This window comes from Cupriavidus pampae, from assembly GCF_914271485.1.
Lineage (GTDB): Bacteria > Pseudomonadota > Gammaproteobacteria > Burkholderiales > Burkholderiaceae > Cupriavidus > Cupriavidus pampae.
Window position 1 is genome coordinate 1 of sequence record NZ_CAJZAG010000013.1, and the last position, 115343, is coordinate 115343.

The window sequence follows — 115343 nt, forward strand, 5'->3', positions numbered from 1 at the left end:
GCTGACCGTTGTCGAGTTTGACGGTCGTCACGTTGGCGAGGCGTTCGGTGCGCGTGTTGCGCGCCTGATCGCCGGCCAGCGCGCTGGCGGAGGCCATGCGCGGGTTGTGCAGCGCCTGATCGAGTGTGAGCGAACCCGGCAGCAACTGATCGACGATATATGCGCCGAAGTAGAAGCGCGTCTCCACGGCCGGGCTGAAGCGATAGCCGAAGTTTGCGTTGAGTTGCTCGTACTGGCCGCGCTCGTGGTTGCGATAGCCTTCCGAGTGATTGACCGTGAGATTGGCGAGGAAGTCGAACGCGCCAATCTGCCGTGACACCTGTGCGCTGGCGCGCGCGGTGCCGAAGCTGCCGCCGTCCACGCGCACCATGTTGGGCGTATCGGCCGTGAACGCGGTGGGCGTGGTGAAGTTGATCGCGCCGCCGAGCGTGGTGCTGCCGTACGCGAGTCCGTTGCCGCCCTTGTAGATCTCCGCGGCGGCCAGGCCGAGCGGATCGATCTGGTAGTAGTCGCCGCTGCCATCGGCAAAGTTGGTCGGCACGCCATCCTGCAGCAGGTCCAGGCCACGCGCGTGGAAGCCGCGCGCAATGCCGGAGCCGCGGATCGACAGTCGCAGCTCCTGACCGTAGCGTTCCTGCACGTACACGCCGGGCGCGTCCTTGAGCACGTCGCGCAGGTTGCTGGCGTAGGTGTCGCTATACGACGCCGCGTCGACAAAGCCGACCGATCCCGCCGACTGGAACAGCGATTCACGCTGCTCCTCGACTCCCGGCGTGGTCAGCGATCCCTGCCGTGCGTCCGCGGTCGCCGTTACCGTCGCGGTCGGCAGCGTGATGACAGGACCTTCGGCGCGCGCTGCGCCATGCGTGAACAGACCCAAGACCACCGTGCCAATCAAATGGCGACGATAGATGAAAGCCACCCTCTTCTTCTCTCTCTGATTCATGTTGTTCGATGCGTTTGTTTGCTTCATGTGTGGATGCCAGTCGACCCGCGGAAGTTTGCCGAAGCACCCTCTTCGCGCGCCATGTGGCAAAGCGGCGCACGGCACGCGCAAGGTCATGGATCGGTATGGGCGATCTCGGCGATCGAAATGCCATCGAGCACCGCCAGGTATGCGGCCAGCGCCCGCGCGATGGCGTCTTTGCAGTCCGCGCCTGCCGCGCATCGCCCGTCTTCGCGCATGCAATCGACAACGGCGAATGGTCGTTCCAGTGCGCGCACCACTTCACCGACCGAGATCTCCTGCGCTGGCCGCGCCAACCACGTGCCGCCGATGCGGCCACGCGCGGTACTGAGGTACCCCGCCTGCCGCAACCGCTGCAGGATTTTCACGGTGTGATTGCACGGAAGTCCGATGCCTGCCGCCACCTCGCGCGCGGTCAGCAATACGCCCTTCCTTCGCGCGAGATAGACCAGCGCGTGTATGCCGAACTCCGTCTGTATGGTCAGTCGCATAGGCGTTGCGGCACCCTCGTATCAGCAATATTCGCGTCATAAACGGTAGCCATTTTTTTCCTCCCTGTTATGCGACCGAGTCTATTTAAGATGCATGTTCCATACAAGATTTGCGGGTTTCTACGCTGTGTGGCTTCGATTTCTGTCTCGTTTACGCCCACATAGCCCTCACTTCATGTGTGCCTACTCCTGGGGCGAATCGTTAACATGTATAGTGCATGCATCTTTAAACGCAACGCCACAGGGGCACACGTTGAAATCCTTCCTTGCCACCATCACCGCGACGCTCGCGGCGACGACCGCGCTGATGACCGGCGCGCCGTCCGCGCTGGCCGCGACCCGCAACTTCGAGATGAACATCGAGGACACGCGCATCACGCTCGTGGACAAGCAGCAGTTCCACACCTTCGCGTTTGGCGGTCAGGTGCCGGGTCCGCTGTACTACGTCGATGAGGGCGACGAGGTCAACGTGACGGTCAACAACATGACCGCGTTGCCCCATACCGTGCATTGGCACGGCATGTATCAGAAAGACACGTGGAAGAACGACGGCGTGCCCGGCGTCACGCAGGAAGCCATCAAGCCTGGCGACTCCTACCACTACCGTTTTATCGCCGCGCCGTCCGGCACGATGTGGTACCACTGCCACGTCAACGTGAACGAACACGTGGCACTGCGTGGCATGTGGGGTCCGCTGATCGTGCGTCCAAAGACCCCGACTGCGCTCGAGAAGAAGGTCACGAAGGACTTCATCCTGATGTTTTCCGAGTGGGACTCCAAGTGGGCCGACAAGCCCGGCTTCGGCGGCCTGCCTTCGGACAAGCCCGACTACTTCACCATCAATGGCAAGGCTTATCCCGACACGCAACCCATTCGCATAGACAAGGGTGACGTCGTGCGCTTGCGGCTGATCGGCGCGGGCGACAGCATGCACAGCTTCCACTTGCACGGCCACAGCTTCAAGATCGCCTTCAAGGACGGCTTTCCGCTGCCCACACCAATCATGGCGGACACCATCATGTTCGGTCCGGGCGAGCGCTACGACATCATCTTCGAGGCCAACAACCCCGGCCGCTGGATGATCCACGACCACGTGGATTCGCACACCGTCAACGGTGACCGTCCGATGGGCGGAATCATGAGCGTGGTCGAGTACTCGGGCATCCCTTCCGACCCCTGGTACGACTGGGCCGGCAAGAAGTACCAGCCGAACTTCTATTACGAAGAGTCGCTCAGGAAGGGCCCGGGTCAGTACACCAACGACAACCTCAAGGGTCAGGCGGTGCAGTGACCGCCCACAGGAGTCTTTCATGAAACGCCCCATGTTCCCGCGGCTGCTGCCGTCTGTGCTGATACCAGCCGCCTTCGCCACGCTTGCCATGTCATCCGGGCACGTGCAGGCGCGTACGGGTCAGGAGGTCCTGCAGCAGCAGTGCGTGGCGTGCCACGCCGTAAGCAAACCGCAGTCGCTCGACCTCGAACGCTTGTGGCAGCGCAAGGGACCGGACCTGTATTACGCCGGCATCAAGTTCAACCAGCCGTGGCTTGAAAAGTGGTTGCAGAACCCGACCACGATCCGCCCGGCCGGCGTCATGCCCGCGCGCTCCGTGCGCGCCGCCGCCGACAAGACACCGGACACGGTCGATCCGGGCGCGCTTACGCCGCACCTTGCGCTCAGCAAGGACGAGGCGGCCGCCGTCGCGGCCGAGTTGATGAAGCTCGGCCCCGACCTCGGCCTTGTCGAGAAAGGCGCGTTCCGCAATGACCCGCCCAACGTCTCGATGGCCGGCATGCTGTTCTCGAAGCTGCGCGGCTGCGCGTCGTGCCATTCGGCCAAGCCCGGCAACGGTGGCAGTTCGGGGCCGGAGATGTACGACGGTGGCGCGCGCTTGCAGCCCGACTATATCGTTGCATACCTCCGCGATCCGCAGAAGTTCGACCCCCACGTGTGGATGCCGCGTCTGGACCTGAATGACGCCGACGTGCAGAAGCTCGCGGGATACATCACCACGCTCAAGGGAGAAGCCAAATGACGCGCTCGCTCTACTTGCTGCTCACCGCGGGACTGGCGCTGGGCGCGCTGCCGCAGGCCCGTGCCGACGACCAGTTCGCGCAGGCAACGCGGCTCTACAACACCTACTGCGTGCAATGCCACGGCGTGAACCGCGATGGCAATGGCGTGAACAGCCGCGACATGCCCGTCAAGCCGCGCGATCACACCGACACCAAGGCCATGGGGGATACACCGGACGAGACGCTGCTCAAGGCGATCAAGGGCGGTGGTCTGGCCGTGGGGAAATCCATTCTGATGCCGAAATGGGAGGGCGTTCTCACCGACGATGAAATGAAGGACATGGTTGGCTATCTGCGCTTCGTCAGCAAGACCTCGAAGTGAATGTGGCGGCCAGCTTCAATCCACCTCGATCAACCAAAACCAACAACAAACAAACCGGAAACTAGCAGGCAATGAAAGCACTCCGCACCATCCCTACGCTTCTGTTCGCAGCCGCCGCGCTGCTGGCGGGCGCGCAGGCCTACGCCAAGACTGTCAAGGTCACGCTGACAGCGAAGGAAGTAGACCTGCCCATCGACAACAAGGGCACGATGTACCGGACCTGGACCTTCGATGGTCAGGTACCCGGCACCGTCGTGCGTGTCACGGAAGGCGACACCGTCGAGTTCACGCTGATCAATGACAAGGCGAACAAGAACTCGCACTCGGTGGACTTCCACGCGGCCCGCGCCGACGTCGTCAAGGACTTCGAGTCGGTCAAGCCCGGCGAACAAGGCAGCTACACGTTCACGGCCGACTATCCGGGCGTGTTCTTCTATCACTGCGGCGCGGATCCGATGATCCAGCACATCGCACGCGGCATGTATGGCGCAATCATCGTCGACCCCAAGGATGCGAAGGCGATGCCGAAGGCCGACCGCGAGTATGTGCTGATCCAGTCGGAGCTCTATCCGAACCCGGACAGCCAGGCCGACATGATGGCCAACAAGTGGTCCAACGTGATGTTCAACGGCAGCATCTTCAAGTACGACCCGGTGCACGATCCAAACGCGAGCCGCATGCTGCAGGCCAAGCCCGGCGAACGCGTGCGCATCTATTTCGTCAACGCCGGTGTCAACGAGTTCTCGTCGTTCCATCCGATCGCGGGAATCTGGGATCGCGTCTACAGCAGCGGCAACCCGAAGAACGTGCAGGTTGGCCTGCAGAGCTTCGTGGTGGGACCGGGCGATGCCGCCACCTTCGATCTGATCTCGCCGAAGGAAGGCGCCAACGCGATCGTCACGCACTCGCTGCGCGGCGCCCTTTCCGGCGCGATCGCGATCATGCAGTTCTCCAACGATGCCGACCCGAAGGCCGGCAAGGGCGACAACATCCTCGTGAGGTAACGAGGGCGTAGCGCCGCAACCAGGGTAGTACCGGGGCTGGCCGACCTTCTGACAGGGGTCTGCGGCCGGCCCCTCCACTCAGTCCTTAGCGACAAGATGAACATGAAAGACCGTGCGATGTTGGGAACCGGGGCGGCCGCGGTGCTGCTGCTGTCCGGCGTGATAGGCGTGCTGGCGATGCAGGATGCCGCCAGCGATCCGTTTATCGGCCATGCGTTGGCCTCGAGCGCGGACGCGGTTGCCCACGCGGCGCGCCACCAGCACGCGCACGGCAAGTCCGCCGCTTCCGAGGCCATGCCCAACGTCGCGCTGCGCGGCACGGCATCCGCCCCCGGCGGCACGGTCTATACCTGCCCGATGCATCCGAACATCGTCACCGCGCAGCCGGGCAGTTGCCCGATCTGCGGCATGCACCTGGTCAAAGGCAATGTCAGCCAGCCCAGGCACGAGGCGGCATCACACGTCACGATCGAGGTTGCCGAGGCCGCGTACCGTCAACTCGGCGTGACCGTCGAGGTGCTGGACCGCCACGACGTCAAGCCGGTGACGCGTACCTACGCGGTGCTCGAATCCGATCAGGGCCGCTCCACCTCGGCCACACCGAAATTCGAAGGCTGGGTCAAGCGACTGGGGGTGTCGGCCGTGGGCGAACGCGTGCATCGTGGTCAGGTGCTGTACGACCTCTACTCCGCCGACGCGCAGCAGCGGCAGCGTGACTACATCGATCTGCTCACGCGGCGCGACAGCCTGGCCGGCGGCGGCATGGCCGGGGTCACCCAGAACAACGCGATGCTGGCGAGTGTCGCGCGCGAGATCGTGCGCATGCGCGACCGCCTGCGCGAGGCCGATATTCCGCCGGCAGTCATCGCCAGGCTGGAAACCGAACGCCGTGTCACCGACGTGATCTCCGTGCTCGCGCAGGCCGACGGGGTGGTCACCGCGATCAACGTCAAGCCCGGCGGCTTTGCCGGCCCCAACGAAGCGGTGCTCGCCTATGGCGATCCGCGCGGCACCAGTGCATCGGTCGTGCTTTACCCCGACCAGTTGGCGCAGCTGAACGACGGTGCGCAGCTCACGCTCACCACGGAGGCCGTGCCCGGTTGGCGCGCCCGTGTACCGTTACGCATCACCGCTGCCGAAGTCGATGCCGCCACGCGCAAGGCACGTGTGCGCGTGGCACTGCCAACAGCGCCCGCCGCGCTGGTCGCCGGCGCGATCCTCAACGCCGAGATCGAAATGCGCGGCGCGACCACGCTGACCGCGCCGCGCGATGCGGTGCTGCGCACCGGCCACGGCAGCTTCGTGATGGTCGCGCTGGGCGAGGGCCGCTTCCAGCCGGCCGAGGTCACGCTCGGCAAGGAGGACGCCGAGCGCGTGGAGATCGCGAGCGGCGTCGCGCCGGGCACCGCGATTGCCGTCAATGGCCAGTTTCTGCTGGGCGCGGAGGCCTCGCTCGCGGCCACGCGGCAGCGCCTGAGCGGTGGTGCGCCCGCCGCCGACGTAATGTAGGCCCACCCTCGTAGCCCCACCCTGGTAGCCCTACCCTGCCGCCGCCGCGCCGGGTAGCGGCAGCCAACCTTCCCATCCAAGCTTTCTGTCTTCGGAGACATGCTGTGATTGCGCGCATCATCGACTGGTCCATCCGCCATCGCGCGCTTGTACTGCTGGCGGCTGCCCTGTTGTGCGGCGCCGCGCTGCTTTCGCTGCGCACGCTGCCGCTCGATGCGCTGCCGGATCTGTCTGACACCCAGGTCATCGTCAAGACCGACTACCCGGGCCAGCCACCGCAACTGGTGGAAGACCAGGTCACCTATCCGCTCGCCAGTGCCCTGCTGTCGATTCCCGATGCCGAAGCGGTGCGTGGCTTCTCGATGTACGGGCAGTCCTACGTCTATATCGTGTTCCGCGACGGCGTGGCCCCGGCTGTGGCCCGCGCGCGGGTTACCGAACAACTGAATCAGGCGCGCGACCGCATGCCGGCCGGGATCACGCCGGCACTGGGCCCCGATGCCTCCGGGGTCGGCTGGATCCTTGCCTATTCCCTCGAAGATTCGACCGGGCAGGTGCCGCTCGACCGGCTCAAGGCGCTGCAGGACTACTATCTGGCGCCCGAGCTGCGTGCGATTCCCGGCGTGGCCGAGATTGCCAGCCTCGGTGGCAAGAGCCGCCAGTACGAGATCCAGCCCGATCCGCAAAAACTGGCGGCGCTCGGCCTGACCGTCGCGGAGATCGCCGCGGCGGTACGTGACAGCAATCAGGCCATCGAAGGCGGTGCCTTTGAACTCGCGCGGTCGCGGCTGGTGGTACGCGCGGGCGGGTTGCTCCGTACCCCCGAAGACCTGCTTGACGTGCCATTGCCGGTGAACACCGACGGTGGCACCGTACGTCTGCGCGACGTCGCGCGCGTGGCCACCGTGCCGCGCCCGAGCGAAGGTGCCGTCGATATCGACGGTCACGGTGATGCCGCCAGCGCGATCGTTGTCATGCGTCAGGGACAGAACACGCTTGCCACCATCGAGCGCGTCAAGGCGCGCCTGACACAGTTGCAAGGTGGCCTGCCGGCGGGCGTGCGGGTATCGCTCGAATACGATCGCTCGGGGCTGATCCTGCGCGCGATCGACACGCTGCGCGGCAAGCTGCTGGAGGAATCGCTCGCGGTAGCGCTGGTCTGCATCGTGTTCCTGTTGCATCTGCGCTCGTCGCTGACCGCCATTGTCACGCTGCCGGTTGGCATCCTCGGCGCGCTGCTGGTGCTGCGGTGGCAGGGCAGCACGGCCAATATCATGTCGCTCGGTGGCATCGCCATTGCCGTCGGCGCGATGGTGGATGCCGCGATCGTGATGGTGGAGGCGATGCACCGCCGGCTGGAGAAGGAGCCCGATCCCCCGGCCGCCCGCCGCTGGGTCATCGTGCGCGAGAGCGCGATCGAGGTGGGCCCGTCGCTGTTCTTCTCGCTGCTGATCATCGCCGTCTCGTTCCTCCCGATCTTCGCGTTGCAGGGCCAGGAAGCGCGGCTGTTCTTCCCGCTTGCGTTCACCAAGACCTACGCGATGGCCTTTGCCGCGGTACTCGCCATCACCCTGACCCCGGTGCTGATGGGCTATGCGGTGCGCGGCAAGATTCGCCCGGAAGCGCGCAATCCGGTCAGCCGCGCGCTGCGCGCCGTGTATGCGCCGATGTTATTTGGCACGCTGCGGCACGCGCGCATCGCGCTTGGCGCGGGGCTGGTGCTGGTGCTCGGCGCGGCGTGGCCGCTCGCGCAGGTCGGGAGCGAGTTTATGCCGCCGCTCGACGAAGGCGATCTGCTCTATATGCCCACAACGCTGCCGTCGGTTTCGGCGGCGGAGGCGCAGCATATCCTGCAATTGACCAATCGCATGATGCTGCAGGTGCCCGAGGTGGAGCACGTGTTTGGCAAGGTTGGCCGCTCCGATTCGGCGACGGATCCCGCGCCGCTGTCGATGATCGAAACCACGATCCGGCTCAAGCCGCGCGCGCAGTGGCCGGCCGGCACCACGGTGACCGATGTGATCGCCAAACTCGATGCCGCGGTGCAGGTGCCCGGCCTCACCAACTCCTGGGGCTATCCGATCCGCACGCGCATCGATATGGTCTCCACGGGCATTCGCAGCCAGTTCGCGCTCAAGATCAGCGGCCCCACGCTGGCAGGCATCGACGCGATGGCCGCCGACGTGCAGGCGGTCCTGCACGGTGTGCCGGGCACGCGTTCCGTGTTTGCCGAACGCGCGGGCAGTGGGCGCTATGTCGATATCGACTTCGACCGCGGCGCGCTGGGTCGGTTGGGTATTGGCATGGCGGATGTCCAGGCGGCCATCGAAGGCATGCTCGGCGGCCAGCAACTGACCATGCTCGTGGATGGACGCGAGCGCGTGCCGGTGACGATGCGCCTGCCGGCGTGGCTTCGGGAAACGCCGGAGGCCATCGGCGCCCTGCCACTGCGTACGCCCACCGGCGCGCGCGTGCCGCTGCGCGAGGTGGCGCGCGTACGCATCGCCGATGGTCCCACCGAGGTCAAGAGCGAGAACGCGAAGCTCGTGGGCTATGTGTTCGTCGACGTCGCCGATGCCGATATCGGCGGCTACTATCGGCGCGCGCGCGCCGCGCTCGACGCGGCCAATCTGCGACACCCGGGCCATGCCGCGACCTGGACCGGACAGTATCTGCAGTTCGAGCATGCGGCCGCCAATCTCGCCGCGATCGGGGCTGCTACCGCGGCACTCGTGCTCGCGCTGTTGTATATCCACTTTCGCAGCGCACGCCGGGTGTTGCTGGTCACGCTGTGCCTGCCCGCGGCGGTAGCGGGCGGACTGTGGCTGGTGTGGCTGCTCGGTTTCCAGATGTCGGTCGCGGTGGTCATCGGCTTTATCGCGCTCGCGGGCGTGGCCACAGAGTTTGGCGTGGTGATGGTCCTCTATCTGGATCAGGCCGTGCAGCGATGGGTGTTGCAAGGCCGCCCGCTGGGCCGCACAGGCTTCTACCGCGCGCTGGTCGGCGGCGCGTTGCTGCGGCTGCGACCCAAGGCGATGACGGTCTCCGTGATCCTGGCTGGGTTGCTGCCGGTGATGTTGTCCGATGCCACGGGTACCGATGTGATGCAGCGCATTGCAGCACCGCTGATCGGCGGCATGCTGTCGGCGCCGCTGTTCTCGCTGCTGCTGATGCCGGCGCTGTATGCGTGGTTGTTCGACCCAAGCAGGGCAGCCAACAAGGTGGCGGTATGAAAAACTACCTGCGCGCCTTGTGGAGACTGCTGGGATCGATGCGGTTCGCCGTCACGATCCTGATGGTCGTGGCAATCGCCGCGAGCATTGGCAGCATCGTGCCGCAGAACGCGGGCATGGCGGACTACGTCTCGCGCTATGGCACCGCTGGCGCCGAAGCGCTGCTCTGGCTTGGGCTTACCGACGTTTATCACACGCCGTGGTTCGCCACGCTGCTGATCGTGATGGCCACCTCCACCGGCATCTGCGTCGCCCGCAATCTGTTGCCGATGCTGCGGCAGATCCGGGATCCGCTCGATCACGTGAATCGGCGCTTCGTCGAGGGCTTGCCCGCGCGGTTCGTGTTGCCCGGCCAGCATCACGTCAACTGGCAGTTGGAACGGCTGATGCCGCGTCTGCGCCGGGCGCGCTACCGCACGGTGGTGCGCCGCAGTCCCGATGGCTCGCTACTGGTGGCGGCACGACGCGGCGGTGCGCGGCGCATCGGCTATCTGCTGACGCACATGGCCATCGTGCTGATTACCGTGGCAGCGTTTCTGAACAGCGACATCGCGGTGCGCGCGCGGCTGGCACTGGGATGGCAGCGCATCGAGACACGTGCGCTTGCGGTGGATGACGTGCCTCCCGCCAGTGTGCTGCCCACGGATACATGGAGCTTCCGCGGGCAGGTGACCCTTGCCGAGGGCGATGCGGGCAATCACGCGATCGTGGCGATGGCCGATGGCTACCTCGTGCAGCCGCTGCCGTTCGTGCTGAGGCTGTTGCGCTTCCGCGTCGAGCGTTATCCCAACGGGCAGCCACGCGACTTTGTCAGCCAGGTGGAAGTCGTGCGTGCGGGCCAGGCTGCCACCCGGCACGTACTGCGCGTCAATCATCCGCTTACGATCGACGGCGTCACGCTGTATCAATCTGGTTTCGCCGACGGTGGCAGTGCGCTGACGCTCACGGCACTCGCGCGTAACGGCACGGCCACGCCGCTGCGCGCCACGGTCGGCGGCAGCGAGGCGATCCTTCTCGGCGATGCGCCATGGACGTTCGAGGCGACGGATCTTCGTACCGAGAATATCCAAGGCAGCGACGCGCCGGCGACGAGCGCGCTTGCGCGTTTTTTGCGCGGTCATGCCGTGGAGAGCACCGATCTCGGCCCGAGCATCGCCTACCGGTTGCGCGATCCCGCCGGGCAAGCGCGCGACATGATGACGTATCTGCGACCAATGACATTCGATGGCGTACGCTATCGGGTCGGCGGCGTTCGCCGCGAGCGTGACGACGAACGGGGCAATGAAGCGAGTTTCGACTACGTCCGGATCCCACTCGACCCCGACGACACGGCGACCACGTTTACGCGCTTCGAAGACCTGTTGCACCGTGAGGATGCACGGGTCGAGGCCGCACGTGCCACCTTCACCGATCGCGCTACGGCGGCACTGGCCGCGCGGGCGCTGGCCACGTTCGCGGAGGATGGCATGCGTGGTGTGTCGACACTGGTCGCGGAAACCGTGCCCGAACCTGGTCGCGAGGATGCCACCGCGCTACTGCTTGCATTGATCGCGCGCACCACGCCCGCGCTCGCCCGCATGGGCGCGGACGCCGATCCCGCCCGCATCGGCCGCTTGCTGACCGCGCACGATGATGTGATGACCGCCGGCACGCCTCTGTGGATCGTCGATGGCACGTTCACGCAGCGTCAGGCTTCCGGATTACAGGTCGCCCGCCAGGGCGGCAATGCGCTGCTCGTCTTGTCCATGCTGATGCTGGCGGTTGGCGTCTGCCTGCAATACCTCGTGCGTGAGCGCCGCGTCTGGCTGCATTGGCCCGCCGATCGCGGCGACGGTGCTGGCGCGGCTGTGGCCGGCATGCGCGCGCAGCGGCGTTCGCCCGCGCTCGATGCCATGCTTGCGGACGAACTGCGGACGCTGCTCGGCCCACTTCTCAGCCCAATTGTCGATGCCAGCCCCGCTTCAGCACCTCACGCTCCGCCCCACCCGGCCGTCAACACTCGGGAGTGACCATGTACCCAGCCTCGCTTTCCTCTCATACCGCCCTGCCACAACGGCTGCCTACCACCGCTACGCGCTTCTGGCGTCCGCTCGCAGTTTTCGTCCCCGCCGTGGCATTGCTTGCGCTGCTGTCGATCTGGCAACTCGCGCGCGATCTCGGCCGCACGCTGACGCCGGCCGACATGGCCTCCGGTCCGGTCAGCCAGCCGCTGCTGCTGGCATCGGGCGCACTGACCGCCATCGCAGCGGCGCTCTACCTTGCGGGTTGGCTGCGCCACGGTCCGCGCACGCTCACGGCTGGCCGCGTCGCGATCTGGGTTGCGCTTGGCCTGGCCGCCTCGGCATTCGCGGTGCGCTGGTACGAGTCCTCGCAGATCGGACCCGGCATGGGGCATATTCCGGTGAGCAATCTGTACGAAGTTTTCGTGGTGTTTATCGTCCTGACCGGATTGATGATGCTGTACGTCGAGCGGCGCTGCAATTCGGCCGGCACCACGGTATTCGTGCTGCCGGTGTTATGCGCGGCGCATGCCTTTCTGTTCTGGTACGGCGCCACGCGCGGCGCCGGTGCGATTACGCCGTTGATTCCGGCGTTGCAGTCGTACTGGATGAAACTTCACGTGCCCGCGAACTTCCTCGCTTATGGCGCCTTCTCGATCGCCGCGATGCTCGCGGCGGCGCGTCTGGTGGCGGGCCATCGATTCCTGCTTACGCGCCTGCCGGCCGACGCGTGGCTCGACGAAGCGATCTACCGTGCCATCGCGGTCGGCTTCGCGTGCTTCACGGTGGCGACGATTCTCGGCGCCCTGTGGGCGGCGGAAGCCTGGGGCGGCTACTGGTCGTGGGATCCCAAGGAGACGTGGGCGCTCGTGGTCTGGCTCAACTACGCCGCATGGTTGCACTTCCGCATGCTCGGCAAGGCGTCCTCGATCACCCTGGCGTGGTGGGCGCTGGTCGGGCTGTTTGTGACGCTCTTCGCGTTCCTCGGGGTGAACATGTATCTGGCCGGGCTGCATTCCTACGGTGCGCTGTAGCCCGACCCCATCGCCTCAAGTCAACGCAATGCCGCCGTCCACGCGCAGATTGACGCCGGTGATAAAGCTGCCGGCATCGCTGGCCAGCAGCAGCGCCGCGTTGGCGAGCTCCTCGGGACGGCCCAGGCGGCCCAGCGGAATCGCGTTCGACATCATGTCTTCAAACGCCGGCCGCGCTTCCGGTGCCACACCGAGCTTGGCGAGGATCGGCGTATCGACCGGCCCCGGGCTCAGCACGTTCACACGAATCGCGCGCGTCTTCAATTCCAGTGCCCAGCTGCGCGCGAAGGCTTCCAGTGCGGCCTTGGTGCCCGCGTAGACCGCATGCCCTTCGAGCACCTTCTGGCTCGCGATCGAGCTGACCAGCACGATCGCACCGCCGCCGCGCATGACCGGCACGATCTTCTGCACTCCGAAGAACACGCCGCGCGCGTTGGTGGCGAACTGCACGTCGTACTCCTCCACGCCGACCCGATCCGACGGCGTGATCGTGTTCATGCCGGCGTTTGCGACGTAGATATCGATCTGGCCGAAGCGCTCGGCCGCATAGGCGGCGACACGGTCGTGCGTGGCAAGGTCGGCGATGTCGCCCGTCAGGCCGGTCGCGCGCGGGCCCAGCGCTACGACGGCCGAGTCAACGGCGTCCTGACGACGGCCAACGATGACGACATTGGCGCCTTCGTCGATAAAGCGGCTGGCGATTGCGTATCCGATGCCACTGTTGCCGCCGGTGACGACGGCGGTTTTTCCTGCGAGCGCTAGCATGATGAAGGTTCCTTCATTGATGGAATGGCAGCCATCATGCGTGCGCATCGCTGCGTGGACTAGCCTACAATCGGCCCATCACTTGTGCCAATCTGTCATCAATGTCGATCGAACGCCTGCACGGACTTTCCGCCTTTGTGCGCGCCGTGGAAGCGGCGTCTTTTACCGCCGCCGCACGCACGCTTGGCACCACGCCATCGGCGGTCTCGAAAAGCGTGGCGCGGCTGGAGGCACGGCTAGGCGTCAAGCTATTCCAGCGCTCGACGCGCGCGGTGGTGCTGACGGTCGAAGGGCGTGCGTATTACGAGCGCGTCGCGTCGCTGGTGCGCGGACTCGAAGAAGCGGCCGATGCGGTGGCGCCAGCCGCCACAGCGGCAGGCCGGCTGCGTGTGAGTATGCCCAGCGACCTTGCGCGCTCGCTGCTGGGACCGATCACGGCGGTGCTGATGCCGAAACATCCGCGGCTGACACTCGACGTCAGCGTGAGCGACCAGCACGTCGATCTGCTCCGGCAAGGCTTTGACCTTGCGTTGCGGGCCGGGCATGCGGCGGACAGCGGCCTGCATACGCGCCATATCGCGGATCTGCCGCTGGTGCTGGTGGCCGCGCCCGACTACCTCGCGCGCCACGGTGTGCCGCACACGGTCGCCGAGCTCGCGGCACATCGTCATGTGCGCTACCGGCTGGCTGGGCAGGTGGTGCCCATCGCGTTCGCCACCGACACCTGCCCGCCGCTCGAGGGCGTGTTCGACACCGACAGCGGCGAGGCCATGCGCACGGCGGCGCTGAACGGGCTTGGCATCGCGCAACTGCTGCGCACGACGGTGCAGCGCGATCTCGATGCCGGCACGCTACGCACGGTGCTGCCAGACGTGGCGCTGCGGCCGGTGCCGCTACAGATGCTGCACGGCTTCGGCCGGCGGCTGCCGGCGCGGGCAAAGGTGTTCATTGACTTTGTGGTGGGAGAGATCGCTTAAGCCAGTGCCCCTGCGAAAGAATTTTCGGTTTGACTGTAACGATTTGGGTCCGAGGCGCGACTCCTAAGGGAGATGCCCCTTTATGGAAGCCAAATCATGTCCACCCCACAGCTCAACTGGAAAACCTTAATCATGGCCGCTACGCTTGCCTCCTCTGCCGTCCACGCCACCCCACCCTCGCCTGCCGAGCAGGTGGATGCACTCAACGGTGTCTTCGGCAAACACGCTGGTGCGCGTGCCAGTCATGCCAAGGGCTTCTGTGCCAGCGCGCAGTTTGTGCCGTCAAAGCAGGCCGCTTCGTTCGTACGTGCGCCGTTGTTTGTCGAGCCTTCGGTGCCGGCCATCGTGCGCTGGTCGATCGGTGGCGGCAATCCGGGGATTTCGGACAAGAGCCGCAGTGTGCGCGGCCTGGCCGTGCGCCTGCAGGGCAAGTCCGATACCTACGATCTGGTGATGATCTCCGAGCCGGTATTCTTTGCCGCGACGCCGGAGTCCTTCGTCAGTTTCCTTCAGGCCAGAGTGCCCGATCCCGCGACCAGGAAGCCCGATGCGGACAAGATCAAGGCGCACAATGAGCGCTTCCCGGATGGCACACGCCAGCCCGCATTGCTGGCCTCGCACGCGGCCCCACAATCCTATGCAACCACGCCCTATCATGCCAACCATGCGTTCCGCTTTACCGGGAAGTCGGGCCAGAGCACCTGGGCGCGGGTCGTCATGGAGCCCGTGGCGGGAACGCACTACCTGACGGCGGAACAGGAGGCGTCGATGCCAGACAATTTCCTTCACGCCGAGCTGAACGAACGACTGAACAAAGGTCCGGTGGAGTTCATCCTCTTTGCCCAGCCCGCCGGGCCCAATGACACGCTGACCGATTCGTCGCAGCAGTGGGCGCCGAATGGCCCCGCGCGCGTCGAACTGGGTCGCCTGAAGGTGACCGCCCTCGCCGATCCCGCTACCTGTACGCCGACGATGTTCGTGCCGACGGTGCTCCCCGCCGGCGTCGAACCGTCGGCGGATCCGATCCTGCAAGCGCGCGCGGCGGCCTATGCGGTCTCCCTGCAGCGCCGTCTGCAGCAGTGATCATGCGTGCAGCCGCGGAGCGAGACGTGCAGTGGCCACCCGAACTGGCGGCTCATCGAGATTTCCTGCGCCGGCTTGCGCTGATGCAGATGGGCAGTCCGTTCGAAGCCGACGACGTCGTACAGGAAACCTTGATTGCCGCCGCAACGGGGCTGCATGGCTTTACTGGCAACGTGCCGATGCGGGCCTGGCTGGTCGGCATCCTTCGCCACAAGATCGTTGATGTCATGCGACGCTGGCAGCGGATCGTCCCGCTCGACCTGAGCGACGACGCGATGGCGGACGGCCATGTCATGGAGGAGATGTTCACCGCCGACGGTACGTGGCTACCCGAGGCACTGGGAAATGTCGATGGTCCAGGGGACCGCCTGGATCGTCAGCAACTTCTGGAGTTGGTGGAGCTTTGCATGCAGGCACTCCCGCCCGCGTCGGCGCGGGTGTTTCTGCTGCGCGAGTACCTGGGTATGGAAATCAGCGAAATCGCCACGCAAACCGCGCTTTCTACGGGAAATCTGCGCGTAATCATGCATCGCACTCGCCTGCGTCTACGCGCATGCGTGGTCCGAGGCTGGGGAGAAGAAAGATGACTCAATTACCCGATTCGCATCAGGACGCTGGTGGCATTCGTTGTCGTGACGCCGCTGGCCTGGTCTGCGAAGCCCGTGACCGCGAACTCGTGCCAGACGAGCGCGCCGCGCTCGACGCGCACCTCGCTGTGTGTCCATATTGCAAAGTGGCCAGCCGTCAGTTCGCGGCCCTGTTCGAGCAACTCGATGAGCTTCTCGGCAAGACGCAATCGCGACCCGAATAGTCGAGCCGAGCGAGGATGACGCCGCGATGCACGTCAACTCGGAAAATGTGTCCCAATCGACACAATGCAATATGCGGTCCTTTCGGTTATTGCGATTTCGTTTGTTTCGATTTACCATGCGTCACCACGCACAGTATGTATCGGAGCCCCCATGCCACACACCATCGCCAACACACTGCTGCCATCGGCAGCTGAGAGCGCCATCGCGCGCGAGTCGTCGCGCAGCTTGGCAGTCGTTCTGGACTGCAAGGCCGAGACGCAGCAATTCGACTTCAGAAACGCCCGGGGCGAGGTGCAGCAAGTCACGCTGCCCACCACGGCGTTAAAGCTTCTAGTCGATTTGCTCTCTGAAATCGGGAATGGCAACGCTGTTTCGATCATCCCTATTCACGCTGAGTTGACCACTCAGGAGGCCGCGGACCTCCTGAACGTGTCGCGCCCATACCTTGTGCAATTGCTCGAGAAGAACGAGATCCCGTTTCGCAAAGTCAATACGCATCGACGCGTTCTCTATAAAGACGTCGTGGCATACAAGGAACGTATCGACACCGAGCGACGGAAGGCTCTCGACGAACTCGCGGCTCAGGCGCAAGAGCTCGACATGGGATATTAAGGATGGCGTCGAACTTTGCCGTGGTCTACGACGCTTGCGTTCTGTTCCCTGCTCCACTTCGTGATCTGCTCATGCGGCTCGCTCTGACGGACCTGTATCGCGCCAAGTGGACCGATCAGATTCATGATGAGTGGACACGTAATCTGATCGCGAGGCGCCCAGACCTCGACGCTGGCAGATTGCAGCGCACGCGCAGCTTGATGAACGACAAGGTTCGGGATTCGCTCGTCGTGGGCTACGAGCACTACATTGAAACCATCGAATTGCCTGATCTAGACGATCGGCACGTGGTCGCAGCGGCTATCCATGCAGGGGCCGAAGCGATTGTCACATTCAATCTGAAGGACTTCCCGAAAGCGGCGCTCTCAAAGTTCAATATGGAAGCGCTGCATCCGGACGACTTCATCATGGATCTGTGGGACCTGCACAAGGGGAAGGTGCTGGCAGCGGTAGCCGAACACCGCGCATCGCTCAAGAACCCGCCTATGAGTCAAGACAACTACCTTGCCACGCTACTCAAGCAAGGTCTGACGAACACCGTAGCGACGCTATCTGAATTCAAGATGGCTCTTTGATCAGATTGATCTCGCGGTACGAGAGCGCTCTGCACGCGGTTCGCGATCAATACATCCCTGCCTGATCCAGCTCACGCGCGCGCCGGGCATCCTCGGCATGGACGTAGACCGAGGTCGTCGCCAGCGATGCATGGCCGAGCTGGTGTTGGACCACGTCGAGGGCCACGCCGCGTGCGATGGCGTGGGAGCCGAAGGTGTGTCGCAGCCAATGGGCGCTGGCCTGTGCGAGGCGCGCAGCGGCGGCTGGGTCCTCCGTGGCCAGCACCTCGGCCGCTTGAGCGAAGAAACCCTTCCGGATTGCATCGAGCTGCGCGACGGAGAGTCGGCCGGTGGCACCATCGTTCTTTACGCGACCGATCAGAGGCGTTGCCGGGTGCAGGCGCTCGAACTCCCGGCGCAGGCCGCGCGCGGCCAGGTAATCGCGCAGGACCTCGATGACCGGCGCGGGCACGTGCACCTCGCGGGCGCGCGTGCCCTTCCCCACGAACGACAATGTCCACACACCGCGCTGATCGGCGGAGAGATCCTGCTGCCGCAGATCGCCGACGGTAACCCGAGCCTGTTCGGAGATCCGCAGGCCGGTGGCATAGGCGAAGCGCAACAGAAACTGCATGCGCGCGGTGCGGGCGTCGTCGGGAGGCAGACCCGCGGCGAAACTGCGCAGGAACTGCCATTGCGCGTCGGTAAAGCTGCGCGCCACCTTGATGCGGCCCTGCCCCGAGGCTTTGGGTTTAGGTAGCAGCGCGAACGGGTTGTAGCGCAGGTACTGAGCGCTGACCAGCCATGTACACAGGCTCTTCACGATGGTGAACGCCTGCCGCACGCTGCCGGGAGACAGCGGCCCTTCAAACGGACGCCAGTCGAAACGATAGCGCGGCGTGCCGCGCGCACCGACCCATTGCGCTGCGGGTTGCGGATCGGCAATGAAAGTCAGATACGCGCTGCAATCTTCAACCGTCAGATCGGACAAGGCCTTGCCACGGGCGAACACCGCCCACAGCAGGAAACGCTCTGCCTGCGTACGGTAGGCGCGCCATGTATGACCGCCGATGGGCATATGCACACCGAGCCAGGCGTGAATGGCCATCAGGTCGTTCTGCGCGGCGATACGCTGCTCGCTGCCGGCGGCCGCGCGGTTGTGGCCGTGCCGGCCATCGAGGGCCGGCGGTAGCAGCAGCGATTCCAGCGGAGCGACCATTGCGGCGGGCGGACGCAGGCTCGACAGCTCCGCAGTGGTCGCTTTGCGTCGCGGTACCAGCGCAGCGGGAGGGATGGCGCCGAGCTCGGTCGCGAACTCGGCCAGCCATGCCTCGATGCGTCGGGCCGTGTGGGCACCGATACGGTCTACACGCTGATACCAACGCGCGCCGCCCTGCGCGATGCCAGCCTGCAACGCAGCAAGCGTGGTCCAGTCGACGGCGATCAAGCGATGCGCAATCGCTGGCGTGAACCAGCCGCTGACGGCATCGTCAGCCGATGGGCGTGCCGCGAGCAGCGGTTGCAGTTCATCGAGCGCGCGTTGCTGACGCTTGCGACGAGCCTGCCGGGCGGAAGCGGTCTCGCCGGCGGGCGGGTGAAACAACGCGTGCCAGGCGGACTCGCTCCAACGGCGCGGCGATGTCGAACCTGCTGTCGCAGCCTTCCCGTCTTTGCTCACGGGCCGCGTCGCCAGACGCTGAACACCGCGGGCAAGCTCCTCGGCAATCCAGTCAGCCGTCGCGCGCGCCAGGCGCAGATCGAGTCCCGTATCCAGATAACGATCGGCCAATCGAGCGAGGTCAACACCTTCGAGCACGCCACGATAAAACGCGAAATGATGCGGCCCCAGCAGCCGCGCAGGTGCGACCGCAGCGCGCTGGCGTCGGCGTGCTGGCGAGAGGGTCGTGGCGGGTTCGGAGGTTCGAGGCAAGGCAAATCGAGGGAATTTGGACGGCTCCAATAGTACCGCAGCGACCGGAGTTAGATGCTTAAAGTTGCTATCGAGATAATGATAGTTATCAAGATATGTGATTTCTGTTTGGACGGATCCACGCCAAACATCACCGCCCCTTGTTTGGCGCAATCTTCCCCAGCCCAAGCTTCTCCATCGACTCGTGCGCATCCAGCACCATCATGGCGACTTCGGCGACCGTCACGCGTAGCTTGGTCGCGCGTTCGCGCATGTATTCATAAGCCTGAGTCTCCGACATCTGCTGATGGTCGCCCAGGATGCGAATGGCTTTTTCGACTTGCCGGCGTGACCGCATGGTCGATTCAAGCTTGTCGATCTTGCCCTGCAGGCGTTGGTGGAAACCTTGTGACGAGCGTGCCAGCACCAGGGTGCTCAAAATCCCGGCGGATCGGAATGGCTTGGTGATGACGCCATGGGCCCGGGTGTCGAGCAGCAGTTTCAGCGTTGTCGGGCTTTCATAGTCCGATAGCGCGACCATTGCGGCATCCACCGCGCCGGCGGTCCATTCCGGGTTGCCCTCCAGATCCTGCGACACCTGGAAGAAGATCACGTCGGAGCCGGTCGGCGGATCCGCTGGATGCGGCCAGACGATCCGTAGCCGACAGCCAATTCGCTGTATTTGCTGGACGATGATGTCCCGATCCTCTCCCGGCGGATACACGATCGTCACGCATATGCTGCGCAGGTCCTCATAGAGTCGTCGAAGGCTGGCACTCATGGGTTCACCTCAACCAGAATTCGGAGAACCCGAAAGTAGACAGATAAGGGTCCGGCCGGATCGGTTCCTTCGCCTCCCAGACAATGTCGAACTGACCGTCACTGCGACAGACGCCGATGCGCGGCGTCAGGCAGCAATGATTGTTGTCGGCATCGAGCACGACGCGCCCTTCCGGCGAATCGAACTCGACCGCGTGCGCCGCTTCCACGAGCTTGCGACGATCCATGCTTCCGCAGCGCTGAAGCGCACGCGCAAACAGGTGGACCTGCGTATAAGCCATCTCGGACCACGTGCTGGTCGGCCGATCGCCGAACCGCTGGCGCCATAGATCGATAAAGCGCCGGTTGCTTTCGTTCTGCAGCGACCCGAAATACGTGGCGGACGTGATATGTCCCTCGCACAGTTCAGGCCCGATCAGGCGAATCTCCTCTTCGGTCATGGAGAGGCTGGCAATCGGAATTCGCTTCGGATCGAGCCCGAAGTCACGATAACGCTGATAGAACTGCCGTGCGGACTGACCCACGAGCGTGGAGAAGACGACGTCGGGCTGACACAAACGGATATCCTCCAGGACTTCGTCGAGCTCACCCTGTTCCGCCTCGAGGGGAAGGTAGACCTCGTCCAGCACTTCCCCGCCCTGCTGCTCCACCATATCCCGCATGATCCGATTGGATTCGCGCGGATAAATGTAGTCGGCCCCCACAAGGAAGAACCGCGTCCCCTTGTTCTGCATCAGATAGGCCGCGAGTTGCACGCTGTTCTGGTTGGGCACAGCGCCGGTGTAGATGACGTTCGGCGAGTACTCGAAGCCCTCGTAGAACGAGCAATACCAGAGCAACGCATTGCTACGCTCCACCACGGGTAGGACGGCCTTGCGGCTCGACGAGCGCGAGCAGCCGAAGATAACGGTGACCTCGTCCTCGACGAGCAGACGCGTGGCGAGCTTGCGGTACTCGGTGGCATCGCCCTTTGGATCATAGGCCACTGGGATGAGCGGGCGATCCAGCACGCCGCCAATCCGATTGATCTCCTCGATCGCCAGTGCGGTGCCGAAAAAATGCTCGGACTCCGTCACGCTCGTCGCGCCAGAGCGCGAGAACAACACGCCAACGCGCCAGCCATCGTCCTGTGAGTTGTCATCCGCCATGATGCGCCTCTATCGGTCAAAGATATCTTGGAGCATCTGCCCGTCGCGCGTCTCCTGCAAAGCGAGCATCAGCAGAATCCGCGCCTTCTGCGGACTGAGGTTGTCGGCAAAAACGGCGCCGATCGCCTTCAGCGTTTGCCCTCCGCCCACGAATCCATAGGAAGGCTGCACGCGACCATTGGGAACGCGCGTAGAGATCGCCACCGGCACGCCGCCGGCGATGGCCTCGCGAATGGCTTCGTACATGGCCTCGTTCACATTGCCGAAGCCTAATGCCTGCACGACGATCCCTTCCGCGCCCAGACCGACGGCCGCCCGGATCAGGTCGCCGCTGGCACCACCAAACATGGGAACGATCTCGACGCGCGGAAGTACTGAACGCCCGATCTCCATATACTGCCTGCGCGCGGTAGTGCGCGAGATCACGATCCGGTCTTCGTCGATCACGCCCAGCAAGCCAAAGTCGCCGGACTTGAACGTCTCCACATCCGCCGTATGGGTCTTGCTGACTTCCCGTGCGGCATTGATCTGGTTATTCATGGCGATCACCGCACCCATGCCCCGCGTGTTCGATGCCGCGCAGATCCGTGCGGCATTGAGCAGATTGCGTGGTCCGTCGAAATCCGGCGACGAGGCATTGCGCTGGGCCCCGATCAGCACCAACGGTTTGTCGCTGCGAACCGTGAGATCGAGGAACCAGGCGGTCTCCTCGAGCGTATCGGTGCCGTGCGACACGATCACGCCGGATATGTCGGGCCGCGCGATCGCCTGCTCGACGGCGCGCTGCAGCGCCACCCAACGCTCCGGGTCCATATAGTCCGACGGCACGTTGGAGAGGTTATTGACCTCGAGCCGCGCGATGCGGGAGATGCCCGGCACGATGGCGACCAGATCATCCCCCGATAACGCGGGCACCGGCGCATTCCTCACGGGATCGATCTTCATGGCGATCGTGCCACCGGTCGAGATCAATTGGCAAAGCGGCAGGCTTGGAGAGGCTGATGTCATGGCTGGAGCGATAAAGGCAATGCGTACTCGATAGATAGCCCGCGTATTCTGGCAGTCAGACGCGCAAATGTGCAAACACGGAATCGACGGCACCGTCCGCCCTGGCCTCGCCCTGATCGACCACCTCTCCCTGCTTGAGAATCAGGTACCGATCCGCCACCTTGAGCGCGAAGGGAACATTCTGCTCGACGATGAGCATGGTGGTGCCATGCTGCTCGCGCTCCCGCAGCAGGGCATTGGCAAGCCGCTCGATCACCGAGGGCTGCAATCCCTCCGTGATTTCGTCGAGGACGATGACCGAAGGCCGCATCATCAGCGCCCTGGCCAGCAACAGCATCTTCTGCTCGCCCCCGGAAAGCGTGCCCGCGGGTTGCGGCAACCGGCTCTTGAACACGGGGAACAGCGGCTCGATGGCGTCGAACCGCTCCTGGAACAGCGACTCCCCCGCCAGACCCAGCCTGAGGTTATCGCGGATGCTCAGATCGGCGAATAACGCATGCTCCTGCGCGGCATAGGCGATGCCCTGCCGCGCGATCCGGTGCGGTGGCATGCGCGTAATGTCCTCTCCATGCAGGTAAACCGTGCCCGCCTTCTTTGGCAGAAAGCCCATGATCGACTTGAGCAGCGTGCTCTTGCCCATACCGTTCTTGCCCAGCAAGGCGACCGCTTCCCCCTTGTTCACCTGCAGGGAGAGATCCATGAGCACGATCGCGCTGCGATACCCGCTGGTGACGCCGTCCAGCTTGAGTGCGACGGAATTCATGACGCCTCCTTTTGCACATGCGAGCTGCCGGAGTAAATGGTCTTGACCAGCTGTGAGTTCACCACCTCCTGGAAGCTACCCTGCATGGCGATGGTGCCCTGATGCAGCACCACGATACGCGTGGCGATCTGTTCCACGAAATCCAGGTCGTGCTCCACGAGCAGGCAGCACAGCCCGTAGCGATGCGCCAGCGATGACAGCACCTCACCGATCTGCGTGCGTTCGGTCTTCGTCAGGCCGGCTGTCGGCTCGTCCAGCAGCACGACGCGTGGCTCCAATGCCAGCACCATCGCCAGTTCGAGCGCCTGCTGCTCGCCATGCGACAGGTCGCGCGCGACGCAGTGCAGCTTCTGATCGAGCGCGGTCACGCGGATGACATGCAACGCATAGGCGGGTAGGCGGAGCCAACGATCCTGCCCGGTCAGCGACGGCCGTTCCAGGCGCGTACCCGCAATGCGCAGGCATTCCGCCACGGTGAGCGATTCGAAGATATTGGCGTTCTGAAACTTGCGACCCAACCCGAAATGCACGCAAGTCTCGGGCGGCGACTGCAGGATGTCGTGCCCGCAAAGCTCCACCGTGCCACCGCTGCGCGCGGCGCCATCGCTCATGCAACGCATCAGGGTCGTCTTGCCAGCACCGTTAGGACCGATCAACCCGACCAGTTCACCCGGCCTGGCCTCGAAATCGATACCCTGCAATACCTTCAGCGCACCAAAGTTCTTCTCTACGCCCTTCATCCGGATGGCAAGCCCGGAAGGCGGATTCGAAGCCGCCCCGGATTCGCGCTCCTGAAGCTGCGGGACGTGGACCGATGACCTGCCGAAGCCGAGCGGTCTCAGCAACAGCGGCATCAACCCCTGCGGCAGCAACACGATGACCACGACGAATGCGCCACCGAGGATAAGCTGCCACGCGAACGGCATGCTGCCGCTGAGGTAGGCGGTGGCGACATTGATGAGCACCGCGCCTGTCAATGGGCCCCAGAGCGTGCCGCGTCCGCCAAGTGCCGCCCAGATGATGAACTCCGTACCGAGCGCGAAGCCCGCGAGTTCGGGCGCCACGACGCCGCTGAACGATCCGTAGCCGAATCCGGCGATGCCGGCGACGGCCCCCATGGCGACCAGCAGAACGATCTTGACCAGCGATGTGTTGATGCCCAGGTAGGTGCAGCGAGACTCGTTGTCGCGAATGGCGGCGAGAATCCGGCCCGCATCGCTGCGCACCAGCATCCAGGCCAGCAGGCCAGCCAGCACGAGCGCCCCGCCCGCAATCCAGTACCAGGCTTCGATCGAAAAATCGAATGTTTCATAGCCCGTCAGCCCGGAGCTCGAGCCGGTCCAGTCGCCGCCGGACAGTAACAGTTGAGTCAGGACGATCGGCAGCACCAGCGAGATCACCGTGGCAAAGAATGGCGATGCGCCACGGTAGAACGAGAGCCACCCCACCAGTGCCGCCACGGCGGCACTGGTGGCAATGGTCAGGACCACCCCAAGTATGGCGGTGGCAATGCTGAACCCACTGTGCGTGAACACCAGGCCTGCGACATAGGCACCAATGCCGAAGAACGCGGACTGCCCGAAGGTCAGGTATCCCGTGTAGCCCCAGAGGATATCTACCGTAATGACCACGATCGCAAAGAAGAACGCCTTGATCAGGATGTTCTGCAGGTACGTGTCGAATAACCATGGCCCAGCCGCAATAACGATCAGGGCTACGGCCGCAACGGCGACCAGCCGAGAGGCCGATGGCCGTTGCCGCGCCTGACCGGATGCGGGCAAAGCGATGTGACTGTCAGCCATGAGAAAACCCCTTCGGACGAATCCGCAGCGTGACCGCGGCCAGCACGGCGATAGTCAGGCCGCCAAGCACCGGATTGGCATAGGTACTGACCAGAACCTGTGCGGAACCAAACACCACACACGTCACCAGCAGGCTTGCCATCGAGTGCCCCGACACCATGACGAGCATAAAGGCGCTGATCAGCCATGGCAGACCCATGTTCGGATCGACGCTCGAGAGCGGTGTGATCATGGCCCCGGCCAGCGTGCCCAGTCCCGCGCCGAGGCAGAACGTGATGAAACGCACCCGGCCCGAATGGATGCCGAGGCTGCTGGCCAGATCCTCGTTCATGATCACCGCACGCGTGTTGACGCCAAAGCGGGTGCCCGTCAGTAGTGCCGTCAGCAACAGGCACAGCAGCAAGGCGACGGGCACCAGCACGAGGCGATACGCCGAGTACTCCACGCCCAGAACCGACCATGTGCCCGCGAGTGGCGCGTCCGCGAACTGGACTTCGCGGCCGAACGCCATCACGATCAATTGCCCGATGACGATGCTGAGCCCCCACGTCGCGAGGATGGCGTCGAGCGGACGCTTGTACAACGGCCGCACGATCAGACGCTCGACCAGCATGCCCACCGCGACACCCACGATCATGGCGAGCGGCCAGCCAAGCCACGGATCGACATGCAGGCGCGTCACCACGTAGCTGGCATATCCACCCAGCGTCAGCAACGCGCCATGCGCGAAGTTCACGATCTTCATGACCCCGAAGATCATCATGAGCCCCGCCGTCACGATGAACAGCATGCTCGCCGTGGTCAGCAGATCCAGCAATAGCGCCATGGTGTCCCCTTACTTGATATTTGGGCACTGTGCACCCGGATCGACGTTGGCAAAGGTCTCGAGGATCTTGATCGACCCGTTAGCCTGCACCTGGCCCAGGCGCATGGAGAGCGGCGTGTGCCGGCTCTTGTTCATCTGTACCGTGCCACGAGGACCCGAGAACGACACCTCACCGAGAGCCTTCGTCACCTTGGCCGCATCGATCGATCCCGCTTTCTCGGCCGCGGCTTTGAACAGGTAGAACGCTTCATACTGCGGCTCGGACAACTCGTTCGGCGTTTTCAGGTCGGCACCGAATTTTTTCTGCATCGCCGCCATGAACTTCTTGTTCTCTGCCGATTCGATGCTGGTCAGGTAGGACGCCGACATGTACAGGCCCTCGGCAACGTCGCCCATGGTCTTCGCGGTCCCTTCGTCGATGGCAAGGTTGCCGTACGGCAGTGTCAGGCCGGCGCCCTTGATCTGTTTGGCAAGCGAGACATTGGGGGCGCCGCCCGCGGTTGCACTGATCAACGCATCGGGCTTGGCCGCGCGGATTTTCGAGACCACCGTGGTCCAGTCACTGCCGTCGATCGGGAGGTATTCCTCGCCTACCACCTTGCCACCCTGGCGTTCGATGTATTTCTTCGTGAAGTCCAGCATGCCACGCCCGAACGCGTAGTCATTGCCGACCAGGAAGAAGGTCTTGGCGTTTTTGGCCTTGACGAAGTAGTCAACGACGGGGGCCACCTGCTGCTCTGGCACCCATCCATTGACGTACATCCAGTTGTTGCACGAGCGGCCCTCGTAGAACGAGGTGTAGATATAGGGCACCTTGCCCTTGTTGATGACCGGAAGCGCGGCGTTACGCGCGGCGCTGGTCTCCATGGCGATCACCGCGCTGACCTTCTTCTGGAATACCAGAGTATCGAAAGCCTTCTGCGCGCCGACGGCACCCGAGGCATCGTCCACGATCTCCAGTTCGACCTTGCGGCCGAGAATACCGCCCGCTGCGTTGATTTCCTCGACTGCCAGTTGCGAAGACTGGACCACCGCGGGCGCTACCACGCTGTTGGCGCCCGACAGGCCAACCGCGACACCGATGCGAATGGGGTCGGCGGCATAAGCTTGCGAGGTCAGCAGCACGGCGGCGATGGCGCCGGCACGAAGGATGAGCGGAAATGCTTTCATGGTGAGCTCCTGTGTCAAAGGGGGGAACAAGAATGCGGCGCCATTATTGGCGGGGCGTCGATGTCGGCATGCCGAGCATCGCGTCGTAGAGGTCCTCGCGCCGATCGCGCAGAACGTGATTGAAGTCGTTCAACTGCCGGCCGCGCCGTGCGACGCTCAGGTCGATGCGCGCATAGAGAATCTCTTCGCTATCGAGGGACGCCGGGCCCGCCATCGGCCAGCCATCCGCTCCCACGATCAGGCTCTGGCCAATAAATGGTTGCCCGCGTTCGGTGCCGACACGATTGGCGCAGACGATGGTCAGGCCGTTGCTGTGCGCACCTGCCATGGCGAGCGTATTGGCCATGGCGGGACGGTCGGCGGGCTGGTTGGGCATGGGCACCCAGTTGGTCGGCATGGCCACGATGTCCGCACCTTGCATCGCAAGCAGACGGAATGTCTCGGGGAACCACCCGTCGTAACAGACGACGATGCCCAGGCGACCCATTTCGGTATGGAAGACCGGCAGACCCTTGTCGCCGGGCTCGAAGAACAGGTTCTCGTCGCCCCACAGGTGAAGCTTGCGATAGGTGCCGAGATGCCCCTTGGCGCTGACAAGCACTGCTGAGTTGTAGAGCCGCTCGCCATCGCGCTCGGCGATGCCGGAGACGATGTGGATGTCGTGGCGACGCGCCGCTTCGATCCAGGCCTGCGTGGACGGGCCATCCGGTACTGGCTCGGCCAGCGCAAATGCCTCGGCGCGGCTGGCAAACACGTAGCCCGAGTTGGCCAGCTCAGGCAACACCACGAGCCTGGCGCCGCGCGCGGCCGCCTGCTCGATCATTGCGAGTGACCGGGCCAGGTTCTCGTCTTTGCATCCCACGCGCGGCGCCATCTGAATGCTGGCGACGGTGGTTGGCGGAAATGGCGAAGGTTCGTTGTGATTGCCCAAGAGGGACATGCGAGCTCCAAAAAGCAAAAAGCCCCTGACTGCGCACGCGCGCATGTCAGGGGCTTTCATAGCCGGTATGTGGTCAGCAATGTTGCTGAGGTGCTGACTGAGACTTCGCTCAATCAACCGTTGCATTCTCGTCGCGGAAGAAAATAGGTGTCAACTAGGTAGATACCCGAGTCGTATCGATAAGCAGACTTCTGGTGGCAGCAAGGAAACCGCCAATACAACACGCTGGCAGATCGCTGTACGCTGCGGAGGCAGCACGCAAAACCGAGTTCAAGAAAAACGCAAACAGATCCATCTCAGGAGGAGCCTCTCGTTATGCAGTACCGCAATTCCATCCTTGCCGGCGCAGTCGTAGCCGCCGCTGGCCTGGCACTCAGCGCCCCACTGGCCAACGCGCAATCCACCCCTTACCCCTCCAAGCCGATCAGCATCGTCGTGCCGAATCCTCCCGGCGGCGTTGTCGATACGTCCGCGCGGCTGATCGCTGATACGATGGCCAAGCAGCTCGGGCAGGCGGTCGTCATCGACAACCGCGCTGGCGGCAGCGGCAATATTGCTTATCAGATGGTGGCGCGGGCGCCGAAGGATGGGTACACGCTGCTGGCTTCGTATTCGGCGTACCACGTCGGCAACCCGTCGATGTTCGCGAAGCTGCCGTGGAGCCAGAAGGATCTGGTTCCCGTGGCGTTGATCACGGTCGCGACCAATGTCATTACGGTCAATCCGGCCGTGCCAGCGAACAACCTGAAGGAGTTCATCGCTTATCTGAAGCAGAACCCCGGCAAGGTCAACTACGCGTCGCAGGGTAATGGCTCGCTGTCCCATGTCGGGACGGAACTGTTCACGCAGGTCACCGACACCAAGATGGTGCACGTACCGTACAAGGGCTCGGGTCCGGCGATTCAGGACGTGCTGGCCGGACAGGTGCAGGTGTTCATCACCACCCCGCCCTCGGTGATCGGACATATTCAAACCGGCAAGCTCAAGCCGCTGGCCGTGACCAGCAAGGCACGGCATCCGATGCTGCCCAATGTGCCGACCACTGCGGAGGCTGGGTTGCCCGGTTTCGAGCTGGAAGCCTGGGTGGCGCTGTTCGCGCCGGCCGGTACCCCGCCCGACGTCGTCGCCAAGCTCACCACGAATGTGAAGCAGGTGCTTGAGCAAGCGGAAACGAAGAAGCGCGCCGAAGCCGTTGGTATCGAAGCGCGCTATCTGGACCCGGCGGGCCTCGGCGATCTGGTGGCCAAGGACTCCGAGTACTGGGGCAAGATTATCAAGGCAAAGAACATCACGGCGGATTGATTGCCGTAGATGTCTCCGGGGCGGCCCAGCGTGTGCCGCCCCGCTAGTCTGGCTAGATCAATTCGCGATACAGCACCGACAACGCGGCACTACCGGAAGTGCCATCGCGCCACATGCGCGCGGCAAACGCGTCCTCGAATTCTTCGCTGCCCTCCTCGAACAACTCGTACACCGCGTCATGGGACAGCCGTCCCTCCAACACCTTCAGCGCAGCATCGATCGCGTGTTGAGCGCGTTGCGGAAGCTGCGGTTGCAATGCTTTCAGGGCGGTAATCTCCGCCTGCACCTGCTCATCTGTCTTGATCGTCATGTCGTATTTCCTGTCTTGGCGCCGTCCGAGAGCAGTGAGAGGATACGCGGGTCGCGCGTCCGCAGTCAAAGCTCGATCTGAATTTTGCTCTCCGGTGTGGCGCAGCAAAGCAGAACCGATCCTGATGGCGGTGCCGACAGAGGCTCTGGTGAATAGCGCACTGTTCCATCGAGCAACGATGCCCGGCAGCTATGACAGACGCCTGTTCGGCATGACCAATGCACTGGTACATCGCAGGCTTCGGCGAGTTCCAGCAGGCTTTTGTAGCGGGTGCTCCAGTTGACGGTGACGCCGCTGCGGACGAAGCCCACTGCGGGTCCGTCGCCGGCGGGGCCTTCTGGCAGGTGGGGTTTGGTGCCGGGCACGCCGGACGATGTGCCGATTTCCGCGCCGAAGACCTCCTCGTAAATCTGCCCATTAGCCACGCCCCACTCGCTCAGTTGCTTTCGCATGGCTTGCAGGAACGGTTGGGGGCCGCACAGGTAGAAATCGGCTTCCTTTGGCACGCCCGACGCTTGTATCTGGGCTACCGTGAGGTGTCCTTCGATGTTGAACCGTCCGTCGGTTCGGTCTTCCGCGTCGGGGCGGCTGTAGAACACGCTGACCCTGGTGCTGGGCCGTTGACTGACCAGCGCCTGCACCTCTTGCCGGAACGCATGGTGCCGGCCATCGCGCGCGCCGTGAAACCACCACACGTCGCGTTTGGTGGCCTTGTCTTCGGTCAGCGCGTACAGCATCGCCAGCATCGGGGTGACGCCGATCCCCGCGCTGAGCAACACCACCGGCGTCTGACCCGGTTTCAGCAGAAAATCTCCGCGCGGCGCGCTCGCTTCCAGCGTCATGCCCGCTGCCGCGTTGGCGTGGAGGTAGCGGCTGACCAGCCCATGGTCCTCGCGTTTGACACTGATCCGATAGGTACTCAGTGCAGGGTCGCCCGATAGCGAATACATGCGCATCTCGGTCGCCCCGTTCTCTCCCGCGGTCGCCTTGATCGCAAGATGCTGCCCGGGCAAGGGAGGCGGCAACGCTGCGCCGTCGATCGCTTCCAGCCAGATCGACTTCACGTCGTCCGATTCCATCGCGGTCCGCGCGACACGGAACTCGCGGAAGCCTGGCCATGCGAGAGCGGGTTCGCTCGGGTCGAGGCCGGCATTGCCCGAGCCGCTGCCCTGGGCCGCCAGCATCGATTCGAAGGAATGCCGCCATCCGATACTGAGCGCGGGCTCGCGCAATATTTTGCATAGCGCGTCTTCGGGGTGATCTTCGGTATAGAGCAAGCGATCGACGGCCGTCACCGACATCTGTTCGGCGCCAGTGGAGAGCAGCTCGATATCGTCGCCGGCCGCGATATGGCCCTCCCTGAGCACGCGCATATAGAAACCGGGACGACCGTGCGTCACCACGAGTGCCGGAAACTCCGGAACCGCCATGCGGATGCCGAGCCGGTAGCAGGTCACCCGAGGTTGCGAGACCTCGAACTCCGCCGTGCCGATGCGGTAGCGATTACCGATGCAGACCTCGGCGTCCTCGAGCCCCTCCACCGTCAGGTTCTCGCCGAACTGGCCGTACTCGTAGCCTTCGCGTCCGAGGAATTCGTTCCAGTATCGATAGGAAGACATCTGGTACACGAACACGGCGCGTTGTTCGCCACCGTGGCCCTGCAAGTCTGTCTGCGCATCGCCGTCGATATTGAGCCGGCCGACGAAGACGCGGCCCTCGACTGGAGATTTCCAGATCGAGGAACGGACGATCCGCCCCTGCCAGGCGACCTCGCTGGTCTTGCCAACATTGACGGATAGCAGCTTGCTCATGGCGTCCTCCGATCGTCGGGCCGCGCGTCGGGGAATTGGGGGATTTCAACCCTTCGGACGCAGCGGCGGTATCGACGGTACCACGGGCATTTTTGCTATGTCTTCTGGGTGCAACCTGAAGACGTTGGGATAGCACGTACGATCGGTGTTTTCCTTTGGTTCCGTCGAGCGCCAGGTGTAGAGGCAGGTGTCGCAACCGAACACGGTCCATACGTTGGCTACGGCGGATTTTGCGCGGATCTGGGTGGTGGTCGCGCCGCAGCGCGGGCAGACCCATGGGGTGTCTTCTGCGTCCATCTTCAACCTCCGATGCTAAAACTCGCTGGCCTTACTTCCTGAGCGCGTGGATCAGGGGCAACAGCTTGTCGCGCCATGCGTCGGTGCCTTCGGGCGTATCGAGGACCTCACCATAGTCGCCGCGGCGGTCGGGGGCCTTGGGCGTAGTGGCGTCGATGATCATCTTGTGCGCCATGCCGTTGGGCTCGCCGGCGGGGTCAAGCAGGTTCTCGGCAAGGTTTGGAATGATCACGATATCGCCGGCCGGATTGGTGCGCACGGACATCGCCCACATCACCTGATTGAGATTGAACGGGTCGATATCCTCATCGACCACGATCACGATCTTGGCGTAGCCAAGCCCATGCGGGGTCGTGAGCACGCCCATGCCCACCGATTTGGCAAAGCCGCCATAACGCACGCGCGTGGAAACGATGACGATCAGGCCATGCGTGTATAGCGCATTGACCGCTACCACCTCTGGGAACATCCGATTCAGCTGAATAAAGATCGGCGCGCTGGTGGTCATCGCCTGCAGGAAGTCGATCTCGGTCCATGGGCGGCCTACATAGACCGACTCGAAGATCGGGTTTGTGCGGTGCGAGACGCGGTCGATCTCGATGACGGGATACAGGTGGCCGCCCGAGTAATAGCCGGGGAATTCGCCGAATGGTCCTTCGATCTCGCGCTGCCTCGCCAGAATCCGGCCTTCGAGCACGTATTCGGAGCCCCACGGCACGTCGAGGCCCTTTTCCGTGCGTACCACCTTGTAGGGCTCGCCCTGCATCACGGCCGCCATCTTGTATTCGAGCTGGTTGTAGAGCAGCGGCGTGGCGCCCATCAGCAGGATAACGGGCTCGTTGCCAATGCAGATGGCGATGGGCAGGTCTTCGCCGCGCGCCTCCGCATGGGACAGATGGATCGCGATATCGTGCTGAGGCACCGGCTGGATGCCGATGCGATTCTTTCCCTTGACCATCAACCGGTAGACGCCGACGTTCTCCACATCATCGTTGTCCCAGTCATCGGGATCGCGGGACACGATGCAGGCCTTGTCGATATAGAAACCGCCGTCGCCTCGATTGAGGCGGAACAGCGGCAGCAGCTCGAACAGGTTGATGTCCTTGTCCACGCGCACTTCCTGCCACGGCGCGCTATCGACGCGTTGCAGCTCGCCCGGAAACAACTGGAAGCGCCGTACGAACTCGAAGAAATGTTCCTTCAGCGGCGCGTCCTTGTTCATGCCCAGCGCCAGCGCGTGGTTCGGCCAGGAGCCATGCGTGTTCAGCACGACCTGCGCGCCGGGGCTGCCGGCGATCTTGTCGAAGAAAATGGCCGGTACCTGATCGCCGATCTGCGCGAGCGCGCAGGCCGCCGCGGCGAGATCGGGCTCGAATTGCACTTCGTCGGTGATGCGCAGCATCTGCCCTTCCTGCTCGAGCACGCTGAGGAAGGCACGGAAGTCTGGATAGGCTGTCATGGCGGGCCCCTGTCGTGACGGACGGTTGCGACGCTGCCGAGGCGGTTCAGGTTGCCGCGCGCAGGGCCTCGATCTGGCGCTGCCAGCGCGCCAGCGCCGGTGCTTCCTCGTGCAACTGGAAGGTGATGCCGCTGCGCACGGTGGCATACGGCGCAAGGTGAAAGCGTGCCGACAGCGGCTCCGCCTCGAACAACGCGATCGTGGGAAATGCCGCCGCATCGGTCAGACGGCGGCACGTCAGACGCACTTCGCCCATGCCGCCATCGTGCGCGAAGGTCACGGTCACGCGGTGATCGCGCTGGATATTGGCGGCGGTGGTGGACTCGGCGAAGACGGCGAAGCGCAGCGATCCCGATGGCATGGCAACCATGTCACCCGCGCTAAGCAGTGAGGCATGCGGCCACCCTTCGCCATCGACCGTGGAGATCCGCAGGGCTTGCATCTTGGCGAGCAAGTCGGTGCCGTCAAGGTAGGCGACAAGCTCCGCGGGCAGCGTACTCGACGCCTTTGCCTGCGGCGGGACGTAGGTGTGGTCTGCGGGGTTCACGACGCCTCCGATCAGCTATGGCGTCAATCAGTATGTTTTGCGGAGGTGGTTTGCGAAAGGCATCTTCCGTGTGCGGAAGGTGCGCTACCGCACGGTTGAAATATTCAACCCATGCTAGGCCGCGGACCGGTTTTTACGAAAGTTTGATGCCGGCTGGCGGGCTCTTGACGAAGCTTCTATCGGCGCTTGCGTAAGCTCGAAACACCCCACTTTCGAGATCGTCATGGGCACTACTTACCTCGAATATCGACTCCTGCTGGCCGGCATCGCGGTGCTTTGGCTAGTCCTGCTGTTTCTCTTTCAATTCCGGCTGGTGGACAACCTCGGACAAAGAGAGGCCGAGGCCGCCCATCACGCTGACGGCCAATAAATCATGCCTCTGCATATTCAGGTAACGCCGTACAAGGGCGGCTGGGACGTCATCCACGAAGGCGCCCGCTACGCGGACTCCCACCACCCAACCCGCGAAGCCGCCGTGCTGGCGGGCGCGACCCTCGCCCGCCAGGAGAAAACGACTCTGGTGACTTACGACATCACCGGCGAAGAATGCACGCGTCTTGACTACACGACCGTCGCCGCGGGCGCCGTGGTCTGATGTAGCTCAGCCGCGTGCTGGTTCGAAGTTGTGCTGCCTGACGCGCCGCAGATCCTGTCGCAGCAAATCCAACAACATGGCTTCGGCCCGCGCGGCTGCGCGCGCCTGAGCCTCCAGGGACAGCTTTTCAGGTAGCGATGCGAACTTTGTGACGGCGATTATTCGCGAGCATTTTCGGCGTAGGCTTCATGGCTAGTGTTGCCGTGGCGTAACATTGAGCGGAACCACGTACCGAGGGCACAGCATGGAACCACCAGCAGTGAAAGAGTCCACGCATCGGCGACTCGTCGCGGCTTGCCTGACGCTATGGGTCTTCTCGATGGTGCTGGTCGCGACGTTTCTGTTCGATACGTGGCCGCATGACTGGCTGGACGACGATCAGCGGCAACCGTGGTTCCATGCGCTGGTGGTCGTCGTGCTGACATTGCTGGCGTTCTTCAGCAGCAATCTGCACCACCACATCATCCACGAGCGCGAGCGCAAGGAGAAAGCCGCCGCGGACGGCAAGGCAGTCACGGATGAGAAAGACGGGTGGAAGCACGATGATGATGCCGACGAAGGCATCGTGTTCCGCATCTTCGGCTCGTGGTGGGGCATCATCCTCGTGTTCATCATCCCCACCGCGGCCTATTTCGGCGCGCATACGCTGCACCACCCGCTGCCGGAACCCGCGATCTTCGTGATGGCGGTGGTGGCGATCTTCGTGGCAGCGGAGCACTACGCCTCGCTGGACAAGCAGCGTCAGGACCTGCGCTGGGTCACGGATGAGCTCGGCAAGCAAGTCACGAGCATGCAGAACACGCTCGGGACCCGAGACGGGCGCACACGCATTTACGGCGAATATGCCCAGCGTGCCCCGGACGAACCCATCCACGCGATCTACCGCTCGTTCGATATCGATGACGACTGGTTGAAGACCGGGGACTGGGGTCACTACATGGCCTCGACGCAGACCACGTCGCTGGTGGGCGCGCTGCGCAGCGGTGACCGCCATCGGGTGCGGATTGTCTCGCCAGTCCGCCCGCCGGCGGCGTCAACAGACGGTGACCAGATCGAAGCCGCCGACCGGTTTCACAACCTCATCGGGTTGATCTGGCACTGGCTGGTGCTCAACCGGTTCAGGGCAGAAAACGCTGGATTCGACTTTCAGATCGCCATCGCCGAAACCCCACATTGGGTGCACGTCGTCAACGACAAGGTCTTCCAGATCGTCGGCGAGTATCCGCACGAACTGCGGGTCAAGGATCTGACGCTGAATATGGGCGACCTCGCGCCACGGCTGGTGACGTGGATCCGCGACGACATCGGTATGCTGTGCGAGAAAGGACAGCCCGCCGAGACGTTTATCGGCGCGGTCCTGCAACCTGCGCAACAAGCTGCGCAACAACCAGCGCCGACGATGGAGCAACTCGGCTGGCAGGCATGGGCGATGCACGCCGCCACACGCTACGGCATCGACCAGCCGCCCCCGGAACTCCATCGCAGGTTCGAGGCGCTTATCCACGAGTTTCAAAGCGCCACGACCATACTGCGAGCCTAGCGCTGCAACGCCGCCAGCGCTTCCCGCGTGTTATCGGGAATCGGTACCGGTCGACCGGATTCACGGTCGACATACACATGCACGAAATGCCCCGCCGCGCAGATCGCTTCGTCTTCCTCGCGGAAGACCGCGACTTCGTAGCGCACACTCGAATTACCGAGCTTGGCCACGCGCACGCCGATCTGCAGGCGGTCCGGAAACGCGATCGAGCGGAAATACGAACAGCCGGTGTCCACCACCAGACCCACGACGTCGCCGTTGTGGATATCGAGCACGCCGCGCTCGATCAGATACTGATTTACCGCGGTGTCGAAGTAGCTGTAGTAGGTCACGTTGTTCACGTGCCCGTACACGTCATTGTCCATCCACCGCGTCTGTACGCTCGCCAGATGGCGATAATCGGCGCGCGTTGCGTCACGCATACTGGGCGCCCCCCGCGGCATCGACCACCACACCACTCAGATACGACGCCCGTGCCGATGCGAGGTACACCACGAGGTCCGCCATCTCGGACGCCTGGGCCGCCCGGCCAAAGGGCAGGTGCTCGAGCATTTCCTGCCAGCGCGATTCATCACCATACTTCTCCTGCGCACGGCTCTTGTACAGCTTCAGAAGCCGGTCGGTTTCGGTCGGCCCGGGATGCACCCCGACCACCCGCACGCCGCGCGTGGTGGAACGCGCGCCGACCGCACGCGTGAACGTTGACAACGCCGCGTTGCCGGTGGCACCGCACAGATAGTCGTAGCGCGGCATCTCGGCCGCAATGCCGATGACATTGACGATCACGCCCGAGCCACGCTCCATCATCCTGGGCAGCGCCATCCGGGTCGTCTCGATATAGCCAAAGACCTTTAACTCCCACGCCTCGCGCCACTGCGCATCGCTCATGGCGGTCAGCCCGCCGCCGGGAATCGCGCCGGCGTTGTTGACCAGCACGTCGACGGCGCCAAGCTGAGCGTCCAGCGATTGCCGCACCTCGGGCGCCGACAGATCGCCGACGAAGGTGTCGACCTTCGCCCCATGCTGGTCCGCGAGTTCGCGCTGGGCTCGCGCGGTCGACTCGGCAGAGGTGCCGGCGATCGTGACATTGGCCCCTTCCGCGGCAAACGTCACCGCGCAGGCAAAACCGATGCCGCGGCTTCCGCCGGTGATCAGGACCGACTTTCCTTGCAGTTGCAAATCCATCGTTATTACTCCTGGCGCTGTTGGTCAGCCGACAGTATGAAGTCAAACACGACGCGGTTGAATGCCTCCGGTTCTTCGAGGTTTACCGCATGCGTCGTGCGCGGAACGATCCAGAGCCGGGCATCGGGAATCGTGCGTTTCATGAACAAGGCCGGTTCGATGCAGGGCTCGTCATCGTCGCCGGTGACGATCAGCGTGGGCACGCGCAACTCGCGCAGCTTCGCTTCGAGCTCATAGATGGTCTGCCGCCGCATCTGATAGCCGCGCGTCGTGAGCGACGAACCCAGCGCCGAGTGTTCGGCGAACTGGCGATTGAACTGCTCGAAGCCGCGCGGATTCTTCTCCTTGAAGCGCCGACGGATCGTGCTGTTGGCGTAATGCTCGATGCCCTGCTCCATGCCCATGGTCACCAGCCGCTCGGCCAGTTCCGCGCTATCGCGCAGAAACTGCTCGCGGCGCGCCGGGTCCGAGCCATGCCCGGCGCCGACCAGCGTGAGCGAGCGGGCGCGCTCGGGGTAGGTCAGCCCGAAGTTCAGCGTCGCATAGCCGCCCATCGAGACCCCGACGATATGCGCGTTCTCCACGCCGGCCCAGCGCATCACGCTTGCGATGTCCTCGACCGCAAAAGCCTGACCATACTGCTCGACGTCGGTCGGCACCTCGGATGGCGGATAACCGCGCGCATTGAAGGTGATACAACGAAAATTCGGGCCGAAGAAACGTACCTGATCGTCGTAGTTGCGGTAGTCGCCCGCAAACTCGTGAACGAACACGATCGGGATGCCCGCACCGGTGGATTGGACGAATAGCTTCACGCCGTGGGAGTCCGCAAACTGCATGATGGTGTCTCTTGATCGTTGTAGTGGGAGTCAGAGCGGCTGGCTCGAGGCGTAGATATTAATCCCCTTGCTCTCCCGGACAAAGAACAGGCAGATGACAAAGCAGGCCGCGGCCAGCCCCACCGGGTACCAGAGCCCGGCATAGATATCGCCGACCGCCGCCGAGATCGCGAACGTGGTGGCCGGCAGAAAGCCGCCAAACCAGCCGATGCCGATGTGGTACGGCAATGACATCGCCGTGTAGCGGATGCGCGATGGGAACAGCTCGACCAGCATCGCCGCGATCGGGCCGTAAGTCATGGTGCCGAACAGCATCAGCGTGATCAGCACGAGGATGGTCATCGGCTTGTTGATCTGGTTCGGATCGGCGGGCCCGACGTGATAGCCGCTATCGGTCAGCGCCTTGCCCAGCGCGGCGTTCAGCGCCTTGGTGCGCGCACCGTCTTCGGCCGTACCGCCCTCGAAGCTATCGATCACGATCTTGCCGACCTCGATGCGGGCCGGCTGGCCGGGCTGCGACGGCACCGAGGTGTAGTTCAGGCCAGCCTTGGCGATGGCAGCGCGCGCGATATCGCAGGAACTCTTGAACTCGGCCGTGCCCACCGGATTGAACTGGAAGCTGCAGGTTGCGGGGTCCGCGCGCACGGCGATCGGCGCCGACTGCTGCGAGCGTTCAAGCGCGGGATTGGCGTAATGCGTGAGCGCCTTGAACAATGGGAAGAAGAACAATGCGGCCAGCAGACAGCCGGACAGGAACACCGGCTTGCGGCCGATGCGATCCGACAGCTTGCCGAAGACGACGTAGAACGGTGTCGTAACAATGGTCGCCGCGATAATCAGCAGATTGGCCGTGCCACCATCGACCTTGAGCGTCTGCGTGAGGAAAAACATCGTGTAGAACTGCCCGGCATACCAGACCACCGCCTGCCCCATGACGATGCCGAACAACGCCAGCAGCACCACGCGCAGATGCTTCCATTGCCCAAAGGCTTCCGAGATCGGGGCCTTCGAGGTGGTGCCCTCGCGCTTCATGCGCTCGAACTCGGGCGACTCGTGCAGCGTCAGGCGAATGCGCAGCGAGATCAGCAACAACAGCAGCGACACCAGAAACGGAATGCGCCATCCCCATGCGGTAAAGGCTTCTTCGCCGAGCAGGTAACGCGTAGGCAGAATCACGGCCAGCGACAGCAGCAGCCCCAGCGCCGCGGTGGCCTGGATCCACGCGGTGCGCGCGCCACGCTCGTGGTTGCCCGCGTGCTCGGCTACATACACAACCGCGCCGCCGTATTCCCCGCCGAGCGCCAGCCCCTGCAGCATGCGCATGGCGACAAACAGGATCGGCGCCGCGATGCCGATCGTCGCGTAACCGGGCAACAGGCCGATGGCAAACGTCGCCGCACCCATCAGCGCGATGGTCACCATAAACGTGTACTTACGCCCGACGATATCGCCAATGCGACCGAAGACCAGCGCGCCGAACGGCCGCACGGCGAAGCCCGCGGCAAAGCTCAGCAGCGTAAAGATGAATGCGGCAGTCGGATTGACGCCAGAGAAGATATTGGCCGAGATCTGCGCGGCCAGCGAGCCCGCGAGGAAAAAGTCGTACCACTCGAACATCGTCCCGAGCGAGGACGCCAGCACCACCCGGCGCTGCGACTGTTCGTGCGCGCCGGTAGGCGCACTGGCGATGGCGCCATCGATGCTGGCCGTCATGAGGTGTCTCCTGTCTTGTTTTATAAGGCGGAGTATAGAAACCGCATCGATCAAGGAAAAATATTGAATAACGATGGTTCCATCGCGTAATCTTATCGATCGGCGTACCCTGCGCGCCGTCGTCAGAGGCCAGTCAGCCATGGAATTCAAGCAACTCAAGTACTTCGTCAAGATCGCCGAACTGGGCAATATGACGCGCGCCTCCGAGGCGCTGCGCATTGCCCAGCCCGCGCTCAGCCAGCAGATCATGAATCTGGAGACCGAGCTCGGCGCGCGCCTGCTGGACCGCGGCGTGTACGGCGCACGGCTCACCAGTTCGGGCGAGGTGCTGTACGGCTACGCCAAGTCGCTGTTGCGGCAACACGAAGATGTGCGGCAGGCGGTGTCCGAAGAGGTTACCCACCCGACGGGACGCGCCGCCATCGGCATTCCGGGCAGCACCGGCAAGATGCTGGCGGAACCGCTGGTGCGCCAGTTGCTGTCGAGCGGCGGCATCCTGATCGAGATCGTCGAGCGCCCCAGCGCGGAACTCGTGGATCTGGTGGCGGCGGGCAAGCTCGATATCGCCATCACGGTCGATGCGCAGCCGCGCCGCGGGGCGCGGATCACGCCACTGTTTCTGGAGGCGCTGTACGCGGTCCTGCCGCAGAGCGGCGTGCACGGGCGCCAGACCCTGAAGCTGAAGGAACTGGCCGATAGCCCGCTGATTCTGCCCAGCGCACCCAGCACGATCCGGCATCGCGTGGAGGCGGCATTGCTCGACAAGCGGCTGAAGTTTCGATTGGTCAGCGAGGTCAGCGCCACCGACATGCTGATCCGCCTGGTCGCCGCGAACCTTGGCTGGACCGTATTGCCGTGGTCCGCGATCTCTGACGATATGCAGCGCAAGACCGGCATCGCCGCGCTGCCCATCGCCGGGCATCGGCTCGATCGGGAGATCTCGTTGTGCGTCTCCGATGTCCTGCCGCTGAGCCGCGCGGCGGAAGTCGTGGTGGCGACGACGCTGGCCATCCTCAAAACGCTGCTGGCCGACGGACACTGGATGGGCGCCCGCGTGCTGGCGGACGGACCACTCGCCAATCCATCGTAATTTCCTATCGAGCCATCCTAATTCCATATTTTTTTTCGTTTGACGACGTTCTTATACTGAGCGCAGCAAAACGAAAAGAAGGACTGGAGATGAGCGCAGGAGACGAAGCTTTCGAGCGGCCGCTGCAGGGTGTGAAGGTGCTGGAGCTGTCGCAGATCATGGCGGGACCGACGTGCGGGCTGATGCTCGCCGATATGGGTGCCGAAGTCTTCAAGGTCGAGAAATTCCCGGCTGGCGACGATTCCCGCAACTATCGTCGCGAAGGCGATTCCGGCCTGCCGCCCTCCTTCATGATGCTCAATCGCGGTAAACGATCGATCGGCATCAACTTCAAGTCGCCCGAAGGCAAACGCGCGCTGCTGCGCATGGTCGCGCAGGCTGATGTGCTGACGGAGAACTTCCGCCTCGGCGTGATGGAACGTCTGGGTCTCGGCTACGACGTGCTCAAGGAGATCAACCCGGCCCTGATCTATTGCTCGGTGACCGGTTACGGCCGCGAAGGTCCGCTGGCCAGCAAAGGCGGCTTCGATCTGATCCTGCAAGCGTTCAGCGGCCTGATCAGCGTCACCGGCGAAGAAGGCGCGGAGCCGGTCAAACCCGGCATTTCGATTGCGGACGTGAATGCGGGCGTGCTGGCGGCGACTGGCATTCTGGCGGCCTATATCCATCGTCTGCGCACCGGCAAGGGCCAGCGGGTCGATACCTCGCTGCTGCAGGCATCGATGCAGCAGCTCTACTGGTACGCCGCGGCCTACTTCTCGCGCGGCATCGTGCCCAAGCCGTCGGGCACAGCGCACCCGCTGGTCGCTCCGTATCAGGTGTTTCGCTGCGCCGATGGCCGCATGGCGATCGGCGGCGCCAACCAGGCGAACTGGGAGCGTATCGCGGACGTGCTGGGACATCCGGACTGGAAAACCGATCCGCGCTTCGACAGCCCCGAGGTACGCCATGCCAATCGCAAGATTCTGGCGGGCCTGATCGAGGAAGTGCTGGCCGGCGACACGCTTGCGGTATGGCTCGAGCGCTTCGACGCCGCGTCCATTCCGGCTGGCCCGGTCAACGACGTCGGGCAAGCACTCGAGCATGAACAGGCGCGCGCGGTGCGCATGGTCGTGGATGTCGAGGCGCCAAAGGGCGGTTCCAGCGACTCCATGCGCGCGCTCGGCCTGCCGATCCTGTTCAACGGCACGACGCATATCGCCAGCAGCGCCGCGCCGTCCGTCGGTGAAGACAGCGCGGACATCCTGCGCGAATTCGCGTTCTCCGATGCCGAGATCGACGAACTGGTCGCGTGCGGCGCCATCTTTCAGGCCGAACACGGCCGCGGCCGCACGGCGGGCACCACCACCGAAGCGGTAGCTTCCTGAACCGGGGACACGATGAAGCTCGACAACCATGCCGCCGCGGACGGCAACGCGGGGACACACGCCACTCATGAAGCGCTGAAGGTGACGATCAACGATGGTCTCGCCATCCTCTCCATCGAACGCCCGGAAAAGCGCAATGCACTGACGCTGGCCATGTGGCGCGGCATCGCGACCATCATGGCCGATCTCGATGCGCGCGAGGACGTGCGCGTGATCGCGCTCACCGGCAGCGGCGCAAGCTTCAGCGCGGGTGCCGATATCGCCGAGTTTGCGACCGTACGCGCCAATCCCGAACAGGTCGTGGTCTACGAACAGGCCGTCGATGCCTGCTGCGATGCCATCGAGAACGTGTCGAAGCCGACCATCGCGGCCATCAATGGCTTCTGCATGGGCGGCGCGCTGAACGTGGCGATGGCCTGCGATTTCCGCTATGCCGTGCCCGCCGCGCTGCTGTCGATTCCGGCCGCGCGGCTCTCCATCGTCTACGGCCTCAAGGGTACGCGCCGTCTGTTCGCGCTGGTCGGGGTTTCCAACGCCAAGCGCGTGCTGTTTGCCGGGCAGGCGGTGGATGCAACGGAGGGCTACCGCATCGGTCTGGTTGACGAGGTCGCCGAGGACGTCATGGCGGCGACCCGTACGGCGGCCGCCGTGCTGGCCGACAACGCCCCGCTCTCCATCAGCGGTGCCAAGACCATCCTGAACAAGCTGGCCAGCGCGGATCCGACGCTGACCGAGGCAGCAGTGCAAGAACTGGTAGACCACGCCGCGGAGAGCGAGGACTACGCGGAAGGTCGCCGCGCGTTCGGCGAGAAACGCCGGCCGGTGTTCCGGGGGCGATAGCGAGCAATCAAGTCAAGCAGCAAACCAGAAACGGCACCACAGCCGGCTCAAGACAACAATTGGAGGAGACCACATGCCATCACAGACACGCTTTGCCTTGCTCGTCGCAGTTGCGGCAGGAACCCTGATTTCCGCGCCGGTCGCATGGGCGCAGGACGCTTTCCCGAACAAGCCGATCCGGCTGGTCATCGGTTTCCCACCGGGCGGCGCGGCGGACACGATTGCGCGGATCTATGGCGAAGGCCTTGCGAAGGAACTGAAGCAACCGGTGATCGTCGACAATCGCCCGGGCGCTGGCACCACGATCGCGGCGGACTACGTCGCGAAGTCGCCCGCCGATGGCTACACCCTCTATATCGGTGGCGCCAGCCTGATGGGCGGCGACAACGCGCTCTACAAGAATCTGCGTTACACCCCGGCGGACTTTACCCCGGTCACGCAATTGACCACGGCGCCGTTGCTGCTGGTTGCCGGCAAGAACTCCGGCATCAAGAGCACGGGCGAACTGCTGCAGAAGGCGCGGCAGTCCCCGGGCGCCCTCAACTATTCCTCGAGCGGCAATGGCGTGGTCACCCATCTGGCCGCCGTGCACTTCGCCAGACTGGCCAACGTCAGCATGACCCACGTGCCCTACAAGGGCGGCGCACAGTCGGGACAGGCGGTAGCGGCAGGCGACGCGCAACTGAGCTTTGCCACGCCGGCCTCGGTACAACCGCTGATCGATGCCGGAAAACTGTTGCCGATCGCGGTGACGTCGGCCAGGCGCTCGGCGGTGATGCCGAACTACCCGACCATCGCCGAGTCTGGCGTGCCGGGCTATGAACTGAACAACTGGTATGGACTGTTCGTGGCCAAGGGCACGCCGCCGGCGCTCGTCCAGCAGCTGTTTGCCGCCAGCGCCAGGGTGTTGCGCGAACCGTCGATCCAGAAGCAACTGGCCGGCCGCGGCGAGGAAGCCGCGCCGTCGGTCTCGCCCGATGCGTTCAAGACCTTCGCCGCGCGTGAGGGCAAGCTCGACGTCGAACTGATCGCACAGAGCGGCGCCAAGATCGACTGATTGGACGACTGATTGGACGACAGATTGGACGACTGAGCGGAGGCGCGCGCGGGGATGTCCGTTACAGGACAATCCCGCGCTCCGCCGGCATCTCCGCGAGGTCGCAGGTCTCGCCCAGCATGTCCATGAGTTCCCGCTCGACCCTGCGGCTGAGCTGTGCCATGGGAATATCGTTGGGGCTGCCTTCGAAAGGATTCTCGGTACTTTCCCCCACCTGCTCCAGCACCAGATACATCCACGCGATCATCGTTCCGAACGGCACCGCGAGCCAGATCATATGGCCGTGCATGACGCCCGACACATTGGCGTTGAGTTTCGCGAATTCCGCAAGAATGCCGAACGGCAGCAACGCGCAGAACGTACGGACGAACAGCCGGTTGATCACCGCGTACTGCCGGGGGTACGGATAGTTCTTGATGCGCTCCGCCCGCCCCTGCTGGTTGAACAGGTTGCGAATCGTGCTGCTCAATTCCATATAGCAGCCGTTACTGAGCTCGCCGTCATCCAGGGCTCGCTTGATGGCGGCCGACTGATCGCTCAGCAGACGGATCGCGGGGTTCTCGGCGCGCAGGAGCGCGTCGATCTCGGCGGCGGAGAGATACCGCGCGAGGGCCTGTTCCAGCGGCGTCTCCCACTCCGGCACGCTGTAGTACTTCTGATATTCGATGTTCGACGCCAGGATCAGGCTCTCCCAGATCTTTGGCGTGCGCAACTGGTAGCGCAACGCTGTCAGCCAGGCGCAGTGCCGCAGGATCAGGGCTCGCCCCGTTGACGGCACGGACACGAAATCGCGGCTCATCACGCCGAAACAGCGGCTGCCGTTCACGATCTCGGCCCAGATCTGCTGCGCGTCGATGACACGACTGTAGGTCTGCACGTTACGGAAGCCGACGATAAATGACGTGGCGGTGCCCAGCAGGACCACCACCGGAATCGGGATGGCCAGCCATGTCATGCCGAGGCTGTGGTACAGGAGGACCGGCACCGTACTGCATACGAATGCCGCGTAGAACTTTCGTCGCGACCAGATCGCGAAGTCGCGTATTGAATACGATTTTCCCAGATTCATTGTGCTTGTCTCACGGCAGGATGGCCGGGCGCAATTTTCCTCCGGGAACCCCGCCGCAATGGCCTCCGGCACCCATGGCATTTGAGGATGCCACTCGAGGGATACGTGGAGTATCCCCCTTTAGCGTCGGAGTGGCGCCGAAGTGGCGGGCTGGCTTACGCCGGTTCCCGCACCGACGGCCGTGCGTCGACCCGTGCCTTCCAAGCGTGCAGATGCGTCAAGTCGTCGGGCACCGGGATCTGCGCGAAGCCGGCGAACAGCAGACCGGCCCATACCGTGATATCGGGCATCGAGAACGCATCGCCGGCCACGTACGGCTGGCGGCTCAACACCTCGTTGAAATAACGCATGCCGGCCTCAGCGCGCACGCGTTCCTGGCGTCCCCAGACCTCACGATCGGTCCATTCCGGGCGCTTATGGGCGCGCAGCGCGTCGCCGAGTCCCGGTGTGGCGTGGTGGAAATAGATGCCAACCGCGTCGATGAGCTGCGACTCGGCACGCTTCTGCATCATGTGGATCACGCCTTTTTCGCGCGGGGTACGGCCCGTCAGGACGGGGTTGCCATCGAGGTTATCGAGGTACTCGGTGATCGCCGTGCACTCGGAAATGTAGGTGCCATCGTCGATCTGCAGCACCGGCACGGTGCCCGTGGGGTTGATGGCGAGGAAATCTGGCTGCTTGTGTTCGGCAGCCGGCAGGTCGACCTTCACGAACTCGATCTGGGAGCCAAGTCCTTTCTCGGCCAGGACGATGCGAATGCGGAGCGGATTGGGAAAACCAGGGATGTCGTAGAGCTTCATAGTGGGCCGCGATGAATGTTTCCGTTGAGAGAAGGGTCACTTACCTATCGATAAGTAGGTAAACATCCTACGGGTATTTTTAGGCGTTCGTCAAGCTTACCTAGCGCTAAGTAACCAGCTACAATGCCGCATGGTTACTAGCGATACGAAGCAACGCATCCTCCAGATCGCGCGCGGCATGGTGCAGGCGCACGGGTACAACGCGCTCAGTTTTCGCGATATCGCGCAGGAAATCGGGATCAAGGGACCGGCGGTGCACCACCACTTTCCGACCAAGGGCGACCTCGGTGCGGCGCTGGCGCGCGCCTATACGGAAGACGCTGTCGTGCTGCTGGAAGAGCTGCTGCTGACCTCGCACTCGCAGCGCGAGGTGTTCGAGCGCTATGTCTCGGTGTTCCGCGCGGCGCTCGAGAACGACAACCGCATGTGTCTGTGCGGCATCATGTCGGCCGAGCTCGCGGACCTGCCCGAAGCTGTTCAGGTGGAGGTGAATCGGTTCACGGACGTCAATATCGCGTGGCTTACGCGTCTGCTGGCGCTCGACGCCGAGCCGGCGCCGGAGGACGCGCGCCGGCGCCGCGCGCTGGCGATCTTTACGGCCATCGAGGGCGCTCAGCTGGTGGCGCGCGGGCATCGGGACATCGCGATGTTCAATCGCGTGATCGATGCCTACCGGGAGGCGGGGTTGTGCCCGTGAGGCTCAGATGGGGAAACGCACGTCGGCCAATGCTTCGCTGACGGTCCACCACGCACGCGCCACGTCGGGATCGACCGCGTGCGGCAGCACCCCGAGCAGCGATTGGGAGGTGGCGGGGATCAGGTCCGCCACATCGCAGTCCTCGCAGTACAGGCCGCCAAGGCCCACCAGCCGTGGGCTGGTCGCGCACCAGACCGTGGTGGCCGCGCCCTGCTCCATGGTCTTGAACAGTTTGGCGAATTCCGGCCGGGGTTCGCCGTCGGGCGTGAAAATGCCGATCTCGATATAGTCCGCCTGCGTCAGATGCTCGCCCAGTCCGGTCTTGATCGCTCCCGGATGGACGGAGAACGCGCGCACGCCATGCGCGGCGCCGCGTCGGTCCAGTTCCAGCGCGAACAATGCGGCGGCAGTCTTCGATTGACCATAGGCCTGCCATTTATCGTAGGGACGCGCGCGGTAGTCGGGATCTTCAAGATCGACGCCGCCAAAGCGATGCGCCCCCGAACTCAGCGCAACCACGCGCGCGCCTTGCGCCGCGACCAGGGCCGGCCACAGCCGCGCCGTCAGCCGGAAATGCCCCAAATGGTTCGTCGATAGCTGCAATTCGTGGCCATTCACGTCCCGCTGCAGGGGCACGGCCATAATGCCGGCATTGTTGATCAGCGCGTGCAGCGGTTGACCCTCGGCAAGAATCCGCGCGGCGAAGGCATCGACCGAGGTCGGATCGCTCAGGTCCAACGGGGCCGTCCGCACGCCATCGATTCCCGCCAATGCCTGTGCGGCCCGCTCCGGGTCGCGTGCGCCGACCCAGACGCTGGCGCCCGCCGCTGCCAGTGCGCGGACGGCCTCGCGTCCAAGACCCGCGTGTCCGCCAGTGACGACGAACAGCCTGCCGCGCAGGTCCAGATTACCCACCGCCTGTGCGGCGGTGGTGGTGGCATCGAAGCCGCTTCCGAGTTTTTGTTGGATTTGCATGGATGTATCGGCATGGCGCCGTATCGTGAAAGGCGCAGTCTAGGCAGCACGTGCATCCGCGACCATAATCCCTCGTCCACGATACTTACCCGATCGTCCACGGATGTCCAACGACCCGCTGTCCCAATGGCTGATGATGCTGGCCGCGCACTGCTCGCTCAGTGGATCGCTGCAGGCGAGCGGCGAATGGGCGGTCACGTTCGAGACCGAAACCACCAAGATCAACGTGGTCGCCGAGGGTGAAGCGTGGCTCGTGCATGGGGACCTGCCGGCACCGATCCGGCTGCGCGAGGGCGATGGCTTTATGCTGACGCGCGCCGGTACCTATGCGCTTTGCAGCGATATCTCGCTGACGCCATTACCCGCCGAGGAGGTCTTTATCGACCACCGTGGCGTGATCGAGGGCGTGCCGGGCACGCCGCGCGGATCTCAGTGCTATATGGTCGGCTGCGCGCTGACACTCGATGCGATCGATGTCGAATTGCTGACTTCCGCGCTGCCGCCGGTGGTCGTCGTGCACGGTGAAGATGCCAGCGCGGCGTCGATGCGATGGCTGATCATGCGGCTGCGCGACGAACTGGACTCGCCGGAGCCCGGTGCCGATGCCAGCCAGGCGATGCTGGCCCAGATGCTGTGCGTGGAAACCATCCGCTACTGGTGCCGGCCCGCGATCGGGCCCACGTGCGCCGGCTTTCTGGGCGCGTTGCGCGACGATCGCATTGCCGCGGCGCTGCGCGCGATGCATGACGACGTGGCGCGGCCATGGCGCGTGGAGGAACTGGCCTCGCGCGTCGCCATGTCGCGTTCCGCGTTTGCGGCGCGCTTCAAGCAACTGACGGGCATCGCGCCGCTGGAGTACCTGCTGCGCTGGCGCATGCGCATGGCCGCGCACGCGTTGCAGGGGCGCGAGACGCCGATGCAGCGAATTGCCGAAGCCGTTGGCTATCAGTCGGACAGTGCATTCAGTCTTGCCTTCAAGCGCGTCTATGGCGTGGCCCCTTCCGCCTATCGCAGGCGTGAAGACACGGCAGATCAACCCTAATGGAGTTATTGATGACCGAATACCAGCTTGACCATGCCACTGCGGCGGACGTTCCCGACATCGTTCGCATCGTCAATGGCGCCTATCGTGGCCAGGATGGCGTAGCGGGATGGACGTCCGAGGCTGGGCTGATTGCCGGGCAACGGACCGATGCCGCGCAGGTTGCGGCGCTGGTCGCGGGCACGGTCGCGGGCGACAACCCGGTGGTGCTGGTGATGCGCGAGCGTCCGAGCGAACGTGTAGTGGCCACCATCTGCCTGGACCAGCTGGAGCCGGAGCGCACCGAACTGGGCATGCTGTCGGTCGACGTCACACTACAGGGCGGTGGTGCCGGCAAGCGGCTGGTGGCGTTGACGGAAGACTATCTGCTCGCCCGCGGCGTAACGCGAGCCTGCATGACCGTGGTGCATGCTCGGGCCGAACTCATTGCCTGGTATGGGCGGCAAGGCTATCTGCCGACCGGGGCGACGGTGGCATTCCCGTACGACGATCCGAGCGTGGGCCAGCCCTTGCGCGACGATCTGCATTTTGTCGTGCTGGAAAAGCAGCTGGCATAGCTTCCGCATTGTTCAGTCTGCTTAACAATGTTTGAAGCGTTCATGCATTGAATGCACAACGGTCGCGCTCTTACACTTGGGCCATCCATCAGAGAGGAGCCCAGTCATGAGCGTCACCCCCTACAACGACAATCGCCAGGTTGGCCACTACATCAACAACGAACACGTGGCGGCGCTGAGCGATCGTTCGCAGCCGATCTACAACCCGGCCACCGGCGAAGTTGCGCGTACCGTCGCACTGGGGGGCAGCGAGGAAGTGAAAGCCGCCGTGGCCGCCGCGGCCGCCGCGTTCCCCGCCTGGGCGGATACCCCGCCGCTGCGCCGCGCCCGCGTGATGCAGCGCTTTCTGCAACTGATGAACGAGAACCGCGACCAGCTGGCCGCGATCATCACCGCCGAGCATGGCAAGGTGTTCTCCGACGCGCAGGGCGAAGTCACGCGTGGCATCGAAGTCATCGAGTTCGCCTGCGGCATTCCGCAACTGCTCAAGGGCGACTACACCGAGCAGGTCAGCACCGGTATCGACAACTGGACCATGCGTCAGCCGCTGGGCGTGGTGGCCGGTATTACGCCGTTCAATTTCCCGTGCATGGTGCCGTGCTGGATGTTCCCGGTGGCCATCGCCACGGGCAATACGTTTGTGCTGAAGCCGAGCGAGCGTGATCCGAGCGCAAGCCTGTTTATGGCGGATCTGTTCGCGCAGGCCGGCCTGCCCAAGGGCGTGTTCAACGTGGTACAGGGCGACAAGCAGGCCGTGGATGCGTTGATCGATCATGACGACGTGCGCGCGGTGAGCTTTGTCGGCTCGACGCCGATCGCGCAGTACATCAGCGAGCGCTCGGCCGCGCGCGGCAAGCGTGTGCAGGCACTGGGGGGTGCCAAGAATCACCTCGTGGTCATGCCGGATGCCGACGTGGAACGTACGGTCGATGCGCTGATCGGCGCCGCGTATGGCTCCGCTGGCGAGCGATGCATGGCGGTGTCGGTGGCTGTGCTGGTCGGCGATATCGCGGATCGCATCATGCCGGTACTGGTCGAGCGCACGCGCGATCTGGTCATCGGCAATGGTATGGACGACAAGTCCGAGATGGGCCCGGTGGTGACGCAACAGGCCAAGGAACGCATTGAAGGTTATATCGGGCTGGGCGTGGAAGAAGGCGCGCGGCTGCTGGTCGATGGCCGTAACCTCGAAGTGCCCGGCCATAGCGGCGGCTATTTTGTGGGCGGCACGCTGTTCGACCACGTCAAGCCGAATATGCGCATCTACAACGAAGAGATCTTCGGGCCGGTGCTGGCGTGCGTGCGCGTCAAGGATCTGGGCGAGTCGATCGACCTGATCAATGCGCACGAGTTTGGCAACGGCGTGTCGTGCTACACCAGCGACGGCGGCGTGGCGCGCGAGTTCTCGCGCCGCATTCAGATTGGCATGGTCGGCATCAATGTGCCGATTCCGGTGCCGATGGCCTGGCATGGCTTTGGCGGCTGGAAGCGCAGCTTGTTCGGTGACATGCATGCCTATGGCGAGGAAGGCGTGCGCTTCTACACGAAGCAGAAGTCCATCATGCAGCGCTGGCCGCAGAGCATCGACAAGGGCGCCGAGTTCGCGATGCCGACGTCGAAGTAAATGGTGGACGTGGGCGGGTCTTGACGCATTGTTCAGCTAAGCGAACAATGCGTGGATGGAAAACGATAACAAAGAGACCCGCTGGTCCCACGTCTATTCGCTCGTCGTACTGGGTGAACTGGGCAGTTATACGGCGGCCGCCGCGCGGCTGGGGCTCAGCAAGAGCGCGCTGAGCCAGCGGATTGCCGAGCTGGAGCGCGGGGCTGGCGTGGCGCTGGTGCGCCGGACCACGCGCAGCATGCGGCTGACCGAAGCCGGCCAGCAACTGGCCGATGCCACGCGTGGGTCGTTCGATGAGATTGCGCGCAGCTTTGCCGGGGTACGCGATCTGGTCGGTGAACCCCGTGGACTGGTGCGCGTGACCGCGCCGGTGGCGCTCGGGCGGCAGCAGATCGTGCCGCGTATTCCAGCGTTTCTGAAGACGTATCCCGACGTGCGCATCGAACTCGAGTTGTCCGACCGGCTGTCGTCGCTGGTGCAGGAAGGGTTCGACCTCGCGATTCGCCATACCGCGGCGGCGCCAGACACGCATGTGGCCTGGACACTGTGCCGCACGCACGCGATTCTGGTGGCGTCTCGCGCGTATCTCGATGATCACGGCACGCCCGCCTCGCCCGAGGCGCTGGCCGACCATGTCTGTCTGCCCTACTTCCGCAGTGGCGAAACGCCGGCATGGAGCTTCGAGCCCGTGCGTGGCAGTGGCGCGCGGCGCAACGTGGCGATTCGCGGAAGCTTTGCGGCGAACAATAGCGAAGTGCTGCGCGAAGCCGCGTTGCAGGGGCTTGGCATTGCGCTGTTGCCGGACTTCTCCGCGCAGGAGGAATTGCGCGCGGGCCGGTTGGTGCAGGTGCTGCCGAACTGGCGCTCGGCGGGGGCATTTGGCAACCAGTTGTTTGCGATCCGGCCATATAGCCCGTATGTGCCGCTGGCGGTACGGGCATTTGTGGATTACCTGCGGCAGGCACTGAAGGATGGGTTTGGGGCTGCCCTCTCCCCCGGCCCCTCTCCCCGAGGGAGAGGGGAGAAAACAATTGGTTAATTAACCTTTCACCCTCTCCCCCGGCCCCTCTCCCTCAAGGGAGAGGGGAGCAAAACAGACATCAAACCATCAGCAAAAATAATTCGTCGTCGATGGAATAGGCGGATCGGACCGTTCGTCCTACTGGCAGACAGCGCATAACTCAGCTGTTGCCGACTCTCGAAAGGACTGATCATGAAATTCCAACGCCCGCTGGTGGCCGCCCTGGCCGCGATTTCCGCTTTTGGTGTGCTCGGCTTCTCGCAAGCCGCATCGGCACAGGACAAGCCCGCCCCCGTAAAAAATGTGGTGCTCGTGCATGGCCTGTATGCCGACGGTTCGAGCTGGGAAAAAGTCATCCCGATCCTGCAGGCCAAGGGCCTGCATGTGACCTCGGTGCAAAACCCGACCACCTCGCTCGACGCTGACGTCGATGCGGTCAAGCGCGCGCTGGCGTTGCAGGACGGCCCGACCGTGCTGGTCGCACACTCGTACGGCGGCATGGTCATCAGCGAAGCGGGCGTCGACCCCAAGGTGTCGTCGCTGGTTTACATCGCCGCGCGTGCTCCCGATGCCGGTGAAGACTATCCCGCACTGACCAAGAAATTCCCCACTGCCCCGGCTGGCGCCGGCCTGCAATGGTCGGGCGACTACGCCAAGCTGTCCGAACAGGCGTTTGTGAAGGACTTCGCCGGCGACCTGCCGGTGGACCAGGCCCGCGCCTACTACGCGGTGCAGCAGCCGATGGGCCGCGCCATCACGATGGCCAAGACCACCGTGGCCGCATGGCGCCAGAAGCCGTCGTACTACGCCGTATCGACCGAAGACCGCACGATCAACCCCGAACTCGAGCGCTTTATGGCCAAGCGTATGGGCGCCAAGACGATCGAACTGCCGTCGAGCCACGTGTCGCTGATCTCGCATCCGCAGGAAGTCGCCAACCTGATTCTGCAGGCGGCCGGTCAGCCGACCAACTGAATATGCGGATTATGAAGTCCGGTTGCTAAGTGTATTAATCAAAAGCCACTTCTCACGGAAGCGGCAGTCTCGTAGGATGCCGGGGGGCCGATGCTGGCCTCCCCGTAGTTGGCCTCCCCATCCCTGCACGAGACACGATGACCACCACCACACTAAAAATCAATGGCCAGGTCCATCAGGTGGACCTTTCGCCCGACACGCCCCTGCTGTGGACGCTGCGCGATTCGCTCGGCTTCACCGGTACCAAGTTCGGCTGCGGCATGGCGCTTTGCGGCGCCTGCACCGTCCACGTTGACGGCCAGCCCACGCGCTCCTGCGTGACGCCGATCTCGACCATCGCCAACAAGTCGGTCAACACCATCGAATCGGTCGAGAACGACCGCGTCGGCAAGGCCGTCCAGGACGCCTGGGTCGAACTTGGCGTGGCGCAATGCGGCTACTGTCAGGCCGGTCAGATCATGACCGCGACCGCGTTCCTCAAAAGCAATCCGCGTCCCACCGACGCGCAGATCGTGTCCGCGATGAGCGGCAATATCTGCCGCTGCGGCACCTATACGCGCATCAACGCGGCCGTCAAGCGCGCCGCCGCCACGCTAAACGGGAGGACCGCATGAGCCTGACGACCGAAAACAACCAAAGCGCCGACGTGCTCGCTCGGCCTTCTCGTCGTTTATTCCTGCAAGGTGGCGCCGCGCTGACGCTCGCCGTGCAGATGGGTGGCGTGGTCTCGCTGGCGCAGGCGGCCGAGCCCAAGAAGTACGGCGGCGACGCGATGCCCGGCGGCGTGGTCGACAACCCGCTGGTGTTTGTCTCGATCGGCACGGACGGCATTGTCACGATCGTGGCCCACCGCGTGGAAATGGGCACCGGCGTGCGGACCAGCCTGCCGATGGTGGTGGCCGACGAAATGGAAGCCGACTGGAATCGCGTCAAGATCGTGCAGGCCGACGCCAACGAAGCGCGCTACGGCAGCCAGAACGTCGACGGCTCCCGCAGCATGCGCCATTTCCTCTCGCCGATGCGCCGCGTGGGCGCTTCCGCGCGCCAGATGCTGGAAGCCGCTGCCGCGGCCCAGTGGAACGTGCCGGTCAGCGAGGTACAGGCCCGCAATCACGAGGTTCTGCACACGGCCAGTGGCCGTCGTCTCGGCTTTGGCGAACTGGCCGAAGCCGCGGCGAAGCAGCCCGTGCCGGCCGCCAACGCGCTCGTCCTGAAGAAGCCCGAAGCGTTCCGCTATATCGGCAAGGGCAAGATCGTGCCGACCGACAGCCGCGACATCGCACGTGGCCGCGCCACGTACGGCATCGACGTGCGCCTGCCGGGTATGGTCTACGCCGTCATCGCACGCCCGCCGGTCTACGGCGGCAAGGTGCGCAGCTACGACGCTGCCGAGACGCTCAAGGTGCCGGGCGTGCAGCGCGTGGTCGAGCTCAAGGGCTACGACGGTCCGCCGCTGTTCAATCCGGTGGGTGGTATTGCCGTGGTCGCGACCAATACGTGGGCCGCGATGCAGGGCCGCGCCGCGCTGAAGATCGAGTGGGACAACACGGCCGAAATCGGCGCCAAGAATGCCGGCTATGACTCGGCGGCATTCCGCACCACGCTGCAAACGGCCGCGAACCAGCCGGGCAAGGCGCTGCGCAACGATGGCGACGCGCTGACGACGCTGTCGTCGGCACCGGCCGCGCGCAAGGTCTCTGCCGAGTACTACATCCCCCACCTCGCGCACGCTTCGATGGAATCGCCGGTCGCCACCGCACGCTTTGTCGACGGCAAGTGCGAGATCTGGGCGCCGTCGCAGGCACCGCAGGGCGCGCTGGAAAGCGTGGCCAAGCACGTCGGGCTCGATCCGAAAGACGTAACCGTGCATCTGACGCTGCTCGGTGGCGGCTTTGGCCGCAAGTCGATGGCCGACTTCATCTCCGAAGCGGCACTCGTGTCGAAGGCGCTCGGCGGTACGCCGGTCAAGCTCCAGTGGACGCGTGACGACGATCTGCGCCACGACTACTTCCACACGGTGTCGGTGGAACACCTCGAGGCCTCGCTCGACAACGGCGGCAAGCCGTCGGCGTGGCTGCACCGCTCGGCGGCGCCGACCATCGCGTCCACCTTCAAGGTCGGCGCCGAAGGCAAGGCCGATTTCGAGGCCGCGATGACGGCCATCAATATTCCGTACCAGATTCCGGGCATCCGCCTGGAATCGGCGGACGTGCCGGCGCACGCGCGTATCGGCTGGTTCCGCTCGGTCTCGAATATTCCGCATGCGTTCGCGGTGCAGAGCTTCGTCAGCGAACTGGCCCACAAGGCCGGCCGCGATCCGAAGGACTATCTGCTGGAACTGATCGGCCCGGCGCGCCGCATCGATCCGACCACACTCTCCGACAAGTGGAACTACAACGAGTCGCCGGAGGTGTATCCGCTCGACACCGGCCGCATGCGCCGCGTGGTGGAAGAAGCCGCGCGCCGCGCGAACTGGGGCCGCAAGCTGCCGAAGGGCCACGGCCTTGGCATCGCGATCGCGTACAGCTTCGTCACCTACGTGGCCACGGTGGTGGAAGTGAAGGTGGATGCCAAGGGCGAGATCACGATCCCGCGCGTGGACATGGCGATCGACTGTGGTCCGCAGGTCAACCCCGAACGCATCCGCTCGCAGGTCGAGGGCGGTTGCGTGATGGGCGTGGGCCTGGCCATGCTGGGCGAGATCACGTTCAAGGATGGCAGCGTCCAGCAGAGCAACTTCCACGACTTCGAGGTGCTGCGCTCCCATATGGCGCCGCGCGTGATCAACACGTGGTTGGTCGGTGGCGACTTCGATGTGCCCGCCGGCGGTGTCGGCGAGCCGCCGGTACCGCCCGTGGCACCCGCGCTGTGCAACGCGATCTTTGCGGCAACCGGCAAGCGCATCCGCTCGCTGCCGATCCGCGATCAGCTCACACGCACCTGACAGCACGAGGGGGAGACCCCTGCGAGGGCATGCCCAGGAACGCCGCGGTATCACCGCGGCGTTTTTTTGTTGCGTTTTGCAAAGTTGCGTGTCGCCCGGGCCGCCCGATACATAGCGACACACACCCCGCCCCCGCACTCACCATAATCGCCTCACATTCTCGTCACCCGTGAGGCACGCCATGAAGCGAACCCTGATCCTTGCCAGCATGATCCTGTCGGCGTTCACCGGCGAACTGCGCGCCACCGCTGCCTGCCGCTGGGTGCCCGCCAAACCGGCCGCGGTGCAACAGCGCCGTACGTCACGCCAGGAGTCGCATCATGCGTAATGCCATTAAAGTTGCCCTCGCTGCCGCAGCCGTCGCGGCCCTCTATATCGTTGGCGCCGGCGCCAGCATCAGCACCCCCACCGTCGGCGATCAGGGCAAGGCGCCCGATTTCGTCGGCATCGACAAGTGGCTCAATTCCCAGCCGCTGAACATGGAGAAACTGCGTGGCAAGGTCGTGCTGGTCGACTTCTGGACGTACTCGTGCATCAACTGCGTCAACACGCTGCCCTATGTGAAGCAGTGGTACGAGAAGTACAAGGATCAGGGCCTCGTGGTGGTGGGCGTCCACACCCCGGAGTTTCCGTTCGAGAAGTCGACGTCGAACGTGGAAGCGGCCATCAAGCGTTTCGGCATCACGTATCCGGTCGCGCAGGACAACAACTACGCCACGTGGTCCGCGTACAGCAACCAGTACTGGCCGGCCACATATCTGATCAATGCCGACGGCAAGATCGTCTACAAGCACTATGGCGAAGGCGCCTACAAGGAAACCGAGTCGGTGATCCAGAAACTGCTGAGCGAGCGCAAGCAGTAAGCCAGGCGCGCGTTACTCTCCCAAAGCGCCACCGGGCCGCATGGTGGCGCTTTCCAGCAGTTTCTCGTGGATGAACGCGTGCAGCAGGATCGCCTCGCGTTCGCCACAACCGTCGAACGCCACACCCACGCAGTGGAACGGCGCTTCAACGATGCCTTCGATGTCCTGGCGCTCATCCCGCGTAAAGCCGGTGATCGAAAACTTCGACTTGATGCCGGCCGCGCGCAGCGTGAACTCCAGCCGAACCTCGCGGCCCGGCTCGGTGAGCGCGTCGCTGGCGGTGCTGATCGAGGCCCCGCCCATGCTCAGATCGGTCAGCAGCACGGTCTGCGGGGCGATGCTGCCGTCCAGAACCGTCAGCTTGGCCACCACGCGCACGGGCACGCGCACACTGCCGCGCATCTCGCGGGTTTCCACGTTCTGGATATCGGCCAGCATCCAATATGGAAATGGCGTACGCGACGACGCATGGACGCGCGCGGAGAAGCTCAGGATGCTGGTGCCGGTAAAGCCGCGGAACAGCACGGTTTCCCCTTCGACCACGTCCACCTGCTTGCCCGTCAGGTTCGGCCACGCGATAAACGCCGCGCCCTCGGCAAAACCGATCAGGCGGCTGACCGCCGCGCGGCTGGCATCGCCCGGCCGCTTGACGTGCAGCAGCGTGCCGACCGGCAGGCCATAGCGGTCATGCCAGGGCGAGCCCGGCTCGTCCGCGCCGAGCGGCGCCATGTCGTCCGCCCAGAAGCAGCGCCCGGCCTGCAGCACCAGCCGGCGCTCCTCATCGCTCTGGAAGACGGTGCCCTCGTCGGCAACCGGGAACCCGAGCTCGTCGACCAGCGCCGATTTCAGGGGCGCGCCCAGTTCGATGTCTTCTGCCTGAACCTCTTTTCGCATAGATGGAATCCATTTGCGCCGCGAGCGCCTCATCCATAACTCTAGCAAACTCGGAAGACGGTTTCGAGAGACTTGCAGATCACCGCGCGGCCATGCCGTCGAGCACCTTCGCGGCGGACAGATGTTGCGGGATCGGCAGCCCCTGTTTGGCGTTCTCGGGCGCGATCTGCACGCCCTGCGCGCTGCCGCGCGCCGCAAGGTCGTTGCCCTTGCCGTACACCTCGCGCGTCACGCTGCCGATCTCGGTGTCGGACAGATCCGATCCGGCCAGCAGGATTGCCGCCGTTGCCACGGTCGGGACGGGCTGATCCTGATCCGAATATGCGCCCGGCACGATCGTGTACGGAAAATAGCCGCGCCGGGTGGCCACCAGCGTGTCGATGCCGGCCTTGCTCAGCGGCAGCAGACGCACCTGATCGTCGACCAGCATGTCGCGCACGCTGTCCGCTGGCACGCCGATGATCTGCACTACCGCATCGACTTCGTTGCCACGCAATGCCACCAGCGCTTCACCAATCGCCAGCTCCTTCGGCACGATATCGGGCAACGCCAGGCCATGGGCCTGCAGCACGCGTAGCGCGGTGGTACGCGAGGCCGAGCCGGGCGTGCCGATGGCGACCCGCTTGCCGCGCAGGTCGGACATCGCCTTGATGGAGCCGCTCGCGGCCACCAGCACATGCACGGCCTCCGGATACAGGCTGCCGATCGCGCGCAACGTGCTGAACGGGCCGCTGTCCGCAAACGCGCCCTTGCCCTCGTATGCATCGAGCACCGCGTCGCCCTGCGCAAGCGCCAGCGAGACCCGCCCATCGCGCAGCAGGCGCAGGTTTTCCTCGCCGCCATGGGTGACCAGTGCCACCGCCCGCATTTTCGTGCTGGCTGCCATGGCTTGCGCCAGCCGCAGGTACTGGCCATGTTCAGCGCCTGCCGCGATCGCATAGCCAGCATCGATGCGCGCACGTCGCGCCTGAATGGTCGCGTAGGCGGCCTGCAATTCCTGCTGAATGACGGCCTGCTCCGCCGGCGACGCGGACTGCTGCGCGGCATCGATGACCTTGCGCATGGCGTCGAGGATCGCGGTGGGACCCTGCGTGGCATTGGTCGCGTACGCGGGCGCCTCGGCCGGACGGTATCCGCCCGCGGAGACGGCCACCCAACTGCCGCCTTCGCGGCGATACAGCGCGGTGCCGTGCGCGCGAATCACGTCGCCCGCCTTGTTGCCGCCGGAGGTAATGCCACTGATGCCCTTGGGGCCGGCACCGAGTGCCGACACCAGCCCCGCCACACCGGGTGCATCCCACGCGCCGAAATCGAAATCGCGCCGGAGCCGCAGCTCGGTATCGAAATAGACGATGCGCCGCGTCTCGCCGCTGGGCGCCTTGGTATCGGCCTGCGAGCCGCGCCGCGCAAAGTCGGATACCTCGACCGTACCGGGCGGCAGCGCCTGCGCCAGGCGCTCATCGACGCCATTGCGCAGGGCACCCGCATCGGGCCCGCCGCTGCAGGCGGCCAGCGCTGTCGCAAGGCAGAGCAGCGTGAGGCAACGCATGAGGTGACGCATAAAATGACGCAGGACATGAGGCATGGTCATCCCCCCATGAATGGCAGCGCGAGCAGCAGCGTCAGCACGAACGCATTCATCAGGTCAACGAAGAATGCGCCGGCCAGCGGTGCGATCAGGTAGCTGCTGGGCGCCGGGCCGTGCCGGGCGGTGATGGCCGCCATATTGGCCATCGCGGTGGCGGTGGAACCCATGTTGAAGCCGATAAACGCGGCCGACGTGACTGCGGCCTCGTAGTCGCGGCCCATAAAGCGAAAGCATACGAACACCACGTACAGCACGATAAACACGACCTGCATCGCAATGATCAGCAGGAACGGTCCCGCCGAACGCGCGACATCGACGATATCCAGCGCCATCATCGTCATGACAAGGAACAGCGACAGGCAGGTGCTCGAGATCAGATCGGCGGCGCGATCGTCCCATCTGACGCCCACGAATGGCAGCAGGTTGCGCAGCGCGATGCCGGCCATCATGCACCACAGGAACGAGGGAATCGTGATGGCGCCGCCAGACAGCTGCGCCGCCAGCCAGCGGCTGGCCACCACGGCGGCGAGGATGCCGGCCAGCGAGCCGATCACCGAGATGGTCGAGATCGGCGCGGCGGCCTCGCGTTCGCTGGCGACCGCCGCGTCGTCGGACGCCGAGCGCAGGCCGTACTTGCTGATCAGGTATTGGGCAACCGGGCCCGCGATGATGCCGCCGACGATCAGGCCGATCGTGGCCACTGTCATCGACAGTTCCATCACCGATTGCAGGTTGTTGATCTCGGCAAAGCGCTCGGCATAGGCAGCGCCAGTGCCATGCCCGCCGACAAGCGTGATGGAGCCGCCGACAAGCCCGAAGATCGGATGCAGATCGAGCAGCCGCGCCATCGACACGCCCACGAGGTTCTGCACGAGGATGTATGGGAACAGGATGATCAGGAAGATCACCAGCGCGCGACCGCCGCGCCGCAGCATGCGCAGGTCGGCGGTCAGACCGACACCGCCGAAGAACATCAGCAGCAGCGTCGGCTTGATGCTCTGCTCCATCGTGACCTGAAAGCCGGAGGTCGCGACGGTCACCGACGCCAGCACCGCGAACAGCAGTCCGCCGGTGATGGGGTCCGGAATGTTGTAGCGGGACAGCACACCGACGCGCCGGTTGATCAGCGCACCGATGAGCAGCATGACAAGCGCGGCCAGCAGACTGGCAACGGGTTCGAGTTTCATCGGGATGTCTCCCTTGTTATCGCTCCCCTTCTTTTTATGCTCCCACGTCTGTCGCTCCCTGACAGCACGGGCCCTTTTGACGATAGAGCGCAAGTGCCGTCATTGCAACCTGTCTTTGTCTGACCGAATCAGCGATGACCGGTCAGGCCAGCATCGGCACGCCAGCTCCGCGTGCCACGGCCGGCAGCTGGAACGACGCCACCGTGCCACGCAGCACGCCGGCCTGCTCTTCGAGCGCCTGCGCGGCCGCCGCGGCCTCTTCCACCAACGCGGCGTTCTGCTGCGTCACCTGATCCATCTGGGTCACGGCCAGGCTCACCTGCTCGATGCCGGCCGATTGCTCGGTCGACGCGGCACTGATCTCGCCCATGATGTCCGTCACGCGACGCACCGCCTGGACGACCTCGCCCATCGTGGCGCCGGCCTGATCCACCTGCCGCGTGCCCGCTTCCACGCGGTTCACGGTGTCCTGAATCAGCGTGACGATTTCCTTCGCTGCCGTGGCCGAACGCTGCGCCAGCGCGCGCACTTCGCCCGCCACCACCGCAAAGCCGCGTCCCTGCTCACCCGCGCGCGCGGCTTCCACCGCGGCGTTGAGCGCCAGGATATTGGTCTGGAACGCGATGCCTTCGATCACGCTCGTGATATCGCCGATCTTCTTCGACGCGGCATCGATCTCGCTCATGGTGTCCACCACGCGGCGCACCGCATCGCCACCGCGCGCGGCGGTATCGGAGGCATCCACAGCCAACTGATTGGCCTGCTTGGCGTTGTCGGCGTTCTGACGCACGATCGAGGTCAGCTCCTCCATGCTCGATGCGGTCTGCTGCAGCGCGCTGGCTTGTTCCTCGGTCCGTTGCGACAGGTCGAGGTTACCGGCCGAGATCTGGCCCGTGGCCGTGGCAATCGCCTCGCTGCCGCCACGCATGGTCTGGATCGTGGTGATCAGGCCCTGCTGCATCTTGTCCAGGCCGCGCAGGAGCCGGCCCATCTCGCATTGGGTGGTCGCCTGAATGGACTGGGTCAGGTTGCCGCTGGCGATCTCATCGAAGCTCTCCAGCATGCGTGTCAGCGGTACCGAGATCGCGCGTTGCAGGCCGATCGCGCAACCGAGCGCGGCGAGCACGCCGATCGCGATTGCGGAGATCACCAGCCACAGGAAGTGCTCGGAGCGTTCCGTGGCATGCGCATAAAGGGCTTCCGCCTGCTTGCGCTGCGTGCGTTCAAGTTCTTCCATCGCGCCGGAAAGCCCCGAGTTGCGCGGCGGCAGCGTGACCATGACGATATTGTCGGCGCCCGCGCCATCACGCGCGCGCAGCGCCGCGAACAGCGGGTCGAGCGCATCCTTGAAGTACGCCGCGCGAATGCCCTCCACCTTCTCGGCCAGCGCCTTCTCCTCCGGCGACTTCGGCAGCGCGAGGTAGGCCTTCCACGCTTCGTCGGACTTGGCGCGATAGGCCTGTGCCTTGTCCACGGTTTCCATGACATCGGGCGCTTCGGGGTGCAGCATGGCGCGGTCGAGCGTGGTGCGCACCACGGTCAGGTTCAGCTGCGCGCGGGCGACGCTCGCCATCGCGGCCATTTCCTTGCCGTAGATCTCCTTGATGTCGCGATCGGCGGACTGCATTCCCACCGCGCCGATGATGCCTACCGCGACCAGCAGCACCGCGAGCAGGAGCAGAGCTGCGTTGAGGCGCAGCCGGATGGACAGCTTGTTGAACATGATGGACCCCTGTTACGTGGACTTGCGTACGTAACGGCGTAAATCGGGCGCACTTTAGGCCAAAGTATGTAATGTCTTGTTAGCGAGGCGGAAAGCTGCGGCTCGCGGTACGATGGCAACCATTTTCCGCTCTGCCGCCCTCCGAATCATGAAGCGCCAATTTGACGACCTCCAGCTTGGCAGTATCGAACTGTTCAACCTCGCCGCGGAGTTGAGCAGCTTTTCGGCCGCCGCCGTGGCCGCCGGAGTGACCCCCGCGGCCGTGAGCCGCAGCGTGTCGCGGCTCGAGGAACGGCTCGGGGTTCGGCTGTTCGTGCGCACCACACGCCAGATCCGACTGACCGAGGAAGGCCGTACCTACTACGAGCAGGCGCGTGTGGCACTGGCCCAGCTGGTCGATGCCGAACGGCTGATCAGCGGCCAGCATGCGGCGCCGGCCGGGCGGCTGCGCATCAGCCTGCCCACGCCGTACGCGCATTACCGCGTACTGCCGGCGCTGCCGGAGTTCCGCAAACGCTTTCCGGACGTCGAGATGGATGTCCATATCAGCAACCGCAACGTCGACTTTGCCGACGATACCTTCGACCTGTCGGTCCGGGGCCGCGCGCCCGATGATTCGACGCTGATCGCGCGCAAGCTCGAGGATGCCGAAATGGTCGTGGTGGGCACGCCCGCATACCTGCGCCAGTCCCCGCCGCTCAAGACGCTCGACGACCTGCACGCGCACGAATGCATCGGCTTCGATATGCCGAGCAGCGGCCGTCGGCTGCCCTGGATTTTCCAGGTGGAGGGGGAAACCGTCGACGTCACGACCACCGGCACCTACCGCACAGCGGAGGATGCGCTCGGTGGCGCCACGCTCGCGCGCGCCGGCGCGGGGCTGTTCCAGACCTATCGCTTCGTGGTCGAGCAGGACCTGCGCGATGGCACGCTGGTCGAGGTACTCAAGGATTTCGGCGGCAGCTCGCGCCCCTTCGTGCTGCTGTACCCGCACGCGCGCCATCTGTCGAGCCGCGTGCGCGCGCTCGTTGATTTCCTCGTCGAGAAGTTCTCCGACTGATTTCCCCGCAAAACAGTTGATACATGGCGGAACAGGTTCCGAGTGGATCTCGCCTTGACTTGTGTATCTCAATATACGAACATGATTTCGGCATCGATCTGTTTTTGGGATCAAACGACATCATGGATCTGACCGAACTCGAGATATTCCGGACCGTGGCGCAGGAGCAAAGCGTCACCCGCGCGGCCGCCGTGCTGGACCGCGCGCAATCCAACGTGACCACACGCGTCAAGCAGCTCGAGGAATCGCTCGGGGTCTCGCTGTTCCGCCGCGATAGCAAGCGCATGATGCTGACGCCCGAAGGCCAGCGCTTTCTGGGCTATGCCAATCGGCTGCTGGCGCTGGCCGAAGAGGCGCGGCAATCGATGCAGCAGGCCGTGCCCACCGGGCGCCTGCGCATTGGCTCGATGGAAGCCGCGGCCGCGAGCCGCCTGCCCCATCCGCTGGCGCGCTTCCATCAGCAGTGGCCCGATGTTGAGGTCGAAATCCAGACCGGTACCACGCAGTTTCTGGCCGATGCCGTGGCGGGTCATCGCCTGGATTGCGCGATCGTCGCCCACCCCTCGCCCGAGCTGTCGCGCTCGGGGCCGTCGCCCGAATTCGGGGCCGGGCTCGAAGGCACCTATCTGTTCACCGAAGAGCTCGTGCTCGTGGTGCCCGCCAGTCACAAGCGCGTGCGCCGGCCCTCGGATCTCGAGGTGCGCAGCCTGGCCGCCTTCGCGCGCGGCTGCACCTATCGCCAGTGCGCGCTCGACTGGCTCGGTAGCGAAGGCGATGGCGTCCAGCGCGAGATCAAGGTGCTCGAGATGTCCTCTTATCACGCGATGCTGGCGAGTGTCAGTGCCGGCGCCGCGGTAGCGATCGTGCCGAAGTCGCTACTGGAACAACATCGGTATACGCTCGACGTACAGACCGTCAACCTGCGCAAGGTGCATTCGTACCTGATTCGCCGCGAGGGCTTTCATACGGTTGCGTACGAGGCATTTCTTGAGGAGTTGCAACGTGTCTAGCCTCCATTCCACCGCCTCGCGTCCCGCACCCTCCTCGGCCGCGCCATCGCAGTTTGCCGCCACCATCGCGGCGATGCTCGCGCTTGCCGTCGCCATGGGTTTTGGCCGTTTCGCCTTTACCGGCATGTATCCGCTGATGGTGCGCGACCATCTGCTGTCCGTCGATGGTGGCTCGTGGGCTGCCTCCGGCAACTACGCGGGCTACCTGATCGGCGCGTTGCTGGCCTCGCGCATGCCCACCGCGCGCGCTGCCGCCACCGCGCGCATCGCGCTGGTTGGCACCGTGCTGGCGCTGTTGGCGTTGGCGCTGCCCGTGCCAGCGGGCGTGGTCATCGCGATTCGGCTGATCGCGGGCGTGCTCAGCGCGTTCGGTCTGGTGGCCGCCGCGGTGTGGCTGTTCTCCCATGTGGGCAATCATCGGGGCGCACCGCTGCTGTTCGCGGGCGTCGGCGTTGGCATTCTGGCATCGGCCGAGATCATCGCCGGCGGCAACCTTGCTGGCTGGTCGAGCCCCGTGATGTGGATTGCGCTCGCGGTGGTGGCCGCGGCGTTCGTAGTCATCGCATGGCCCGCGCTGGGGCGTGACTATGCCACCTCGGCGGAGAGCCCCGCGCATAACGCCACGATTCCCGGGCTGGTCGGTCCGTGGCCACTGATCGCGGCCTATGGCCTCGCCGGCTTTGGCTATATCGTGACCGCCACCTATCTGCCGCTGTTTATCCGCGACGCCTTGGGTCATGTCGATCCGATCCACGTATGGGCCGCGTTCGGTCTGGGCGCGGCGCCGTCATGCTTCGTCTGGCATGCCGCGCACGAGCGCTACGGCACGCGTCGCGCGCTGTCGGTGAATCTGATCCTGCAGGCCATCGGCGTGCTGTTGCCCGTGTTGGTGCCTTCCGCCGCCGGTTATCTCGGCAGCGCGGTACTGGTGGGCGCGACCTTCGTCGGCACCACGACCATCGCACTTTCGGCTGCGCGTCATGTGGCGCATCGCGTCAACTTCAATCTCGTTGCGGTGCTGACGGCGGCTTATGGCATTGGCCAGATCGCGGGCCCGCTGGCCTCTACCGTGCTGATGGGCCATTCGCATAGCTTTACCTGGCCGCTGGTCAGTGCGGCTGGCGCGCTGTTGGCTGCCACGCTGTTCTGCTTTCTTTGATTCCGTATTCGATTTCTGCCTGATTGCTGCGAGTCCATCATGTCCTTCTCCAATCCTCTGCTCTCCCGTCTCGGCATTACGCTGCCCATCATTCAGGCGCCCATGGCGGGTGTGAGCACCCCCGCGATGGCTGCGGCGGTTTCCAACGCGGGTGGCCTCGGTTCGCTCGGCGTGGGCGCGACCAATGCCGCGGGCGCGCGCAAGGTCATTCGCGAGACGCGCGCGCTGACCCACAAGCCGTTCAATATCAATCTGTTCTGCCATCCGCCCGCAGTGGCCGATGCGGCCGCGGAGCGCGCATGGCTCGACTACCTCGCGCCCGACTTCGCCAAATGGGGGGCTGAGCCGCCGACACGACTCGCCGAGATCTACAAGAGCTTCGTTGTCGATGAGGAAATGCTCGAGATGCTGCTCGAGGAAAAGCCCCCCGTGGTGAGCCTGCATTTCGGGCTGCCGCGCCGCGAGTGGCTGGATCGCCTGCGCGCAGCCGGTATCTACCTGATGGCAAGCGCGACCAATGTGGAGGAAGCACGTCTGATCGAGGCTGCTGGCGTTGACGCGATCGTCGCGCAGGGTGTCGAGGCGGGTGGGCATCGCGGCATGTTCGATCTCTCCGCCGTCGATGAGGGGCTGGGTACGCTGGCGTTGGTGCGTCTGCTGGTCAAAAACACGAAGCTACCGGTGATTGCCGCAGGCGGCGTCATGGACGGTGCCGGCATTGCCGCGGCGCTGGCGCTGGGCGCGCAGGCCGCGCAACTGGGCACCGCGTTCGTGACCACGACCGAGTCGGCCGCGGATGCGGCATATCGCAATGCGCTGCTCTCGGGCACGCCATTCCGCACCGCGTTCACCAGTTCGATCTCGGGCCGGGCCGCGCGGGGCATTCACAACCGCCTGATGGCACTCGGCGAAGCCGCCGACCATCCGCGCGTGCCGGATTATCCCATTGCCTACGATGCCGGCAAGTCGCTGCATGCGGCCGCCAAGGCCAAGGGCTCGGCCGCGTACGCGGCGCAATGGTCGGGCCAGGCCGGCTCGCTCGCGCGCGCGATGTCCTCGGCCGAACTCGTGGCCACGCTGGTGGCCGAGTTCGAAGAGACAGTGAAAGCGCTAAGCAGCTGAAGCACCGGCCGCAGCCGCCGCGTCTGCCCGCCGGTGTCTTGCTCCCCTCTCCCGCGGGGAGAGGGGCCGGGGGTGCGGGCCCGCGGCGCGTGCCAGCCACGGAGGCTCGCGCTAGCTGCCGTGCACAAGTGGCCCGTGCACAAGTGGCAACACGTCCCGCGCGAGTTCTTCCATGACCTCATGCGGTGGGCGTGGCGAATCGGTGAGGTTGAACGCCACGTGGTGGGTCCCCGCCGCGCGCATCGCCTCGAGCAGATCGACCAGCGCGCGGGCGCCGGTGCGGTAGCCCAGCGCCATCGGCACCGGCGGCTCGTCGCGGCGATCGCATAGCTCCAGGCGCGTGGCCACGCCGAACGCGCGAAAACGTCCGTCCGCGACGCGCTCGGTTGCGTTGCGCCACATGCGATAGCGATCGCGCTGCGCATCGGGATCGCGGTGATAGGTCATCCAGCCAACGGCATTACGCGCAATCCAGTCCACGCTCTGCCCGCCCGAGCCCACCGCCAGCATCGGCAGCGGACCAGCCAGGCGCGGCAGCAGATGAAACTCGGGTTGGTCGTCGTCGTACACCTTGTCGGGCCGGCTGTCCGGAATCACGCGCGACGGATGGCCCAGCGCGGCCGCGACCGTTTCCCAATGCGAGCGAAACAGATCGCGGCGCGCGTCGGTGTCCTGACCAAACGCCGCGTACTCGGGTGGCCGGTCGCCGGAGCCCAGGCCCAGAATAAAACGCCCACCCGACAGGCTGCTGACCGAAATCGCACCCTTCGCGATATGGAGCGGATGCCGCAGCGTCAGCACCACAGCCCCGCTGACCAGCGCGATGCGCTGCGTCCGCGCGGCCAGCGCGCCAAGCAATACCCACGGATCGAGATGACCGACCGGGTCCGGATACTGGTCGCTGTTCAGCGGCACATCGCGCACCCACAGGGCCCGAAAGCCGAGAGCATCCGCCTGCGCGGCCAACGCGAGTTGCTGCGCGAAATCCGCGACGATCTCGCCCTTGCCCAGCAACGGCAGCACGAGTCCGATGGACAACCGATCCGGCTGGAATACCCGCGCTTCCACAGAAGACGCGTCGCGCCCGGCATTCGACGACATGGTGCTTTCTCCCGACGATGACTCATGAAAGCCTATACCACGACATTGCTGCCAAGGTATTCCCAGTCGGCGTTGCTAGCGCCATCGATCGGTGGCTCCGACAATGCACCGCCCGCGATTTTCAGGCGGAAGTACTCGACCGTGCCGCTGGTGGGATGGGCGCGCACAAATACGTCGCCGACCTTGCCTTCGCGTGCATCGGGCTGCCACGCGCGCATTGGTGCGGTCGCCTCCGCCGCCGAGGGCAGATCGTTGCCCAGGTATTCCCAATGCGCGTTGTCCCGCCGGGCGTTGGGAAAGAAGCCGTAACGACCGTGCCGGTCCAGGGCGATCAGGCGAAAGAACTCGATGGCGCGCGTGTACGGATTCTCGTACACATAGACATCTCCGATGTTTCCCTGCCGATCGTGGTCGCCCCAATGCCCGGTGCCTAATACCTGGCGCGCAAGACGCAGCGCTTCCGCGCGCAGGTTGTAGCGCAGCAGCGTGGCAAACAGCCACGGCCAGTATTCGCTCTGCCGCGCATGCAGCTGCGCGCCCAGCACCGTGCCGACCAGCCATTCGCGTTGCGCCGCGTCGAGCACGAACACGCCGCCGCCGCGATCCTGAGTGCGTAACGGCGAGGCGATCCCGGCCGCCGCATCGGACCCGAGTCCCGCCGTCAACACCACCATCTCGTCCAGTTCGCGATCGCCGCGCCGGAGTGCCTGCGCATCCCCCGAGCGGCGTTTGCGGTTGGGATAGAACGCACGCATGACCAACGAGTTGAACAACTGCTGCGGACTCTTGCCATCGACGCGGTGAGGCTCCTGCTCGCGGTACGCAGCCACCGAGCGATACACCAGGGGCCGGGCGACGGAGGTTCCGCCAGCTCCGCGGGCTTCGCGCCGCAGATACTCGGTCATGCGGCGCGGCACCGGCACGGTGCCCTTGACCAGCCGCGCCGCCGACGCGCTGCCATAGGCCACGAGTCGTGCGCCCTCGCTCAGGTCCGCATGACCCTCGACGAGCGCCTGTGCTTCCTGCCGATAGCTCGGCAGTGCCGCAAGGCCCTTGATAGCCTTGCCGGTGATGGGCTTGTCGAGCAGCATCACACCGATATCGCCGATCGGTCCGATGCGCTCCTCATACCGGACGAGCCTGCCGCGCGCCGGGCCACCATCGGCAAGGATATAGGTGCGGCCACGCGCCCGGCGCCCCGCGCAGGTACCGGCGGTCAACATCACGCGCGGCATGATCAGCGTGCCCGCGCACTGCGGATGGTCCATTGACCATTGCGCGATCTGACCGTTCGGCGAGCCCTGCGTGGTTGGTGTGGTTGGCGTGGTTGGCGCGGTTGATGTGATTGGCGTGGATTGCGCAGTCTGCGCGGGTTGCGGTGAAGGGCTGCTGGCTCCCTGCGGTGCCTGCGCGGACGCCAGCGGCGGCGCGGCAAAGCATGCCGCGGACACCAGGCACGTAATACGAATACGACTGACTGCCATCGCGTAGATCTCCCTGTCGGTGGGTGGAACAAATCTACGTGGGGAGTGCGGGCACTGTTCTGGATGGGCGTGCGTGCTGGGAACAGTCTGGCATCGGCACTCCGGCTCGCAACTGATGCGGATCAAATGCGGCGGGCAACGCATGCCCAACCTTCGTTGGGTATGCATTTAATGCATGCAACTAATGCGGACGCTGCGCAATGGGCCGCAACATGCCGTAACGTGTGGCAGCGTGCGATGGCACGCGACGCCGTGCGTCCGTCAAACAGGCCTCCGCGCGGGACGCGCTACAATACGCGCCCTCATACCGACGCATCTTTCGATTCGCGTCGATTCATTCGATCCCATCGCAAGGACAAAGCGGGATGCCGTTGTCGAATCCGGAGAACTGGCGAGGCAAGGCGCTGCTCGGGGGCTACCACGATCAGCCCGAGAAGGAACAGGCGGCGCTGCGGATCGCGCTGGGCGCGGTCGCGCTGGTGCTTTACATCGGCTACACGCTGATGCACCCGACGGCCACCAATATCGCCACCGTCGCGATGGTGGCGCTGTACGTCCTGTTCGGTGTGCTGAGTTATGTGGTGCTGTTGCTGCAGCCGCGCCGCTCGATGTGGCGGCTCGCCGTCACCACGTGCGTCGATCAAGGCATGGTGATTGCCGCGCTGGCGATCGGCGGCCGCTCGGCGCTGCCGTTGCTGTTCGTCGTGTTCTGGTTTCTCGTGGGCGCGGGCTGCCGTTACGGCAAGGGTCCGCTGGCCTTGTCCTGCGCGGTCACGGTATTCGGCATGTCCGCGCTAATGGGCGTGGAGCCCTGGTGGATGGCCAACCGCCCCGCTGGCATCGGCCTCGTACTAGGCGTGGCGGCTACCTCGCTATACCTGTATGTGCTGGTGGACCGGCTCGAGCGGCGCGCCGCCACCGATGCGCTGACCGGACTGCAGAACCGCTCGAGCCTCGACCGCTCGATCGAGCGCGCCCAGGCGACGCTCAAGATGCAGGGCGGACATGCCGCGCTGCTGCTGATCGATCTCGACGGGTTCAAGGAAGTGAACGATTCGTTCGGCCATGCGGTGGGCGACGAGCTGCTGCTGCATTTCGCGCGCATGCTGGCGCGCGACGGACAGCGCGGCGACACCATCGCGCGGCTGGGCGGCGACGAGTTCGTGGTGTTGTCGGTGACCGCGCAGACGCGCGTCCAGGCGCGCACGCTCGCCAATGCCATTCACGCGAATCTCGAAGGTATGCGTCAGATCGCCGGTCACCCCGTGTCGATTTCCGCGAGCATCGGCATTTGCATGCTCGACGGCGGCGCACGCGACGGCCCCGACAATAGCGATGTGCGCAGCGTCATGAAGCAGGCGGACCGGGCCATGTATCTGGCGAAGGAACTCGGCAAGAAGCGCACCGCGTTCGCGGACGAGCTCGCGCAGAACGACGCGAGCATGAATGCGGAGTCGCCTGTGCGCACGCCGTCACGACCGCGCACCTCGGTACTTCGACAGCGCCGCTGAAGCTTAGGCAACCGAGCGCTGAAGGATTTCCTCACACGCAAATAGGGAAATTCCGACACACCAGCAGCGTGCTGCACTGCGATAATCCGCCGCTGGCATATCGCTGGAACGCGCTGGAACATACCGGCGGGCAGCAGGTCCGAATTCCCGTGCCGCCCCTCTAGCCCTCGCCCTCCTCACGATGTCCGCGAAACCGATTCCGCCTGTTGCTCCGGATCAACCGGATGCCCCTTACGCTCTTCACGTCTCGCACGTTCCTGACGCGCGCGACGCCGAACTGCATCGCATGCGCCACGCGCTGGCGAATCAGTGCCAGCGCATCCGCCTGACGCTGCAGGCGATTGGCGAAGGCGTCATCACGATCGACGCCGACGGGCGCGTGGAATACCTGAATCCCATCGCCGAGGAACTGACGGGCTGGACCCTCGACGACGCGTGCGGCCGGCCCAGCGAGGTGGTCTGCCGGCTGGTCGATGAACACAACCGACTGAGCCTGCGCCGCAAGGTGCGCGACGCGCTGGCCGCTGGCACCGGGCGTTTTCCGCTTGGCCGTGCGATTCTGCAAAGTCGCCATTGCCTCGAACATCGCGTGGAGGCCGCGGCGGCGCCGATCCACGACATCGATGGCGCGCTGGTGGGCGCGGTGCTGACCTTGCGCGACGTGTCGGAGCAATACCGGCTGGGCCGCGAGATGGAATATCGCGCCACGCACGACACGCTGACCGGCATCATCAATCGCGACGAGTTCGATCGTCGGCTCAATGCCACGCTGGCCGAGGCCCACGCCTCGCACATGCAGCACGCGCTGATGTTTATCGACCTCGACCAGTTCAAGCTCGTCAACGACGCGGTAGGTCATGCGGCCGGCGATGAACTGTTGCGCCAGATCGTGCGGGTGATCAAGCGCTCGGTGCGCGCCACCGACGTGATTGCGCGGCTTGGCGGCGACGAGTTCGGCGTGGTGTTCAGCCAGTGCTCGATCGAGTCGGCGCAGGCCATCGCCAACAAGATCTGTCGCGATATCGACCAGTTTCGCTTTCAATTCGCGGGGCAGCGCTTCCACGTCGGCGCCAGCGCCGGGCTGGTGCCCGTGGACGAGCGCTGGACCACCTCCGCCGCGCTGCTGCAGGCCGCCGACAGCGCCTGCTATGCGGCCAAGGCCGAGGGCCGCAACCGCGTGCATACGTATCTGCCCGCGGACGAGATCATCGAGGCGCATCGCGAGGAGATGCAGTGGGCGCGCCGGCTCGAGGCCGCGCTCGACCGCAATCAGTTCGTCCTGTACTGGCAGCGTGTGATGCCGCTGCAGATGGAAAATTGCCTGGTGCATGCCGAGCTGCTGCTGCGCATGGTGGACGACAACGGCAATCTGGTGAACCCCGGCGCCTTTCTCGGCGTGGCCGAACGCTTCCACCTGGCCACGCGCATCGACCGATGGGTGGTGCGCACGGTATTTTCGTGGATGCACGCCCATCGCGCGCAGCTTGCCCACGTCGGCACGGTGGCGATCAATCTGTCGGGACTGTCGATCGGCGACCGCGATTTCCACCGCTTCGTCAATGCGCTGCTCGAAACCACCGCGTTCGACCATCACAAGATCTGCTTCGAGATCACCGAGACCGCGGCCATCATGAACCTCGCCGAGGCCTCGTCGTTTATCGAGGGCATGCGCGTGCACGGGGTCCGTTTCGCGCTCGACGACTTTGGCGCCGGGGCCGCGTCATTCGGCTATCTGCGCAACCTCGATGTCGACTACCTGAAGATCGACGGCCAGTTTATCCGCGACCTGTCCCGCGATCGCGTCAATCAGGCGACCGTACGCTGCATTCGCGACGTGGCGAATATCACCGGACAGTTTACGGTCGCCGAATTCGTCGAGACCGAAGCGGTGGAGCACCTGCTGCGCGAGATCGGTATCGACTACGCGCAGGGCTACCTGCGGCACCGCCCGGCCCCGCTGGCGGAGATCTTCGCGCCGCCGTTCTAGCGTCTGGCGGCGCGTGGGTCGGTGGAAAGCCCGACGTGACACCGCTTACGCTGCCAGCGCGTCCTGTCCGCTGCGCTCCCGGATGCGCGCGGCCAGATACTCCGCGTCGCGCGCGATGCCCGAGAAGCGGCCCGAGCCCCACGTGTGCAGCCACGGCAGTCCGAGGAAATACAGCCCCTCCACCGGCGTTACGCCGCGCTGATGGCCAGGGTAGCCCTTGCCATTGAACACCGGCGCGTCGAGCCAGCCGAAGTCCGGACGGAAGCCGATACACCAGACGATCGCGCCGATATTCGCGCGCGACAGGTCCAGCGCTGTACGTTCCTCGGCCGGCGTCCACACCGGCTCGTACACCGACGCGGGCGGCGCTTCGATATCGTGCCGCGCAATATGCTTGTCGATACCGGCATTGATGCGGTTGTACGTCGCATCCGCATCGTCGAGGTTCTCGCGCAGGTTCGGCGCAAAGCGCAGCATGCCGTATTGGTAATCCTCAAGCGCGCCGAACAACTCCATGCCTTCGCTCGCGAACTTGCGCAGATCGATATCGCGCCCGCCGTCGCGGCCGGTGACGTAGTGATTGGTGTTGTCGCGCACGCCCTCGCGCAGCGGGTGTTCCCCCACTGCCATGTCGTAGTACTGCATGTCGGCCAGCCAGTCCACCACGTCGCGGCCGCGATAGAAGCGCGCGCAGCGCGGCGCCTGGCCTACCGCCAGATACACCTTGCGCCCCGCCAGATGCAGATCTTCGGCGATCTGCGCGCCGGACTGGCCCGAGCCCACCACCATCACCGCGCCTTCCGGCAACGCCTGCGGATTGCGGTAGTCGGCCGATTGAATCTGACGAATGCTCGCCGGCAGGCGTTCGGCCATGCGCGGCACGATCGGCGTGTGATAGCCGCCCGACGCCACTACCACCTGATCGGCGGTGAAATCGCCGCTGCTGGTGCTGACATGGAAGCCCCCGCCCTCCCGCCGCGTCACGCGCTGCACCGACGTGTGTTCGCGCACGGGGGCGTCCACCATGCGCACGAAGCCATCGAGGTACTCGACGATTTCATCGCGCTTCATAAAGCCATGCGGATCGTTTCCCGCATACGGATGTCCGGGCAGCGCGCACTGCCAGTTCGGCGTGACCAGACAGAATGCGTCCCAGCGCTGCTCGCGCCACGTATGCGTGACGGTCTTTGCCTCGAGCACCAGGTGGTCGATGCCGGCGCGTTGCAGGCAGTAGCTCATCGAAAGCCCGGCCTGCCCACCGCCGACGATGATGACGCTGTAGTGATCGCTGCCGTGAGTCTGACTTGTTGCTGACATGTCGTGTCCTCCCATGTTTGTTGGTTTAGCGTCCGAAGCCAAGGAATTTCACCGTGGCATCGGGCTGCGTGGCATAGCGCTCGGCCGTGGCCTCGATTTGCGCGAGCTGGTCCATGGCCGACGAGCAGGCGTAGCCATAGCGCTGGCGTACGCGCTCGGATGCGGCGCCAAGCGCGGCGCGTGCGCGCGCCAGAAAGTCCTCAAGCGCGTAGTCGGCGCCGGCCTCGAAATGCGACTCGACCACGGTCGAGGGCGAATAGCAGGTGGCCTCGGTCTGATCGGGCCACACAATGCGGAAGTAAGTAACGGGCATAGGAGATCCTCAGGAAGCGTCCGACGGCACAATGAATGCGTCGTCCGCAAAGTCCCACAGCAGCGTGCGGGCCGCGCCGTTGTCGTGCACGGTGACGCGCGTCGATGCGTCGATGCCGCCGATGTCCTCGCACGCGAGACCCCGCGCGCGGAACCGCGCCATCACGGCGTCGACGTTCGATGGCGACACCGCCAGCAGAAAGCCGTAACTCGGGAATGCGGCGAGCCAGCGCGCCATCGGCACGTCAGGCGGCCTGGGAATGCGTGCGAGATCGATATCGGCGCCCACGCGCGAGCATTCCAGCAGCATCAGCGCGGTACCGAGCGTGCCCGCCATGCTGATGTCCTTGGCGGCCGCGCACAGACCGGCTTCAGCGACCTCGGGCAACAGTTCGAGGTCGTCGCGCAGCCGTTCGGGTGGCGCGCTGGTCGATGCGTTCCAGTACGGATAGGGCTCCGCGAACGCGCCGCGCAGATCCACCGTCATCAGCAAGCGATCGCCGGGCTGCGCGGCGAAACTCGACAGCAACCGATTCGCGCGGCCGAGAATGGCCACGGCAAGCTGACCGTGATCGCTGCGCGCATTGCTGTGGCCACCGACGATCGGCACGCCATACGCGGCTGACGCGGCAGCCATGCCGGCCAGCACGTCCTTCGCGTCCTCGATGGTCTCGCTCCAGATCGCATCGACCACGGCCAGTGGCCGGCCGCCCATCGCGTAGACATCGCTGATATTGACCATCACCGCGCTATATCCCGCGAACCATGGCATGGCGCGGATGAAATCACTGACCATGCCCTCGATCGCGAACAGCAGGTACCCACCGGCGCCATCGTCGATGGCCGCGCAGTCGTCACCGACCGCAACGGCCTGACCGAGGTCCGCCACGCCGCCGGGCAATGCGCGCCCGAGCGACGAGAGCATGCCCGCGATATCGGCCTTGTGGCCGAACCCGCGGCTTGCGCGCAGGGTGGCGACAAGTTCGGGGACACTCGCTACGATGTTCATGCCGGCAGACCTGTCGCTTGCCGCCCCGGCGCGGTAAAGCCGACATGCGGCGTGGTGCACGGCGGATAGTGGCGCAGGTCCGCCTCCATCAGATGATGCGGACGGCCGAGCAACGTCTCTTCTGCCAGCGATTGCCAGTGCAACCGCCGGAACAGCGGCTCGTTCTGGCTCTGCACGTGCGCCAGGAAGCGGCGGCAGCCGAGCGCGTGCGCGCTGCTGACGGCCAGGCGGATCAGCGTGGCGCCGATCTTGCCGTGATTGCGATGCGCGGCATCGACCGCCAGCCGCGAGCCGAACCACACACCGGGCTCGCTCTCGTGGATGCGCACGGTGCCCACCACGACGTCGTCGTGGCCGGTTTCGCATTTGACCGCTACGAGCAGTTGCGCGAGATCGTCGATATCGTCACGGTCGTCGGCATCGAAGATGCCCTGCTCCGCGCAGAACACCGCGCGGCGCAGACGCATGGCCTCGGCGGCTTCCCATGGCGTGGTGGCCCAGCGGATGCGAAAGACGGTGGAGACCGGAACTTCTACACAGAGATCGTCTGTCATGCTGCCAACTCCTCGTACGACGAAAGCGACGAGCACGCGCCGCACTTGCCACAACCGGCCTTGATATCGGCCGCGCGCATGCCCCCGGCGCGCACCATCGCGCCCAGCGGTTCCAGCACGGACTGCATGAACGCCGGCGTCGGCGCCGGATGATCTTCGAGCGGTGTGCCGCTGATGGGCACAAACGGCACCACGAACGGGTAGACGCCGATCTCGATCAACTCGCGTGAGATTTCCAGAATCGCCTCGGCCGTATCGCCGAGACCGGCCAGGATGTAGGTGCTGACCTGACCGCGGCCGAACACTGCCACCGCCGCGCGAAAGGCCTCCATATAGCGGCTGATCGGCACCACGGCCTTGCCCGGCATGATGCGTTCGCGTACCGCTGGCGTGACCACCTCCAGATGCATGCCGAGCGTATCGACGCCGGCGGCCTTCATGCGTTCGAACCACACGTCGTCATCGGGCGGCTCGCATTGCGCCTGGATCGGCAGGTCCACGGCCGCCTTGATGGCGAACGCGCTCTCGCACAGGATGGCCGCGCCGCGATCGGGCGTGGGCGGCGTGCCCGTGGTCAGCACCATATGCTTGACGCCATCGAGCAGCACCGCGGCGCGCGCCACTTCTGCCAGTTGCTGCGGCGTCTTGCGCGCAATCGTGCGACCGGCCGCGAGCGACTGGCCGATTGCGCAGAATTTGCAGGTCTTGCGGCGGCTCTCGTAACGGATGCAGGTCTGCAGCACCGTCGTCGCCAGCACATCGGCACCGTGCAACGTGGCGATATGCGAATACGGCACGCCGTCGAGCGTCTGCAGGCGCGAGAAACGCGGCGCCTTGGGAAAGCTGATGTTGGCAATCGGGATCGTGCCACGCATCAGCGCGGTCTTGCCGTCCGCGTCGGGCGCGGCGGCAAGGAACGGCGAGTTCCATGCGGTGCTGGTATGCACCGGCACCATGATGGTCACGCCGTCGATCGTCACCGCCTTGTGGTCGGACGGTCCCGCGCCGCCGCGTCGGCTGGATGCACCCGCGCTCGGATCCACGAGGCGCAGTCCCGACGACTGCAGTTCAGTCATCAACTGCCGGCTCGAGGCTGGCATCGTCTCGTTGATACTCATATTGGGCGCTCCCAGAGAAGTTGGCGAATGCGTTAGCCGAATGCGACGAGGTGGTCGCCGAAAAACCGGCACCCATGGGCGATGCCGTGGTCGCGGGCCGATCGTTGATCGCGAGGCTCAGCAGTTCCGGCCGCGCGTAATGGCCGACCGAGTCCATCATTCGCTTGCGTTTGGTGATCAGCGACATGTCGAGGTCGGCGATCACCATGCCCTCGCCCTCCTTGAGCGGCGCGGCCAGGTGCTGGCCTTCGGGCGAGATGATCGCGGTGTTGCAGCCGCCGCGCAGCGCCTTCTGCAGCGCGGGGTCGGTTGTAACCGAAGCGATCTGCGCATCGGTGAGCCAGCCGGTCGCGTTGACGACGAAGCAGCCCGACTCCAGCGCGTGATGGCGGATGGTGACCTCGATCTGTTCGGCGAAGATCGGGCCGACCAGCGAGCCCGGAAACTGGCTGCAATGAATCTCTTCGTGCTGCGTCATCAGTGCGTAGCGCGCGAGCGGGTTGTAATGCTCCCAGCACGCCAGCGCACCGACGCGGCCAATCGCGGTGTCCGCCACCTTGAGCCCGGCGGCGTCGCCCTGGCCCCAGATCATGCGTTCGTGGAACGTCGGCGTGATCTTGCGGCGCTTGAGCACGAGCCGGCCGTCGGTGTCGAACATCAGCTGCGTGTTGTACAGACTGCCGTGATCGCGCTCATTGACGCCGAGCACGATCACCATGCCATGGCGGCGCGCGCGCTCAGCCATGGCATGGGTCACGGGACCGGGCACCACCACGGCCTGCTCGTACAGCCGCATATGCTCGGCACCCGATTGCACGGGCGGGCGAACGAACGAAAAATACGGGTAGTACGGCACGAACGTCTCCGGAAAGACGATCAGCTGTACCCCTTCGAGCGCCGCGCGGTCGATGGCCTCGCAGACCTTGGCCAGCGTGTTCTCGCCGTTCTCGAGGTCGGGCGAGATCTGTACCGCGGCCGCGCGCACTATGCGTTGTCGTGACATGGTGGTTCCTAGTCGTGCGATATAAGCGGCGTCAAACGGTCCAGGTGTCGATGATCACGGCGTTGTCGCGCACGTGCAGCAGCTTCAGGTCCAGCACGTCGAGCGGATTGATCGCGCGGATGCCTTCGATCAGCGACGGCTCGCCATGGCCGTACAGCGCCTGCAGCGCGAAGCGGCAGGCGTACACCTTGCCGCCCTCGGCCATGAACTTGGTCAGTTGGTTGTTGAAGTTCAGATGGCCCGGGAACGCTTCATCGCCGAGCGTGGGGAAGCCACGTTGCACGCCGAGCGTCACGCCCGGGCCGTACAGCAGGATCGAGGTCTCGAAACCCTTGCGTTGCAGGCGCGTGGCCTGGAGCATGTTCACGAAACCGATCGAGCCTTCGAACGCGACCGTGTGGAACGTGACGAGTGCCTTCTGGCCCGGCTCTGCCTTCACGTCCTCGAAGACCTTCTCTTCGTAATCGACAAAGTAGTCGCCTTTCTTGTGAAGCGGGGCGCTGACTGCGGGCATGGTGCTCTCCTCTGATAGATGGGCAAGATGGGTAGATAACGATCGGCCGGCGGGGCCGACGCCATGCCTTTTCGCAACGCGCGTGCCATCTTCGGGGTGCCGGCATGCGATCAAGAGCCGATCTGCCGCGCATTGCGCCATTGATCGCATCGGTGATTTTTCATGTCGCGGAATGGCGCCGACATGATCCGTACAAGACGGCGTGAAACGGCTGGGAAGCCGCGCGCACCAAGGTTGTGGCGGTGCGCAGCAACGGGGCATGGGCGAGCGTTGTATGGGCCATGCGCGCACCATCATCGAGCCGATAAAGATGCGATCAATATCGGATTCACGCGTCAATGATTGGCCAATCAGGCGGGCACGAAACCTGCACACTGCGATCGCATTGATCCTGTTGCGGAGTGCATCGTGTCGAGTCTTGCCAATCATTGGCTCAAGCGTCTGGCGGAAACGGACAAGCCCGCCTATCTGATGATCCCGGACATGATCGAGGAGGATCTGGCGAGCGGTCGACTGCGTGCACGCGACCGTTTGCCCGCGCTGCGCGATCTGGCCGATGCGCTGCGGCTCAACTACACGACGGTGGCGCGCGGCTATGCGGAAGCGCGCAAGCGCGGGTTGATCGATGCCAAGGCCGGCAGCGGCACTTTCGTACGCGGACGGCCGCCCGCATTGCCGTTGCAGGCCGGTACCGGTGCGGAGATGAGCATGAATATGCCGCCCGAGCCCGCCAGCATGACGGTGCGGCTGCGCGAAGCCGCGGCGCGCATCCTTGGCAATGCCGATCCGTATACGCTGCTGCGCTATCAGGACTTTGGCGGCACGCCGGCCGATCGTGCCGTGGCTACCGCGTGGTTGCGGCAGCGGTTGCCGGACTGTCGGGCCGATAGCGTGCTGATTTGCCCCGGTATCCACAGCGCGCTGGTGGCGCTGGTGTCGCAGCTCGCGCGGCCGGGGCAGACCATTTGTCTCGATACGCTGGCATATCCGGGGATCAAGGCGATTGCGGCGCAGCTGGGCGTGCAGTTGCAGGCGCTGCCCGCGGATGACGAGGGGCCGCTAGGGCCCGCGTTCGAGGCGCTGTGCCGGACGCAGTTGCCGAGTGCGCTGTATGTCAATCCGACGCTGCAGAATCCGAGCACGCGCACGATGCCGCAGGGGCGGCGCGAGATTCTTGCCGACATCGCGCTGCGCTATAACGTGCCGATCATCGAGGACGACGCGTACGGCATGCTGCCGCGTGAGACACCGGATCCGATGGCGCGGCTTGCGCCCGAGCTGACGTATTACGTGACGGGCATGTCCAAGACGTTTGGCGCGGGTCTGCGGATTGCGTTTCTCTCCGCGCCGACGCCGCGGCAGGCGCAGCGGCTGGCGGGCACTCTGCGGGCGACCACGGTAATGGCGAGCCCTTTCAATATGCTGCTGACCACGTCGTGGATTCAGGATGGCACCGCGTCGGACATGATCGCGGCGATCCGCGCGGAGAGCGTGGCGCGGCAGGCGATGGCACGGGAGGTGCTGGGTGGACATGCGGCCGGGCATGCATTCGATGCGGACCCGGAGGGCTTTCATCTGTGGCTGCCGATTCCGCCGTCATCGGGCTGGCGACCGTCGGAGCTGGCACTCCACCTGCGCTCGCGCGGCATCGGCGTGGTCTCGAGCGCGGCGTTCTCGACGGACGGCAATCCGCCCGACGCGGTACGCATTTGCCTCGGCGGGCCCAACGACCTCGAAGAAATGGAGGAGTGCCTGCAGATCGTGGTGGACACGCTGGATGATCCGCATCATCTGCATACGGCGATGCTCTAGGTGGGCTGCCCTCTCCCCCGGCCCCTCTCCCCAGGGGAGAGGGGAGAAAACAAGGGAAACGTGATACCCCCTCTCCCCCAACCCCTCTCCCCCTGGGAGAGGGGCGCAAACCGACGGCATAGCGAATGCTCATGGTTTGCTCCCCTCTCCCTCAGGGAGAGGGGAGAAAACAAGGGAAACTTGATACCCCCTCTCCCCCAACCCCTCTCCCCCTGGGAGAGGGGCGCAAACCGACGGCATAGCGAATGCTCATGGTTTGCTCCCCTCTCCCTCAGGGAGAGGGGTTGGGGGAGAGGGTGAAATCAAATCTACCTATTGTTTTCTCCCCTCTCCCTCGGGGAGAGGGGCCGGGGGTGAGGGCACATGTCCCTGTCATCAGCACGGATACCGGTCAGTGGTATGTTCTGTCAGGCGCCCTCTCCTGATTTAGATTCCCGGAACACCATGACCAGCGCCCTGCTTCTAGAAAACATTCATGCCAGCGCGCAACAAGCGCTGACCCAGGCTCACCTTACCTTTGCCACCCAGCCCAAGGCGCTGGCGGGCGACGCGCTCAAAGATGCCGTGCAACAGCATGAACTGCTGGGCATCCGCTCCGCGACGCATCTGACCGCCGACACCTTCGCTCACGCGAAACATCTGCTGTCGGTTGGCTGTTTCTGCATCGGCACCTCGCAGGTGGACCTGCCGGCCGCCGCGCATGCGGGCATTCCGGTGTTCAACGCGCCGTTCTCCAACACGCGCTCGGTGGCAGAGCTCGTGATCGGTCAGACCATCATGCTGATGCGCCGGATCCCCGAGAAGAGCCGTGCCGCGCACCGGGGCCAGTGGCAAAAGACCGCCAAGGGTTCGTTCGAGATTCGCGGCAAGACGCTGGCGGTAATCGGCTACGGCAATATCGGTGCGCAGGTCGGCATCCTCGCCGAGGCGATGGGCATGCGCGTGGTGTTCTACGACATCCGCCCGCGCCTGTCGCTCGGTTCGGCGGTGCCGGCGCCATCGTTGGCCGATGCGCTCGCGCAGGCGGACGTGGTCACATTGCACGTGCCGGCCACGCCGCAGACCAAGCTGTTGCTCGATCGCGCGGCCATCGCGAGCATGCGCCGCGGCAGCATTCTGATCAACGCCTCGCGTGGGTCGGTGGTGGATATCGACGCGCTGGCTGCCGCGCTGGATGAAGGCCATATCGGCGGCGCCGCGATCGACGTGTTTCCCGTGGAGCCGCGCAGCAATGCGGATGCGTTTGTCACGCCGTTGCAGGACAAGCCCAATGTCATCCTGACGCCGCACGTCGGCGGTAGCACCGAGGAAGCGCAGGAGAACATCGGCGTCGAGGTGGCATCGAAGCTGATCGACTTCGTACAGACCGGGGCGACGATTGGCGCGGTGAATCTGCCGGAGATCCAGCCCGCGCCGTTGCAGGCGCCGGCGCGGATTCTCAATATTCACTACAACCGGCCGGGGGCGTTGTCGCACTTCAACCAGGCGGTAGCCGATATTGGCGCGAATATCGTCGCGCAGCAGTTGCAGACCGAAGGGGATATCGGTTACGCGATCACCGACATCAATATCGTGCCGCCGACGGGGTGGGTGCGGTCGCTGATGGAGGATCCGACGGTAATTCGGACGCGGATGATTCTGGCTTGAAGAAACGGTGACGTTTAGCCACCCACATGCGCGCCCGGCCCTTGGGTAGCCATGATGTCCTGCGGGTTCCTCAGCGGACACGCACGCAGTGACAAACAGCCGCACCCGATGCATCCATCCAGCTGATCGCGCAGCATCGTCAGCGTCTGGATGCGTGCATCGAGGTCATCGCGCCAGGCCGCCGACAGACGGCGCCAATCCGCCACCGTCGGCGCCTTGCCCTTCGGCAATTGCTCCAGCGCCTGCGCGATGACGCCCAGCGGCACTCCCATGCGCTGCGCCACCCGAATCACCGCCAGCCGGCGCAAGATCCCGCGCGCATAGCGCCGCTGGTTGCCCGCGCTACGCGTGCTCGCAATCAATCCCTTCGATTCATAGAAATGCAACGCCGACACGGCAATACCGCTGCGCGCCGACACCTCGCCCACGGTCAGCGGGTCGCGCGCGCGCAGCTTTCGTTCAACCGGGGTGGGTTTCAAGTTCGACGCCATCGGACATGTCCATCGTAAATGCAAGCGGACCTCTATCCTAGGTCATCATCGCGCTTGACCTCAAGTGTGCTTGAGGTTTGATACTGCCGCATCGCCGCTCCCGGAACCTCGTCATGAACGCATTCGCACCGCTGCCCCCGGCCTTCATCGACTTTATCAACCCGCCCGAACTCTATGACCCACGCCCCAACGGCTATTCGCACGTGGTGGTCGCGCACACGCCCGCGCGCATCGTGCATGCGGCCGGCCAGGGCGGCGAAGATGCAACCGGCGCGCTCGCGCCCGACTTTGCCGCACAGGTGGATCAAGCCCTCCGCAATCTGCGCCACGCATTGCAGGCTGCGGACGCCGATATCGCCGACGTGGTCAAGATCACGGTGCTCGTGGTCGACCATTCCATGGAGCGCCTGCGCATCTTTACCGAGGCCTGGCAGGCCCTGCTCGGCGACTGGCCCGCACCCGCCTGTACCCTGATCCCGGTGCCGCGACTGGCCCTCGATGGCATGCTGTTCGAGGTCGAAGCCACCGCTGTACTGCCAATCTGACAATCCGCAGCACGATCTGCTGCAAATGATCACCGCCCCGGAGTAATGCGGCAGTTTCTGCCGGCCACCCTTGCCTAGAATCGTCTGCAAGACCAATGCATTCGATAACAGGAGACAGGCCATGGGGCATGCCGATCCACTCGGGCTGCTGAAGCTCGATGCCACGACCGCTGGTAGCGCCGACGCACCACGCGATATCGACCCGCAGGAAACCCGCGAGTGGACCGATGCGCTGAGCGGCGTGGTCGAGCATGCCGGCGCGCAGCGCGCGGACTATCTGCTCGACAAGCTTGGCGAACATGCCAGCCACCTCGGCCTCGGCAAGCGCCCGCACCCCTACTCCGCCTATCAGAACACGATTGCCTCCACCGCGCAGCCGCCCTATCCCGGCAATCGCGCGATCGAAGAACGACTCACCGCGATCCTGCGCTGGAACGCGCTGGCAATGGTGGTGCGCGCCAACAAGGCCTACGGTGAACTGGGCGGCCACCTGGCCAGCTACGCCTCCGCGGCGGAGATTTTCGAAGTCGGCTTTCACCATTTCTTCCGCGCCGACAGCGCCGAACGCAAGGGCGACCTGGTCTTCTTCCAGCCGCACTCGGCACCAGGCGTCTATGCCCGCGCCTTCCTCGAAGGCCGACTGTCGGAGCAACAACTCGGCCGCTACCGGCAGGAAGTCGATGGCGGTGGCCTGTGTTCGTATCCGCATCCGTGGCTGATGCCGGAGTTCTGGCAATTTCCCACTGGCTCGATGGGCATCGGCCCGATCAGCGCGATCTACCAGGCGCGCTTCCTGCGCTACCTCGAACATCGCGGCCTCGCGCAAACCAGTGGTCGCCGCGTGTGGGGCGTATTCGGCGATGGCGAGATGGACGAGCCCGAGTCGCTGGCCGCGTTGTCGCTGGCCGCGCGCGAAAAGCTCGATAACCTGACCTTCGTGATCAACTGCAATCTGCAGCGCCTCGATGGCCCCGTGCGCGGCAACGGTCAGGTGATCAACGAGCTGGAAGCACTGTTCGCGGGAGCGGGCTGGAACGTGATCAAGGTGATCTGGGGTTCCGAGTGGGACGCGCTATTCGCGCGCGACCGCAATCACGCGTTGCTCAGGCGCTTTGCGGCGATGGTGGATGGCGAGTATCAAACCCTTGGCGCCAAGGACGGCGACTACAACCTGTCGCGCTTCTTCCATCAGGACCCGGAGTTGAAGGCGCTGGTCGCCGGCATGAGCGCGACCGATATCGATGGCCTGCGTCGCGGCGGCCATGACTTCCGCAAGCTGCATGCGGCCTTCCAGGCGGCCGCCGAACATCCCGGACGCCCGACCGTGATTCTCGCCAAGACCAAGAAGGGTTACGGCATGGGCGATGCCGGCGAGTCGCGCATGACCGCGCATCAGCAGAAGAAACTCGATATCGACGCGCTGCGTGCGTTCCGCCAGCGCTTCTCGCTGCCGATCGACGATGCCGCGCTCGAATCGATGGCGTTCTACAAGCCGGCCGACGACAGCCCCGAGATGATCTACCTGCGCGAACGCCGCGCGGCCCTCGGCGGCTATCTGCCGCGACGCGCCACCACTGCGCCGAAACTCTCCCTGCCGCCGCTCGAACAATACGGCCGCTTCGCGCTCGAACCCGACGAACGCGAGGTGTCGACCACCACTGGTGTGGTGCGGCTGTTCACGAACCTGATCAAGGACCGCACTATCGGCCCGCGCGTGGTGCCGATCGTCGCCGACGAGGCACGCACGTTCGGCATGGCGAACCTGTTCCGCCAGATCGGTATCTATTCGCCGATGGGTCAGCTGTACGAGCCGGAGGATGCGGGCTCGATGCTGTACTACAAAGAGGCGAAGGACGGCCAGTTGCTCGAGGAAGGCATTACCGAAGCGGGCGCGATGGCCTCGTGGACCGCCGCGGCCACGTCGTACAGCGTGAACGGTGAGCCGATGCTGCCGTTCTATATCTACTATTCGATGTTCGGCTTCCAGCGTGTGGGCGACATGATCTGGGCCGCTGCCGATCAACGCGCGCGTGGTTTCCTGATTGGCGCCACCGCGGGCCGCACCACGCTGTCCGGCGAGGGGCTGCAGCATCAGGATGGCAGCAGCCAGCTGGTGGCCGCGACGGTGCCGAACTGCCGTGCGTACGATCCCGCGTTTATCAGCGAGGCGGCCGTGATCATCGACCATGGCGCGCGTGCGATGCTCGACGAGCAGCGCGACGAGTTCTACTACATCACGGTCAACAACGAAAACTACACGCAGGCACCGTTGCCGGCATCAGCCCATGCGGACGTGATTCGCGGCATGTATCGGTTTGGCGAGCGGGGGGATGAAGGTGGCAAGGGCGGCCCGGCGCGCGTGCGGCTGCTGGGCTCGGGGCCGATTCTGCGCGAGGTCATCGCCGCTGCGGAGTTGCTGTCCAGCGACTGGAACGTCCATAGCGAGATCTGGAGTGTGACGAGCTTTCCGGAGCTCGCGCGCGATGCGCGGGAATGCGAGCGGCAGCAGCTGTTTGGTGGCAACGCGGAGGCGCGCAGCCACGTGGCACAGTCGCTCGCCGGCGATGCGCCAGTGGTTGCCGCCACCGATTACGTCCGTGCGTATGCGCAGCTGATCGCGCCGTACGTGTCGGCGCGCTATATCGCGCTGGGTACCGATGGATTTGGTCGCAGCGACACGCGTGGCGCGCTGCGGCGCTTCTTCGGTGTCGATCGGCACCATATCGTGGTCAGCGCGTTGCAGGCGATTGATCCGGTGCTGCATGCGCGGGCGCTGGAGCAGTATGGGCTGCGGGCCGATGGCGCGGCGGCGTGGGAGCGTTGACGCTAAAGGTGTTGACGCTAGAAGTTCAGCCTCAGAACTGATCGAGCGCGTCCATGATGACGCCCTTGCGCAGTTCGGCGGCCACTTCGAGGTTGGTCGGTTGCAGGGACGCCATCAGGTCGGCGTAGACCAGCACCGGTGGCGCCAGCCCGGGACGCGTCGGATCATCGATCGACGCGTCCCAGAACGCTTCGAGGATCTCGATCGGACCGTTGGGCTGCGGCTTGAGGCGATAGCGCGAGGTCAGCGCATGGATGCCCTGTGCCATGCGCGCGGGCCGCATATAGAGCGTCTGGGGTTCGCCCGACAACTCGCTGCCCGGTAGCAACGCCAGCGCGGCCACCTCGCCGCCCCAGCATGCGTCGAACGCGGCAAGGTCTTCCGCGCGCAATGCGCGCCACCAGTCCGAGCTGGGGGCCGCGAAACGCCGTGGCTGCAGCCGTGGCCGCAGGATCGTCGGATAGTTGGCCACCCACTCGTCGAGCAGCCGGTCCGGCGCCGTAAGCCGGCGCTTTTCTTCCACGCGGCCGTCGCCATGATGACCAGCGCCCGACGCGGCACCCTCCTCGCCATCCTCCGTGCCGTCTCTGACACTGTGGTTGGCGCCACCTTTGCCCTTGCCCTTGGCGCGGGCGCCTTGTGGTGGCTCCCCTTGAGCGTCCTCCGACTCCGCAGCTTCGCTCGGCGGCTCGCTACGCGTGCCCGCGCGGCCCTCCGCGCGTGTTTCCAGCAGCCAGCCGCGCGCCGCCAAGCCATTGAACACCGCGCCCACCGACCCGAGCGCGATCCCGCTCAGATGAGCAATCTCGCGATAGGTCGCCTGCAGCAATGCCGGCTGGCACAGCAGCGTGAATACCATCCGTTGCGAACTGGGGTTGCCGGTGGTCCGCATCGGCGGACGCACCAGACTGCCGGGCGGGGTCTGGCCGCATACGAACACGAACAGGCCCGCCACATCGAGGTAGGCATTGCCAGCGGTATCGACGAATTGCAGCCCCATCTCGCGGCATTGCACCGCCAGGGCCGGGGTCAGATAGGTGGTGATCAACAGCCCGGCATCCGAGCCCGCCGCTTTTTCGCCCACGACTCTCTCGCCTTTATGTCCGGCCAGTTGCGCATGCACGACCGACAGATCGCCCGAGGTCCGCACCGCCCGCCGGCACACGACGGCCAGCCGGCTCGAAACGGCGCCATGCCGCAAGCCCACCGCGGCGGCCGAAGCTACCGCTTCCCCAGTCTCGGCGCGGCTCGCGCGGCGAATCCGCCGGATGCGGCCCTGTATGCCGGTAATCCGGTGCAACGCGGCCAATGCCGCCTCCACCCAATCGATCTCGCCCGTGTTCTGCTCCATGGCCGCCCCACCTTGCCTCGTCGCTCTGGTTTCGTCGGAACTCCAACAGACTTTTTTCGCCTGAGGGAAATCATGGCCGAAACCGCGTCGGTGTTCAACATTTCCGCGTGTTCATGTTTCATGAACAGCGAGATTTCCTGAACGAGACATAGCTGAAAGACATTTGGCCGCAGATCAGTCGGCAAGTTCCGAGTCGGCAAGCTCCGAAGTACGCGGGATGATCACGGCCTGACCGTGCAGTTGGCCGTCGGCATCGAGCAGTTGCCACAGCGTGGCTTCCTCGATCATGAAACGCTGGCCCGACTTGGTGATGCGAACCCCTTTGTAACCGCTCTCATACCCGAGCGTCTGCACGCGTTCGAGGAAGCGTTGCCGCTCTTCGCGATTCGGCGCCTCGGCCGATAACCGCGACGGCAATCGCGTAATTTCGTCCCAGTCATAGCCAAAACGCTGCTGGGCGGCAACGTTGCCATAGACAAAAACGGGGTCGGGTGCGGTGTTGTGCGCGAGGACGGCAAACGGCGCCTCGGCATAGAGCCACGCCGCACCCTCGGCGGCGCCGAGCTCGATGGGCACGAGCGCCTGGCCCAGCAGACGCTGGTAACTCGTGGTGAGCAGACGATGGAAATCGAGATCCTGATAAAGCGGTACGGACGGTGACGACATGTCGGACAGGCAAGGCAGCAAATGAAGCCCATACCATAGCAAATCTGTCCCCCGTGCACGCGCTGGCAGATCCGCTGCCGTGCGCGGCGCTCACCGATCGTGCGAATGCAATAACGCACAACGCCGCCGCTCTTGGCCAACAAGCGGCCAACAAGCGCGCCACGCTGACGACAGTGTCAGACAAACGCTGATCCCGTTAGAGGGCGCGCTTGCCTAAAAATCCGTTATGGCGTCCGCGGAGGCGCCCCTAGAACAAGGAGCGGATTCATGGCCAGAAATTATCAGGTCGTCTTCAACGACGGCCAGTGGGATCTGCGCGTGGACGGCGTGCCACGCGCGATCAGCCGCCACAAGTCGCGAGAGGAAGCCATTCGCGTCGGTACGGCGGCGGCCGAACGTCTCAAGGTCCAACTCACCATCGAGGCTGACGACGAGGGCGAAGCGACTGTCACCCCCGCTGCGGACGAAGACACCGCGCCACCGTCGCTGGCGGTGGCCTGACGGGGGGCCGGGCCCCCTTACTCAAGAATTGTTCTCCACTGGCGGTGCGTCGGGATCGCGCTCGCCGACAACGGGTGCGATCTCGCCCTTGCTCTCGCGTTGCGACGAAGCATCGCGCGGCTCATCGCTACGCGGTTTGTCATCCGCGCCGTTCGGGGACGCCTGAGCGCCTTCACTCTGGGGTTCACCATGTGAGCGGCGTCGATCGCGATTGCGACGACGACGCGTGCCTGCGTAGGCGAAAGGCATGTGATCTCCCGATGCGTGTCATGTTATTCGGCTTTGGAGCGGTTCACCCTCGCGCGCGACATGCGCGAGGGCGTCATTCAGGCTACGATCAGATTGAAGATTTGGTCGGCGTGGTGGTTCCCGGTTGGCCAGGTTGCGTGCCAGTCCCGGCCGCAGGCTTGGTGCCACTGCTGCCCGCTTCGAGCCGATTGCCCTGGCCCTGCGTCTCGCGTTGCACGCGCAGCTCGTTCTGTACCTCCTTCACGCCGAACACGTCGTCGGCCATATCCTCGATGCGGTACTTCTGCATGCGATCCGGCACGGTACCGGTCAGCGTGACGACGCCGCTGGCGACATTGACCTCGACATCGTGCACATCGAGCCGGCCGCTATGCGTCAGACGTTCGCAGAGGTCCTCGCGAATCCGTTCGTCCGAGCGTATGTAGCCCTTGGGCGCCACGCGTTGCTGCCGTGTCGTGGCCAAACCTCCCGCACCCCTATCTCCGCGATTCGATTCGCCCCGGTAGGTCCGCTGCTGTCCTTCATAGCCACCGTAGCCGCTGGAACTCAACCGGTTGCGCTCGTTGGCGCCAGTGAATTGCTCGTAAGCGCGCTCGTCGTCGCCGCGGCCGCTGTAATGTTGGCCCAGACCGTTTTGGCCCTGACCGCCACGGCTTTCCTGCATGCCACCACGATAGCCACCGCTAAAGCCGCCGCTGGGACCGCCATTGGGGCCACCGCGTGCGAAGCCCTGCTGGCTACGCGCCTCATCACGCGAACTCACCAGCGTGTCGCGATCGAAGTCGCTGCCGTAGTCACTGACGCCGTAGCCACCGCGATAGTGTGTGCGCATATCGGGCCGTTGCTGGCCGCCGCCTTCGCTGCCCCAAGGCGCTTCACCACGATTGCGCTCGGGACCCTGCCCGCTTTCCCGTCCGTACATGTTTTCACGGCCGCCTTCGTCCCATGCCTCTCGACCGCGCTGGCCCTGATGCCAGTCTCCCCATTGCTCCCGCTCGCTGCTGCGGCCTTCACGCTGGCCAGCATCCCAGTCCGAGCCGCCGCCCTGCTGCCGCGCGGCACCTTGCCAGTTGCTATCGCTGCCGCCGGGCTGACGTTGAGAGGAGAGCCAGCCGCCGCTGTCGGCCTGCTGTTGGCGTTGCCCGCCATGCGGCCAGCTATCGCGGCGCGGGGTGTCACTCGAGTTGCGATCGTCGTCGCGATCGCTGCCGTATCCGCTGTCCCTGTTGTTACCTTGGTTCATGAGAGCCTCCGGTTGCGTTCGGTTGGTGCGTGGATGCATCGAACGCAAGTTCCATACCCCGGCGACGCAGGCCCGATTCCACTACCGCACGCGTCTTAGTGTGCGCACCACGGCCATGCGAGATGCGCCGCGCGGGCCGCGTTTTTACATCGGCCATATAAAAGCTGCATGCCGTCGCCACCACGCGCCCGCCGCGTGCACGACTGTAGTCAGCGTCCTACATCGGTTTCAGGCATCGCCCTCGTGCTGGCGAACAGGTGCGGCACGTATCGTGGAATCACTGCCAACACGCTTGTTCCCTTGACTGTCAGGAGACCCACATGAAACGCACTCTCGCCACCACAGCCCTCGCGGTCAGCGCTTTGTTCTGCCTGCCCGCCCTCGCGCAGCAGTCTCCCTCGCGCACAGAACCGAACCCGTCCAATCCGCCGATCGAGGGCCCCGCGGCAAATCGCGGCACCAGCGCTGGCGTACCGGGCAATCTCACCAACCGTGCCGATGGCTCGTCGCAGACGACCAGCAAGCCGAAGAACACCGGGGACCGCGCCAAGAAGCCACGTCAGCAGAGCGCGGCGCCGTACTCCACTGCCGACGCGCCTTCGGGCCCGAAGGGCGACTCGCCTGACCCGGCACCGAAGAACTAGTCATTGCGCGTGATCGCTGAACGTAAAAATCGCCCGCCTCGCGGGCGATTTTTTCTTCGATACATGTCGCACCCCGCGCACACGGCACACGACTTGCTCCATCCCAACGATGACCACCCGATGGAGAAGACATGAAAACAACCTGGGTCCTTATTGCCGACGAGGCCATTGCGCGCATCATTGCGTACGGCAAGTCAAGAACGCTGGAGCCGGTGGAAGAAATCACCGACCCCGATGCGCATGCCGAAGGTGCGGAAATGCGTCGCGACGCCTATGGCCGTCGTGCGGCAGGAGGTGGTCAGGGCAGTACGCAGGCTGGCGCCACCGCATCGGCTGCGAACGACCAGATGCATCAACATGCGGAAGTGTTCGCGAAACGCGTGGCCGATGTCCTTGGACAGGCACAGCAACAATCGCGCATGGACGCCCTTATCATCGTGGCGCCACCGCGCTTTCTCGGCCTGCTGCGCAAGGCATTGCCAAAGAATGCGGCGAACATCGTACAGACGGAACTGGATAAGGACTTCGTCCACTTCACCAATGACGATATTCACGAGCGGCTTCGCGAATATCTGAGATAAATAAAAAGATTGTCTGGCGTGTCATGGGGGCGCCCGACGCGCCCCTTTGTCACCTACATTAGAAACTCGCGAATCCGGAGGTTCTCATGGAAGCCCTGCGTTCCTCGCTGACACGGTTAAGCCAACTGGCACAGTCCTGCGCGGAGGCCCTCTCGGGCGCGGCCGCCGCAGCCTCCGACCCGCAGGCGCGGGCGGTCCTCGGTCATCGGGCCAATATGCAGCGCTGTGCCGCGGGGGAACTCGCGACGCGTGCGTGCGCGTGCGACGACGCGTCTCGTGCAGGGGAAGGCTCCGGCGGAAGCGACACCGGGGCGTCACAGCATCGCCGTGACATCGCGGCCGCCGCGCCGCCCGCCGATACGAGCGAAATCGCGCGTCTGCGCCACGCTGCCCAGCAAGTCGCGCGCGCCGCCGCCGCATATGGCTCTGTCATGCGCGATCCGTTGCCGGACCCCGAACTGCGCCTGCTGCTCGCGCACTACTATCGCGGTGCCACGGAACTGCAACGCATGCTCGAGTTCCGCGTAGCCGAGTTCACGCCCTCACGTCAGGGCAACGGTAGCAGTGCCAGTACCGGTCGCAGAGGTAGCGGCCACGAGGCCACGCACCGCTGACGCGCGCAATCAACCATCGACGCGAGCCCCGGCCAGTTTGCGCGGCGCGCGCTGGCCCGCGCGCAGGCATCGTATGAACTCCTCCGCATACGGCACCACGCCCAGCACCAGTGCCGCCCCGAGTACCCCAGCCTGTACCGTACCCGGCAGCGGATGGCGTTTCAGTTCCAGCGTGAAGCGCGCCACCTCGTCGCCCGCACCAAACAGCGCGAGGAATTGTCCCCAATAGGCCAGCGCCAGCATGCCAATGGCCGTCAGTGGCAACACCTCCAGCAGGCTATGCATGTGCTGCTCGAGCGGCCGAATCTCACGGTGCGTGCTCGCGTATTGCACGTCCACCCAGGCCGTGACCGCATGAATGACCAGGATTGCCAGCATCACCGCAAAGAGCGCGGCATTCACCTCGAAGAACAGCACCAGCAACAAAGGCAGGCCGATCTCGACCAGCATCATGGCGTGGAGCGCGGACTCCAGCGCGCCCGAGTTGCGCTCGATATGCGTGCGACGATGGCACCACCAGTCACCGAGTCCCGCCGCCAGCCATAGCGGCACCAGCACGACCAGCAGCAACCATCGGACCGGTTCCTGGATATCCATCGTCAATCCTTTCAAGCCTGCCGTTGCGCCGTCAATTCCAGCTGCGGCTGATACGGACGGATCACCAGCGCGACGAAATCTTCGTCACCCGGTGCGACCACTGCGTAGACCAGTCCCGACATCACGAGTGCCACTTCGCTGAGTTGCGCTGAAATCCGTGCGGCGATGAAGTGCTGCAACAGATTCGGGTCCGCCGATTCATCGATCGCGCGCGCGGTGGTGGAGATGGTCTCGAGACAACGCTCCACGGCCTGACAGACCACGACGACCTCATTGAGCGCGTGCCCGGTAGTGGCTGCGCGCACGAGGACGGATACGCCCGAACTCGGCATCGCGCGGTGCCAGCCCGACTTGACGCGGAAGTCCGGCAACGCCAGCCCCGCGCCATCCTTCTGCGCAATCACATTGAACTGATGCACGAAATCACGCGGACTGATCGACAGCAACTGTTTCTCTACCGGTGTAGAGGACACCGCTACCGACGATGCAAGACTCAGTGTGACGAGGATGCCGGCCAGGTTCATCGTTCCCTCCCAATGCCTGGGGATGCCGCAGCAAGTGCCATTCCAGCCCCGTCGCTTTGATCATAGGCGGCGCCTTGCGTAAGTGGAAACCCTGAACGGTGCCCGCAGTCTATCCTGCATGGATGACGTATCAATCGAACACGCAGGAGTCTGACAGTGGCATGCAACTTGCCGCGTGCGAGATTCGGAACGAATCGACGATCCCAAGGAGACCGCCATGAGCAAGCATCAACGCCACGTACCTTCCGCCGACGATACCGGTGCGAGCGATCCGGACAGCATCCCCAGCACACTCGATCCGAATCTCGATACCGACACCTTTGACCTCGACGACGGGCTCGATGAACTGGCGCGTGAAGGGCACGATCCGGTCGAGCAGGACAACCCCGAAGACGAGATCTACGCGGACGTGCAACGCGCGGCGGAAGCGATGCCTGTGGATACCCCTGCCGATCGCGCCGACCAGACCGACAAGCGCATGGAACGCCCACCGCGCCCGGACCTGAACCTTGACGACGACGAGGACGACGAGCTCGAGGTATGAATGAAAACGGCCCTCCCGAGGGAGGGCCGTCGAGCCGCATCAGAAAGCGCCATAAGGAAGCGCTATACGGAAGCGTTATTCCGATGCAAGCACGCCGTACGGGCGCACGTGAAGATGGTTGACGACATCGGACACGCCAAAGGTGTCATCGGCAATATCTTCGATTTCGTACTTGGTACGGCGATCGTTGACGTGGCCTTCCAGCGTGACGACGCTCGCCTGCACGCTGACCGTGACCTCGCTCACGTCGAGGTGCTCCCGATGCGTGAGACGCTCGCAGACGTCCTCGCGTAAACGTTCGTCGCTACGCGTGTAGTTCTTCGGACCCACGCGTCGCTGCCCGCCCTGGCTCGGTCTTCCGTATTGGCTGCTGTACGCGTCGGCGGCCGGGTTACGCGATTGGCCGCCATATGGGCGCGAACCGGCACCGAGTTCCCAATCGCGTTGATCGTTGCGCTGGCCGTTGCCACCCGCCGCGCCCGGTGTCGTGCCACGCAGGTCTCGCTGCGCGCGCGTGCCCGCGTTGTAACCGTCCTCGTAACCGCTGCTATAGGCACTGACATAGCCCGGTGCGTGCGGTGATTCCTGACGCGGGTAGTCGGGTTCGGAACGGCCGGGATAATAAACCGTGCCACCCTGCCGGCGTGCGCCCTGCTGCTGGGTTACGCCCTGCTGCTGATTGTCATAAGGATGACGCTCGCGGCCATTGCCGTAGCGGCCATCGGAAAGGTCACGACGGCGCCATTCGCGCTCACCGCCCGGCACATTGCCGTAACCTTCTTCGGTACCGCCGTAACGCTGGTCGGGGCGGCCGCGACGGCCGTAGTCGTTGGGATCGTTGGGTCGAGTCATGGATGTGCTCCTCCTGTTATCGGAATGAACACCCCATGTACGGCAAGTTTCGTACCGGCACGCATGTCGCCATGTCGCGAAGCCAACGCCACAATGCGCGTGCAGTTTCTACATCCGATACGTGCAAAGGAACGTACCGACAAACGTACCGACGAACGTAGCGAACCTCTTATTTGCCTGCCGTCTGCACGGCCGCGCCCTCGCTTTCCGAGGTAATCAACCGCAGACCGCTGGCAATGGCCGCGACGCCCGCGAAACCGGCACCCAGCGCCAGCGCAAGCGTGGGACCATGATCGCCGGCCAGGCCGAACGACAACGCCACCAATCCGGCGCCGGTCGCCTGACCCAGCAGACGCGCGGTCGCGATCACGCCACTGGCACCGCCGGCTCGCTCGCGCGGTGCGCTCGACATCAGCGCCTTGAGGTTGGGCGACTGGAAGAAGCCGAAGCCCGCACCGCAGATCGACATGCGAATGCCGATATCGAGCGCGCTCGCGTCCACCGGCATCATCGCCAGCGAGGCCATGCCCGCGCACATCACGGCCAGGCCGACGCCACCCAGCAGGCCGGGCGGATAGCGATCGGACATGCGGCCCGCGATCGGCGCCATCAGCGCCACCACAACCGACCACGGCGTCATCAGGAAACCAGTCTCCACCGGATTACGGCCGAGCACGTGTTCGAAATAGAACGGCAGCGAGACAAACGCGAGACCCTGTGCCGCGAACGAGCAGATCGCGGTCAGCGTCGACAGCGCGAACATCTTGCGCTTGAACAGATCCACCGGCAGCATCGGCGCCGGATGGCCGCGCTCGCGGCGCAGCAGCAGGATCAGGGCCACGACAAACACCGCGGCGGCGATGGCCACGTGTTCAGTCGGCGCGCGTTGCACGCCCTCGCCCAGCGCGAAGATCAGCGAGGCGAAGGTAATCACGTTGAGAATCGCGGCAACCGGATCAAAGCCATGCTGGCTGCGCGGCGTCTGCGGCAGCGACTTCCACGCGATGGTCATCGCCAGCAGACCGATCGGCAGATTCACCGCGAACAGCCATTGCCACGGCCCCATCGACAGGATGATCGAGGCCACGGTGGGACCCACCGCGAATGACACGCCAACCACCAGCGCATTCAGCCCGAGCCCTCGACCCATGCGGTGCGGCGGAAAGATCGCGCCGATCAGCGCCGCGTTGACGCTCATGACCGCAGCCGCGCCAATGCCCTGCAGCACGCGCGCGGCGGCCAGCGACGGCAGCGACCAGGCCATCGCGCAGACCACCGACGACAGAATGAACACCACGAGCCCGGCCAGATACACACGGCGATGGCCAACCTTGCCGCCGAGCGCCGCGAACGGCAGCAGCGTCGCCACCATTGCCAGCTGATACGCATTGATGATCCAGACCGACGCCGCGGGCGTGGCATGGATATCAGCGGCAATGGCGGGCAGCGCGGTATTGGCGATGGCGGTATCGAGCGTGGCCAGCGAGACCGCGATCATGATGGCCGCCATACCGCGCTTCTCGCGCGCGGTCATCGGCCTATCGTCGGGAGCGTTGGGGGCGTTGGGGGCGGGCGTAGCGGCGGCGGGGCTGGCGGTCTTCTGCACGATGGTGGTGTCGTAGGCGGTGGAAGCACGTAAATGCGGTTGGAAAATCCGTTGTCGGGTCAACGATTCCAAGACCGAAAGATACGTCAAATTTCGCCACCGTGCAGGAGTGACCTTCGAGAATGGCCAGCGAAGGGGCCGGGGTGGCCAGAAATGCCATCAAACAGCGCAAGTTCGCCGCCCTTTTGACGCCAAACCTGCCCAAACGTCAGGTTTTTTCGGCGAACGCCTGCGACGCCCAGTCCATGAACACGCGTACGCGCGGAGAGAGCTGCCGGCTGCGCGGATACAGCAGCGACACCGGTAACGGCGGCGGCGCGTGCTGCGGCAGCAGTTCCACCAGTTCGCCGCTCGCCAGCTCCTCCTCCACGCTGTAACGCGGCAGCTGAATGATGCCGAGGCCCAGCCGGCAGGCGGCGGTCACGGTTTCGGCACCGCTCATCGACACCGGCGCGGCGAGCATCAACTCCCGCATCTGTTCGCCGTGGCTGAACTCGAGCGGCAGCACGCTGCCCGTCAGGGTCGAGCGAAAGCCAATCATGCGATGGGCGCCAAGGTCTCCAAGCGACATGGGCAGGCCATATCGCGCCACGTAGCTGGACGACGCGCAGGTGACCTGCGGCAGGTGCGCCACGCGCCGCGCAATCATGTCGCTGTCCTGCGGCGTGCCCGCGCGAACGACGCAGTCGATCCCTTCGCGCACGAGATCGACGAGGCGATCTCCCTCGCTGATCTGCAGCTCGATGCCGGGATAGCGTTCCAGAAACGCCGGCAGCGCCGGCAGCAGGAAATGCCGCGCGAGCTTGCCGTGCACATCGACGCGCAGCACACCCTTCGGTGTAGCGCCCGCGAAGCTGGACTCGGCTTCCTCGAAATCGGCAAGCAGGCGGCGGCAACGCTGGAAATAGGCTTCGCCGTCGAGCGTCGCGCTCACATGGCGGGTGGTCCGCTGCAGCAGGCGCACGCCAAGGCGTGCTTCCAGTTGCTTGATCGCGTCGGTGACTGTGGAGCGTGGCAGATCCATATCCTGCGCGGCCGCGGTAAAGCTGCCGCGCTCCACGATGCGGACGAACACCCGCATGGTGTCGATTCGGTCCATACGAGTGTGCGTGCTGTGCGTCAGTAACGCATCTGCACGTCGTCGACACGATTGGTGCGCGTGTTGAACAGGCAGGTATAGCGGAAGGACATCGCCTCATCGCTGGCATCGGGCTCGAACGTGCCTTCGCCATTGACGCCCGCCTGCGTGGCGGACTGTTGATAGATGCGTTCGCGGTCCGGCATCATCATCACGCTGCCCGGTTGCGGATAGCGCGACTTGACCGCGTTGGCGACCACTTTCTCGCACGCGTTGCCCGCGGCTTCGAGCGTGGCGCGGCTCAGGCCGCCTTGCGCGCCGGCAGTGCCCGGCGGTGTGATCGTCGTCGAAGGCGAGGTCGACGAGGGCGGCAACCGCTGCGGTGACGATGGGGTCAGCGGCGTAGAAGTACAGGCAGCGAGCGTCGACAGCGTCAGCGTTGCGGCCAGGATCTTGAGGTAGCGAGACATCTGGTCGTTCCAGGATCGTGGACGTAAGTCGCCCGACCCTTGGACTCTATGCCAGAAATGCCTTTGGAGCAACCTGACGGTCACCGCTCGCATGCGCGTTCGAGTCGTCGCATGCGCAGTCTCCACGCCATCACGTGCCCGTCATATGCGTGGCCGCGGACGCGATGCGCGCGCGCGTGCCTTCGCTCGCGGCCGGACCCGCCGCCACCACGTGACGTCCCATCTTCAGTTGCTCGCCACTCGCCGCATCGACCAGCACGGGCTCCACGGTCTGTCCCGTCTCGCGATCGACCAGTTGCACACTTACGCCCTCAGGCGCGAAATACCGGTTACCCCATGCCAGCATCGCGAGCAGCACAGGACGGAAGTCGCGGCCGCATTGCGTCAGCACGTACTCGTAGCGTGGCGGACGTTCGGAGTACAGCCGCTTCTCGAGCAGGCCCTCCTCCACCAACGCATTGAGCCGGCGCGTCAGCATATTCGGCGCGATATCGAGATTGCGCTGGAACTCGTCGAAGCGCGTCGTGCCATAGAACGCGTCGCGCAGGATCAGGATGCTCCACCACTCGCCCACACGCTCGAGACTGCGGGCGATGGGACATTGCATGTTGCGGAATGTCTTGCGTTGCATGATGTTTGCGCTCCCCGGCGCGCCACTTGTGGTGAGCGCCTGTCAGATAATTTTTCCCCTGATGATACCTGCCTCGTCAATGGGCATCGGCGGAAGGCGCCTTCGGTGGCACCACTTTCTTCATCATCGGCACCACCAGCAGGGCCAGCGCGAAGCCGATCATGATCACGAAAAATGCATCGCTGAAGGTCTGCGTCAGCGCTTCGCGCAGTGTCAGCGCGGCCAGTTGTTTCCACGCCGCCGCCTGCGCCGCCACGGCATCGTAGCCCGCCGCGATAAAGTTGCGCGCCACGCCATCGACAAGCGAGGACATCGCTTCATTGGTGCTATTCAGATGCTCGGCCAGCCGGAAGTAATGCAGGTTGGTGCGATCGTTGATGATGGTCGCGCACGCGGCAATACCGATCGCGCCACCGAGATTGCGCATCAGGTTGAACAGGCCCGAGGCCTGCTTGAGGCGGCTCTGCGGCAGGCTGCCGAGCGTCAGCGTGACGATCGGTGCCACCGCGAATTGCTGGGCCATGCCGCGCAGCGCCTGCGGCAGCAGCAGTTCCTGCCAGCCCCAGTTGTGCGTGATTGGCGTGAAGCACCACATCGACAGGCCGAACAGGCTCAGGCCCACCGCCAGCAGGATGCGCAGGTCGACGCGATTGCCGAGGAACGTATAGAGCGGAATCGACGCCACCTGGAACAGCCCGGTGGAGAACACCGCCAGGCCGATATCGAGCGCGCTGAAGCCACGCACGCGGCCGAGGAACAACGGCGTCAGATAGATCGTCGCGAAGATGCCGATGCCGGTGATGAACGACAGCAGACAACCGATGGCGAAGGTGCGTTCCTTGAGCGCGCGCAGATCGACTACGGGGTTCGCGAACGACAGCGAGCGCCACAGGAAGGCCACGCCGGAAATGCCTGCGATCCACGCGGTGGCGAGGATGGTGTCATCGCCAAACCAGTCCCAGCGCGGACCTTCTTCCAGCGTGTATTCGAGGCAGCCGAGGAACAGCGCGAGCAGCACCATGCCGAGGTAGTCGGCCCCGCGCAGCAGCTTGAGGTCGGGCTTGTCGATCTTGACGAACAACGGCACCGCGATGGTCACGAAGATGCCGGGGATCAGGTTGATAAAGAACAGCCAGTGCCACGAGGAGTTGTCGGTGATCCAGCCGCCGACGGTGGGTCCAAGCGTCGGTGCGAGCGACGACAGGCCGCCCACGGTGGCGGCCGCGATCACGCGTTGCGGGCCCGAGAAGAAGACGAAGGCGGTGGTGAACACCATCGGGATCATCGATCCGCCGAGGAAGCCTTGCAGCGCGCGGAACGCGATCATGCTCTGGATATTCCACGCGAGGCCGCACAGCATCGATGCCACGGTAAAGCCGGCGGCCGAGGCGGCGAACAGCCATCGCGTCGACATCACACGTGCGAGCCATCCCGAGAGCGGGATCACCACGATCTCCGCGATCAGGTACGCGGTCTGCACCCAGACGGTTTCGTCGGTGCCCGCGGACAGGCCGCCGCCGATATCGCGCAGCGAGGCCGATACGATCTGGATGTCGAGCAGCGCGATGAACATGCCCACGCACATCGTCGCGAACGCGAAGATCTTCGCGCCCGTCGACAGTTCGCTGGCGGGGACGATCGAGCGGATCGGGGCGAGCGGTAGTGGCGCCGATGGCGTGGGTGGCGACCCTGCCTGCGCGACGGCCGCGTCGCTCATGACTTCACCTTGTCATTTGCATTGGCGCTCGGTGCCGTGGCGGCATTGGCTTTGTCCGCCGCTTGCTCGCTGTCATGCCCATGCGTATCGACTTCGGCCGTGACCGACAGACCCGGACGCAGCAGGCCGAGGCGCGAGTCGGCGTCGTCGAGCAGCACGCGTACAGGCACACGCTGCACGATCTTCGTGAAGTTGCCGGTGGCGTTCTCCGGCGGCAGCACGCTGAACTGCGCACCGGTGGCCGGCGCCAGGCTGCCGAGGCGGCCATGGAACACGCGGCCTGGCAGGACATCGGCGTGGACCGTCACGCGCATGCCGGGGCGCATATGCGCGAGTTGGCTCTCCTTGTAATTGGCGTCGATCCACAGGCCCGAGGCGGGCACCACCGACATCAGCTGCGAACCGCTGGCGGCATACGCACCCACGCGCGCGCGGCGATTGCCAATGGTGCCATCGACGGGCGCGCGCAGTTCGGTGTAGCCCACGTTGAGCTGCGCGAGGTCGCGTTCCGCGATGGCCTGCGCCAGCGCTGCCTGCGCCTGCTGCTTCTGCGTGCCGATCACGTCGAGCTGCCGTTCGGCGGCGACCAGGGCCGCCTGCGATTTTTGGCCGTTAGCCACCGACTGCTTGTAGTCGGCATCGGCCTTCTCGGCGCTCTGCGTCGATACCGCCTGCTTGGCCACGAGGCTCGTATAGCGGCGTTGATCGTCGCGGGCGCGCACGGTTTCGGCATCGGTCGCCGACACACCGGCGCGGGCCTGGCCGATCACGGCCTGCTGCAGTCGCAGATTGGCATCGAGGTTGGCGAGCAGCGCCTGCTGCGCGGCCACCGCACCTTCGGCGCGTGCCAGCACCGCGCGGTAATCACGGTCGTCGATGCGCGCCAGCAGGTCGCCCGCGTGCACGGTCTGGTTGTCGGTCACGGCGACTTCGGTGATATAGCCGGCCACTTTCGTTCCCACCACGGTGACGTCACCGCCGACGTAAGCATCGTCGGTTTCCTCGAGGAAACGCCCCGCCGTCCACCAATGCGCGCCGTAAGCAACCACGCCGGCACCCGCAAGGACCAGCACGGCGATGGTGGCAAGGCGCTTGGCACCTGGCTTGGCGCGCGCACTGGCACCTGAACTGTTGGCGGTATCCGAGGGGGCGCGCTCGGCGGTGGTGCTGGTCGTCATGGGAGCTGTTTCCTTCTGGGAATGAAATCTGGGTTGCTATCAACTTGAAAGTTAGTATAGAGTTGTTACTAGCACTATGCAAGTAACTAAATCGAGCTCGCCCATGAACGTGTTGAACACCGTGTCGTTGAATGTGTTTCGTACTGCCTCCGCCACCCGGATCGCCCAAACCGCCTCGCTGGCGGCCGTTGCCGCGGCCGCGCTGGCGCTGGCCGGCTGCGCTGTTGGTCCCGATTACCAGCGCCCCGACCTGACGGCGCCGGCCACCTATCCGCATGCGGATGTCCTTGCCGCGCGGCCTGCCGCCGCGCCGGCACCGTCGCTGGATACGTGGTGGCTGGGCTTCGACGACCCGGTGTTGACGCGCATCGTGCAGCGCGCGCTCGCCGAGAACCTTGACCTCGCAGCGGCGCTGGCGCGCGTCGATCAGGCCCGCGCCGTGGCGCAGGAGGCCGGTGCGGAGTTGCTGCCACAGGGCAGTGCCGGTGCAAGCGTGCTCAAGCAACGGCAGTCGCTGGTGAATCCGATCGGCAAGCTCAGCAACGCGCTGCAGGGCGATCGCCGCAGCGTGACGCTCTATGACGTGGGGGTGGCGGCAAGCTGGGAGATCGATGTCGCGGGCGGCCTGCGCCGCGGCGCGGAGGCGGCGGGCGCGGAGGCACAGGCGGCCGAGGCGCAGCACCTTGGCGTGCGCGTGACGGTAGCGGCCGAAGCGGCCGACGCGTATTTCCGCATTCGCGGTGCGCAGCGGCGGATTGCCATTGCTGAGGATCAGATCGCCACCAACGGACGCCTGCTGGAACTCGTACAGCTACGGCAGCAGGATGGTCTGGCGGCCACGCGCGAGGTCGCGCAGGCGCAGGCGCTGGTGGCCCAGGCGCGCACGACGGTGCCGCCATTGCGCATCGCGTTGCAGACGCAGTTGAATCGGCTCGATGTGTTGATGGGCGCGACGCCTGGCACCTATGCGCGCGAACTCGATAGCGATGGCTCGGTTGCGGCAACCACCGCGGCGGTACCGGCGATCTCGGCCGCCGAAGGCCCGGTGGCGTTGCTGCGTCGCCGTCCGGACGTGATCGCCGCCGAGCGACGTCTGGCCGCCTCGAACGCGCGCATTGGCGTGGCCACGGCCGAGTACTACCCGAAGGTGTCGATTTCCGGGTTGCTGGGTTTCGAGAGCCTGCAAGCCAACACGCTGTTTACGGCCAAGGCGTTTCAGCCAACGATTGCCGCGGGCCTGCGCTGGCGTCTGTTCGACTTTGGTCGCGTGGATGCGGAGGTCAAGCAGGCCAAGGGCGCAAATGCCGAGGCGCTGGCCAACTATCGTCAGTCGATGCTGCGCGCCACCGAGGACGTGGAGAACGCGATCGTCACGCTGACGGAGCTGGAGAACCAGTCGAAGGAACTGGGCACCGAGGTCGATGCGCATGTGCGCGCGCGCAATGCGTCGGAGGATGCGTACAAGGGTGGCGCGGTGAGCCTGTACGAAGTGCTCGAGGAAGATCGCTTGCTGCTGACCGCGCGCGATGAACAGGCGCGGGTCGTGGCAGACAACGCGCGGGCTGCGGTGGCGACGTTCCGCGCGCTGGGTGGCGGATGGTGATGGCAGATTGAGACGCCGTTTGCCCTCACCCCCGGCCCCTCTCCCGAGGGAGAGGGGAGAAAACAATAGGTAGATTTGATCTCACCCTCTCCCCCGGCCCCTCTCCCTCCACAGGGAGAGGGGAGCAAAACGTTGGCATACGACGCGCGCCAGATCTAGCCGTGGCAATGGGCCGCCACTTGTTTGCTCCCCTCTCCCTTGGGGAGAGGGGCCGGGGGTGAGGGCTTCCGGCGCTTCAACTACTCACGGCATCACCCGTCGCTCATCCCCAGTCGCCACGCGCGCCAACACCGGCACCAGTGCCGCCCCAGTGTGACTCGCCTTGTTGCGTGACAACGTCTCCGGATCCGACGCGCCAACGATCGTGCCACCGCCGGCGCCGCCTTCCGGCCCAAGATCGATGATCCAGTCCGCTTCGGCAATCACATCGAGATCGTGCTCGATCACCACCACGCTGTGGCCGCCATCCGTCAACCGATGCAGCACGCGAATCAAGCGTGCCACGTCGGCCATATGCAGCCCCACCGTCGGTTCGTCGAGCACATACAGCGTGTGCGGCGCCTTCTGCCCGCGACGCGTAATGTCGTCGCGGACCTTCGACAGTTCGGTGACCAGCTTGATCCGCTGCGCCTCCCCGCCCGACAACGTCGGTGAAGGCTGCCCCAGCGTCAGATAGCCCAGCCCCACGTCCTTCATCAGCTGCAACGGATGCGAAATCTGCGTCAGCGCGCCGAAGAACTCGACCGCTTCGTCGATTTCCATCGTCAGCACTTCGCCGATATTGCGACCGCGCCAGGTCACCGCCAGCGTCTCAGGGTTAAAGCGCTGGCCATGACACACATCGCAAAGCACCTTCACATCCGGCAGGAAGCTCATGCCAATCGTGCGCACGCCCTGCCCTTCGCATGCCGGGCAGCGGCCCTGCCCCGTGTTGAACGAGAAGCGCGAAGCGGTATAGCCGCGTGCCTTGGCCTCGAGCGTTTCCGCAAACAGCTTGCGGATCGCATCCCACACGCCGATATAGGTCGCCGGACAAGAGCGCGGCGTCTTGCCGATCGGGGTCTGATCGACCTCCAGCACCCGATCGATCGACTCCCACCCGGTAATCGCCTCGCAACCATGCCACGTGTGCGAGACGCTCAGCGAACGGATAGCAGTCGGCTTGCCAGCCTTCTCCGCTGCTGTCCGCGCCCGGCGCGTGGCCGGCGACGACATCACCGAACGGCCCACCGCATCGAGCAGATTGGCCATCAGCACGTCACGCGCGAGCGTCGACTTGCCCGAGCCCGACACACCGGTAATCGCCACCAGCCGCGCCAGCGGAATCCGCGCGGTCACGTCCTTGAGGTTGTGCAGATGCGCGCCCTGCACCGTCAGCCACTGCTCTGGCTCGGCCACCTTGCCCGCGCGGGCCGGCCGTACCGTGCGGCGTGCCTGCAACGGATGCACGATCGGATGCGCGAGGAACTGCCCTGTGGTCGAATCCGGCGCGGCGGCGAGCGCCTCGACGCCCCCCTCCGCCACCAACGTGCCACCGCGTTTGCCGGCACCGGGACCGATATCGATGATATGGTCGGCACGCCGGATCGTATCCTCGTCGTGCTCCACCACCACCAGCGTATTGCCCTTGTCGCCCAGCTTGCGCAACGCGTCGAGCAGAATCTGGTTGTCGCGCGGATGCAGACCGATGGTCGGTTCATCCAGCACGTAGCACACGCCCTGCAGATTGCTGCCGAGTTGCGCGGCCAGGCGAATCCGCTGCGCCTCGCCACCGGAGAGACTCGGCGCCGCGCGATCGAGGCTCAGATAGCCAAGGCCCACCTCTTCCAGAAACTGCAGGCGGCTGCCGATCTCGCTGACCACATCGCGCGCAATCTCCGCATCGCGGCCGGTCAGACGCAGACCATCGACCCACCGCCGCGTATCGGACACCGTCCACTGCGCCACCTCGGTAATCGCCTCGGTATCGAACGTCACCGCGCGCGCCACCGGGTTCAGGCGGGTGCCACCGCAATCGGAACACGGCGTATCGACCACGCCTTCCGGCTCCTGCTCCTCGGACGGCAGGCTCTGCTCGCGGCCACGCTCGTCGCTGCTACCCAGCACGGTGTCGTCATAGACCGCGCGTTGCTCGCGCGTCAGCGCCAGCCCCGTCCCCACGCAGGTCGTGCACCAGCCATGCTTGCTGTTGTACGAGAACATGCGCGGATCGAGTTCCGGATAGCTCGTGCCGCAGATCGGACACGCGCGCCGCGTCGAAAACACCTTGGTATCGCCCACATGACGCGTGCCATCGCCGCCATGCAGCGCATCGTGCAACCCGTCCAGCGGCGCCAGCAGATGCATCACGCCCTTGCCGATTTCCAGCGCCTGGCTCAGCAACGCGCGCAATTCCGCCTCGTTGTCGGGCGAGATCACGAGGTCGCCCACCGGCAGTTCGATCGTATGTTCGCGGAAGCGATCCAGCCGCGGCCACGGGTCCACCGGCAGGAATTCACCATCCACGCGCAGATGCGTGTTGCCCCGCGCCTTGGCCCATTTGGCCAGATCCGTGTATACCCCCTTGCGATTGACCACCAGCGGCGCCAGCAGCCCCACATGCTGGCCACGATGATCGCGCAGCAACTGCGCGGCAATCGATTCCGGACTCTGCGAAGTCACCGGCGCGCCGTCATGCACGCAATGCTGAATGCCCAGCTTCACGTACAGCAGCCGAAGGAAGTGCCACACCTCGGAGGTCGTGGCCACCGTACTCTTGCGGCCACCACGCGACAGCCGCTGCTCGATCGCCACGGTCGGCGGAATGCCATACACCGCATCGACCTCGGGCCGGCCCGCCGGCTGCACGATCGAACGCGCATAGGCGTTGAGGGACTCCAGATAGCGCCGCTGGCCTTCATGGAACAGGATGTCGAACGCCAGCGTCGACTTGCCGGAGCCCGACACGCCAGTAATCACATTGAACTTGCCGTGCGGAATATCGACATTGAGCGCCTTGAGGTTGTGCTCATGCGCATTGACGATGCGCACCACGTTCTCGCCCTCCACCGCGCGTCGCGCCCGCGCGGCCTGCAATGCGGTCTGCAACGGCTTGCCCTCGTTGGCCTCCGCGCGTTCCGCCGCCAGCGTGCCGGACTCACCCAGCGCCGCGTCGTAGTGAATCAGCGCCTTGCCAGTATGCGACGCCGTGCAACGCTTGACGTCCTCCGGCGTACCCACGCACACCACCTCGCCGCCCGCATCGCCGCCTTCAGGACCGAGGTCGATCAGCCAGTCGGCCGCGCGAATCACGTCGAGGTTGTGTTCGATCACGATCAGCGAATGACCGCCATCGAGCAGCTTGCCAAACGCTCGCATGAGCTTGGCGATGTCCTCGAAATGCAAACCCGTGGTCGGCTCGTCGAACATGAACAGACGCTTCGGCACCTTGGGCGCCTTGGTCACGCGTCCGCCACGCCCAGCCGGCGCCGCCTGCGCGTTCTCCGCGAGGAAGCCCGCGAGCTTGAGCCGCTGCGCCTCGCCACCCGACAGCGTCGGCACCGGCTGGCCCAGCTTGACGTACTCCAGACCCACATCGGCAATCGGCTCGAGCACCCGCAGTACGCCCGGATCACCGGCGAACAACGCGGTGGCCTCGCTCACCGTCAGCGCCAGCACATCGGCCACGCTAAGCGCGCGCGCAGGCTCGCCCGGCATGGCGCGATCGATCTTCACCTCGAGCACTTCGGGGCGATAGCGCGTGCCATCGCAATCGGGGCAACGCAGGTAAACGTCGCTGAGGAACTGCATTTCCACGTGCTCGAAGCCCGAGCCACCGCAGGTCGGGCAACGGCCATCACCCGAATTGAAGCTGAACGTGCCCGCGGTATAGCTGCGCTGCAGCGCCAGCGGCGCCTTGGCAAACAGCTTGCGAATCTCGTCAAACGCGCCCACATAGCTGGCCGGGTTCGAACGTGCGGTCTTGCCGATCGGCGACTGGTCGACAAAGACCACGTCATCGACCTGCTCCGCGCCGATGAGCGCGCGATGCGCACCCGGGGACTCGGTGGCCTTGCCAAAGTGGCGCGCCATTGCGGGATACAGCACGTCCTGCAGCAGCGTCGACTTGCCCGAACCGGACACACCGGTCACGCACACCAGCCGTTGCAGCGGAATCTCCACCGTGACATCGCGCAGGTTGTGCTCGGTCGCGCCTTCCAGCACGATGCGCGGCATATCGGCCGCCACCGGACGCGGTTGCCAGTGCGAGGCGTCCGCCACGCGCTTGCGTCCGCCGAGGTAGTCGCCGGTCAGCGTACGCTCCTTGCGAATCGCCTCGGGCGTGCCGTCGAAAATAATCGAACCACCGCGCTCACCCGGACCCGGGCCCATGTCGATCAGACGATCGGCGGCTAGCATCACGGACGGATCGTGCTCCACCACCACCAGCGTATTGCCCGCATCGCGCAGACGATGCATAGCCTCGACGATGCGGCCGAGGTCGCGCGGATGCAGCCCGATGCTCGGCTCATCGAGCACGAACAGCGTATTGACGAGCGAGGTGCCCAGCGCCGTGGTCAGGTTGATCCGCTGGACCTCGCCGCCGGACAACGTGCGACTCTGGCGATCGAGCGTCAGATAGCCAAGGCCCACGTCGCACAGATACTTCAGACGTGTGCGCACTTCCGCCAGCAGCAGCTTGAGCGCATCGTCGAGCAGCGTGCTCGGCAGCGTCAGATCGTCGAAGAAACGGCGGATGCGCGCGATCGGCATCAGCATCAGGTCGTGCACGGTCAGGCCCGGCAGCGCTTTCAGCTGACTGCGATCCCAGTCCACGCCGCGCGGCAGAAAGCGCGCCTCGGGCGCCAGCACGGTATCGGCATTGGGCTTGGAGCCCAGGCGCCACAGCATCGACTCGGTCTTGAGCCGCGCGCCGCCGCAGGTCTCGCACGGCGTATAGCTGCGGTACTTCGACAGCAGCACGCGGATATGCATCTTGTAGGCCTTCGACTCCAGATAGTCGAAGAAGCGCATCACGCCGTACCACTGCTTGTTCCACTCACCGTTCCAGTCCGGCGAACCATGGATGACCCAGTGCCGCTCGGCATCGGTCAGCTGGCTCCACGCGACATCGCGCGGAATGCCGGCCTTGGCCGCATAGCGCATCAGATCGTCCTGGCATTCCTTCCAGGCCGGGGTCTGCATCGGCTTGATCGCGCCGTCGCGCAGCGACTTGCGCGCGTCGGGAATCACCAGGCCGAGATCGACGCCGATCACGCGGCCGAAGCCACGGCAGGTCTCGCAGGCGCCGTAGGCCGAGTTGAACGAGAACAGCGCGGGCTGCGGATCGGCATAACGGATATCGCTCTCGGGGCTATGCAGCCCGGTCGAGAAGCGCCAGACCGGACCGTCCCCTTCATCCGTGACCACCTGCACGCTGACGCGTCCGGCGCCACGCTTGAGCGAGGCCTCGATGGCCTCCAGCGCGCGCGAGCGCTCCACGTTGCCAATGCGGAAACGGTCCGCCACGACGTCGAGCACCTTGCGCGCGCCGGTCGGGGACTCCACCACACGCTGGCCATGCACGCGCGTGTAGCCGCTGACGGACAACCACTGCTGGACTTCGTCGTCGGTCGCGGACTCCGGCAGCTCCACCGGGAACGTGACCACCAGGCGTGCATCGTGAAACGGCTGCCCCGCGGCGGTGCGCGCCGCCAGCTCGGCATAGATCGTCTCGGGCGAGTCGTGACGCACCGGCAGCGCGGTCTGGCGGTCGAACAGCTCGGCCGCCCGCGCGTACAACAGCTTCAGGTGGTCGTTCAGCTCGGTCATGGTGCCGACCGTCGAGCGCGAACTGCGCACCGGATTGGTCTGGTCGATCGCAATCGCCGGCGGCACGCCGTCAACCTTGTCCACCTGCGGACGGTCCATGCGATCGAGGAACTGGCGCGCGTACGCGCTGAAGGTCTCCACGTAGCGGCGCTGGCCTTCCGCATACAGCGTGTCGAACACGAGACTTGACTTGCCCGAACCGGACGGACCGGTTACCACGGTCATCTGCCCAGTGTGAAGATCGAGATCGACGTTGTTGAGATTGTGCTGACGCGCGCCGCGGATGCGAATGGTGCCGCCGTTATTACGGGATTCTGACAATTTATCCACCAATTCAACTGGTTAAGATGAATTTCTGAGGTTGTTTCTGAGCTTTATGGCATGGCGTTCTGGCCGAGGCCGGCCGGAAGCGTCCCGCCACTATACTGTATGTTCATACAGTTATCACGAGGCCCGTCGCGCGAGCCTTGAGTGCGCAACAATCCTGTTGCATCATCGCTTCGCACTGTCCCGGTGATAAAGCCGGTGCGGCGATGCATTCCAACGACCCGGAGCTACCACCAGACGCCTCCGGGCACCCGGTCGAACATGAGAATTCCGCCTTTACTGCAGCGCCCCGTCACGCTTCTTGCCCTCTTTGCCCTGCTGGTGGCGGGGCTTTGGTGGTGGCTGCTGCGGCCGACCGAGATCGTCGATACGGTCGTGGTAGGTCGGGGCGATATCGAGTCCAGCGTGACCGCGCTCGGCATTCTGCAACCGCGTAGTTATGTCGATGTGGGCGCCCAGGCGTCCGGCGCGATCCGGCGCATCCACGTGCAGGCCGGCGATACCGTGACCAAGGGCCAGTTGCTGGTCGAGATCGATCCCTCCGTGCAGCAGGCGCGCGTCGATGCCGACCGTGCCACGCTGGCGAGTCTGCGTGCCCAGCTTGCGGAGCAGTATGCGCAGCGCGACCTCGCGCGCCAGCAGGCCGAGCGGCAACGCAGCATGGCGCGCGATGGCTCCACGCGCGACGAGGATGTGCAAACCGCCGAGGCCGCGCTGCGCGTGGCGCTGGCACGCATCGACAATCTGCGCGCGCAGATCGACGGCGCGTCTTCGGCGCTCAAGGGCGACGAGGCGCAGCTGGGCTATACGCGTATATATGCGCCGATTGCCGGCACCATCGTGACGCTCGATGCGCGCGAGGGGCAGACGCTCAACGCCACCTACCAGACCCCGACGATCCTGCGTATTGCCGACCTCTCGGCGATGACGGTATGGACCGAGGTGTCCGAGGCTGACGTGCGTCGCGTGCGGCCCGATATGGCGGTCTATTTCACGACGCTCGGCGTACAGGATGGCGAGGGTACCGCGCGACGCTGGATCGGCAGGGTGCGGCAGATCCTGCCCGCGCCCCCTACACCTGCCGGTCCGGCGCCCGCGGCAGGCACGGCGACGGCGGCCTCCCCGGCTGGCAAGGTGGTGCTGTATACGGTGCTGTTCGACGTCGATAATGCCGATCGCGCGCTGATGCCGCAGATGAGCGCGCAGGTGTTCTTCGTGGCCTCCAGCGTCAGCAATGTACTGGTGGCGCCGCTGCCCGCGCTGCAACCGGTGAGCGGCCAGCCGGGCCGCTACACGGCGCGCGTGCTCGGCGGCGACGGCAAGATCCTCGACCGGCAGGTGGCCACGGGCGTGCGCGACCGTCTGAGCGCCGAAGTGCTGTCGGGCCTCAAGGAAGGCGAAAAGCTCGTGACCGGCGTACGCTATGAGCGCATGGCGGACGGGAGATTCCGATGGTAGCCGTCGTATGGTAGATACCGTTGCGCGCGACCGCTTGGAGCCGGGTGGCAGGCCAGGGGAACCGGCCAACGAACCTCGGCACGATGCCGCGGAGACCACGCGCGCGTCCGAGGCGGGCTTAGCCGCGCCACTGCTGTCGCTGCGCAACGTCCGCCGCGCGTATACCAACACCGACGGCGGGCCGGCGACCGAGGTGTTGCGCGGCATCTCGCTCGATATCGCCGCGGGCGAGTTTGTGGCAATCATGGGTGCATCGGGGTCGGGCAAATCGACGCTGATGCATATACTCGGTTGCCTCGATCGGCCGACCAGCGGCCACTATCAATTTGCCGGCCACGATATCGCGCAGCTCGGTGCCGACGAACTCGCGTGGCTGCGGCGCGAGGCGTTTGGCTTCGTGTTCCAGGGTTATCACCTCGTGCGCTCGCTCGATGCGCTGCACAACGTCGAGATGCCAGCGGTCTACGCGGGTGCGAGTCTTGGTGAGCGCGAGCGACGCGCGGCGGCGCTGCTCGACCAGCTCGGTCTGGCGGACCGTGCCACGTTCCGTCCGGGCCAGTTGTCGGGCGGGCAGCAGCAGCGCGTCTCGATCGCGCGCGCACTGATGAACGGCGGCCACGTGATCCTCGCCGACGAACCCACTGGCGCGCTCGACAGCCGCAGCGGCGCGGAAGTGGTGGCGCTGTTGCGTGAGCTCGCCGACGCGGGGCATACGGTCATTCTGATCACCCACGATCGCGCGGTGGCGGCACAGGCGCGGCGCATCGTCGAGATTCGCGATGGCCAGATCGTCTCGGACAATGGCGTACGTGCTCCTGTTGCCCCCAACGCCCCGCGCACGATGATTCCCGCCTCGCTCGACCCCCGGCGGTTTCGTGCCGCGATGGCGGCCGGCATCGCGCATACCGCGCGGCCATGGACCGATATGCGCGAAGCCTTCGCGGCGGCATGGACCGTGATGTGGACCAACCGCTTCCGCACCGCGCTGACGCTGCTCGGCATCATCATCGGGGTAGCGTCGGTGATCGTGATGCTGGCGATCGGCGCCGGCACGCAGCAGAAGGTTATCGCCAAGATCGCGAGCTTCGGCACCAATCGCCTGTACGTGGTGCCGGGCGGCGACGTGTCGCGTGGACCCGGCGGCGTGCTGACCGAAGCGGACGTCCGCACGATCCGACAGATTCCGCACGTGACCACCGCCACGCCAATCCTGCGCAACAAGGTTACGCTGCGCGCGGGCAATGTCGACTCGTTCGTCAACGTGATGGCCGTCAATACCGACGCGCGCCGCGCGCTGAACTGGAACGTCGCGCGCGGATTGTTCTTCACCGATCAGGACGAGCGCAATCTCGCCACGGTGATTCTGCTCGGCAAGAAGACGCGGGAACGCATGTTTGGCGATGCGAATCCGCTGGGCGCCTATGTGCTCGTCAACAACGTGCCATTCCAGGTCATCGGTGAGCTCGAGGAGAAAGGCGCCACCTCGGGCGATGCCGACGATGATGACGTGGTGCTCATCCCCTACGCCACCGGCGCGCGCCGTGTGCTCGGCACGATGAACCTCAACTGGATCACCGTGCTCGTCGACGATATCGACAATGCCGAGGCGGTGACCAAACAGATCGGCGACGCGCTCGAGGCCACGCATCGCGTGCGCGACTTCCGCGTCTACAACCGCGCGGCGTCGCTGCGCGCGCAGACCGAGACCCAGCAGACCATGACCATCATGCTCGGGCTGGTGGCGGCGATCTCGCTCCTGGTCGGTGGTATTGGCGTGATGAACATCATGCTGGTCACGGTCAAGGAACGCACGCGCGAGATTGGTATCCGCATGGCGGCGGGCGCGCGCCAGCGCGATATCCAGCGCCAGTTCCTGACCGAGGCGATCACCGTGACGCTCGTGGGCGGATTGGCGGGCGTGCTGATTGGCGTGGCCATCGGCCTGGCGCTGCTGCATTGGGAGGTACCAATCATCTTCTCGGTACGCGCGATGCTCGGCGCCTTCGCCTGCGCGCTCGTCACCGGCCTCGTCTTCGGCTTTATGCCCGCGCGCCAGGCCGCGCGACTCGACCCCGTTACCGCACTCGCGAGCGATTGACCATGACGACACGCTGTGGTCTTTCTCTCGCCCTGGCGATCTCCCTGCTGGCCGGTTGTGCCACGGCGCCGAAGGGCGACATCCCGCCACTCGACGTGCCCACGGCGTGGCGCAACGAGACCAGGGACGCGACAACCGCCGTGGTCATCGAGCCGAACTGGTGGCAATCGTTCAACAGCGCCGAGCTGACATCGCTGATCGAACAGGCGCAGGCCAGCAGCTTCGACGTCGCGGCCGCCGCCGCGCGCGTGCGGCAGGCACAGGCGCAGGCTCGCATTGCGGGCGCGGCGCTGTTGCCCGACGTCAGCCTCTCCGCCACCGCGCAGCGCTTCAAGGAGCCGCAGTTGGCCGTGTCGGGTTTCTACACGGCGCAGCTGTTCGCAAGCTACGAGATCGATATCTGGGGCGGCAACGCGGCGCTGCGCGATTCGGCGCGCGCGTCGCTGCTGGCCACCACCTACGCGCACGACGCGGTGTCGCTGACGGTCATCGCCACGGTCGCCAATACCTATCTGCAAAGCGTCGCGCTGCGCGAGCGCGTGACAATCGCCGAACGCAACCTCGACAATTCGCAGCGCATTCTCGCGCTGGTCGAATCGCGCGCGCGGGCCGGCGCGGCCTCGCCGCTGGAGCTTGCGCAGCAGCGCGGGCTGGTAGCCACACAACGACAGGAGCTCGCGCTGCGCACACAGCAGTCGCGCGCCAGCCTCGCCGCACTGGCCGTGGTGCTGGGCAAGTCCGTCGAAGGGTTCGACATTGCCGCCACGTCGCTCGACGAGATCGCCGCGCCCACCGCCAGCACTGGCGTGCCGAGCGCGCTGATGGTGCGCCGCCCCGACCTCGCGCAGGCCGAGCGCGCATTGGCCGCGGCCGATGCCGATATCAAGGTGGCGCGCGCCGCGATGCTGCCAACGCTCACGCTCACGGCCGGTGCCGGCGTTGGCGCCGAACATGTGCGCAACCTGTTCGATACCTCGCTGTATAACCTTGCCGCCGGCCTGGCCGTGCCGATCTTCAACGCCGGACGCCTCGCCGCGGGCCGCGACCTTGCGGTGGCGCGGCGCGAGGAATTGCTCGCCGCCTACCGTGGTGCCATCGTCAACGCGTTCGGCGACGTCGAGACCGCGCTGACGGCGGTAGACGGCGTAGCCAACCAGCGCGTCGCCCAGGCAGAGGCACTCAGGCAGGCGCGCGAGACCGCACGATTGGCAGAGTCGCGCTACCGCGCGGGCGCGGAGACGCTGCTGACCGTGCTCGATGCGCAGCGCACGCTGTACGCCGCGCAGGACCAGTCGGTGCAACTCGGGCTGTCGCAGCTGCAAGCCAGCGTCAGCCTGTTCCGCGCCCTCGGCGGCGGCTGGAGCACGCCGATGCCCCTCGCCCAACTCTCACCGCCGCACAGTTATTAAGGGAAAACCCGAAACACTGGCACGCCACTTGCTCCACTTGTCATGCATGACAAACATTTTGGAGTCCGCATCACCATGGCATCGCAGTTTTCGCTCCCGCGCACCTTGAAAGCGCGCACCCGCACCATCTTGAACCTCGTTCTCGCCGCGGCCGGTGTTGCCGGTGCGTGCGCGGCCCCCGCCGCGTTCGCCGAATACCCCGAACGTCCCATCCAGCTCGTGCTGTCGTTCCCGCCCGCGGGCGCCACCGATGTGCTCGCGCGCGCTGTGGGCCAACGTCTGTCGCAGGTCCTGCACCAACCCGTGGTGGTCGAGAACCGCCCCGGTGCCGGTGGCGCGATCGGCCTCGGCTACGCCGCCAAGGCCGCGCCCGACGGCTACACGCTGTATATGGCCGCGGTCAGCAATGCCGCCATCGCCGCGGCCACCTACGCCAACCAGCCCGCCAACCTCGGCAAGGACTTCGTCCCCATCGCCGGCATCGGCACCGTGCCCCACATCCTGGTCGTGCCGGCTTCGCTGCCGGTAAAAACCGTGCCGGAACTGGTCAAGTACCTGAAGGCCGCCCCGGGCCAATACAACTTTGCCTCGCAGGGCGCGGGCACGCTGTCACACCTCGAGTCCGAACTGTTCCGCCTGCGCGCGGGCGTGGACGTGATTCACGTGCCGTACAAAGGCAGCTCGTTCGCCATGCCCGACCTGATGGCCGGCCGCGCGGCGATGATGTTCGACAGCATTCCATCAGCATTGCCGCACGTGAAATCGGGCAAGCTGCGTCTGCTCGCGGTGGCCTCGGACAAGCGCGTGAAGTCGCTGCCGGAAGCGCCGACCATGATCGAAGCCGGCATTCAGGACTTCCGGGCCGACAACCTGTTCGGCCTCGTCGCGCCGAAGGGCACTCCGCCTGCCGTGATCGAAAAGCTCGCCGCGGCCACCAAGACCGTGCTGGCCATGCCCGACCTCGTCGACACCATGGACGCGCAAGGTGTGCAGATCGCGTTCACGCCCGCCGACAAGTTTGGCCGCATGATCAACGACGAAATGCGCGACTGGAACAAGGTCGCGCAGGCAGCGAAGGTGAAGGTCGACTGATTCGTCCCTCTCACTGCCTCAACGATCCTCGCGTATGATCGTTGGCTGGCCCCTCTTCTCCAGAGGGGCCGTTCCTGTTTTCATGCCATCCCCGGCATTCCCGTCATCCTCGCCCTTCGCTCATGACCTCCTTCTGGGACTTCCCTTATCCGTCGCGCCGCGTGCCGGTGCTCGCCGACAACGTCGTGTCCACCTCGCAACCGCTGGCCGCCGCGGCCGGGCTGCGCATGCTCGCCAAAGGCGGCAACGCCGTGGACGCGGCGCTGGCCACCGCAATCGCGCTGACCGTGGTCGAGCCGTGCATGAACGGCATCGGCGGCGACGCGTTCGCACTGATCTGGGATGGCAAGAAGCTGCATGGCCTCAATGCCTCGGGCCGCGCGCCGCGCGCGTGGACACCCGAATCGTTCTCGCGCTACAGCGCGATGCCGAATCTCGGCTGGGATGCCGTGACCGTGCCCGGCGCGGTGTCCGGCTGGCGCACCACGTGGGAGCGCTTTGGCTCGCTGCCGTTCGAAGACCTGTTCGAACCCGCGCTCGAATACGCGCGCAATGGCTACGTGGTGTCGCACACCGTGCATCGCCAGTGGCAGGCGCAGGTGCCCGTGCTGGAGAACCAGCCCGGTTACCGCGAGGCCTTCGCCCCGCGCGGCCGTGCCCCGCTGCCTGGCGAACGCTTCGTGGTACCGGGCCAGGCCGATACGCTCGAACGTATCGCGCGCACCAAGGGTGACGACTTCTATCACGGCGAGCTCGCCAAAAAAATCGCCGATCACGCGCGCGCCACCGGCGGCCGTCTCGACGAAGCCGATCTGGCCGCGCATCGCGCCGACTGGGTCGAGCCCATTTCCATGCGCTATCGCGACGTGACGCTGCACGAGATCGGGCCGAATGGCCAGGGCATCGGCGCGCTGATGGCGCTCGGCATGCTCGAGCATTGGGACATCGGTGCCTCTGGCCGCGACAGCGCGCGCACCATGCATTTGCAGATCGAGGCAATGAAGCTCGCGTTCGCGGACCTGCATGCGTACGTCGGCGATGCAGACGCCATGCGCGCGGCCGGCCGCGTAACGCCCGAAGCGCTGCTCGACCCGGCCTATCTGGCCGAACGCGCCAAGGCCATCGACCCCGACAAGGCCTCGTATCCTGGCCCGGGCAAACCGCATACCGGCGGCACCGTGTACCTGACCGCCGCGGACCGCAACGGCATGATGGTGTCGTACATC

The 115343-nt window shown here is 65.0% G+C and carries 105 protein-coding genes (1 of these 105 running past the window's edge); 53 read left to right on the forward strand and 52 right to left on the reverse strand.

Features of this window, described 5'->3' with window-relative positions:
- Positions 1-946: TonB-dependent receptor plug domain-containing protein (locus LDO41_RS28290; protein ID WP_396022287.1), on the reverse strand; the 946-nt coding region annotated here is incomplete at its 3' end.
- A 113-nt stretch (positions 947-1059) separates the two neighbouring features.
- Positions 1060-1458: an RrF2 family transcriptional regulator gene (locus tag LDO41_RS28295; protein ID WP_223994337.1), complete on the reverse strand. Its 399-nt coding sequence runs from the start codon at positions 1456-1458 to the stop codon at positions 1060-1062.
- A 253-nt stretch (positions 1459-1711) separates the two neighbouring features.
- Here LDO41_RS28295 and LDO41_RS28300 point away from each other — a divergent pair, with 253 nt between their 5' ends.
- From LDO41_RS28300 to ccsB, 8 genes are all read left to right on the forward strand, one after another.
- Positions 1712-2749 carry a multicopper oxidase domain-containing protein gene (locus tag LDO41_RS28300; RefSeq protein ID WP_223994338.1) on the forward strand — a complete coding sequence of 346 codons (1038 nt, stop codon included), beginning with the start codon at positions 1712-1714 and terminating at the stop codon, positions 2747-2749.
- Between the two features lie 19 nt (positions 2750-2768).
- On the forward strand, positions 2769-3491 hold the full coding sequence (locus LDO41_RS28305; protein WP_223994339.1) for a c-type cytochrome: 723 nt from the start codon (positions 2769-2771) through the stop codon (positions 3489-3491).
- The gene (locus tag LDO41_RS28310; protein WP_223994340.1) at positions 3488-3853 is read left to right on the forward strand and encodes a c-type cytochrome; all 366 of its coding nucleotides are present in this window, start codon (positions 3488-3490) and stop codon (positions 3851-3853) included. Before LDO41_RS28305 ends, LDO41_RS28310 begins: the two co-directional genes overlap by 4 nt.
- Positions 3854-3924: 71 nt before the next feature.
- Positions 3925-4857: a multicopper oxidase domain-containing protein gene (locus LDO41_RS28315; RefSeq protein WP_223994341.1), complete on the forward strand. Its 933-nt coding sequence runs from the start codon at positions 3925-3927 to the stop codon at positions 4855-4857.
- Between the two features lie 102 nt (positions 4858-4959).
- Positions 4960-6366, forward strand: coding sequence for an efflux RND transporter periplasmic adaptor subunit (locus LDO41_RS28320; protein WP_223994343.1), 1407 nt, complete (start codon positions 4960-4962; stop codon positions 6364-6366).
- Between the two features lie 104 nt (positions 6367-6470).
- The gene (locus tag LDO41_RS28325; RefSeq protein ID WP_223994345.1) at positions 6471-9599 is read left to right on the forward strand and encodes an efflux RND transporter permease subunit; all 3129 of its coding nucleotides are present in this window, start codon (positions 6471-6473) and stop codon (positions 9597-9599) included.
- Positions 9596-11608 (forward strand): cytochrome c biogenesis protein ResB, encoded by a 2013-nt coding sequence (locus LDO41_RS28330; RefSeq protein WP_223994347.1) that lies wholly within the window; start codon positions 9596-9598, stop codon positions 11606-11608. Before LDO41_RS28325 ends, LDO41_RS28330 begins: the two co-directional genes overlap by 4 nt.
- A gap of 2 nt (positions 11609-11610) precedes the next feature.
- A complete protein-coding gene (gene ccsB / locus LDO41_RS28335) occupies positions 11611-12633 on the forward strand; it encodes a c-type cytochrome biogenesis protein CcsB (protein ID WP_223994349.1) in 1023 nt (340 codons plus the stop codon).
- A gap of 15 nt (positions 12634-12648) precedes the next feature.
- On the opposite strand, the gene LDO41_RS28340 is transcribed toward ccsB, so the two are convergent.
- Complete coding sequence (locus LDO41_RS28340; RefSeq protein ID WP_223994351.1) at positions 12649-13398, reverse strand: SDR family NAD(P)-dependent oxidoreductase; 750 nt, start codon at positions 13396-13398, stop codon at positions 12649-12651.
- Positions 13399-13499: 101 nt separating this feature from the next.
- Between LDO41_RS28340 and LDO41_RS28345 the strand changes: the two genes are divergently transcribed.
- The 6 genes from LDO41_RS28345 (at position 13500) to LDO41_RS28370 (ending at position 17457) form a co-directional block, all read left to right on the forward strand.
- Positions 13500-14375, forward strand: a complete 876-nt coding sequence (locus tag LDO41_RS28345) for a LysR family transcriptional regulator (RefSeq protein ID WP_223994353.1) — start codon at positions 13500-13502, stop codon at positions 14373-14375.
- A 96-nt stretch (positions 14376-14471) separates the two neighbouring features.
- Positions 14472-15458 carry a catalase family peroxidase gene (locus LDO41_RS28350; RefSeq protein ID WP_223994355.1) on the forward strand — a complete coding sequence of 329 codons (987 nt, stop codon included), beginning with the start codon at positions 14472-14474 and terminating at the stop codon, positions 15456-15458.
- A gap of 2 nt (positions 15459-15460) precedes the next feature.
- On the forward strand, positions 15461-16045 hold the full coding sequence (locus LDO41_RS28355) for a sigma-70 family RNA polymerase sigma factor (RefSeq protein WP_223994357.1): 585 nt from the start codon (positions 15461-15463) through the stop codon (positions 16043-16045).
- Complete coding sequence (locus tag LDO41_RS28360) at positions 16042-16269, forward strand: zf-HC2 domain-containing protein (RefSeq protein ID WP_223994358.1); 228 nt, start codon at positions 16042-16044, stop codon at positions 16267-16269. The genes LDO41_RS28355 and LDO41_RS28360 overlap by 4 nt, the downstream gene beginning before the upstream one ends.
- A 151-nt stretch (positions 16270-16420) precedes the next feature.
- Positions 16421-16882: a helix-turn-helix domain-containing protein gene (locus tag LDO41_RS28365; RefSeq protein ID WP_223994359.1), complete on the forward strand. Its 462-nt coding sequence runs from the start codon at positions 16421-16423 to the stop codon at positions 16880-16882.
- Positions 16883-16884: 2 nt separating this feature from the next.
- Positions 16885-17457 carry a PIN domain-containing protein gene (locus LDO41_RS28370; RefSeq protein WP_223994360.1) on the forward strand — a complete coding sequence of 191 codons (573 nt, stop codon included), beginning with the start codon at positions 16885-16887 and terminating at the stop codon, positions 17455-17457.
- A gap of 46 nt (positions 17458-17503) precedes the next feature.
- On the opposite strand, the gene LDO41_RS28375 is transcribed toward LDO41_RS28370, so the two are convergent.
- The 9 genes from LDO41_RS28375 to LDO41_RS28415 form a co-directional block, all read right to left on the reverse strand.
- Positions 17504-19366 carry a tyrosine-type recombinase/integrase gene (locus tag LDO41_RS28375; RefSeq protein ID WP_223994361.1) on the reverse strand — a complete coding sequence of 621 codons (1863 nt, stop codon included), beginning with the start codon at positions 19364-19366 and terminating at the stop codon, positions 17504-17506.
- 130 nt (positions 19367-19496) lie between these two features.
- The gene (locus LDO41_RS28380; RefSeq protein ID WP_223994362.1) at positions 19497-20126 is read right to left on the reverse strand and encodes an ANTAR domain-containing response regulator; all 630 of its coding nucleotides are present in this window, start codon (positions 20124-20126) and stop codon (positions 19497-19499) included.
- 4 nt (positions 20127-20130) lie between these two features.
- Positions 20131-21273, reverse strand: a complete 1143-nt coding sequence (locus tag LDO41_RS28385) for a transporter substrate-binding domain-containing protein (protein WP_223994363.1) — start codon at positions 21271-21273, stop codon at positions 20131-20133.
- 9 nt (positions 21274-21282) lie between these two features.
- Complete coding sequence (locus tag LDO41_RS28390) at positions 21283-22281, reverse strand: asparaginase (RefSeq protein ID WP_223994670.1); 999 nt, start codon at positions 22279-22281, stop codon at positions 21283-21285.
- Between the two features lie 55 nt (positions 22282-22336).
- Entirely contained in the window at positions 22337-23044 is a 708-nt protein-coding gene (locus tag LDO41_RS28395) for a branched-chain amino acid ABC transporter ATP-binding protein (protein WP_223994364.1), read from the reverse strand.
- Positions 23041-24846 (reverse strand): ABC transporter permease subunit, encoded by a 1806-nt coding sequence (locus LDO41_RS28400; RefSeq protein WP_223994366.1) that lies wholly within the window; start codon positions 24844-24846, stop codon positions 23041-23043. Before LDO41_RS28400 ends, LDO41_RS28395 begins: the two co-directional genes overlap by 4 nt.
- Positions 24839-25672 carry a branched-chain amino acid ABC transporter permease gene (locus LDO41_RS28405; protein WP_223994367.1) on the reverse strand — a complete coding sequence of 278 codons (834 nt, stop codon included), beginning with the start codon at positions 25670-25672 and terminating at the stop codon, positions 24839-24841. The genes LDO41_RS28400 and LDO41_RS28405 overlap by 8 nt, the downstream gene beginning before the upstream one ends.
- 9 nt (positions 25673-25681) lie before the next feature.
- On the reverse strand, positions 25682-26842 hold the full coding sequence (locus LDO41_RS28410) for a substrate-binding protein (RefSeq protein WP_223994369.1): 1161 nt from the start codon (positions 26840-26842) through the stop codon (positions 25682-25684).
- A gap of 43 nt (positions 26843-26885) precedes the next feature.
- Positions 26886-27782: a nitrilase family protein gene (locus LDO41_RS28415; protein ID WP_223994371.1), complete on the reverse strand. Its 897-nt coding sequence runs from the start codon at positions 27780-27782 to the stop codon at positions 26886-26888.
- A gap of 315 nt (positions 27783-28097) precedes the next feature.
- Between LDO41_RS28415 and LDO41_RS28420 the strand changes: the two genes are divergently transcribed.
- Positions 28098-29084 carry a Bug family tripartite tricarboxylate transporter substrate binding protein gene (locus LDO41_RS28420; RefSeq protein WP_223994373.1) on the forward strand — a complete coding sequence of 329 codons (987 nt, stop codon included), beginning with the start codon at positions 28098-28100 and terminating at the stop codon, positions 29082-29084.
- A gap of 52 nt (positions 29085-29136) precedes the next feature.
- Here LDO41_RS28420 and LDO41_RS28425 read toward each other — a convergent pair whose 3' ends face one another.
- From LDO41_RS28425 to LDO41_RS28445, 5 genes are all read right to left on the reverse strand, one after another.
- A complete protein-coding gene (locus LDO41_RS28425; RefSeq protein WP_223994375.1) occupies positions 29137-29394 on the reverse strand; it encodes a hypothetical protein in 258 nt (85 codons plus the stop codon).
- Positions 29395-29459: 65 nt separating this feature from the next.
- Positions 29460-31205: an MOSC and FAD-binding oxidoreductase domain-containing protein gene (locus tag LDO41_RS28430; protein WP_223994377.1), complete on the reverse strand. Its 1746-nt coding sequence runs from the start codon at positions 31203-31205 to the stop codon at positions 29460-29462.
- Positions 31206-31250: 45 nt separating this feature from the next.
- Entirely contained in the window at positions 31251-31502 is a 252-nt protein-coding gene (locus LDO41_RS28435; RefSeq protein ID WP_223994379.1) for a non-oxidative hydroxyarylic acid decarboxylases subunit D, read from the reverse strand.
- A gap of 31 nt (positions 31503-31533) precedes the next feature.
- On the reverse strand, positions 31534-32961 hold the full coding sequence (locus tag LDO41_RS28440) for a non-oxidative hydroxyarylic acid decarboxylases subunit C (protein ID WP_223994381.1): 1428 nt from the start codon (positions 32959-32961) through the stop codon (positions 31534-31536).
- A 46-nt stretch (positions 32962-33007) separates the two neighbouring features.
- The gene (locus LDO41_RS28445) at positions 33008-33508 is read right to left on the reverse strand and encodes a pyridoxamine 5'-phosphate oxidase family protein (protein WP_223994383.1); all 501 of its coding nucleotides are present in this window, start codon (positions 33506-33508) and stop codon (positions 33008-33010) included.
- Between the two features lie 223 nt (positions 33509-33731).
- Here LDO41_RS28445 and LDO41_RS28450 point away from each other — a divergent pair, with 223 nt between their 5' ends.
- From LDO41_RS28450 to LDO41_RS28460, 3 genes are all read left to right on the forward strand, one after another.
- Positions 33732-33878: a hypothetical protein gene (locus LDO41_RS28450; protein WP_223994385.1), complete on the forward strand. Its 147-nt coding sequence runs from the start codon at positions 33732-33734 to the stop codon at positions 33876-33878.
- Between the two features lie 3 nt (positions 33879-33881).
- Positions 33882-34103, forward strand: coding sequence for a DUF2188 domain-containing protein (locus LDO41_RS28455; RefSeq protein ID WP_223994387.1), 222 nt, complete (start codon positions 33882-33884; stop codon positions 34101-34103).
- 244 nt (positions 34104-34347) lie between these two features.
- Positions 34348-35643 (forward strand): hypothetical protein, encoded by a 1296-nt coding sequence (locus LDO41_RS28460; protein ID WP_223994389.1) that lies wholly within the window; start codon positions 34348-34350, stop codon positions 35641-35643.
- On the opposite strand, the gene LDO41_RS28465 is transcribed toward LDO41_RS28460, so the two are convergent.
- From LDO41_RS28465 to LDO41_RS28480, 4 genes are read right to left on the reverse strand one after another with little or no spacing between them, the layout of a single operon-like run.
- Positions 35640-36065: an acyl-CoA thioesterase gene (locus LDO41_RS28465; protein ID WP_223994391.1), complete on the reverse strand. Its 426-nt coding sequence runs from the start codon at positions 36063-36065 to the stop codon at positions 35640-35642. The two genes, LDO41_RS28460 and LDO41_RS28465, sit on opposite strands and share 4 nt — an antisense overlap.
- Entirely contained in the window at positions 36058-36828 is a 771-nt protein-coding gene (locus LDO41_RS28470; RefSeq protein ID WP_223994393.1) for a short-chain dehydrogenase/reductase, read from the reverse strand. The genes LDO41_RS28465 and LDO41_RS28470 overlap by 8 nt, the downstream gene beginning before the upstream one ends.
- A 5-nt stretch (positions 36829-36833) precedes the next feature.
- A complete protein-coding gene (locus LDO41_RS28475) occupies positions 36834-37667 on the reverse strand; it encodes an alpha/beta fold hydrolase (RefSeq protein ID WP_223994395.1) in 834 nt (277 codons plus the stop codon).
- Between the two features lie 30 nt (positions 37668-37697).
- Positions 37698-39380 (reverse strand): MFS transporter, encoded by a 1683-nt coding sequence (locus LDO41_RS28480; RefSeq protein ID WP_223994397.1) that lies wholly within the window; start codon positions 39378-39380, stop codon positions 37698-37700.
- 139 nt (positions 39381-39519) lie between these two features.
- Here LDO41_RS28480 and LDO41_RS28485 point away from each other — a divergent pair, with 139 nt between their 5' ends.
- The 4 genes from LDO41_RS28485 (at position 39520) to LDO41_RS28500 (ending at position 43734) form a co-directional block, all read left to right on the forward strand.
- Positions 39520-40470 (forward strand): LysR substrate-binding domain-containing protein, encoded by a 951-nt coding sequence (locus tag LDO41_RS28485; protein WP_223994399.1) that lies wholly within the window; start codon positions 39520-39522, stop codon positions 40468-40470.
- Positions 40471-40559: 89 nt separating this feature from the next.
- Positions 40560-41837 carry a CaiB/BaiF CoA transferase family protein gene (locus LDO41_RS28490; RefSeq protein ID WP_223994401.1) on the forward strand — a complete coding sequence of 426 codons (1278 nt, stop codon included), beginning with the start codon at positions 40560-40562 and terminating at the stop codon, positions 41835-41837.
- A gap of 12 nt (positions 41838-41849) precedes the next feature.
- Positions 41850-42677, forward strand: coding sequence for an enoyl-CoA hydratase-related protein (locus LDO41_RS28495; RefSeq protein WP_223994403.1), 828 nt, complete (start codon positions 41850-41852; stop codon positions 42675-42677).
- Between the two features lie 73 nt (positions 42678-42750).
- A complete protein-coding gene (locus LDO41_RS28500) occupies positions 42751-43734 on the forward strand; it encodes a Bug family tripartite tricarboxylate transporter substrate binding protein (protein WP_223994405.1) in 984 nt (327 codons plus the stop codon).
- 61 nt (positions 43735-43795) lie between these two features.
- Here the strand turns inward: LDO41_RS28500 and LDO41_RS28505 are convergent, their stop codons facing one another.
- Together LDO41_RS28505 and LDO41_RS28510 are read right to left on the reverse strand one after the other, a co-directional pair.
- Positions 43796-44803 carry a bestrophin family protein gene (locus tag LDO41_RS28505; protein WP_223994407.1) on the reverse strand — a complete coding sequence of 336 codons (1008 nt, stop codon included), beginning with the start codon at positions 44801-44803 and terminating at the stop codon, positions 43796-43798.
- A 155-nt stretch (positions 44804-44958) separates the two neighbouring features.
- Positions 44959-45603, reverse strand: coding sequence for a glutathione S-transferase family protein (locus LDO41_RS28510; protein WP_223994409.1), 645 nt, complete (start codon positions 45601-45603; stop codon positions 44959-44961).
- 130 nt (positions 45604-45733) lie between these two features.
- Here LDO41_RS28510 and LDO41_RS28515 point away from each other — a divergent pair, with 130 nt between their 5' ends.
- A complete protein-coding gene (locus LDO41_RS28515; RefSeq protein WP_223994411.1) occupies positions 45734-46300 on the forward strand; it encodes a TetR/AcrR family transcriptional regulator in 567 nt (188 codons plus the stop codon).
- Between the two features lie 3 nt (positions 46301-46303).
- On the opposite strand, the gene LDO41_RS28520 is transcribed toward LDO41_RS28515, so the two are convergent.
- Positions 46304-47275 carry an SDR family NAD(P)-dependent oxidoreductase gene (locus LDO41_RS28520; protein WP_223994413.1) on the reverse strand — a complete coding sequence of 324 codons (972 nt, stop codon included), beginning with the start codon at positions 47273-47275 and terminating at the stop codon, positions 46304-46306.
- Between the two features lie 103 nt (positions 47276-47378).
- Between LDO41_RS28520 and LDO41_RS28525 the strand changes: the two genes are divergently transcribed.
- The 9 genes from LDO41_RS28525 (at position 47379) to LDO41_RS28565 (ending at position 56301) form a co-directional block, all read left to right on the forward strand.
- Positions 47379-48317, forward strand: coding sequence for an AraC family transcriptional regulator (locus tag LDO41_RS28525; protein WP_223994415.1), 939 nt, complete (start codon positions 47379-47381; stop codon positions 48315-48317).
- Between the two features lie 11 nt (positions 48318-48328).
- Complete coding sequence (locus tag LDO41_RS28530) at positions 48329-48874, forward strand: GNAT family N-acetyltransferase (protein ID WP_223994417.1); 546 nt, start codon at positions 48329-48331, stop codon at positions 48872-48874.
- Positions 48875-48980: 106 nt separating this feature from the next.
- Positions 48981-50498 (forward strand): CoA-acylating methylmalonate-semialdehyde dehydrogenase, encoded by a 1518-nt coding sequence (locus tag LDO41_RS28535; protein WP_223994419.1) that lies wholly within the window; start codon positions 48981-48983, stop codon positions 50496-50498.
- A gap of 55 nt (positions 50499-50553) precedes the next feature.
- On the forward strand, positions 50554-51537 hold the full coding sequence (locus LDO41_RS28540; protein WP_223994421.1) for a LysR family transcriptional regulator: 984 nt from the start codon (positions 50554-50556) through the stop codon (positions 51535-51537).
- A 174-nt stretch (positions 51538-51711) separates the two neighbouring features.
- Positions 51712-52494 carry an alpha/beta hydrolase gene (locus LDO41_RS28545; RefSeq protein ID WP_223994423.1) on the forward strand — a complete coding sequence of 261 codons (783 nt, stop codon included), beginning with the start codon at positions 51712-51714 and terminating at the stop codon, positions 52492-52494.
- 137 nt (positions 52495-52631) lie between these two features.
- A complete protein-coding gene (locus LDO41_RS28550) occupies positions 52632-53108 on the forward strand; it encodes a (2Fe-2S)-binding protein (RefSeq protein WP_223994425.1) in 477 nt (158 codons plus the stop codon).
- On the forward strand, positions 53105-55438 hold the full coding sequence (locus LDO41_RS28555) for a xanthine dehydrogenase family protein molybdopterin-binding subunit (protein WP_223994427.1): 2334 nt from the start codon (positions 53105-53107) through the stop codon (positions 55436-55438). Before LDO41_RS28550 ends, LDO41_RS28555 begins: the two co-directional genes overlap by 4 nt.
- A gap of 181 nt (positions 55439-55619) precedes the next feature.
- Entirely contained in the window at positions 55620-55766 is a 147-nt protein-coding gene (locus tag LDO41_RS28560) for a hypothetical protein (RefSeq protein ID WP_223994429.1), read from the forward strand.
- Entirely contained in the window at positions 55759-56301 is a 543-nt protein-coding gene (locus LDO41_RS28565; protein ID WP_223994431.1) for a thioredoxin family protein, read from the forward strand. Before LDO41_RS28560 ends, LDO41_RS28565 begins: the two co-directional genes overlap by 8 nt.
- Positions 56302-56313: 12 nt before the next feature.
- On the opposite strand, the gene LDO41_RS28570 is transcribed toward LDO41_RS28565, so the two are convergent.
- The 4 genes from LDO41_RS28570 to LDO41_RS28585 form a co-directional block, all read right to left on the reverse strand.
- On the reverse strand, positions 56314-57195 hold the full coding sequence (locus LDO41_RS28570) for a flagellar brake protein (RefSeq protein WP_223994433.1): 882 nt from the start codon (positions 57193-57195) through the stop codon (positions 56314-56316).
- Between the two features lie 79 nt (positions 57196-57274).
- Positions 57275-58744 (reverse strand): TAXI family TRAP transporter solute-binding subunit, encoded by a 1470-nt coding sequence (locus LDO41_RS28575; RefSeq protein ID WP_223994434.1) that lies wholly within the window; start codon positions 58742-58744, stop codon positions 57275-57277.
- 38 nt (positions 58745-58782) lie between these two features.
- Positions 58783-59970 carry a sodium/glutamate symporter gene (gene gltS, locus LDO41_RS28580; RefSeq protein WP_223994436.1) on the reverse strand — a complete coding sequence of 396 codons (1188 nt, stop codon included), beginning with the start codon at positions 59968-59970 and terminating at the stop codon, positions 58783-58785.
- A 142-nt stretch (positions 59971-60112) separates the two neighbouring features.
- Positions 60113-61693: a methyl-accepting chemotaxis protein gene (locus LDO41_RS28585; protein WP_223994439.1), complete on the reverse strand. Its 1581-nt coding sequence runs from the start codon at positions 61691-61693 to the stop codon at positions 60113-60115.
- A gap of 148 nt (positions 61694-61841) precedes the next feature.
- Here LDO41_RS28585 and LDO41_RS28590 point away from each other — a divergent pair, with 148 nt between their 5' ends.
- The 4 genes from LDO41_RS28590 (at position 61842) to LDO41_RS28605 (ending at position 66044) form a co-directional block, all read left to right on the forward strand.
- Complete coding sequence (locus tag LDO41_RS28590) at positions 61842-62753, forward strand: LysR family transcriptional regulator (RefSeq protein ID WP_223994441.1); 912 nt, start codon at positions 61842-61844, stop codon at positions 62751-62753.
- Positions 62754-62875: 122 nt separating this feature from the next.
- Entirely contained in the window at positions 62876-63763 is an 888-nt protein-coding gene (locus tag LDO41_RS28595) for a LysR family transcriptional regulator (protein WP_223994443.1), read from the forward strand.
- Positions 63756-64922, forward strand: coding sequence for a YbfB/YjiJ family MFS transporter (locus LDO41_RS28600; protein ID WP_223994445.1), 1167 nt, complete (start codon positions 63756-63758; stop codon positions 64920-64922). The genes LDO41_RS28595 and LDO41_RS28600 overlap by 8 nt, the downstream gene beginning before the upstream one ends.
- 39 nt (positions 64923-64961) lie before the next feature.
- On the forward strand, positions 64962-66044 hold the full coding sequence (locus tag LDO41_RS28605) for an NAD(P)H-dependent flavin oxidoreductase (RefSeq protein WP_223994447.1): 1083 nt from the start codon (positions 64962-64964) through the stop codon (positions 66042-66044).
- A 111-nt stretch (positions 66045-66155) separates the two neighbouring features.
- Here the strand turns inward: LDO41_RS28605 and LDO41_RS28610 are convergent, their stop codons facing one another.
- The gene (locus LDO41_RS28610; RefSeq protein ID WP_223994449.1) at positions 66156-67145 is read right to left on the reverse strand and encodes a TIGR03571 family LLM class oxidoreductase; all 990 of its coding nucleotides are present in this window, start codon (positions 67143-67145) and stop codon (positions 66156-66158) included.
- Between the two features lie 32 nt (positions 67146-67177).
- Positions 67178-68629: a hypothetical protein gene (locus tag LDO41_RS28615; protein ID WP_223994451.1), complete on the reverse strand. Its 1452-nt coding sequence runs from the start codon at positions 68627-68629 to the stop codon at positions 67178-67180.
- A 365-nt stretch (positions 68630-68994) separates the two neighbouring features.
- Here LDO41_RS28615 and LDO41_RS34275 point away from each other — a divergent pair, with 365 nt between their 5' ends.
- Positions 68995-70140 carry a GGDEF domain-containing protein gene (locus LDO41_RS34275; RefSeq protein WP_290370924.1) on the forward strand — a complete coding sequence of 382 codons (1146 nt, stop codon included), beginning with the start codon at positions 68995-68997 and terminating at the stop codon, positions 70138-70140.
- A gap of 286 nt (positions 70141-70426) precedes the next feature.
- A complete protein-coding gene (locus LDO41_RS28625; protein WP_223994453.1) occupies positions 70427-72127 on the forward strand; it encodes an EAL domain-containing protein in 1701 nt (566 codons plus the stop codon).
- A gap of 45 nt (positions 72128-72172) precedes the next feature.
- Here LDO41_RS28625 and LDO41_RS28630 read toward each other — a convergent pair whose 3' ends face one another.
- The 7 genes from LDO41_RS28630 to LDO41_RS28660 are packed head-to-tail and all read right to left on the reverse strand — an operon-like array spanning position 72173 to position 77954.
- Positions 72173-73459 (reverse strand): MSMEG_0569 family flavin-dependent oxidoreductase, encoded by a 1287-nt coding sequence (locus LDO41_RS28630; RefSeq protein WP_223994455.1) that lies wholly within the window; start codon positions 73457-73459, stop codon positions 72173-72175.
- Positions 73460-73469: 10 nt separating this feature from the next.
- Positions 73470-73757 (reverse strand): MSMEG_0570 family nitrogen starvation response protein, encoded by a 288-nt coding sequence (locus tag LDO41_RS28635; RefSeq protein WP_223994457.1) that lies wholly within the window; start codon positions 73755-73757, stop codon positions 73470-73472.
- Between the two features lie 9 nt (positions 73758-73766).
- Positions 73767-74765, reverse strand: a complete 999-nt coding sequence (locus LDO41_RS28640) for a sll0787 family AIR synthase-like protein (RefSeq protein WP_223994459.1) — start codon at positions 74763-74765, stop codon at positions 73767-73769.
- Complete coding sequence (locus LDO41_RS28645; RefSeq protein ID WP_223994460.1) at positions 74762-75319, reverse strand: MSMEG_0567/Sll0786 family nitrogen starvation N-acetyltransferase; 558 nt, start codon at positions 75317-75319, stop codon at positions 74762-74764. The genes LDO41_RS28640 and LDO41_RS28645 overlap by 4 nt, the downstream gene beginning before the upstream one ends.
- Entirely contained in the window at positions 75316-76437 is a 1122-nt protein-coding gene (locus LDO41_RS28650; protein WP_223994461.1) for an MSMEG_0568 family radical SAM protein, read from the reverse strand. The genes LDO41_RS28645 and LDO41_RS28650 overlap by 4 nt, the downstream gene beginning before the upstream one ends.
- Positions 76388-77440, reverse strand: a complete 1053-nt coding sequence (locus LDO41_RS28655; RefSeq protein ID WP_223994462.1) for a Nit6803 family nitrilase — start codon at positions 77438-77440, stop codon at positions 76388-76390. Before LDO41_RS28655 ends, LDO41_RS28650 begins: the two co-directional genes overlap by 50 nt.
- A 31-nt stretch (positions 77441-77471) precedes the next feature.
- Complete coding sequence (locus LDO41_RS28660) at positions 77472-77954, reverse strand: MSMEG_0572/Sll0783 family nitrogen starvation response protein (protein WP_109584112.1); 483 nt, start codon at positions 77952-77954, stop codon at positions 77472-77474.
- A 408-nt stretch (positions 77955-78362) separates the two neighbouring features.
- On the opposite strand from LDO41_RS28660, the gene LDO41_RS28665 reads away from it, so the two are divergent.
- Positions 78363-79766 carry an aminotransferase-like domain-containing protein gene (locus tag LDO41_RS28665; protein ID WP_223994463.1) on the forward strand — a complete coding sequence of 468 codons (1404 nt, stop codon included), beginning with the start codon at positions 78363-78365 and terminating at the stop codon, positions 79764-79766.
- 444 nt (positions 79767-80210) lie between these two features.
- Entirely contained in the window at positions 80211-81413 is a 1203-nt protein-coding gene (gene serA, locus LDO41_RS28670) for a phosphoglycerate dehydrogenase (protein WP_223994464.1), read from the forward strand.
- Positions 81414-81427: 14 nt separating this feature from the next.
- Here the strand turns inward: serA and soxR are convergent, their stop codons facing one another.
- Positions 81428-81904 carry a redox-sensitive transcriptional activator SoxR gene (soxR, locus tag LDO41_RS28675; RefSeq protein ID WP_223994465.1) on the reverse strand — a complete coding sequence of 159 codons (477 nt, stop codon included), beginning with the start codon at positions 81902-81904 and terminating at the stop codon, positions 81428-81430.
- 113 nt (positions 81905-82017) lie between these two features.
- On the opposite strand from soxR, the gene LDO41_RS28680 reads away from it, so the two are divergent.
- The gene (locus tag LDO41_RS28680) at positions 82018-82449 is read left to right on the forward strand and encodes a RidA family protein (RefSeq protein ID WP_223994466.1); all 432 of its coding nucleotides are present in this window, start codon (positions 82018-82020) and stop codon (positions 82447-82449) included.
- Positions 82450-82570: 121 nt separating this feature from the next.
- The gene (gene mdeB / locus LDO41_RS28685; RefSeq protein ID WP_223994468.1) at positions 82571-85273 is read left to right on the forward strand and encodes an alpha-ketoglutarate dehydrogenase; all 2703 of its coding nucleotides are present in this window, start codon (positions 82571-82573) and stop codon (positions 85271-85273) included.
- A 31-nt stretch (positions 85274-85304) separates the two neighbouring features.
- On the opposite strand, the gene LDO41_RS28690 is transcribed toward mdeB, so the two are convergent.
- Positions 85305-86624, reverse strand: a complete 1320-nt coding sequence (locus LDO41_RS28690; protein WP_223994470.1) for a type IV toxin-antitoxin system AbiEi family antitoxin — start codon at positions 86622-86624, stop codon at positions 85305-85307.
- Positions 86625-86798: 174 nt separating this feature from the next.
- Positions 86799-87290, reverse strand: a complete 492-nt coding sequence (locus LDO41_RS28695) for an MEKHLA domain-containing protein (protein ID WP_223994472.1) — start codon at positions 87288-87290, stop codon at positions 86799-86801.
- Between the two features lie 267 nt (positions 87291-87557).
- On the opposite strand from LDO41_RS28695, the gene LDO41_RS28700 reads away from it, so the two are divergent.
- The gene (locus tag LDO41_RS28700) at positions 87558-87791 is read left to right on the forward strand and encodes a DUF2188 domain-containing protein (RefSeq protein ID WP_223994473.1); all 234 of its coding nucleotides are present in this window, start codon (positions 87558-87560) and stop codon (positions 87789-87791) included.
- A 21-nt stretch (positions 87792-87812) separates the two neighbouring features.
- Here LDO41_RS28700 and LDO41_RS28705 read toward each other — a convergent pair whose 3' ends face one another.
- Positions 87813-88040 (reverse strand): hypothetical protein, encoded by a 228-nt coding sequence (locus LDO41_RS28705; RefSeq protein ID WP_223994475.1) that lies wholly within the window; start codon positions 88038-88040, stop codon positions 87813-87815.
- A gap of 88 nt (positions 88041-88128) precedes the next feature.
- Positions 88129-89283: a BON domain-containing protein gene (locus LDO41_RS28710; RefSeq protein WP_223994477.1), complete on the reverse strand. Its 1155-nt coding sequence runs from the start codon at positions 89281-89283 to the stop codon at positions 88129-88131.
- A 320-nt stretch (positions 89284-89603) separates the two neighbouring features.
- On the opposite strand from LDO41_RS28710, the gene LDO41_RS28715 reads away from it, so the two are divergent.
- From LDO41_RS28715 to LDO41_RS28725, 3 genes are all read left to right on the forward strand, one after another.
- Entirely contained in the window at positions 89604-89927 is a 324-nt protein-coding gene (locus LDO41_RS28715) for a hypothetical protein (RefSeq protein WP_223994478.1), read from the forward strand.
- Between the two features lie 131 nt (positions 89928-90058).
- Positions 90059-90508, forward strand: coding sequence for a host attachment protein (locus LDO41_RS28720; protein ID WP_223994479.1), 450 nt, complete (start codon positions 90059-90061; stop codon positions 90506-90508).
- Positions 90509-90594: 86 nt separating this feature from the next.
- A complete protein-coding gene (locus LDO41_RS28725; protein ID WP_223994480.1) occupies positions 90595-91122 on the forward strand; it encodes a hypothetical protein in 528 nt (175 codons plus the stop codon).
- A gap of 9 nt (positions 91123-91131) precedes the next feature.
- Here LDO41_RS28725 and LDO41_RS28730 read toward each other — a convergent pair whose 3' ends face one another.
- Entirely contained in the window at positions 91132-91719 is a 588-nt protein-coding gene (locus LDO41_RS28730) for a diguanylate cyclase (RefSeq protein WP_223994481.1), read from the reverse strand.
- Between the two features lie 11 nt (positions 91720-91730).
- Positions 91731-92243: a malto-oligosyltrehalose synthase gene (locus tag LDO41_RS28735; protein ID WP_223994482.1), complete on the reverse strand. Its 513-nt coding sequence runs from the start codon at positions 92241-92243 to the stop codon at positions 91731-91733.
- 217 nt (positions 92244-92460) lie between these two features.
- On the opposite strand from LDO41_RS28735, the gene LDO41_RS28740 reads away from it, so the two are divergent.
- Entirely contained in the window at positions 92461-92787 is a 327-nt protein-coding gene (locus LDO41_RS28740) for a hypothetical protein (protein WP_223994483.1), read from the forward strand.
- Positions 92788-92862: 75 nt separating this feature from the next.
- Here the strand turns inward: LDO41_RS28740 and LDO41_RS28745 are convergent, their stop codons facing one another.
- From LDO41_RS28745 to LDO41_RS28775, 7 genes are all read right to left on the reverse strand, one after another.
- The gene (locus tag LDO41_RS28745) at positions 92863-93639 is read right to left on the reverse strand and encodes a BON domain-containing protein (RefSeq protein ID WP_223994485.1); all 777 of its coding nucleotides are present in this window, start codon (positions 93637-93639) and stop codon (positions 92863-92865) included.
- Between the two features lie 169 nt (positions 93640-93808).
- Entirely contained in the window at positions 93809-95173 is a 1365-nt protein-coding gene (locus LDO41_RS28750) for an MFS transporter (protein ID WP_223994672.1), read from the reverse strand.
- A 280-nt stretch (positions 95174-95453) separates the two neighbouring features.
- Positions 95454-96344 carry a LysR family transcriptional regulator gene (locus LDO41_RS28755; protein WP_223994487.1) on the reverse strand — a complete coding sequence of 297 codons (891 nt, stop codon included), beginning with the start codon at positions 96342-96344 and terminating at the stop codon, positions 95454-95456.
- Positions 96345-96364: 20 nt separating this feature from the next.
- A complete protein-coding gene (locus LDO41_RS28760; protein WP_223994489.1) occupies positions 96365-96793 on the reverse strand; it encodes a short-chain fatty acid transporter in 429 nt (142 codons plus the stop codon).
- 130 nt (positions 96794-96923) lie between these two features.
- The gene (locus LDO41_RS28765) at positions 96924-97424 is read right to left on the reverse strand and encodes a winged helix-turn-helix transcriptional regulator (protein WP_223994491.1); all 501 of its coding nucleotides are present in this window, start codon (positions 97422-97424) and stop codon (positions 96924-96926) included.
- Positions 97425-97500: 76 nt separating this feature from the next.
- The gene (locus tag LDO41_RS28770) at positions 97501-99141 is read right to left on the reverse strand and encodes a DHA2 family efflux MFS transporter permease subunit (RefSeq protein ID WP_223994493.1); all 1641 of its coding nucleotides are present in this window, start codon (positions 99139-99141) and stop codon (positions 97501-97503) included.
- Positions 99138-100319 carry an HlyD family secretion protein gene (locus LDO41_RS28775; protein WP_223994495.1) on the reverse strand — a complete coding sequence of 394 codons (1182 nt, stop codon included), beginning with the start codon at positions 100317-100319 and terminating at the stop codon, positions 99138-99140. Before LDO41_RS28775 ends, LDO41_RS28770 begins: the two co-directional genes overlap by 4 nt.
- A 103-nt stretch (positions 100320-100422) precedes the next feature.
- Between LDO41_RS28775 and LDO41_RS28780 the strand changes: the two genes are divergently transcribed.
- Positions 100423-101922, forward strand: coding sequence for an efflux transporter outer membrane subunit (locus LDO41_RS28780; RefSeq protein ID WP_223994496.1), 1500 nt, complete (start codon positions 100423-100425; stop codon positions 101920-101922).
- A gap of 243 nt (positions 101923-102165) precedes the next feature.
- On the opposite strand, the gene uvrA is transcribed toward LDO41_RS28780, so the two are convergent.
- Positions 102166-108063, reverse strand: a complete 5898-nt coding sequence (uvrA, locus tag LDO41_RS28785) for an excinuclease ABC subunit UvrA (protein WP_377743724.1) — start codon at positions 108061-108063, stop codon at positions 102166-102168.
- A 258-nt stretch (positions 108064-108321) separates the two neighbouring features.
- Between uvrA and LDO41_RS28790 the strand changes: the two genes are divergently transcribed.
- The 5 genes from LDO41_RS28790 to LDO41_RS28810 all read left to right on the forward strand — a co-directional run.
- Positions 108322-109518, forward strand: a complete 1197-nt coding sequence (locus LDO41_RS28790) for an efflux RND transporter periplasmic adaptor subunit (protein WP_223994500.1) — start codon at positions 108322-108324, stop codon at positions 109516-109518.
- 7 nt (positions 109519-109525) lie between these two features.
- Positions 109526-111616 carry a MacB family efflux pump subunit gene (locus LDO41_RS28795; protein WP_223994502.1) on the forward strand — a complete coding sequence of 697 codons (2091 nt, stop codon included), beginning with the start codon at positions 109526-109528 and terminating at the stop codon, positions 111614-111616.
- Between the two features lie 2 nt (positions 111617-111618).
- Entirely contained in the window at positions 111619-113025 is a 1407-nt protein-coding gene (locus LDO41_RS28800; RefSeq protein WP_223994504.1) for an efflux transporter outer membrane subunit, read from the forward strand.
- Between the two features lie 129 nt (positions 113026-113154).
- A complete protein-coding gene (locus tag LDO41_RS28805; protein WP_223994506.1) occupies positions 113155-114117 on the forward strand; it encodes a Bug family tripartite tricarboxylate transporter substrate binding protein in 963 nt (320 codons plus the stop codon).
- Positions 114118-114239: 122 nt separating this feature from the next.
- Positions 114240-115343, forward strand: the 5' portion of a protein-coding gene (locus LDO41_RS28810) for a gamma-glutamyltransferase family protein (RefSeq protein WP_223994508.1). The gene runs 498 nt beyond the window's last position; the window shows 1104 of its 1602 coding nt (coding positions 1-1104); its start codon is at positions 114240-114242; its stop codon lies beyond the right edge, outside the window.

Bases quoted from the DNA above. Each gene is read 5' to 3' on its own strand.
- LDO41_RS28295 (WP_223994337.1), bottom strand. From the start codon at position 1,458: ATGCGACTGACCATACAGACGGAGTTCGGCATACACGCGCTGGTCTAT.
- LDO41_RS28305 (WP_223994339.1), top strand. From the start codon at position 2,769: ATGAAACGCCCCATGTTCCCGCGGCTGCTGCCGTCTGTGCTGATACCA.
- LDO41_RS28310 (WP_223994340.1), top strand. From the start codon at position 3,488: ATGACGCGCTCGCTCTACTTGCTGCTCACCGCGGGACTGGCGCTGGGC.
- LDO41_RS28315 (WP_223994341.1), top strand. From the start codon at position 3,925: ATGAAAGCACTCCGCACCATCCCTACGCTTCTGTTCGCAGCCGCCGCG.
- LDO41_RS28320 (WP_223994343.1), top strand. From the start codon at position 4,960: ATGAAAGACCGTGCGATGTTGGGAACCGGGGCGGCCGCGGTGCTGCTG.
- LDO41_RS28330 (WP_223994347.1), top strand. From the start codon at position 9,596: ATGAAAAACTACCTGCGCGCCTTGTGGAGACTGCTGGGATCGATGCGG.
- ccsB (WP_223994349.1), top strand. From the start codon at position 11,611: ATGTACCCAGCCTCGCTTTCCTCTCATACCGCCCTGCCACAACGGCTG.
- LDO41_RS28340 (WP_223994351.1), bottom strand. From the start codon at position 13,398: ATGCTAGCGCTCGCAGGAAAAACCGCCGTCGTCACCGGCGGCAACAGT.
- LDO41_RS28345 (WP_223994353.1), top strand. From the start codon at position 13,500: ATGTCGATCGAACGCCTGCACGGACTTTCCGCCTTTGTGCGCGCCGTG.
- LDO41_RS28350 (WP_223994355.1), top strand. From the start codon at position 14,472: ATGTCCACCCCACAGCTCAACTGGAAAACCTTAATCATGGCCGCTACG.
- LDO41_RS28355 (WP_223994357.1), top strand. From the start codon at position 15,461: ATGCGTGCAGCCGCGGAGCGAGACGTGCAGTGGCCACCCGAACTGGCG.
- LDO41_RS28360 (WP_223994358.1), top strand. From the start codon at position 16,042: ATGACTCAATTACCCGATTCGCATCAGGACGCTGGTGGCATTCGTTGT.
- LDO41_RS28365 (WP_223994359.1), top strand. From the start codon at position 16,421: ATGCCACACACCATCGCCAACACACTGCTGCCATCGGCAGCTGAGAGC.
- LDO41_RS28370 (WP_223994360.1), top strand. From the start codon at position 16,885: ATGGCGTCGAACTTTGCCGTGGTCTACGACGCTTGCGTTCTGTTCCCT.
- LDO41_RS28380 (WP_223994362.1), bottom strand. From the start codon at position 20,126: ATGAGTGCCAGCCTTCGACGACTCTATGAGGACCTGCGCAGCATATGC.
- LDO41_RS28385 (WP_223994363.1), bottom strand. From the start codon at position 21,273: ATGGCGGATGACAACTCACAGGACGATGGCTGGCGCGTTGGCGTGTTG.
- LDO41_RS28390 (WP_223994670.1), bottom strand. From the start codon at position 22,281: ATGACATCAGCCTCTCCAAGCCTGCCGCTTTGCCAATTGATCTCGACC.
- LDO41_RS28395 (WP_223994364.1), bottom strand. From the start codon at position 23,044: ATGAATTCCGTCGCACTCAAGCTGGACGGCGTCACCAGCGGGTATCGC.
- LDO41_RS28400 (WP_223994366.1), bottom strand. From the start codon at position 24,846: ATGGCTGACAGTCACATCGCTTTGCCCGCATCCGGTCAGGCGCGGCAA.
- LDO41_RS28405 (WP_223994367.1), bottom strand. From the start codon at position 25,672: ATGGCGCTATTGCTGGATCTGCTGACCACGGCGAGCATGCTGTTCATC.
- LDO41_RS28410 (WP_223994369.1), bottom strand. From the start codon at position 26,842: ATGAAAGCATTTCCGCTCATCCTTCGTGCCGGCGCCATCGCCGCCGTG.
- LDO41_RS28415 (WP_223994371.1), bottom strand. From the start codon at position 27,782: ATGTCCCTCTTGGGCAATCACAACGAACCTTCGCCATTTCCGCCAACC.
- LDO41_RS28420 (WP_223994373.1), top strand. From the start codon at position 28,098: ATGCAGTACCGCAATTCCATCCTTGCCGGCGCAGTCGTAGCCGCCGCT.
- LDO41_RS28425 (WP_223994375.1), bottom strand. From the start codon at position 29,394: ATGACGATCAAGACAGATGAGCAGGTGCAGGCGGAGATTACCGCCCTG.
- LDO41_RS28430 (WP_223994377.1), bottom strand. From the start codon at position 31,205: ATGAGCAAGCTGCTATCCGTCAATGTTGGCAAGACCAGCGAGGTCGCC.
- LDO41_RS28435 (WP_223994379.1), bottom strand. From the start codon at position 31,502: ATGGACGCAGAAGACACCCCATGGGTCTGCCCGCGCTGCGGCGCGACC.
- LDO41_RS28440 (WP_223994381.1), bottom strand. From the start codon at position 32,961: ATGACAGCCTATCCAGACTTCCGTGCCTTCCTCAGCGTGCTCGAGCAG.
- LDO41_RS28450 (WP_223994385.1), top strand. From the start codon at position 33,732: ATGGGCACTACTTACCTCGAATATCGACTCCTGCTGGCCGGCATCGCG.
- LDO41_RS28455 (WP_223994387.1), top strand. From the start codon at position 33,882: ATGCCTCTGCATATTCAGGTAACGCCGTACAAGGGCGGCTGGGACGTC.
- LDO41_RS28460 (WP_223994389.1), top strand. From the start codon at position 34,348: ATGGAACCACCAGCAGTGAAAGAGTCCACGCATCGGCGACTCGTCGCG.
- LDO41_RS28465 (WP_223994391.1), bottom strand. From the start codon at position 36,065: ATGCGTGACGCAACGCGCGCCGATTATCGCCATCTGGCGAGCGTACAG.
- LDO41_RS28470 (WP_223994393.1), bottom strand. From the start codon at position 36,828: ATGGATTTGCAACTGCAAGGAAAGTCGGTCCTGATCACCGGCGGAAGC.
- LDO41_RS28475 (WP_223994395.1), bottom strand. From the start codon at position 37,667: ATGCAGTTTGCGGACTCCCACGGCGTGAAGCTATTCGTCCAATCCACC.
- LDO41_RS28480 (WP_223994397.1), bottom strand. From the start codon at position 39,380: ATGACGGCCAGCATCGATGGCGCCATCGCCAGTGCGCCTACCGGCGCG.
- LDO41_RS28485 (WP_223994399.1), top strand. From the start codon at position 39,520: ATGGAATTCAAGCAACTCAAGTACTTCGTCAAGATCGCCGAACTGGGC.
- LDO41_RS28490 (WP_223994401.1), top strand. From the start codon at position 40,560: ATGAGCGCAGGAGACGAAGCTTTCGAGCGGCCGCTGCAGGGTGTGAAG.
- LDO41_RS28495 (WP_223994403.1), top strand. From the start codon at position 41,850: ATGAAGCTCGACAACCATGCCGCCGCGGACGGCAACGCGGGGACACAC.
- LDO41_RS28500 (WP_223994405.1), top strand. From the start codon at position 42,751: ATGCCATCACAGACACGCTTTGCCTTGCTCGTCGCAGTTGCGGCAGGA.
- LDO41_RS28505 (WP_223994407.1), bottom strand. From the start codon at position 44,803: ATGAATCTGGGAAAATCGTATTCAATACGCGACTTCGCGATCTGGTCG.
- LDO41_RS28510 (WP_223994409.1), bottom strand. From the start codon at position 45,603: ATGAAGCTCTACGACATCCCTGGTTTTCCCAATCCGCTCCGCATTCGC.
- LDO41_RS28515 (WP_223994411.1), top strand. From the start codon at position 45,734: ATGGTTACTAGCGATACGAAGCAACGCATCCTCCAGATCGCGCGCGGC.
- LDO41_RS28520 (WP_223994413.1), bottom strand. From the start codon at position 47,275: ATGCAAATCCAACAAAAACTCGGAAGCGGCTTCGATGCCACCACCACC.
- LDO41_RS28525 (WP_223994415.1), top strand. From the start codon at position 47,379: ATGTCCAACGACCCGCTGTCCCAATGGCTGATGATGCTGGCCGCGCAC.
- LDO41_RS28530 (WP_223994417.1), top strand. From the start codon at position 48,329: ATGACCGAATACCAGCTTGACCATGCCACTGCGGCGGACGTTCCCGAC.
- LDO41_RS28535 (WP_223994419.1), top strand. From the start codon at position 48,981: ATGAGCGTCACCCCCTACAACGACAATCGCCAGGTTGGCCACTACATC.
- LDO41_RS28540 (WP_223994421.1), top strand. From the start codon at position 50,554: ATGGAAAACGATAACAAAGAGACCCGCTGGTCCCACGTCTATTCGCTC.
- LDO41_RS28545 (WP_223994423.1), top strand. From the start codon at position 51,712: ATGAAATTCCAACGCCCGCTGGTGGCCGCCCTGGCCGCGATTTCCGCT.
- LDO41_RS28550 (WP_223994425.1), top strand. From the start codon at position 52,632: ATGACCACCACCACACTAAAAATCAATGGCCAGGTCCATCAGGTGGAC.
- LDO41_RS28555 (WP_223994427.1), top strand. From the start codon at position 53,105: ATGAGCCTGACGACCGAAAACAACCAAAGCGCCGACGTGCTCGCTCGG.
- LDO41_RS28560 (WP_223994429.1), top strand. From the start codon at position 55,620: ATGAAGCGAACCCTGATCCTTGCCAGCATGATCCTGTCGGCGTTCACC.
- LDO41_RS28565 (WP_223994431.1), top strand. From the start codon at position 55,759: ATGCGTAATGCCATTAAAGTTGCCCTCGCTGCCGCAGCCGTCGCGGCC.
- LDO41_RS28570 (WP_223994433.1), bottom strand. From the start codon at position 57,195: ATGCGAAAAGAGGTTCAGGCAGAAGACATCGAACTGGGCGCGCCCCTG.
- LDO41_RS28575 (WP_223994434.1), bottom strand. From the start codon at position 58,744: ATGCGTTGCCTCACGCTGCTCTGCCTTGCGACAGCGCTGGCCGCCTGC.
- gltS (WP_223994436.1), bottom strand. From the start codon at position 59,970: ATGAAACTCGAACCCGTTGCCAGTCTGCTGGCCGCGCTTGTCATGCTG.
- LDO41_RS28585 (WP_223994439.1), bottom strand. From the start codon at position 61,693: ATGTTCAACAAGCTGTCCATCCGGCTGCGCCTCAACGCAGCTCTGCTC.
- LDO41_RS28590 (WP_223994441.1), top strand. From the start codon at position 61,842: ATGAAGCGCCAATTTGACGACCTCCAGCTTGGCAGTATCGAACTGTTC.
- LDO41_RS28595 (WP_223994443.1), top strand. From the start codon at position 62,876: ATGGATCTGACCGAACTCGAGATATTCCGGACCGTGGCGCAGGAGCAA.
- LDO41_RS28605 (WP_223994447.1), top strand. From the start codon at position 64,962: ATGTCCTTCTCCAATCCTCTGCTCTCCCGTCTCGGCATTACGCTGCCC.
- LDO41_RS28610 (WP_223994449.1), bottom strand. From the start codon at position 67,145: ATGTCGTCGAATGCCGGGCGCGACGCGTCTTCTGTGGAAGCGCGGGTA.
- LDO41_RS28615 (WP_223994451.1), bottom strand. From the start codon at position 68,629: ATGGCAGTCAGTCGTATTCGTATTACGTGCCTGGTGTCCGCGGCATGC.
- LDO41_RS34275 (WP_290370924.1), top strand. From the start codon at position 68,995: ATGCCGTTGTCGAATCCGGAGAACTGGCGAGGCAAGGCGCTGCTCGGG.
- LDO41_RS28625 (WP_223994453.1), top strand. From the start codon at position 70,427: ATGCGCCACGCGCTGGCGAATCAGTGCCAGCGCATCCGCCTGACGCTG.
- LDO41_RS28630 (WP_223994455.1), bottom strand. From the start codon at position 73,459: ATGGGAGGACACGACATGTCAGCAACAAGTCAGACTCACGGCAGCGAT.
- LDO41_RS28635 (WP_223994457.1), bottom strand. From the start codon at position 73,757: ATGCCCGTTACTTACTTCCGCATTGTGTGGCCCGATCAGACCGAGGCC.
- LDO41_RS28640 (WP_223994459.1), bottom strand. From the start codon at position 74,765: ATGAACATCGTAGCGAGTGTCCCCGAACTTGTCGCCACCCTGCGCGCA.
- LDO41_RS28645 (WP_223994460.1), bottom strand. From the start codon at position 75,319: ATGACAGACGATCTCTGTGTAGAAGTTCCGGTCTCCACCGTCTTTCGC.
- LDO41_RS28650 (WP_223994461.1), bottom strand. From the start codon at position 76,437: ATGAGTATCAACGAGACGATGCCAGCCTCGAGCCGGCAGTTGATGACT.
- LDO41_RS28655 (WP_223994462.1), bottom strand. From the start codon at position 77,440: ATGTCACGACAACGCATAGTGCGCGCGGCCGCGGTACAGATCTCGCCC.
- LDO41_RS28660 (WP_109584112.1), bottom strand. From the start codon at position 77,954: ATGCCCGCAGTCAGCGCCCCGCTTCACAAGAAAGGCGACTACTTTGTC.
- serA (WP_223994464.1), top strand. From the start codon at position 80,211: ATGACCAGCGCCCTGCTTCTAGAAAACATTCATGCCAGCGCGCAACAA.
- soxR (WP_223994465.1), bottom strand. From the start codon at position 81,904: ATGGCGTCGAACTTGAAACCCACCCCGGTTGAACGAAAGCTGCGCGCG.
- LDO41_RS28680 (WP_223994466.1), top strand. From the start codon at position 82,018: ATGAACGCATTCGCACCGCTGCCCCCGGCCTTCATCGACTTTATCAAC.
- mdeB (WP_223994468.1), top strand. From the start codon at position 82,571: ATGGGGCATGCCGATCCACTCGGGCTGCTGAAGCTCGATGCCACGACC.
- LDO41_RS28690 (WP_223994470.1), bottom strand. From the start codon at position 86,624: ATGGAGCAGAACACGGGCGAGATCGATTGGGTGGAGGCGGCATTGGCC.
- LDO41_RS28695 (WP_223994472.1), bottom strand. From the start codon at position 87,290: ATGTCGTCACCGTCCGTACCGCTTTATCAGGATCTCGATTTCCATCGT.
- LDO41_RS28700 (WP_223994473.1), top strand. From the start codon at position 87,558: ATGGCCAGAAATTATCAGGTCGTCTTCAACGACGGCCAGTGGGATCTG.
- LDO41_RS28705 (WP_223994475.1), bottom strand. From the start codon at position 88,040: ATGCCTTTCGCCTACGCAGGCACGCGTCGTCGTCGCAATCGCGATCGA.
- LDO41_RS28710 (WP_223994477.1), bottom strand. From the start codon at position 89,283: ATGAACCAAGGTAACAACAGGGACAGCGGATACGGCAGCGATCGCGAC.
- LDO41_RS28715 (WP_223994478.1), top strand. From the start codon at position 89,604: ATGAAACGCACTCTCGCCACCACAGCCCTCGCGGTCAGCGCTTTGTTC.
- LDO41_RS28720 (WP_223994479.1), top strand. From the start codon at position 90,059: ATGAAAACAACCTGGGTCCTTATTGCCGACGAGGCCATTGCGCGCATC.
- LDO41_RS28725 (WP_223994480.1), top strand. From the start codon at position 90,595: ATGGAAGCCCTGCGTTCCTCGCTGACACGGTTAAGCCAACTGGCACAG.
- LDO41_RS28730 (WP_223994481.1), bottom strand. From the start codon at position 91,719: ATGGATATCCAGGAACCGGTCCGATGGTTGCTGCTGGTCGTGCTGGTG.
- LDO41_RS28735 (WP_223994482.1), bottom strand. From the start codon at position 92,243: ATGAACCTGGCCGGCATCCTCGTCACACTGAGTCTTGCATCGTCGGTA.
- LDO41_RS28740 (WP_223994483.1), top strand. From the start codon at position 92,461: ATGAGCAAGCATCAACGCCACGTACCTTCCGCCGACGATACCGGTGCG.
- LDO41_RS28745 (WP_223994485.1), bottom strand. From the start codon at position 93,639: ATGACTCGACCCAACGATCCCAACGACTACGGCCGTCGCGGCCGCCCC.
- LDO41_RS28750 (WP_223994672.1), bottom strand. From the start codon at position 95,173: ATGACCGCGCGCGAGAAGCGCGGTATGGCGGCCATCATGATCGCGGTC.
- LDO41_RS28755 (WP_223994487.1), bottom strand. From the start codon at position 96,344: ATGGACCGAATCGACACCATGCGGGTGTTCGTCCGCATCGTGGAGCGC.
- LDO41_RS28760 (WP_223994489.1), bottom strand. From the start codon at position 96,793: ATGTCTCGCTACCTCAAGATCCTGGCCGCAACGCTGACGCTGTCGACG.
- LDO41_RS28765 (WP_223994491.1), bottom strand. From the start codon at position 97,424: ATGCAACGCAAGACATTCCGCAACATGCAATGTCCCATCGCCCGCAGT.
- LDO41_RS28770 (WP_223994493.1), bottom strand. From the start codon at position 99,141: ATGAGCGACGCGGCCGTCGCGCAGGCAGGGTCGCCACCCACGCCATCG.
- LDO41_RS28775 (WP_223994495.1), bottom strand. From the start codon at position 100,319: ATGACGACCAGCACCACCGCCGAGCGCGCCCCCTCGGATACCGCCAAC.
- LDO41_RS28780 (WP_223994496.1), top strand. From the start codon at position 100,423: ATGAACGTGTTGAACACCGTGTCGTTGAATGTGTTTCGTACTGCCTCC.
- LDO41_RS28790 (WP_223994500.1), top strand. From the start codon at position 108,322: ATGAGAATTCCGCCTTTACTGCAGCGCCCCGTCACGCTTCTTGCCCTC.
- LDO41_RS28795 (WP_223994502.1), top strand. From the start codon at position 109,526: ATGGTAGATACCGTTGCGCGCGACCGCTTGGAGCCGGGTGGCAGGCCA.
- LDO41_RS28800 (WP_223994504.1), top strand. From the start codon at position 111,619: ATGACGACACGCTGTGGTCTTTCTCTCGCCCTGGCGATCTCCCTGCTG.